Raw genomic sequence first — 114,454 nt, 5'->3', positions numbered from 1 at the left:
GGCCCTCGTGTTCGGCTCCGCGCTGCTGCTGGCCGTGCCGACGACGCCGCGCCGCCGACGCTCCCGGGCCGGCGTGCCCGAGTCGGAGCAGCCCGCCACCACCTTCGACGAGGAGAGAGATGACTGAGCGACCGATCATCGCGCGCACCCGACGCATCGGACTCGGCGCGGCCGGCCTCGCCGTCGCGGCCGTGGTCGTCGGCGCCGCGGGCGTCCTGCCGCTGCCGACGCTGCAGACCGTGCCCGCCGGGCAGCTCGTCGCCCCGGTGGCGGTCGACCAGCAGCGCGTCTGCGCGGGAGGGCTGCTCCAGCTCTCGGACGACGAGGGCCAGCAGGCCACGACCGCCAGCTCGGTCGGTCGGGCGCAGGTCGCGTCCGCCTCGAGCTCGGGCGACGACGAGAGCGCCGCCCTCGCCGGGGCGGACGGGAGCGACTCCGACCCGGTGCTGTGGACGACGCCCGTGGAGGGCGACGACGTCCCGCTCGTCGCGGCCGCCCAGAGCCAGTCCGTCTCCGAGGGCGAGCTCGTGGGCTTCGCGGCCGCCCCGTGCACCGAGCCGACGAGCTCGACCTGGCTCGTCGGCGGCTCGACCGAGACCGGCCGCGTGTCGCTCGTCGTGCTCGTCAACCCCACGGACGTCAACGCGACCGTCGACCTCGGCATCGCCGCGGAGAACGGCCGCGTGCAGGGCCCCGGCATCGACGGCATCGTCGTCGCCCCCCGCAGCCAGAAGGTCGTCCCGCTCTCGGGCTTCGCGACGGGCCTCGTGTCGCCCGTCGTCCACGTCCAGAGCCGGGGAGGCCGCATCGTCGCCTCGATGCAGCAGAGCGTCGTGCGCACCCTCGACCCCGGCGGGGTCGACATCGTCAGCGGGGCCGCCTCGCCCGCCCGCCAGGTGGTCGTCCCAGGCATCGTCGTCCGCGACTCCGCGGCGCTCGAGGGCGCGCTCACGGAGCCCTCGTCGGCCGACCTGCAGAGCGTCGTCCGCATCTACGTCCCCGGCGACGAGGCCGCGCAGGTCTCCATCACGCTCTCCACGGCCGACGGCACGGGCGCGACGTTCCAGACGAGGGCCGAGGGCGGGCGCGTCACCGACGTGCCGGTCGACGGCCTCGCGGACGGCACCTGGACCGCCACCCTCATGTCGCAGGTCCCCGTCGTGGCCGGTGCCCGCACCTCCACGATCTCGGCCGACGGTGCGGTCGACCTCGCCTGGGCCGCCGCGGCCCCGGCGCTGCGCGGCGACACGCTCGTCCAGGTGCCCCAGGGCGAGGGCCCGACGCTGTCGATCGCGAACCCCGGCACGGAGGCGACCACGGCGACCGTCGAGATCGGCGACGCGGAGCAGGAGCTGACGATCCCGGCGGGCAGCACGGTCGACGTGGCGGTCGCCGGCGGCGACGTCCTGACCCTGCGTGACGCCGACGGGCTGCGGGCCGCGGTGAGCTGGTCGGCGGCCGGAGCCCTCGCGTCGTGGCCCGTCACCTCGGCCTTCCCGGCGTCGACCCCGGTGGTCGTCTACCCGTAGGCCGCGACGGTCAGCGGTCGCGCCACCGGTCGGGGGAGAGGTCCCACGGGTCCTTTCCGAGGAGGTCGCCGACGGCCTGCAGGACCCAGCCCTCGACGAGCACGCGGTGCTGCCACTCGTCGTCGACCTGCCGGTGCGCCTCGGGCACGTGCGACAGGCGCTCGACGGGCAGCCGGTAGACGACCACGCTGCGGGCGACCCGGTCGACGCGCCAGCGCTCGACGCGGGACGGGTCGGGGTCGGCGGGCAGCCCGGCGACCTCGAAGGTCACGTCGGCGAGGTCGTCGGGCCACAGCTCGCGCAGGTGGTCGGCCGTCTCGGCGACGAGGTCGTCGAAGAGCTCGACCCTCGTGCGCAGGAAGGGCAGGTGCGGCCCCGCGGCGGAGGAGCGGAGCCCGCGACCGTGGCGGTCTCGCCGGCGGGACCGGTCGGTGACGCGGACTCGACGTGGCCTCGGCATCTCGCCATCGTAGTCCGGCGGTATCGTGGCGGTCCATGGAGCCACGACCCTGCAGCAAGGTCACCTGCCACGACGAGGCGGTGTCGACCCTCACCTACGTGTACGCGGACTCCATGGTCGTCGTCGGCCCCCTGAGCGACCGGGTGGAGCCGCACGGGTACGACCTGTGCGCCCGACACGCGTCGTCCCTGTCCGTCCCCCAGGGCTGGCAGGTGCTGCGCCGGGTAGTTTTGGGCCATGACCACTGAAGACACCGTCGACCTCTCCGCCTTCGTCAAGACCTACGACGTGCGCGGGCTGGTCGGGAGCCAGCTCACCGACGACGTCGTCGAGGCGTTCGGGGCCGCCTTCGCGGACGAGGTGGGCGCGGCAGGCAGCGAGCTCGTGGTCGGCCACGACATGCGCGACTCCTCGCCCTCGTTCGCGGCGGCCTTCGCCCGCGGCGCCCTGGCAAGGGGGGCGGACGTCGTCGCCCTCGGGCTCTGCTCGACCGACGAGTCCTACTTCGCCTCGGGCTCGCTCGACGCGCCGGCGGCGATGTTCACCGCGAGCCACAACCCCGCGACCTACAACGGCATCAAGATGAGCCGGGCAGGCGCCCAGGGGATCAGCCTCGACACGGGCCTGTCCTCGATCCGCGACCGGGCCGCCGCCTACCTCGCCGACGGCATCTCGTCCGTTGAGGTGCCGGGCTCGCTCCGCGAGCACGACGCGCTGCCGGGCTACGCGGCGCACCTGCGCGGGCTCGTCGACCTGGCCGACGTCCGGCCCCTGAAGGTGGTCGTCGACGCCGGCAACGGGATGGGCGGCCTGACCGTCCCCGCAGTCCTCGGCGCCGCCGCCGGGCTCCCGGCCCTGCCCCTCGAGATCGTCCCGCTGTACTTCGAGCTCGACGGCACCTTCCCCAACCACGAGGCGAACCCGCTCGAGCCGGCCAACCTCGTCGACCTCCAGGCCGCCGTCGTCGCCCACGGCGCAGACCTTGGCCTCGCCTTCGACGGCGACGCCGACCGCTGCTTCGTCGTCGACGAGAAGGGCGACGCGGTCACCCCGTCCGCCGTCGCGGCGATCGTCGCGGTGCGCGAGATCGCCCGGGTCCGGGCGGCCGAGCCGGACGCCTCCATCTCGGTCATCCACAACCTCATCACCTCGCGCGCCGTGCCCGAGGCGATCGTCGCCTCCGGGGCGGTGCCCGTCCGTACCCGGGTCGGGCACTCGCTCATCAAGGACGAGATGCGCACGACGGGCGCGATCTTCGGCGGCGAGCACTCGGCGCACTACTACTTCCGCGACTTCTGGGGCGCAGACAACGGCATGCTCGCCGCCATGCACGTGCTGGCCGAGCTGGGCCACCAGGACGAGCCGCTGTCGACCCTGACCGACCGCTACACGCCGTACTCGGCCAGCGGCGAGATCAACTCGACCGTCACCGACGTCCCCGCCGCCTACACCCGCGTCGTCGAGGCGTTCACCGGCCGGGGCGACTTCGACGAGCTCGACGGCCTCACCGTGTCGGGGTCGTCGACCGACGGCGGCTTCTGGTGGTTCAACGTCCGTCCCTCGAACACCGAGCCGCTGCTCCGCCTCAACGCCGAGGCGGCGACGCGCTCGGGCATGGAGGCGGTGCGCGACGAGGTCCTGGCGCTGATCCGGGCGTCGTGACCACCGACCCGAGCACCGCGTCGCAGGGGGCTCCCGGCTACAGCGGGTCCAAGCAGCAGATCGTCACGCGCCTCCGCCGTGCCGAGGGACAGGTCCGGGGCATCCAGCGGATGGTCGAGGACGACGTCTACTGCATCGACGTCCTCACGCAGGTGAGCGCGGCCACGAAGGCGCTCGAGACGGTGGCCCTGCAGCTGCTCGAGGACCACCTCGCGCACTGCGTCGCCGAGGCGGCACGCGAGGGCGGGGCGGTGGCCGACGCGAAGATCGCGGAGGCGTCGGCCGCGATCGCCCGTCTCGTGCGTTCCTGAGCCGGGGGACGTCCCGACGCGTCGACCCGTTCCTGGGCGACACACGGGGCAGGGTGGGCGAGAATGGTCCCATGCCCACTGACACGACCACGCTGCCCTACAAGGTCGCCGACCTGTCCCTCGCCGAGGCCGGTCGACACCAGCTCCGGCTCGCCGAGAACGAGATGCCCGGCCTCATGGCCCTCCGCGAGGAGTTCGGCCCGACGCAGCCGCTCGCCGGTGCCCGCATCGCCGGCTCGCTGCACATGACCGTGCAGACCGCCGTGCTGATCGAGACCCTCACGGCTCTCGGCGCCCAGGTCCGCTGGGCCAGCTGCAACATCTTCTCCACGCAGGACGAGGCGGCGGCCGCGATCGTCGTCGGTCCGACCGGCACCCCCGAGCAGCCGGCGGGCGTGCCCGTCTTCGCCTGGAAGGGCGAGACGCTCGACGAGTACTGGTGGTGCACCTCCCAGATCTTCGACTGGTCGGCCGAGGCCGCCGGGGCAGGTGCCTCGTTCGCCGGACCGAACATGATCCTCGACGACGGCGGCGACGCCACGATGCTCGTGCACAAGGGCCGCGAGTACGAGCTCGCCGGCGCCGTGCCCGACGACGCCCCCGGCGACAGCCACGAGTGGCGCGTCATCCTCGAGGTGCTGCGCGGCTCGCTGGCCGAGTCGACCGACCGCTGGACGACCATCGGCGCGGAGCTCCAAGGCGTCACGGAAGAGACCACGACGGGCGTGCACCGCCTGTACGAGCTCGCCCGTGCCGGCGAGCTGCTCTTCCCCGCCATCAACGTGAACGACTCCGTCACGAAGTCGAAGTTCGACAACAAGTACGGCATCCGCCACTCGCTGCCCGACGGGCTGATGCGGGCGACCGACGTGCTCATCGGCGGCAAGGTCGCCTTCGTCGCCGGCTACGGCGACGTCGGCAAGGGCGCCGCGGAGGCGCTGCGCGGCCAGGGTGCCCGCGTCATCGTCAGCGAGGTGGACCCGATCAACGCACTCCAGGCCGCGATGGACGGCTACCAGGTCGCCCGTCTGGAGTCCGTCGTCGAGACGGTCGACATCCTCGTCACGGGCACCGGCAACCTCGACGTCGTGACCGTCGACCACCTCCTCGCGCTCAAGCACCTCGCGATCGTGGCGAACGTCGGCCACTTCGACAACGAGATCGACATGGCAGGGCTCGAGTCGCTCGCCGGCGCCGAGCGCGTCGAGATCAAGCCCCAGGTGCACGAGTGGCGCCTCCCCACGGGTCGCAGCGTGCTCGTGCTCAGCGAGGGCCGCCTGATGAACCTCGGGAACGCCACCGGTCACCCCTCGTTCGTGATGAGCAACTCCTTCACGAACCAGGTGCTCGCGCAGATCGAGCTGTGGGCCCACCGCGAGAACTACGAGACCGAGGTCTACGTGCTCCCGAAGCACCTCGACGAGAAGGTCGCGCGGCTGCACCTCGACGCCCTCGGCGTCGAGCTGACCACCCTCACCGACGCGCAGGCGAAGTACATCGGCGTCAGCGTCGACGGGCCCTACAAGGTCGACCACTACCGGTACTGAGCCGCCGGTGCACGAACGCCCCCGCGCCGTCGTCGAGACGGGGCGGGGGCGTTCGTGCGTGCCGGACTCGGGCTCAGCGCCGCGGGAAGCCCCGCACCGTGCCCGTGAGGGCCGGCTCGAGCCGGTCGAGCAGGGCTGCCTCGCGCCCCAGGGCGACGCCCTCGCGCTCTCGACGGAGGGCGGACACGGCCGCCAGCAGCGACTCCGGGTCCGTCGCGGGCAGGGGCGAGACGAACGGCGAGAGCTCGTCGGCGAGGGACTCGGCGATGCGCCGACGGCTGTCAGGACGGAGTGCCGGGGCCTGCTGCAGGAAGGACGAGACGCGACGGGCCAGGGGATCGGGGAGGCGCGCCACGTCGGCCACGGCGCCCCAGGCCAGGAGGTGCGGCGGCACCTGGACCACGACACGCCCCATGCGGGGCGCCCGCTCGTTGCGGCTGTACGTTCCGGCCATCAGGTCGCCGAGGCGACGCGAGGACCGGTTGAGGAGGGCGACGACGACCGCCAGCCCTCCCGTCGTCATCACGATCTCGAGCATGCCGACGAGCGACCGGGTGAGCGCGTGCCGGAGGCCGATCGCGCCTCCGTCGGTCCGGACGATCCTCGCGCCCGTCGCCAGCTTGCCCAGCGACCGCCCGTGCGACGCCGTCTCGACCACGGTCGGCAGGCCGATCAGGCAGACGACGATCGACGCGACCATGAGGGCCTGGGCCGTCGCGTCGTCCACGGCGCCGCGGTCGTTGAGCGAGACGACCAGGAGCACGAGGCCCACGAGCACGACGACGTACGCGAGGTAGTCGATCAGCGCACCGGCGACGCGGAGGACGAAGCCGGTGGGGCGGCGGTCGAGACCGACCGCCTCGCCCGTGACGAGCTGGTCGTCGGCGCCGTCGAAGAAGTCGACCTGGTCGGCACGCAGGGTCGGCGCGGACCGCGGGGCACGCCCCGCGCGCGTGCGTCGCGGCCTCGGCCGGGGCGTCGGCGGCTGGTGCGTCGTCGGGTCGGACATGCCTAGTATCTAAGCAGAATGGATCTCGACGCCTACGCCGCCGCCCACGGTCACGAGTGGACCGAACTCGAGGCTCTGGCGCGCCGTCGGCGCCTCACCGGCCCGGAGGCCGACGAGCTGATCCGGCTGTACCAGTCGGGGGCCGCCGAGCTGTCGGCGCTGCAGACGGCCGCGGGCCCGTCCGTCGTCGCCGACAGGCTGTCGCTGACCCTGTCGCGCGCGCGGCTCCGGTTCACCGGGGCGGGGCGGAACCTCGCCTCGCAGGTGCCGACCTTCTTCGTCGCCCAGCTGCCTGCCGCCCTCTGGCGGGTGCGCTGGCTGTCGATCGCGGTGCTGCTCGTCACGGTCGTCGTGGCGACGTCGTTCGCGGTCTGGGCGGCCGGGTCTCCCGCGGTCCTCGCGTCGTTCGGCTCGGAGGAGTTCCGTCGTCAGTTCGCGACGGAGGACTTCGTGGACTACTACTCGGAGAGCGCGCCCTCGTCGTTCACCGGTCAGGTCTGGACGAACAACGCGTTCATCGCCGCCCAGTGCGTGGCGTTCGGCATCACCGGGGTCTGGGTGCCCTACGTCGTGCTGAACAACGCCATGAACGTGGGCATCTCGGCGGGCCTGATGGCCGAGCAGGGGCGCCTCGAGTACTTCTTCCTGTACATCCTCCCGCACGGCCAGCTCGAGCTCTACAGCATCTTCGTCGCGGGAGGCGCCGGGCTGATGATCTTCTGGTCGTGGGTCGCCCCTGGCGCCCGCACCCGGGGGCAGGCGCTCGCCCAGGACGGCCGTGCGCTCGTCACCGTCGCCGTGGGGCTCATGCTCGCCCTGCTCGTGTCGGGCGTGATCGAGGGCTTCGTCACGCGCCAGGACTGGCCGTGGCCGATCAAGATCGGCATCGGCACGGTCGCGCTGGCCGGGTTCCTCGCGTACCAGTGGGTGCTGGGCGGACGCGCGCACCGCTCGGGCCAGACCGGCGACCTCGACGAGTTCGAGGCCGGGGCGACGGAGCTCGTCGCCGGCTGACGGCGAGCGGAGGCCGCTGTGCCGGCTGACGGCGAGGGGCGGCGCGGGTCAGAGCCGGCCGGCGGCCTTGTAGGCGAGGTACCGGTCGGCGAGCGCGGGCGGGAGGTCGGCGGGCGAGCCCGACACGACGTCGGCACCCACCTGGCCGAGGGCGGCGGCGACGCGGGCGACGTCGAGCCGGGCACGCTCTGCGGCGGCAGCGCGGTAGACCTCGTCGCGGTTCGTCCTCGTGACGGCTGCGACGGCGAGGTCGGGATCGGTGACCGACGCGACGACGACGAGGTGGCGCCGGCTCAGCTGCGGCACGGCGGCGAGCAGGCTGCGGGCCGAGCCGGGGGAGTCGACGGGCGTGACGAGCACGACGAGCGAGCGCTGGGTGGTCACCGAGCGCACGAGGGCAGGCACGGTCGACCAGTCGGTCTCGACGAGCTCCGGCTCGATCGGGGCCATCGTCTCGACCATGGTCGACAGAAGGGCGGCGCCGGTCGCGCCCTGCACGCGTCCCCGAACGCGGCGGTCGACGACGACGAGGTCGACGTGGTCGCCCGCGCGCGACGCGAGCGCGCCGAGCAGCAGGGCGGACTCGAACGCGGTGTCGAGCCGCGGCTCGTCGTCGATGCGCGCAGCCGAGGTGCGGCCGCTGTCGACGACGATCACCACGCGTCGGTCGCGCTCGGGGCGCCACGTGCGGACGACGAGGTCGCTGCGGCGGGCCGTGGCTCGCCAGTCGATCGACCGGACGTCGTCGCCGCGGACGTACTCGCGCAGGCTGTCGAACTCCGTCCCCTGGCCGCGGATCATGACGCTGGTGCGCCCGTCGAGCTCGCGGAGGCGGGCGAGTCGGGACGGCAGGTGACGGCGCGACGAGAAGCGGGGCAGCACACGGACGACACCGGGGACGGCGTGCCCGGCCTGGCGACCCGCGAGGCGGAGCGGTCCGATCGACCGGACCGTCACCTCCTCGGCTCGCCGTTCGCCCCGGCGGAACGGGGTGAGCGTCGTCGTGGCGCGCCAGGCACGACCGGGCCGGACGACGAGGGCTCGGCGCGTGACCGCGGCACCGGCCGACGGCTGCCAGGCGTCGCGGACGACGCCGCGCAGCGTGCGGCGGCCCTCGTTGACGACGACCAGCTCGGCCGAGGTCGTCTCGCCGAGGCGCACGGGGCCCGGCAGCTCGCGACGGATCCGCAGGAGGCGCGGCGAGGCGGCCAATGCGACGTCCAGCGCCCCGAGGGCGAGCACGAGCGCGAGCCAGCCCACGAGCGCCCAGGCGCTCCCCGTCGCGACGATCGGCACGACGCCGAGCGCGACGAGCGCGACGAACCATCCGGTGACGGCCATGATCAGATCGGGACCCGCACCTGCTGCAGCACCGAGCGCAGCACGGCGTCGGCGTCGACGCCCTCGAGCTCGGCCTCCGGTCGCAGCTGCAGGCGGTGGCGCAGCACGGGCAGGGCCATCGCCTGGACGTGGTCGGGCGTGATGCGGTCGAAGCCGGTCAGCCAGGCCCAGGCCTTGCTCGCCGACAGCAGGGCGGTGGAGCCGCGGGGGCTGACGCCGATCTTGACGGACGCGCTCTCCCGGGTCGCACGGGCCAGGTCGACGACGTAGGCGAGCACGTCCGGCGAGGCGCCGACGAGGCCGACCTCGGCCTGCGCCTGCGCGAGCTCGGCCGGCCCGAGCACGGGCGTCACGCCCGCGGCGCGCAGGTCGCGCGGCGAGAAGCCGGCGGCGTGGCGGCTGAGCACCTCGACCTCGGCGTCGCGGGGCGGCAGGTCGAGGGTCAGCTTCATGAGGAACCGGTCGAGCTGCGCCTCGGGCAGCGTGTAGGTGCCCTCGTACTCGACCGGGTTCATCGTCGCGGCGACGAGGAACGGCTGGGGGAGCGGACGCGAGACGCCGTCGACCGACACCTGCCGCTCCTCCATGGCCTCGAGCAGCGCCGACTGCGTCTTGGGGGGCGTCCGGTTGATCTCGTCGGCCAGCAGGATGTTGGTGAAGACGGGACCGGGCCGGAACTCGAACTCGCCGGCCTTGGCGTCGTAGACGAGCGAGCCGGTGATGTCGCCGGGCATCAGGTCGGGGGTGAACTGCACGCGGTTCGTCTCGAGCGAGGTGGCGTGGCTGAGGGCGCGGACGAGCAGCGTCTTGGCGACGCCGGGGACGCCCTCGAGCAGGGCGTGGCCCTGGGCGAGCAGGGTGACGATCAGACCGGTGACGGCGCCGTCCTGGGCGACGACGGCCTTGCCGACCTCGGTGCGCACGCGGGCGAAGGTCTGCTGGAGTTCGGTGGTCATGCGGCGGTTCTCCCGGTGGTGGTCGCAGGGCGAGGGGCGGTGGAGGCGGTCAGGGGCCAGGCCGGCTCGGAGCCGGCCGGCGGACGAGGAGGCGCGGCGCCGGTCACGAGGGAGCCGCTGCCCTGGCCGTCGCCCGCTCGAGGTCGAGCAGGCTGTCGCTGAGGCGGACGAGCTCGGCGTCGTCGGCAGGGTCGGCGTCGACGAGCACGTGCCGGAGCCCGCGGGGGTCGGCCCCGACGAGGCCGGCGACCCGGTCGATCACCTCGTCCACCGACGACGTGGACGAGAGGCCGGTGAGGCGGGCCAAGCGGCCGAGCGACCCGATGCGCAGCTGGTCGAGGGCGTGCCGACGCTGGCCGGAGCGCTCGTACAGCCGCGCCCGCCCCTCCGTCGTCTCGGACGCGCGGACGACGACGGGCATGCGCTCGACCACGAGGGGACCGAGCCGGCGACCCCGCCAGACCATCGCGGCGACCGCGGTCGCGGTGAGCAGGAGCAGCACGGGCGTGACCCAGCTCGGCGTGAGCGTCGCGAGGGTGCCGGCGCCCTCGGGCACGTCGTCGACGCCGGGGAGGTACCAGACGAGCTGGTCGGACTGCCCGAGCAGCGCGAGGGCGTAGGCGGCGTCGTCCGCGCCCGCCGTGGCGATCGTGCCGTTCGTCAGTGCCGTGGTCGTGCCGACGACCGTGACGCGGCGGTCTCCGTCGTCGAGGACGACGAGCCCGGAGCCGTCCGTGTCGGGATCGCGGACGCAGGTCGTCACGTCGACGCCCGCACCGGGGTCGACGCCCGCGGCGGAGTACGCGAGGCCGGCGGCGTGGACCCGCTCGACCTGCGACAGCTCGGGCACGTCGCAGCCCAGGTCACGGACCCCGTCGGCGACCTCGGCGACCGCGGAGACGCCGGGGGCGACCGCGTCCAGCGCCGTGGCACCCGGGGCGAGGAGGACGAGCGAGCTCGCGGCGTCGCCGAGCTCGCTCCACTGGTCGGCGACGAGGTACGATCCCGCGTCGTCGACGACCACGGTGGTGTCCGGACGTGCGGCGGCCTGCCGGGCCTGGTCGAGCGACGACACGACACGGACGGACACGCCCTCGTCACGGAGGACCTCGACGAGCGCCTTCGTCCCGGCCGGCGCGGGGTTCTCGGGGCCGAGCGCCCGGCCGCCCGTCGCGCCCGAGCCGCTGAGGAACACCGCCGCGACGGCGCCGAGCAGCGCGAGGACGGCCAGCGCGACCCAGGGCCGCGCCCGGCGCGCGGACGCACGCACCGTCGGCGTCGTCGCCGTCACGAGGCGGCCACGGGGGCGAGTCGCTCGAGCTCGAGGTCGAGCGCGCTGATCTCGCGCCAGGCGGCCTCGGAGCCGGGCCGGTCGAGGTAGCGGACGCCGTCGAAGCTGGCCGCGGCCGAGGCCAGGCGGTCGGCGAGGCCGGGGAACACCTGCCCCGCCCGCGTGCCGACCGCGCGGGCGGTCGTGCCGGGCGTGGTCGTGAGCACGTCGCGCTCGACGAGGCCGCGGGTGAGCGCGCGGAACGACTCGGTGACGGCGAGCACGAGGTCGCCCGCGGTCGCCGCCTCGGCTGCTGCCCGGCGGAGGCGGTCCGCGTCGCGGTCGTCGCCCTCGCCGAAGAGCTCGGGCCCCAGCGTCGAGCGCCGGTTCAGCCGGGGGACCCCGTAGACCGCGAGCACCACCACGAGGACGACGACCACGACGACGAGCAGCACCACGAGGGCCACGGCGGGCGCGCCCTCGACCCCGCCGAAGCGGATGCCGTTCAGCCAGTTCCAGAAGGCGTCGGCCGCACGGTCGAGCCAGGTCGGCTGGGCCGCGACGTAGTCGCGACCCGTGAGCTCGCGCAGCAGCAGCCGGCGCGCCTCGTCGGGGTCGGGGTCGAGAGGGGCGGCGGCCAGCACGGTCGTCGTCGGCGTCACTGCAGAGGTGCCCCGCCCTGGCCGTCGGGGCCGTGCTGCTGGCCCTGCTGCTGCGGGTGGTGCCCGGGGAGCTGCTGCCCGGGCTGCTGCTGAGCAGGGGAGCGCCACGGGTCGGGCAGGTCGACCTGGCCGCGGCCGCGGGCCTCGACGTGGCGCACCAGCTCGAGGTCGAGCCCCTCGGTCCGCATCCGGCGGTCGACGTAGACGAGGCCGACGGAGGCGGCCTGGACCACGGAGCCGATGGCCGTGACGACGGCGCTGACGGCGATGGTGAGCACGTACGCGACGGCCGCGACCGCGATCGCGCTGCCGTCGACGTCGCCGGTGGGCGAGATGAGGCTGCCGAACACGCCGAACAGCAGCGAGAACGGCGCCGTCACGACCTGCGTCGCGATCTGGATCATCACGAACACGAGGGCGACGACGCCGAAGGTGCGCCAGAACGAGCTGCGGACGAGGGACCACGACCGAGCGACGGCCGCACGCAGGGGCATGCGCTCGAGCATGAGGGCGCTCGGCACGAGGCTCAGCTTGATGGTGAGCCAGACGCCGAGCACCAGCAGGCCGAGGCCGAGGATGACCCCGACCCCGATGCCGACGCCGATGCTCGGACCCGTGCCGACGACGACGCCGATCGCCACGACGCCGACCACGAGGCCTGCGGCGACCAGGTAGGCGAGCGTGAGCAGGGCCGACCAGCCCGTCAGCGCGCCGATCCGCCCGCGGGCCAGCGTCCAGAGGCCGCCCAGCCGGAGGCGCTCGCCGAGCAGCTGACGGGAGGTCTCGAGCACGAAGAGCCCCTGCAGCAGGGCGCTGACGACCACCGTGAGCAGCACGGGCACGAGCGTCGCGAGCACGACCGTGGCGACGGCCCCCGCCGCCACCGCGTCGCGGTCCTCGGGCAGGGCCGACTCGACGCGGGAGAACGCGAAGAACGCGCTGCCCCCGGCGGCACCGACGGTCACGACGAGCAGCACGACCTGCGCGAGCAGGGCGGTGCCGAAGGTGGTGCGCGGGTTGCGCCGGAACACCTGGAACGACGCGGAGAGGATCTCGCCGAACGTGAACGGACGGAGGGGGAGCAGACCAGGACGAGGAGGCGGTGTCCACGCACCGGGACCGCCGAACGGCTGCTGCGCGGCCTGCTGTCGGTACGCGGGCGCCTGCTGTCCGTACGCGGGCGGCTGCTGACCCGGGCCGGCGGCCGGACCCGACGGAGGGGCGGGAGGCGCGGACGGGACCCGCTCGCCCCAGCGCGGTGCGTCCTGCGCCCCGGGGGCCGCCCAGTCGTTCGGATCGGTCATGGCTTCCCCCGGTGGTCCACGCTCGAGGTCGTCCTCGCTCGTGCGCCCATGTTTCCACAGGCGCGGCGGGCGTGCCAGCCGACCTGCGCCTCCTTCGCCGCCGATCCGCGCCTCCTGCACTAATCTGGGTCGACGTGCCGCGACCCGAGCGGCCCAGCCGAAGACGGAGACCATGACCCCGCGCATCCTGGTGGTGGACGACGACCCCGCGCTCGCCGAGATGATCGGCATCGTGCTCCGGGCCGACGAGTTCGAGCCGCACTTCTGCGCCGACGGCGACGGGGCGCTCGCCGCGTTCCGCGACGCCTCGCCCGACCTGGTGCTGCTCGACCTGATGCTGCCGGGCAAGGACGGCCTCGAGGTGTGCCGGGCGATCCGGGCCGAGAGCGGCGTGCCGATCATCATGCTGACCGCGAAGGGCGACACGGTCGACGTGGTCCGCGGGCTCGAGAGCGGGGCCGACGACTACGTCGTCAAGCCCTTCAACCCGAAGGAACTCGTGGCGCGGATCAGGACGCGCCTGCGTCCCCCGACCGAGCCCACCAACGACGTGCTCACGGTCGGCGACCTGCGACTGGACGTGGCCGCGCACGAGGTGCGTCGCGGCGACGCGGTCATCGCCCTGACTCCCCTCGAGTTCGAGCTGCTGCTGGCCCTCGCGTCCAAGCCGCAGCAGGTCTTCACCCGCGAGATGCTCCTGGAGCAGGTCTGGGGCTACCACTACAAGGCCGACACGCGACTGGTCAACGTCCACGTGCAGCGGCTGCGGGCGAAGGTCGAGCACGACCCGGACGCGCCGCGCATCGTCACGACCGTCCGCGGCGTCGGCTACCGCGCCGGCGGCGGGGCCTAGCAGCCCGTCGTGGCCGGGCGGGGCGAGGGCGCGGGCGCGGGCTGGCGGGGCGCCGTCGTCGGTGCGCTCGGCCCCGGTGCCTGGTGGCGACGCCGGGGCGCCTGGCGGGACGTCGGCCCCCACCTCCTCTCGGCGTGGCGCCGGTCGCTCGAGTTCCGCACGGTCGCCCTCACCGTCGTGCTCGCCGGGGTCGGCGCGTCGATCATCGCCACGTCCATCTCGGTCAGCATCAGCGCGAACCTCTACGACCAGCGCCGGGACCAGGTGCAGTCCGAGTCCCAGCGCGCGACGATCCTCGCCCAGTCGATCTTCGACTCGGCGACGGCCACGGAGGACGCGGACCAGGTCGAGCTCGACTCCCTGCAGAACGAGGCCCAGAGCACCATCCTGGGCTCGACGTCGAGCCCGGGCGGCACGAGCATCGCGATCCTGAGGACGCCGGGGCAGTCGACCGCGCAGACCGTGCAGGACATCGCGAGCCCCGACTTCCCCGGGGCCGAGCTGACGCCGGAGCTCCGTGAGCGCGTGGCCTCCGACACCGGGGCGCTCTCGATGCAGCCCGTGGCCCTGCCCCGGGCCGACGGAGGGTCCGTGCCCGGCATCGTCGTCGGCAGCACCCTCCAGGTCCCGACGGCCGGCCAGTACGAGCTCTACCTCGTCTACGACCTCAGCGACGCCGCGACGACGCTGGCGCTGATGCAGCGCACCCTCGCGCTCGGCTCGCTCGCGCTCGTCGTCCTGATCGGCGTCATCACGTACGTCGTCGCCCGGACGGTCGTCCGCCCGGTGCGCGTCGCGGCCGAGACGAGCCAGGCCATCGCGGCGGGCGACCTCGACCAGCGGATCCCCGAGAAGGGCCAGGACGTCGTCGCCACCCTGGGGCGCTCGTTCAACGGCATGGCGGACGGGATGCAGCGGCAGATCTCGCAGCTGGCCGAGCTGTCGCGGGTGCAGCAGCGGTTCGTCAGCGACGTGTCGCACGAGCTGCGCACCCCGCTCACGACGATCCGCCTCGCCGGCGACGTGCTCTACGACCAGCGTGGCTCGTTCACCCCGTCCACGGCCCGCACGGCCGAGCTGCTGCACACGCAGGTCGACCGCTTCGAGCTGCTGCTGGCCGACCTGCTCGAGATCTCGCGCTTCGACGCGGGCGCGGTCGAGCTCGACGTCGAGAGCACCACCGTCGCCACGCTCGTCGAGGACGGCGTGGCCGAGTTCGAGCCGCTGGCCGCCGAGGCCGGCAGCGTGGTCAGCATCGACGCGAGGGGCGGGTACCTCGAGGCCGAGGTCGATCCGCGACGGCTGCGCCGCATCCTGCGCAACCTGCTCGGCAACGCGATCGAGCACGGCGAGGGCAGGCCGATCGAGGTCGAGGTCGACAGCGACGCCGAGTCCGTCGCCGTCGCCGTGCGCGACCACGGCGTCGGCATGCGCCAGGGCGACGTCGAGCGCGTCTTCGACCGGTTCTGGCGGGCCGACCCGTCCCGTCGCCGGACGATCGGCGGCACCGGCCTCGGGCTCGCCATCAGCCTCGAGGACGCCGTCCTGCACGGCGGGCGCCTCGAGGTGTGGTCGAGGCTGGGCGAGGGCAGCCGGTTCGTCGTGACGCTGCCGCGCGTGGCAGGCGCGGCCACCACCTCCTCGCCCCTGGCCGTGGTGCCGCGCGACGCGGACGACCTGGCCGAGCACGGCTCGGAGCCCTGGGCGGGCGCGCTCCCCGAGGCGACGGCGACCCGACCGGCCCCGGACGGCCACGAGGAGGTGCGCCGTGCGAGGCCGTGACCGCCTGCGCGCCCTCGTGGCCGGCGTCGTCCTCGTGGCGACGGTGCTCGCGGGCTGCGCCTCCATCCCCGACAGCGGCCCGGTGCAGGAGGGCGACCCCATCACCGCCGACGTGCCGAGCGACGTCGTGTACACGCCGAAGGGCCCGGTGGCCGACAGCTCGCAGGAGCGCATCCTCCGGGACTTCATCTCGGCGGGCACGGGCCCGCAGGACAACTACGCGGTCGCGCGCGAGTACCTCTCGGCCGGCTTCGCCGACGCCTGGGACGCGCGCGCGAGCGTCACCGTCCGGCCGGGCGGCGGCGCCACGACGCGCGTCGGGGAGGACGAGCTCGAGTACGCGTTCACGGCGACGGCCACCCTCGACGGCGGCGGCCACTACGTCCCCGCCACCACCTCCGTGCCCACCAGCCTCGGCTACTCGTTCGTGCAGGAGGACGCCCAGTGGCGGATCAGCGACGCCCCGGACGGCACGGTGCTGAACCCCGCCACGTTCCAGTCCATCTTCCGGGCCCACGCGGTCTACTTCTACGACCCGTCCTTCCGGTACCTCGTGCCCGACCAGCGGTGGTTCCTCGCCCGGTCGTCGACGAGCACGCGCATCGCCTCGGCGCTCCTCGACGGGCCGTCGACCTGGCTGCAGGGCGCGGTGGTCTCCGCGTTCCCCGAGGGCACGCAGCTCTCGCTGACCGCGATCACCGTCGACGACGGCACCGCCAGGGTCGACCTCACGAGCGACGCCCTCTCGGCCTCGGACACCGCCCGCGCGCGCATGCAGGCCCAGCTGCTGGCGAGCTTCTCGACGCTCTCGACGATCACGGCGGTCGATCTCAGCGTCGAGTCGACCGTCCTCGACGTGCCCGACCTGGGCGGGGCGGCACCCCTGCGCGACCCCACGGTCGACGCGCGGCCCCTGGTGGTCGCCGACGGGGTGCTCGGGTTCGCCTCCCGGTCGTCGGTCAGCCCCCTGCCCGGGCTCGGCCCCGTCGTCGGCGCCCTGGCCCCGACCTCGGCCGAGGCGTCGGCGGACCTGTCCGTCGTCGTCGTGGGGACGGACCGCGGTGCCCTCCGCGTGGGGGCGGACGGCTCGAGCCTGCTCGTCGACGGACGCGCGGGGCTCGCCCCGCCGACCCTCGACGACGCCGGCTGGGTCTGGTCGGTGCCGGTCGACGACGCCCGGGCCGTCACGGCCACCGGCGCGGACGGGGTGCCCCACGCCGTGACGTCCACGCTGCCCGCCGGATCGGCCGTCGTGTCGTTCCGGGTGTCGCGGGACGGCGCCAGGGCGCTCGTGCTGCTCGACGACCAGGGCGAGTCCCGACTCCTGGTCGTCGCCCTGCTGCGCGACTCCCGCGGCGTGCCGACGGCGCTCGGCCCGCCGGTCGAGCTGGCGGCGCCGACGGGCCGCCCCGTCGACGCGACGTGGGCCGACCAGCTGACCGTCGCCACCCTGACCGACACGGGAGAGGGCTCGCTCGTCTCGCTCGCCGAGGTCGGCGGGTCGTCGGCGGGGTCGGGGCAGCCCTCGGGGAGCGCCACGACCATCGTCGGCGGCAACGGGGCGTCCAGCCTGCGCGTGCTGACGGCGGAGGGCTCGGTGCTCGAGCCCCGGGGGAGCAGCTGGCAGGACACGGGCGTCGTGGCGGACCTGCTCGCGACCCAGCGCTGAGCGGTCGGCCGGGGCGTCGTCCCTCCCCGGGGCCGGTCGTCGCGACGCCGTCCCCGTCGGCGGCTCGTCCGGCAGGGGACGGCCTCGTGACGTGGCCAGGCTGGTGAGGTGCCGCTCGTCCTCCGTCCCGCCCTCGCCGTGGCCCTCCGGGGCGCCCTGGCCGCGGTGTCGCCGGTCAGCTGCGCCGGCTGCGGCGCCCCCGACCTCGAGGTCTGCGGCAGCTGCCGACGCCTCCTGCGCCCCCGGCCCGTCGAGGCGGTGCACGCCGGCCTCCGCGTCGTCACGGCGCTCCGGTACGAGTTCGAGGTCCGGGAGGCCGTCCTGGCGTACAAGCAACAGGGCCGAGTGAGGCTCGCGGCCGACCTCGGACCGGCCCTGCGCGCCGCGGTGGACGTCGCCCTGCCCCCGGGTTCCCCGCCGACGGCGCTGGTCGCCGTGCCCCCGTCCCCGTCGGGGCGGCGGCGGCGGGGGTGGGACCCGGTGACGACCCTCGCCCGGGCCGCGGGGGTCTCCGCGTCCCCGGGCGTCCTCGTCGTCCGCCCCGGCCGCTCGTCGTCCCAGAAGCGCCTCGACCGCGAACAGCGCGCGCGGGCCCGACAGGGCAGCCTGCGCTGCCGGGTCGACCTGACGGGCCGCCGGGTGGTCGTCCTCGACGACGTCCTCACGACGGGGAGCACCGTGCAGGAGGCGCGGAGGGCCCTCGAGGACGCGGGCGCCGAGGTGGTCGCCGCGGTCTGCCTCGCGTCGACGCCGCTCGCCGCGCGCGCCGCGTCGTGACGCCCCCGCGCCGGTCCCGCGGCCGCCTCAGGGCGACGCGCGGGTGGACGGGAGGTGACAGGGAGGCGTCGACCTGGCTACGGTGGGGCAAAGGCGTGAAAGGACATCCGCCTGGCTGACAGGCGGCACGTCGATAGCCATAGGAGGTCGTCATGGAAATTTCCGTCACGGGTCGAAACGTCGGCATCACCGATCGTTTCCGCGACTACGCCACTGACAAGGCCGACAAGGTGGCGCAGCTCGCCACCAAGGCTCTGGCGCTCGAGATCAAGGTCTCGCGCCACAACGAGAAGGCGAGCGGCCAGGCCGGCGACGACCGCGTCGAGCTCACCCTCATCGGCCCGGGCCCCCTCGTGCGGGCCGAGTCGACGGGAGGCGACAAGTACGTCGCCTTCGACCTCGCGGTCGCGCGGCTGCTCGAGCGGATACGCCGGGCGAAGGACCGCAAGAAGGTGCACCGGGGCCAGCACAGGCCCACGTCGCTGCAGGAGGCCTCGAGCGCCGACTTCAGCACTCTCGGGGTGGTCCCGGCCGCCGCCGAGACCCTCGACGCGGTCCGCACGGGCAGCGTCCCGACCGTGCAGGGCGAGGTGGCCGAGGAGGAGGACGAGGTCTACACGCCCGTCGTCATCCGCAAGAAGGTCTTCGCGTCGACGCCGATGACCGTCGACGACGCCCTGTACTACATGGAGCTCGTGGGCCACGACTTCTACCTCTTCATCGACTCCGAGACCGATCGCCCGAGCGTCGTCTACCGCCGCAAGGGGTGGGACTACGGCGTCATCGGCCTCGACCAGAGCGCCCCTGAGCTGCAGGAGGCGGCGACGGCCCTGAAGGCGGGCTTCGCCGGCTGACGCCCCGGACGCCCCGGACGCCGCGGCGTCCCGCCGCGGCGTCGCACCAGGCGGCCACGCCCACGGGGGAGGAAGGGAGGACCACGCCGGTCCTCCCTCCTCCTCCCAGGGCAGTGGCCGCTAGTCTTGTCACCATTCCGTGATCGTCCCGCGAGGGGGCGGACACGTCCAGAACCAGGGAGCATCCGTTGGCCAACGTCCTAGAGAAGGTCCTCCGCGTCGGTGAAGGGCGCACACTCCGCAGGCTCAAGGCGTACGCCTCGGCCGTCAACGAGCTCGAGGACGACTTCACGACGCTCACGGACGACGAGCTCAAGAACGAGACCGTCGAGCTGCGCGAGCGCTACGCGGGCGGCGAGTCGCTCGACGACCTGCTGCCCGAGGCCTTCGCAGCCGTCCGGGAGGCCGCGAAGCGGACCCTCGGCATGCGCCACTTCGACGTCCAGCTGATGGGCGGCGCGGCCCTCCACCTCGGCAACATCGCCGAGATGAAGACCGGTGAGGGCAAGACGCTCGTCGCCACGACCGCCGCCTACCTCAACGCGATCGCCTCCCGCGGCGTCCACGTCATCACCGTCAACGACTTCCTCGCGAGCTACCAGTCCGAGCTGATGGGCCGGGTCTTCCGTGCCCTCGGCATGACGACCGGCTGCATCCTCGCCGGACAGACACCGGCCGAGCGCCGCGAGCAGTACGCGGCCGACATCACCTACGGCACGAACAACGAGTTCGGCTTCGACTACCTGCGCGACAACATGGCGTGGCAGTCGCAGGACATGGTCCAGCGCGGCCACTTCTTCGCCGTGGTCGACGAGGTCGACTCGATCCTCATCGACGAGGCGAGGACGCCCCTCATCATCTCGGGGCCCGCCTCGGGCGAGGCCAACCGCTGGTTCGCCGAGTTCGCGACGATCTCGAAGCGCCTCGTCGCCGGCACCGACTACGAGGTCGACGAGAAGAAGCGCACCGTGGGCGTGCTCGAGCCCGGCATCGAGAAGGTCGAGGACTACCTCGGCATCGACAACCTCTACGAGTCGGCCAACACCCCCCTCATCTCGTTCCTCAACAACTCCATCAAGGCGAGCGCGCTGTTCAAGCGCGACAAGGACTACGTCGTGATCAACGGCGAGGTGCTCATCGTCGACGAGCACACCGGCCGCATCCTCAGCGGCCGCCGCTACAACGAGGGCATCCACCAGGCCATCGAGGCCAAGGAGGGGGTGGAGGTCAAGGCGGAGAACCAGACGCTCGCGACCGTCACCCTGCAGAACTACTTCCGCCTCTACAAGAAGCTGTCCGGGATGACGGGAACGGCCGAGACCGAGGCCGCCGAGTTCATGAGCACCTACAAGCTCGGCGTCGTCCCCATCCCCACGAACAAGTCGATGCAGCGCATCGACCAGACCGACCTCGTCTACAAGAACGAGACCGCGAAGTTCGAGCAGGTCGCCGAGGACATCGTGGAGCGCCACGAGAAGGGCCAGCCGGTGCTGGTCGGCACCACGAGCGTCGAGAAGAGCGAGTACCTGTCCCGCCTCCTCGCGAAGCGCGGCGTCAAGCACGAGGTGCTGAACGCCAAGAACCACGCCAGGGAGGCGGCGATCGTCGCCCAGGCCGGTCGCTTCGGCTCGGTCACGGTCGCGACGAACATGGCCGGTCGAGGCACCGACATCATGCTGGGCGGCAACGCCGAGTTCCTCGCCGTCGCGGAGATGAACACGAAGGGCCTCAGCCCCTCCGACACGCCGGACGAGTACGAGGCCGCCTGGGACGACGTCTTCGCGGCCAAGAAGGCCGAGGTCGCCACCGAGGCCGAGAAGGTCATCGAGGCCGGCGGCCTCTACGTGCTCGGCACGGAGCGCCACGAGTCGCGTCGCATCGACAACCAGCTGCGCGGACGCAGCGGCCGACAGGGCGACCCCGGCGAGAGCCGGTTCTACCTGTCCCTCACGGACGACCTGATGCGCCTGTTCAACTCGGGCGCCGCCGAGTCGCTGATGGGCCGGGGCAACGTGCCGGACGACCTGGCCATCGAGAACAAGATCGTCGGCCGTGCCATCCGGTCCGCCCAGTCGCAGGTCGAGTCGCGCAACGCCGAGATCCGCAAGAACGTCCTCAAGTACGACGACGTCCTCAACCGTCAGCGCGAGGCCATCTACGGCGACCGTCGGCACATCCTCGAGGGCGACGACCTGCAGGACCGCTCGCAGCGGTTCCTCGAGGACGTCGTCAACGAGGTCATCGACCAGCACACGGGGGAGGGCAGCCCCGACGACTGGGACCTCGACGCACTCTGGACCGAGCTGCGGACCCTGTGGCCCATCTCGATCACCATCGACGAGGTCATCACCGAGGCAGGCTCCAAGGGCAAGGCGACGCGCGACTTCCTCGGCCAGGAGATCCTCTCCGACGCCAAGGTCGCCTACGGGACCCGTGAGGAGACCCTGGGCGAGCCCGCGATGCGCGAGCTCGAGCGCCGCGTCGTGCTGTCGGTCATCGACCGTCGCTGGCGCGACCACCTGTACGAGATGGACTACCTCAAGGACGGCATCGGCCTCAGGGCCATGGCGCAGCGCGACCCGCTGGTCGAGTACCAGCGCGAGGGCTACGCGCTCTTCCAGAGCATGATGGGCCAGATCCGCGAGGAGTCGGTCGGGTTCCTGTTCAACCTCGAGGTCGAGGTGCAGTCGCAGGTCGGCGCGGCGGAGACCCCCGTCATCGCCGCCAAGGGCCTCGACGGCGAGAAGCAGCAGCCGAAGCTCGAGTACTCCGCCCCCAACATCGCGGGCGAGGTCGAGGTCCGCGACCAGCGCGGGCGCCTCGAGCAGGCCGCGACTGCCAAGGCGCAGAAGGCCCAGGACGACGCCGAGCGCGGCGACGATCCTGAGGTCGCGGCAGCCCAGGCGACCACCACGTCGAAGCCGGGTGCCCGCGGGGCCTTCGGCCAGGCGCAGGGCGGTCAGGCGACCGGCTCGCCCGTCAACCGTGCGGAGCGTCGCGCGGCGGGCAAGAAGAACGGCTGACGCCGCCGGCACGTCCGTGCCGACACGACCCTGACGGGGCCGCTCACCTCCGGTGGGCGGCCCCGTCGCCGTCTGCGGATCGGCTCGCTCAGAGGATGTGCAGCGCGCTCGCCCTCCAGCGCCCGCCGACGGCCTCGAGCCGGATCGCGACGGCTCGCGCGCGACCCCGACCGTGCACGACGACGACCGTCTCGGCGACGCCCGGCACGGGGCGGGCGACCTTCACCGTGCCGATCCGGAGGACGGGCCGGACGGGCCGGTCGGCGAGCACGGAGCGAGCCCGTGTGGACAGCTGGACCCGAGCGCGCAGCACGGCGTGGACGTCGGCCGTGACCCATCGGGTCAGCTGCTGGAGGTCACGAGCGCCGGCGAGCACCTCGAGCACCGACCGCGCGAGGCCCTCGGCGGCCAGGCCGGGGTCGAGCTCCGGCTCGGAGGGAGCCGTCTGCTCAGGGGGGAGCGACTCTGGGGGGAGCGGCTCGACGAGGAACAGCTCGGCGGGACGGTGAGGCGCGTCCGTCCGTCGTTCGGGCTCGTCCAGCCCGCGTGGCTCGTCGGGCTCGGACGACAGGAGGGCGAGAGGGGGAGTCATGGGGCTCGGACTTTCGTCGGTGGTGTGGCGTTCAACATATGACATGCGCAGACGGGTCTGTCCCGCCCTGCCAGTGCTGTGGAGAAGTCGGGGGCACGGGGCGGGCGCACGGCCACGGCCGGCTGTCGCCGGAGGTCGACCTAGACTGGGCGGGTGTCGACGCTCAGTGATCTCGTTCTCGCCCAGGGCCGCTCCAGCGAGGCCGACGTCGAGTGGCTGCACCTGCTGGTCGGCGACTGGCAGCTCCTCGCCGACCTCGCCTTCGCCGACATGGTGCTGTGGGTCCCCACGGACACCGACAGCTACGTGGCCGTCGCCCACGCGCGGCCCTCGAGCTCGGCCACGCTCTTCTACCGCGACTTCGTCGGTCAGGAGGTGCGCCCCGAGTGGCGCTCCCAGATCCAGCAGGCCTTCGAGACGACGCGCATCGTCGACTCGGCGGCGCCCGACTGGTACGAGGAGACACCCACCCGTGTCCGGGCCGTGCCCGTCCTCCGCAGGCTCGGCGCGAGCCGGCCCGACGTGACGGAGGCGCCCATCGCGGTGATCACGCGGCACACGAACCTGAGCGAGGCGCGCACGCCGAGCCGTCAGGAGCTCACCTTCAACCAGTGCAGCAACGACCTGTTCGCGATGATCGCCGCGGGGGACTTCCCGGATCTCGGGGCACCGACCGGCCCGCGGCGGGGTGCGCCCCGCGCCTCCGACGGCCTGCTGCGCCTCGACGTCGACGGCATGGTCACCTTCGCGAGCCCGAACGGCCTGTCGGCGTTCAACCGCATGGGCTTCGCCGGCGAGCTCGAGGGCGAGTCGCTGGCCGAGGTGACGACCGGGCTGCTCCAGGGCAAGCTCGTCATCGACGAGTCGCTCCCGCTCGTCGTCACGGGGCGGGCGCCGTGGCGGACGGACATCGAGGCGCGAGGCGTGACGGTGTCGCTGCGTGCCATCCCGCTCCGCGACAAGGGCGAGCGCGTGGGCGCGGTCGTGCTCTGCCGCGACGTCACCGAGCTGCGCCACCAGGAGCGCGAGCTCATCACGAAGGACGCGACGATCCGCGAGATCCACCACCGCGTCAAGAACAACCTGCAGACCGTCGCGTCGCTCCTGCGGATCCAGGCCCGGCGGACGCACACGGACGTGGCCCGCGAGGCCCTGACGCAGGCGATGCGCCGCGTGGCGTCCATCGCCGTGGTCCACGACACGCTGTCCGAGGGGCTCAGCCAGAACGTCGACTTCGACACGGTCTTCGACAGGGTCCTCATGCTGATCACCGAGGTGGCGTCGAGCCACGCCACCACCGTGCGACCCACCAGGACGGGCAGCTTCGGCGCCCTCCCGAGCGAGTACGCGACCCCGTTGGCCCTGGCGCTCACCGAGCTCGTCACCAACGCCGTCGAGCACGGCCTCGACGGTCGCGACGGGGTCGTCGAGATCTCGGCCGAGCGCGACGACGAACAGCTGACGGTGAAGGTGCGAGACGACGGCGTCGGCCTGCCCGAGGGAAAGGTCGGCTCCGGTCTGGGCACGCAGATCGTCCGGACGCTCATCCAGGGCGAGCTCGGCGGCACCATCGACTGGCACACGCTCGTCGGGAACGGCACCGAGGTCACCATCGAGATCCCGTTCCGGTGGCTGACCCGGTCCTGACGGCCGAGGCCTGACGTGCCGGGCGAGACGGCTCGCAGGGCCGGACACGACGAGGCCGGCTCCCCGTGGGGGAGCCGGCCTCGTGGTCGTCCTGCCGTCGCCTAGCTGGCGCGACGGGCGCGGGCGGCGCGGCGCTTCAGCGCTCGGCGCTCGTCCTCGCTGAGCCCGCCCCAGACGCCGGAGTCCTGACTGGTCTCCAGGGCGTACTGCAGGCAGGTCTCCGTGACCGTGCAGCGACCGCAGACGGTCTTGGCCTTGTCGATCTGGTCCACAGCGGGGCCCGTGTTGCCGACCGGGAAGAACAGCTCCGGGTCAGCGGTCAGGCAGGCGGCTTTGTCACGCCAATCCATCGATGGGTACTCCTTTGGGTGCTGGACCGGGCACGTCGAAGCGCCGGGTTCCGGTGGGGGGAAGAAAGCCGAGAGACTTCGATTCATTGGGAGGCGCGCACCACGACGTACGCGTCACTTCGACCTCGAATATGGTCGCATACTGGAACCGCCAGATCAAGGATTCTCAGGAGGGATCGAGCGTGACCGAGCAGTCCGGAGACACCCCTCCCGAGAGGACAGGTCGTTCTGCGACACCGTCGCGTCCCGCCCTCTTCTGGCTGCTCGTCCTGCTGCTCGCGGCCGAGGCCGCGCTGCTCGCCGTGGCGACGGCGTACCTGCTGATCGAGATCCTCACGGTGCAGCCGGACTCCTACGCGGCCGCCGCGGCGATCCTGCTGCTCACCCTCCTCGCCGCGATCTGGCTCGGCGCCATCGTCGTCGGCGCCCTCCGTGGCCGAGGCTGGATCCGGGGAGCCGCGATCGTGTGGCAGGTGCTGCAGATCGCCGTCGGCGTCGGCAGCCTGCAGGGCACCTTCGCCAACCCCTCCGTGGGGCTGTGGCTCATCGTGCCCGCCGTGCTCGTCGTGGTGCTGCTGCTCGTCCCCAGCGTCGTCGCCGTGACCTCCGCACGCGACGACGCCCCGCCTCGCACCTACTGAAACGGCGCGGCAGGGCGGGGCGAGGCGTCGTCGGGAGGGCTCAGTCGAGGCCGAGCTTCTTCCGCAGCGACGCCACGTGGCCCGTCGCCTTCACGTTGTACAACGGGAGCTGCACGACGCCCTGCTCGTCGAGCACGAACGTCGACCGGATCGTGCCGGTGACGACGCGGCCGTAGTTGTTCTTCTCGCCCCAGGCCCCGTACTCCTGGTGCACCGTCAGCTCCGGGTCGGACAGCAGGGGGAAGTTCAGGCCCTGCTCGTCCTTGAACCGGCGGAGCGCCTCCGGGGCGTCCTTCGACACGCCCAGCACCTGGTAGCCCGAGCCCGCCAACGAGTTGATGTTGTCGCGGAAGTCGCACGCCTGCGTCGTGCATCCCGGCGTCGACGCCGCCGGGTAGAAGTACACGATCACCTTGCGACCCGCGAAGTCCGACAGGGAGACGGGCGCGCCCGACTCGTCGTCGAGGGTGAACGGAGGCGCCGCGGCGCCCTTCTCGAGCTTCGTGGACATGGTGCTCCGATCTCGCGGCGCGCAGGGGCGCCGGTGGTTCTCATGGGGTCGATTCTCATGCTAGAGTCATTCCTCGTTGCGCCACGCCGCGCAGCACGCACCTCTAGCTCAATTGGCAGAGCAACTGACTCTTAATCAGTGGGTTCTCGGTTCAAGTCCGAGGGGGTGCACCGACAAAAATGGGTCCCCCGTGTTCGAAGCTTCGCTTCTTCGCGGGGGATTTTTTCGACGCCTTTCGTCGCCTCCGGCGACGTGCGGCTCGGGCCGGGCGGTGCTGAGACTCGTGGCCGCCAGGTGCTGGTGCGTCGGGGGTCGGGGCGGCGCTTCGCTGGCCCCTTCGGCGAGAGATGGGTCGGGCGGCGCTTCGCTGGTCCCCTTCGGCGACAGGTGAGTCGGGCGGCGCTTCGCTGGCCCCCTTCGGCGACGGTGGGGTGGGGGCGGGGCGGGGCCTAGGGTGGCGGGATGGCGACTGTTGTGGTGGTGCGGCACGGGCGGACTACGGCGAACGCGACGGGGGTGCTCGCGGGGCGGACTCCCGGGGTGCTGCTCGACGAGGTCGGGCGGCAGCAAGCCGCGGCGACCGGAGCGCGGCTGGCCGTGGTGCCCTTCGCCCGGGTCGTGACCTCGCCGCTCGAGCGGTGCCGGGAGACGACCGAGGCCATCGTGGCGCAGCAGTCCGCCGACGCCGCCTTCGACGTGCTGGTCGACGACGCGATCACCGAGTGCGACTACGGGGACTGGCAGGGCCGGCCCCTCTCGGAGCTCGCGGGCGAGGACCTCTGGCAGACGGTCCAGCGCCAGCCGTCGGCCGTGACCTTCCCGGGCGGCGAGACGATGTCGGGCATGCAGCACCGCGCCGTCAGCGCCATCCGCGCCCACGACGCCGCGGTCGAACGTGAGCACGGCCCGGGAGCCGTCTGGCTCGCAGTCAGCCACGGCGACGTGGTCAAGTCCGTCCTCGCCGACGCGCTCGGCGTGCACCTCGACCTGTTCCAGCGCATCTCGGTCGGACCGGCGTCCGTGTCGATCCTCCGCTACGGCGCGCACCGCACCGACGTCCTCGCCACCAACACCGACGGGGGCGACCTCAGCTGGCTGCGGGGCTCGGCGCCGAGCGCCGACGCCGCGGTCGGGGGAGGCGCGGGCACCGTCTGAGAGCCGGCCCGGACACCCGTCCGCACCGCTCGTAGGATGGCCCCATGCCCACCATCGTCCACGGGTTCGACTGGCCCGACCGCGTCGTCGTCGGCACCGTCGGGCTGCCCGGAGCCCGCACCTTCTACCTCCAGGCCCGCGACGGCCGACGCGTCGTCAGCGTCGCCCTCGAGAAGGAGCAGTCCGCCGTCCTGGCGCACAAGATCGACGAGATCCTCGACGAGGTGCGCCGCGTCGAGGGGAACCCCGCCAGCGTGCCCGAGACGACACCTGACGAGCTCGTCGACCACGCGCCCCTGGACCAGCCGGTCGAGGCCGAGTTCCGCGTCGGCGCCCTGAGCCTCGGCTGGGACCCGTCCACCGCCCAGGTCGTCGTCGAGGCCTACCCCCTCGCCGATCCCGGCGACGACGACCTCGACGTCGACCTCGATGCGGACGAGGCCGTCGAGCCCGTCGAGATGATGACCCTGAGGCTCCCCGTCGGCACCGCCAGGGCCTTCGCCGCCCGCACCCTCGAGGTCGTGGGCGCCGGCCGTCCGCTCTGCCCCCTCTGCGGTGCGCCCATGGACCCCGAGGGCCACGTCTGCGCCGTCCCCGGCGACTCCTGGTGACGACCGGGCCCGACCTGGTGACGGGGGAGCTGACGCTCACGGGCCGGGTGACCACCGCCTCCAACGCGACGTTCGTCGGCGAGATCGAGGGCGTGGTCGTCGTCTACAAGCCCGTCGCGGGCGAGCGCCCCCTGTGGGACTTCCCCGACGGCGACCTCGCCTCCCGTGAGGTCGCCTCCTGGCACATCTCCGAGGCGCTGGGCTGGGACGTCGTGCCGCGCACCTGGCTCCGTGACGGACCGCTCGGCCCCGGCATGGTGCAGCTCTGGTGCGACGTCGACCCCGAGCAGGACGCCGTCGACCTGCTGCCCTCGGCAGACGTCCCGGACGAAGGCTGGCGCACGGTGCTCGAGGGCCTCGACGAGGACGACGAGCCGGTGGCGCTCGTCCACGAGGACTCCGCCGCCCTCCGCCGGATGGCCGTCTTCGACGTCGTCGTGAACAACGCGGACCGCAAGGGCGCGCACGTCCTGGCGATGCCGGACGGCCGACGGCACGGAGTCGACCACGGCCTGACCCTGCACGTCGAGCACAAGCTCCGCACCGTCCTCTGGGGCTGGGCCGGCGAGCCCCTGACGAGCGACGAGCTCGACGGCGTCGCCCGGGTCGAGCGGCAGCTCGGCGGCGAGCTGGGGGCCGTCCTCGGCGGGCTGGTCACCGAGGCCGAGCTCGCAGCCCTCCAGGCCCGGTGCGCCCGCCTCCGGTCGACGGGCGCCTTCCCCGAGCCCGAGGGCCAGGCGCCCGCCGTCCCCTGGCCGCTCTTCTGACCTCGGCTGCCCGAGCGCCGCGGGCTAGTCCTGTCCGCGGTCGTCGCGGGGCAGCTGCGACGACGCGTCGCGACCGGTGACCGGGTAGGGGCCCGTCATGCCCTCGCGCAGCCGTGCCGCCGCGAGGATGCGGTCGCGCTGGAGGTGCCAGCCGAGCACCAGCAGCGGGATGATGACGACGAGCGACATCACGGTGAACGAGCCGATCGGCCAGTCGATCGCCATCAGCACGACGACCGCGAGCAGGAACGCCAGCGTCAGCCAGCTCGTCACGGGCGCGCCGGGCAGGCGGAACGACGGCTCTTCCGCCTTGCCCTCCTTGGCCCACTGCCGCAGCCGCATCTGGCAGAGGATGATCGTGCCCCAGGCCGTCAGGATGCCGAGCGAGGCGATGTTGAGGACGATCTCGAACGCCGTGTTCGCGCCGACGACCGCGTTGAGCACGACGCCGAGCAGGGTGATGCTCGCGGTGAGCAGGATGCCGCCGAAGGGCACGCCGCCCTTCGACATCTTCGTCGTGAACTTCGGCGCCGACCCGTTCATGCCCATCGAGTGCAGCACCCGACCGGTCGAGTAGAGGCCGGCGTTGAGGCTCGAGAGCGCGGCGGTGACGACCACGAAGTTCATGATCGAGCCGGCCACCTCGCCCACCTCAGGGCTGCCGATGCTGCCGAAGAACGTCACGAACGGGCTCTGCCCGGCCTCGTACGACGTGTAGGGCAGCAGCAGCGACAGCAGCACGAGGCTGCCGACGTAGAACACCGCGATGCGGATGATGACGGTGTTGATCGCGCGGGGCACGACCTTCTCGGGGTGCTGCGTCTCGCCGGACGCCGTGCCGACGAGCTCGATCGCGGCGTACGCGAACACCACGCCCTGGACGACGATGACCGCGGGCAGGATGCCGTTCGGCAGGATGCCGCTCGCGGCGATCACCGACCAGCCCGTGTCGATCGACTCTCCGCCGCTCGTCACGGGGAACGACGCCGCGAGCCACACGACGCCCACGACGAGGAACACCACGAGGGCGGCGACCTTGATGATCGCGAACCAGAACTCCATCTCGCCGAAGACCTTGACCGCCAGCAGGTTGACGGACAGCACGACGGCGAGCGCCACGAGGGCGAGCAGCCAGTCCGGGGCCGAGGTGAAGGCGCTCCAGTAGTGCAGGTAGAGCGCGACGGCGGTGACATCGACGATGGCGGTCATCGCCCAGTTGAGGAAGTACATCCAGCCGGCGGCGTAGGCGGCCTTCTCGCCGAAGAACTCACGGGCGTACGAGACGAACGAGCCCGAGGAGGGGCGGTGCAGCACGAGCTCGCCGAGGGCCCGCAGGATGAAGAAGGCGAAGACGCCGCAGATCGCGAAGACGATCGCGAGCGCGGGGCCCGCCGAGGCGAGACGGCCGCCGGCGCCGAGGAACAGCCCCGTCCCGATCGCGCCGCCGATGGCGATCATCTGGAGCTGGCGCGGCTTGAGGCCCTGGTGGAACCCCTCCTGCTCGTGCGAGAAATCCTGGGGGACGTGGTCGGGGGCGGCGTCGCGGCCGCCCTCGTTCGAGGGACTCGTCATGGCACGACCGTAGACCCCCCGGTGCACGATGTGCACGCTCCCTGGCCGCGGTGCGCGAGACGAGGAGGCGCGGGTCGGTGCGTGCAGGCTCTGTAACGATGGGGTCTCGATCGTGATCCCCGCAGGCACAGGCGACACGCCGCGACGGGGGACGTGTGCGGTCCCCCGCGAGGGGGTCGGCGACTTGGTCGTCACGTGTCGTCCACGCTACCGTCGTGTCGACCCGGTCACCCGGGTCCGTCATCATCAGGACGCGCTGCCGCCGGCCCCCACGACCACCGGGCCGAGGCGACGTACGGTCTGGTGGCGCCGGCGCCGGTCCCGTGATCGGCCCAGCGGGGTACAGGTTCGCGAGGCAGACCAGGCACGACGCCGGTCAAGCGCCGCTTGAGCCGGTCCGTCCCGCACGTGCCGTCGACCCGTCCGCCCGACCTGGACGCCGCCGACGGCTCCGGCCCGAGCGGCCGGACGCCCCTCTCGGCGTGCGCATGGAGAGCCCGTGACCACCACCCCCGCAGTGCGAGCCCGGAACCTGTACAAGGTGTTCGGCCGCCGCCCCAAGGACGCCGTGACCCGCCTGGAGGCGGGCGCCACCCGAGCCGAGGCCGCGTCCCTCGGCACGGCCGCCGTCATCGACGCCTCCTTCGACGTGCAGCCCGGCGAGATCTTCGTCGTGATGGGCCTGTCCGGCTCCGGCAAGTCGACGCTCATCCGGATGCTGAACGGCCTGCTCGAGCCCACCTCCGGCTCGGTCGAGGTGGGCGGGTCGGCGATCTCCGACGTGCCCGCCGCACGGCTCCGCGAGGTGCGACGCCAGAACGTGTCGATGGTGTTCCAGCACTTCGCGCTGCTGCCGCACCGCACCGTGCTCGACAACGTCGCCTACGGCCTCGAGGTCCAGGGCGTGACGAAGGCCGACCGCCTGGCCAAGGCGAGGGAGATGACCGAGGTCGTCGGCCTCGGCGGCTGGGAGGACAAGCTGCCCTCCGAGCTGTCGGGCGGCATGCAGCAGCGTGTCGGCCTGGCCCGGGCGCTCGCCGCCGAGACCGACATCCTGCTGATGGACGAGGCGTTCAGCGCCCTCGACCCGCTCATCCGACGCGAGATGCAGGAGCAGCTGCTCGAGCTGCAGGCGACCCTCGGCAAGACGATCGTCTTCATCACCCACGACCTCAACGAGGCGATGTTCCTCGGCGACCGGATCGCCGTCATGCGCGACGGCCGCATCGTGCAGATCGGCACGCCGGAGGACATCCTCACCGACCCGGCGAACGACTACGTCGCCCAGTTCGTGCAGGACGTCGACCGAGCGCGGGTGCTCACCGCCTCGAGCGTGATGGAGCCGGCCCGCGCCGTCGTCCAGCTGACCGCCGGCCCGCGGGGCGCGCTCCGCACGCTGCGTGACCTGCAGACCGCGGCGTTGTTCGTGCTCGGCCGCGACCGCACGCTGCTCGGCTGGGTGCGCGACGGCCACGTGATGCGCCAGGTCAAGGCCGCCGACACCGACCTCGCCTCGATCGTCAACGCCGAGTTCGCGAAGGTCGGCCCCGACGCCGCCCTCGTCGACCTCTTCGAGCTGGCCGTCGAGAGCCCGCTGCCCATCGCCGTGGTCGACGACCGCGACCGCCTGATCGGCGTCATCCCGCGCGTCACGCTGCTCGCCGCGCTCGGCGGGGTCGACACCTCGACGTCGCCGATCCCCGTGCTCGAGCCCGTCACCCGCTACTCCGAGAGCGAGCTCGACGAGACCCTCGCCTCGCCCGACGGCGTCCCGACCACGACCGCGACCGCGACCACCGAGGGAGCCCTCCGATGAACGAGTACCTCCGCATCCCCTTCGGCGACGCCGTCGCCGTCGTCGTCGACTGGGTCACCACCCACCTCGGCGGTTTCTTCTCCGTGATCCGCGCGATCGTGACCTTCTTCTACGAGTGGGTCGAGTACTTCCTCAGCGCGCCTCCCTTCTGGGCGGTCGTCGTCGTGATCGCGGCCCTCGCGTTCGTCGCGAAGGGCTGGAAGTTCGGCCTCGGCACGGCGGCCGGGCTGCTCTTCATCGGCACCCTCGGCCAGTGGGAGAACGCGATGTCGACCCTCGCCCTGGTGCTCGTCGCCGGCGCAGTGGCCATCGTGCTGAGCATCCCGCTCGGCGTGCTCGCCGCGAAGTCGTCGCTGGCCTCGCAGATCATCCGGCCCGTGCTCGACTTCATGCAGACGACGCCCGCGTTCGTCTACCTGATCCCCGCCCTGCTGCTGTTCCGGATCGGCGTCGTCCCCGGCATCGTCGCGACCGTCGTGTTCGCGATGGCTCCCGGCGTCCGCCTCACCGAGCTCGGCATCCGCGGGGTCGACAAGGAGGTCGTCGAGGCCGGCCACGCCTTCGGCTCGTCGCCCTGGCGCATCCTCCGCCAGATCCAGCTGCCCCTCGCGAAGCCGAGCATCATGGCCGGCGTCAACCAGGTCATCATGCTGTCGCTCTCGATGGTGGTCATCGCCGGCATGGTCGGCGCGGGCGGTCTCGGCGGCGACATCGTCGCGAGCCTCAACCGCATCGACATCGCCCTCGGGGCGGAGGCCGGCATCTCGGTCGTCGTGCTCGCGATCATCCTCGACCGGATGACGGCCGCCCTCGGCGCGGACCGTCGCGCACGGCGACGCCCCCTCCGCAGCGGTGCCGGCCGGGACGACGCTCCCGCCCCGTCGCCGAGCACCCAGGAGGCGCGCACCGCCGACAGCGAGCAGCCCGTCCCCGTGGGGGCCGGCGCGTGAGCCTGCCAGCAGGCACAGCGCCGCGGCCCACCGGCCCGAACACGGCCGCCAGCACCAGCACCAGCACCAGCACCTCGAAGTCACCGATCGTCCCCGGAAGGACACCCATGAAGAAGCGCACCATCGCCGCCTCCGTCGCCCTCGGCACCACCGCCGTCCTCGGCCTCGCCGCCTGCTCGCCCCCCGGCAGCTCGTCGTCGGCCGAGACCCTCGAGAACGGCGACGAGAGCGTCGTCGAGCTCGCCGTCTTCAACGGCTGGGACGAGGGCATCGCCGCCTCCTGGCTCTGGAAGTCGGTGCTCGAGGACGAGGGCTACACCGTCAACCTCCAGATGGCCGACGTCGCCCCCGTCTACTCGGGCCTCACCACCGACGACTACGACGTCGTGCTCGACACCTGGCTGCCGACGACCCACGCGGACTACGTCGAGAAGTACGGCGACGACCTCACCGACCTCGGCGCGTGGAACGACGACGCGAAGCTCGCGGTCGCGGTCAACGCCGACGCCCCGATCGACTCGATCGAGGAGCTGAACGCGAACGCGGACCTCTTCGGCGGCTCCATCGTCGGCATCGAGCCCGGCGCCGGCCTGACGACGGCCGTGCAGGACGCGACCATCCCCGACTACGGCATCGACGCCCTCGAGCTGCAGACCTCGTCCACCGCCGCCATGCTCACCGAGCTGAAGAGCGCCACCGAGGCCGGCGAGAACATCGCCGTGACCCTGTGGAGCCCGCACTGGGCCTACGACGCGTTCCCGATCAAGGACCTCGCGGACCCGAAGGGCACGCTCGGCGACGCCGAGGGAATCCACTCGTTCGGCGGCAAGAGCTTCACGGCGAACTTCCCGCAGCTGACCGAGTGGCTCGAGGGCTTCGAGATGGACACCGAGACCCTCTCGTCGCTCGAGAACGCCATGTTCAACAGCGGCGTCGACGGCAGCGACTACAGCGAGGTCGTCGACGAGTGGATCGCCGAGAACCAGGACTACGTGGACGGCCTCACCAGCTGACCCGCACCTCCTCGTCCCGCGCCCTGCGGGCACGATCGCGCCCCGTCCGGCTCTGCCGGGCGGGGCGTCGTCGTACCCCGACCCAGGCGTCCGCACAGGCGCACCACCAGGAACGCACGGCAGAGCCCCAGGGGACGACAGAGGAGGCGCGGGTACCGTCGATCGCGCACGTCCCCCACGAAAGGCACCACCCCGTGACCACGATCGCCGTCGAGCCCCTCCGCCGCAGTGCGCAGATCAGCACCCGGATCGTCTCCGGCGGGCTGGTCCAGGTGTCGACTCCCGACCGCGTCCTCGGCCACGTCCGCGACGAGGGCGGCGTGCACGTGGCCCTCAAGGGGCCGAACCCGGCCTGGTCGGAAGAGGTCGGCCGCTACGCCACGCTCGGCATGGCACTCGAGGCCCTGCGCCTTCGCAAGCGCTCCGTCTGACACGTCGACGGGACCGTCGGCGGCGGGGCCGTCAGTCGCCCACGCCCGCGAAGAACGACGTGAGCTCGCGGTCGATCCGTGACCGCGCCTCCTCGTCGCTGATCGTCGGCCTGCCGTCGCCCGGCTGGACGCCGTAGCTACCGAACTGCGCGTGCGCCAGTCCGGGGACCTCGACGACCGTCGCGTCGTCAGGGAGCATGTCGCGGTAACGCTCGATGTCGTCCGGCGTGCTGAGCCCGTCCTCGCCGCCGCCGAGGCTGAGCACGGGCAGGTCGTCGCGGCCCGAGAGGTCGGTCGTCGCGCAGTACGAGCCGAAGAGGACGAGGCCGTCGACGGCAGGGTCATCGGCGGCGTACTGGCAGGCGCGCACCCCGCCGAGGGAGTGTCCGCCCACGGCCCAGTTCGTCACCTCGGGCGCCAGGTCCGTGAAGTGCGAGAGCGGACGCGGGTCGAGGACGCCGAAGCCGAGCACCGGGCGCTCCACGACCACCGTGACGCCGGTGGCGACGAGCCCGGCGAGCACCTGCTCGTAGGCCTGCGGGTCGACCCGGGCGCCGGCGACGAAGACGAGGCCCTGGTCGAGCGCGGCCGTCCGCGCCGGGCGCATCACGACGACGTCGGGCCGGTCGACGACGTCGACGCGGGGGTCGTCCGCGACGGCGGCCAGCGAGGAGGCGGTGGCCGACATCGGCGTCTTGGCCCAGACGAAGAAGCCGGTCGCCACCAGGACGACCACGGCGAACAGCACCAGGGCCACGGCCTTCAGCACGCGACGCGTCTGGCTGCGCGGCGACCCGCGACGTCGGCGTCCGGGAGGTGACGAGGACGTGGCGTCGTCGTGACGGGAACCTGTGGATCGACTCACGGTCCCAGTCTGACGGCAGCGAGGTCGGTCGGGCGTCCCCCCGGTGCGACAGGGTGGACGGATGCCCTGGATCCAACTGCTCATCTCGGTGGCCGCCGCCGTCGTGCTCACCTTCGTCGTCTCCGCCGTGGTCGGCCTCGTCGTGGGGCTCGTCGCGAAGAAGAAGGAGTGGGCGAAGGCGCTCGTCGAGCGCATGCGCCGTCCGTTCCGGTGGACGCTGCTCGTCGTCCTCCTCACGATCGCGCTCCGCACCTCCCTGCCGGCCCTGCTCGGCTCCCCGTACGCCGGGGACGACGTCGTGGCGCAGCTGTTCCGCGTCGCCGTGATCGTCGTCGTGGCCTGGTTCGTCGGGGCCCTGGCCCTGTTCTTCGAGGACCTGGGGCTCGCGCGGTACCGCATCGACACCGCCGACAACCGGATCGCGCGGCGGGTGCGCACCCAGGTGCTGATCCTCCGGCGCCTGACCATGGTCGTGGTGGTCGTCATCGCGGCCGGCGCGATCCTGCTGGGCTTCCCCGGGGTCGAGGCGGTCGGCGCGAGCGTCCTCGCGAGCGCCGGGCTGGTCTCGGTCGTCGCGGGCCTCGCGGCGCAGTCCACCCTGGCGAACGTGTTCGCCGGGATCCAGCTCGCCTTCAGCGACGCGATCCGCATCGACGACGTCGTGGTGGTCGAGGGCCAGTGGGGCCTGATCGAGGAGATCACGCTCTCGTACGTGGTCGTGCACATCTGGGACGACCGCCGCCTCGTGCTGCCGTCGACCTACTTCACCACCACGCCGTTCGAGAACTGGACCCGTCGCAACAGCGAGCTGCTCGGCGCCGTCGAGCTCGACCTCGACTGGCGCGTCGACCCCGGCGCGATGCGCGACGAGCTCGACCGCATCCTCGAGCGCACCGACCTCTGGGACCGGCGCACGAAGGTGCTCCAGGTGACGGACGCGACCGGCGGCTGGGTGCGCGTCCGCGTGCTCGTCACCGCCAAGGACGCGGGCACGCTCTTCGACCTGCGCTGCCTCGTGCGCGAGGACCTCGTCTCGTGGCTGCACCGCGTCTCGCCGCAGGCCGTGCCGCGCACGCGCGTGCAGACGGTCGAGGCGGAGCCCGAGCCCACGACCCGTCGTCCCGCACGGTCCACCTCGGAGGCAGGCGGCCTCTTCTCGGGCGAGAACGCCGGCTCGGAGCGCACCCAGCTCTTCACCCAAGCGATCCCGATCCAGCGGGACGCCGACCCCGAGCCGCGGCCCTACGCCGCGACGATGGGCGCCGAGGACGAGCGCGACCCGCACGTCGACCGCTCGTTCGACGGCCGCCCGACCGGTCGCCCCGACCGCTGAGCCCGGTCCGTAGGCACGAAGGAGGCGCGCCCCCGGTCGGGGACGCGCCTCCTTCGTGCCCGTTCCGGCAGGTCAGCCGGCCGAGGGCCGAGCGGTCAGTCGTTCTCGTTCGCGGCCTCGACGACGTTGCCGACCGCGATGGCCGTCGTGGCCGCCCAGGCCACGGCGGTGAGCAGCAGCCGCCAGTCGCGGGGGCCGGAGCTGAGGCTCTTGAGCAGGCTGACGCCCGAGAAGAGCGAGCTGATGATCGCTCCGTTGAAAAGGAATTTGCGCACGGTTCTCTCCTGGTGATCGGTGGCTCCACCGTACTCGTCAGGCCGCTCCGCGCACCGGCGCGGATCGGTGCAGTCCCTGCAGGTCGCGGGGCCGTAGGGTGAGCTGCCCGGCTCGCCCGGTCCGGGCTCGTCGGCCGGAGGAGACCTGGTGCGCACTGCCGTGCTCGGAGCAGCGTTGCTCGTCGTCGGGCTCGTCGCCCTGCTCGCCGGGGTCCTCACCCTCGAGGAGCTGGGCACGCTCGTCGAGCGCGTGGCGCCGGTGCTCGGCTTCGTCGTCGCCCTGACGATCGTGTCTGAGCTCGCGGCCGAGGCGGGGCTCTTCTCCTGGCTCGCCGGGTTCGCCGCGCGGGCGGCGCGCGGCCGCGTCGTGGTGCTGTGGGCGTTCGTCGTCGTCCTCGCGCTCGGCTGCACGATCTTCCTGTCGCTCGACACGACGGCCGTGCTGCTCACGCCCGTGGTCGTGCTGGTCGCACGCCGCGTCGGGCTGCCGCCGATGCCGTTCGCCCTCACGACGGTGTGGCTCGCGAACTGCGGCTCGATGCTGCTGCCGGTGTCGAACCTGACCAACCTGCTGGCCCTCGACGCCCTCGGGTCGCCGTCGCCCGCCTCCTTCGCCGCGCTCGTGGCGCCGGCGGCCGTGGTCGCCGCCGTCGTGCCGGTGGCCGCCGTCGGCATCCGTTACCGCCGCGAGCTGAGCGGGCGGTTCGAGGCTCCCGGGCGGGAGGAGGCGGGCGACCGCGTGCTCTTCGTCGTGGCCGCCGTCGCCGTGGCGCTGCTCGTGCCGGCGCTCGTCAGCGGGATCGAGGTGTGGATCCCCGCCGCGGTGGCCGCGCTGGCGCTCGTCGTCGTCACCGCCGTGCGGCGCCCCTCCACGCTGCGGCTCGGCCTCGTCCCCTGGGGCACGATCGTCTTCGCCAGCGGCCTCTTCGTCGTCGTCGAGGCGGCGCACTCGCTCGGGCTCGCCGACGCGCTCGCCGTGCTCGTCGGCTCGGGCGACGGGCTGCCCGACCTGCTGCGCCTCGCCGCCGGCAGCGCGGCCGCTGCCAACGTCGCGAACAACCTGCCCGCCTACCTGGCCCTCGAGCCCGTCGCCGGCTCGCCGCTGCGGCTCGTCGCCGTGCTCGTCGGCGTCAACGTCGGCTGCCTCGTGGCGCCCTGGGCGTCGCTCGCGACGCTGCTCTGGCACGGGCGGCTGACCTCGATGGGCGTCGAGGTGAGGTGGCGCGGCGTCGTGCTCGGAGGTCTCGGGGTCGCGGTCGTCGCCGTGCCGCTCGCCGTGGTCGCGACGGTGCTCGTCGGGGCGTAGGTCGAGGACGCCGCGCCCGCCGCTGCACTCGACGCTGCGGCGTCGCCTGCTGCCGCGCCCGCCGACAGCGCTGCGCGAGCGTGGGCCAGCGTGCGCCGCAGCATGTCCGTGAGCACCGTCTCGTCCGTCGCCCGGCCGCGGGCGTGCACCTCGGCGACGACCGACCCGGACCAGCCCGACCGGGCGAGGTGCCCGAGCACCTCGGCGACCGGCTGGTCGCCCGTGCCCGGCACCAGGTGCTGGTCGACGAGGCCGCCCGGCCGCGTCGAGACGACCCCGTCGCAGAGGTGGACGTGACGGAGGCGCGGGCCGAGGGCCAGCGCGAGGTCGAGCGCGTCGCGCCCGGCGACGGCCGCGTGCGAGAAGTCGAGCACGGCCGCGTCGACGTCGAGGGCCGCGGGGTCGTGCCCGGGGGAGTAGACGTCGGCGACGACGGGACCCAGCCGCCACGGGAACATGTTCTCGACCGCCAGCTCGACGCCCGTCGCGGCCGCCAGCTCCCGGACCAGGTCGAGGAACCGCGCGGCGTGCCGTCGTTGCCAGCGGAACGGCGGGTGGACGACCACGGTGGCCGCGCCGAGGTCGGCGGCCAGCTCGGCCGAGCGCCGCAGCTTCTCGCCCTGGTCGCGGCCGAGCGCGAAGTGCGCGAGCGGAAGCACCGGTGCGTGCACCGACAGCACGGGCAGCCCCCAGCGAGCCGAGGAGGCGCGGAGCAGCCGGGCGTCCCGGCTCGCCCGGTCGGCGGTCACCATCACCTCCACCCCGTCGAAGCCGGTGGTCCTCGCGAGGCGGAACGCCTCGTCGACGGGGAGCGGGGAGACGCAGGACGTGCTCGTTCCGACCGTGATCACGCGGCCAGGCTACGACCGGGCCCGCGGCGGGGGAGCCGAGCAGGGGTGAACGTCGGGCGAACGGCCGGGGAACGCCACCGGGGCCCGGCGGCCGCCTCCTACAGCCAGTCGCGCTTGCGGAACTGCCACCAGAGCACGCCGCCGACGCCGACGATGAGCACGCACGAGGTGACGAAGCCGCCGACCGTGCTGAAGCCCGGGTACGGCACGTTCTGGCCGTAGAAGCCGGTGATGGCGGTGGGCACCGCGATGATCGCGGCCCAGCTCGTCACCTTCTTCATGATCCCGTTCATGCGGTTCGACTGGAGGTTGAGGTTGGTGTCGAGGATGGTCGAGACGAGGTCGCGGAGCGAGTCGTTCTGCTCGGCGACCCGGATCACGTGGTCGTAGACGTCCTGGTAGTAGGGCTGCATGACCGGGTCGAGGTCGTGCAGGTCACGGCGCAGCAGGGTGTTGAGCACCTCGCGCATGGGCGAGGCGACGCGCCGCAGCCGCACGAGGCTCTTGCGCAGCGCGAACGAGCGCTTCTGCACGTCGAGGGTGCGCGGCGCGGGGTCGAAGAGGTCGTCGGCGATGCCCTCGATCTCGTCGTCGAGCGCGTCGACGGCCTCGAAGTGCCGGTCGACGACGACGTCGAGGACGCCCCAGAGCAGGAACGAGACCCCGTGCGCCGCGAGGTCGGGGCTCTGGTCGAACGCCTTCTCGAGCCGGGAGACGTCGAAGTCGGCGTGGTGGATGGTCACGAGCGCCCTCGCCGTCAGGAACGCCTTGACCTCGCTCGTCGTCAGCTCGCCCGAGGCCGCGTCGAACGAGACGTCGTACAGCGCCGTGAAGAGGTGGTTCTCGTAGCGGTCGACCTTGGGCCGCTGGCCGTCCTGCAGGGCGTCCTCGACGGCGAGCTCGTGCAGCCCCAGCTCGTCCTCGAGGTCGTCGAAGTCCGCCTCCGTGGGGTCGGTGAGGTCGACCCAGACGGTGCAGCCCTCGGTCGCGAGGTGGTCGCTCACCTCGGCGAGCGGGAACCCCTGCGCCACGAGCCGCCCCTCCCGGTACGACCGGGTCTGCGTCGGGGTGCGGGTCGCGGTCGGGGCCTCGGTCATGGGGGCATGCTATCCACGTGACCCCGCACGTGAAGCAGCGCGCCGACGCCCCCGACGACTTCTTCGAGGCGGAGGCGGCCGGCCTCGCCTGGCTCGCCGAGGCCACGCCCCGCGGGGGCGCCAGGATCGTGGCCGTCGAGTCGGTCTCGCCGGGACGCATCGCGCTCGAGGCCGTGCACGAGACCCGCCCGACGCCGGAGGCGGCACGGCGGTTCGGCGCGGCGCTCGCCGCCACCCACTCGGCCGGCGCGGACGCCTTCGGGGCGCCTCCTGCAGGCTGGCACGGCCCCGTCTTCATCGGCCGGCGGCAGCAGGAGTGCACGCCCCGCGACAGCTGGGGCGCCTTCTACGCCGCCCAGCGCGTGCTGCCGTTCGCCCGGACGGCCGTCGAGGCTGGCTCGCTGACACGTGACGAGCTCGACCTCGTCGAGAGCGCCTGCGACCTCGTCGCCGCGAGCGCGCTCGACGACGACCAGGCACCGGCCCGCCTGCACGGCGACCTCTGGAGCGGCAACGTCCTGGTCGCCGCGGACGGCGTCGTCCTGATCGACCCGGCCGCGCACGGCGGCCATCCCGAGACCGACCTGGCGATGCTGCAGCTGTTCGGCCTCCCCTTCCTCGAGGAGGCGCTGGCCGGCTACCAGGACGCCTCGCCCCTCCGGGACGGCTGGCGCGACCGCGTGCCGCTCCACCAGCTGCACCCGCTCGCGGTGCACGCCGCGGGCCACGGCCGCAGCTACGGCCGCGCGCTCGCCGAGGCGGCACGGCAGGTGCTGCGGCTCGTCTGAGCCTGGTGCCCGGGGGAGGGTCACCCGGGTGGAGGGCGTCCGAGGGAGGGGCGCCCGGGGGACAGGCGTCGCCGGGGGCCCGGACGGGCGCGCTGATAATCTGGCCGTCCCCCGTCTCCCGGGGGTCGAACGGAGCTGATCACCCCCATGTCTGACACCGCTGAGCGCTACGGCTTCGTCGTCGTCTCCAACCGCCTCCCCGTCGACCGCGTCGTCGCCGAGGACGGCTCCGCGTCCTGGCAGCACTCGCCCGGGGGCCTCGTGACCGCCCTCGAGCCCGTCATGAAGGCGAACGACGGGGCCTGGGTCGGCTGGGCCGGCCAGCCCGAGCTCGAGTTCGAGCCGTTCGTCGACGAGGGCATCCACATCGTGCCGGTGCCCCTCAGCGCGGAAGAGGTGCAGCGCTACTACGAGGGCTTCAGCAACGACACCCTCTGGCCGCTCTACCACGACGTGATCGCCGCCCCGACGTACCACCGGCTCTGGTGGGAGGCGTACGTGCAGGTGAACCAGCGGTTCGCCGACCGTGCTGCCGAGATCACCGAGGAGGGCGGCACGATCTGGGTGCAGGACTACCAGCTGCAGCTCGTCCCGAAGATGCTCCGCGAGGCACGCCCCGACGTGACGATCGGCTTCTTCAACCACATCCCGTTCCCGCCGCTCGGCATCTTCTCGCAGCTGCCCTGGCGCCGCCAGATCCTCGAGGGCCTGCTCGGCGCCGACGTCATCGGCTTCCAGCGCGGCGACGACGCCTCGAACTTCTCGCGGGCGGTGCGCCACCTGCTCGGCTACGGGACGACCCGCCCCTACGTCGAGGTGCCGGTCGACGACGACGCGGCCACGGGGTCCTCGCACGTCTCCCGGCGCGGCACGAAGGTGCGACGGGTGCTCGCCAAGCACTTCCCGATCTCGATCGACGCCGCCAGCTACGAAGAGCTGGCCGCGAGGCCCGACATCCAGGCCAGGGCGGCCGAGATCCGCGCCGGCCTCGGCAACCCGAAGACGGTCATGCTCGGCGTCGACCGGCTCGACTACACCAAGGGCATCCGCCACCGGATGAAGGCGTTCGGCGAGCTGCTCGCCGACGGCCGCCTCAGCGTCGAGGACGCGACGCTGGTCCAGGTCGCGAGCCCCAGCCGCGAGCGGGTCGAGACATACAAGACCCTCCGCGACGAGATCGAGCTGACCGTCGGCCGGATCAACGGCGACTACGCGACGATGAGCCACACGGCCATCAGCTACCACCACCACGGCTACCCGCGTGAGGAGATGGTGGCGCTCTACCTCGCCGCCGACATCATGCTCGTCACCGCCCTCCGCGACGGCATGAACCTCGTCGCGAAGGAGTACGTGGCGGTGCGCCGCGACAACGACGGCGTGCTCGTGCTCAGCGAGTTCGCCGGCGCGGCCGACGAGCTCAAGTCCGCGCTGCTGATCAACCCGCACGACATCGGCGGCCTGAAGAACACCATCATGCGGGCGATCGAGATGCCGCGCCGTGACCGGACGACGCGGATGCGCGCACTCCGTCGGCGCGTGCTCGAGCACGACGTGGCCAGCTGGTCCGCGTCGTTCCTGCAGGCGCTCGAGAACGTGCGCCCCGGCCAGCAGATCACGGCACCCGCCGAGGAGGACGCATCGTGACCACGACCCCCCTGACCACGGACGACGAGTCGCGGGCCCTCTCGGACGCGCTCGGCCGCCTCGCGACGACGCCGCGCCTCCTCGTCGCCCTCGACTTCGACGGCACCCTCGCGCCCGAGGTCGACCAGCCGATGGCGGCCCGCCCGCTGCCCGAGTCGAAGGAGGCGATCCGTCGCCTGCTCGAGATGGAGGGCACCTCCGTCGCCCTCGTCTCCGGCCGCGACCTCGCGTCGCTCGACCGCATCAGCGAGATGCCCGAGCAGGTGCTGCTCGTCGGGTCGCACGGGATCGAGGTGCGGATCGGGGGGGAGGTGACCTCCCTGACCGAGGACGAGCTCGCCCGTCGCGCCGTCATCTCCGAGGCGCTGCACACGGCGGCCGACGGTCGCGAGGGCGTCTTCGTCGAGGAGAAGCCGGCGGGCCTCGCGCTGCACACGCGGCTCGCCGACGAGGCGACGACGACGGAGGTGCGCGAGGCGGTCCGTCGGCGTCTCGCCGACGAGCCCGGCGTGCACGCCCGGGAGGGCAAGAACGTGCGCGAGTACGCCGTCCGCCCGACCGGCAAGGACGACGGGGTGGCGCGGCTGCGCGAGGCCGTAGGCGCCACCGGGGTGCTCTTCGCCGGCGACGACGTCACCGACGAGGACGCCCTGCAGTCGCTCGGCGACGGCGACCTCGGCGTCCGGGTGGGGCCGGGCGAGACCGCCGCGAGCCACCGCGTCGCCGACCCGGCCGCGATCGGCCGCCTCCTCGGCGAGCTCGCCGACCTCCGCGAGCACCTGGGGCATGCCTGACCGTGCATGCGTCCCTCCGGGGGCCCGCCCTCGGGCGGTCCTCCCAGGTGACTGCAAGGTAAGCTGACATCTCCGCCCGACTCCTCGTCGCCGATCAGCCCGAACGACCGACGAACTCGCCAGCCGACGGAGGTGCACCACGATGATCGCTGCTCTCGCGGCCTTCGCGGCCGCCTCGATCGTCGTCGCCGCACTGGGTCGCCGGCTCGGGCCGTCGCTCTTCCTGTGGGCCTCCGCCGTCCCGTTCGCCGCCATGGTGATGACCGCCCTGCAGGGGCCGCAGGTCCTCGCGCAGGGGCAGGTCGTCGAGTCGGTGCCGTGGATCCCGCAGCTCGGCATCACGCTGACCCTCCGCCTCGACGTGCTGTCGTGGGTGCTGGCACTGGTCGTCACGGGCGTGGGCGGGCTCGTGCTCGTGTACTGCTCCCGCTACTTCAAGCCGGGGGAGAAGAGCCTCGCGCGCTTCGCCGCCGTGCTCGTCGCCTTCGCCGGGGCGATGTACGGGCTCGTCACCAGCGACGACGTCTTCGTGCTCTTCGTCTTCTGGGAGGCCACGAGCGTCTTCTCGTACCTGCTGATCGGTCACTACACGAACAAGCAGGCGAGCCGCGGGGCCGCGCTCCAGGCGCTCATCGTCACCACGGCGGGCGGGCTGGCCATGCTGGTCGGGCTCGTGATCCTCAGCGTGCAGGGCGGCACCTCCTCGATCGAGGCCCTCGTCGCCTCGCCGCCGAGCGGCACGGCCGTCACCGTCGCGGTGGTCCTGGTGCTCGTCGGCGCGCTGTCGAAGTCGGCGCTCGTGCCGTTCCACTTCTGGCTGCCCGCGGCCATGGCCGCTCCCACCCCGGTCAGCGCCTACCTGCACGCCGCGGCCATGGTCAAGGCGGGCATCTACCTCGTCGCCCGCTTCGCGCCCGGCTACCACGACTCGCCCGGCTGGCAAGAGGTCGTCGTCACCGTCGGCGTCGTGACGATGCTGCTCGGCGGCTACCGTGCCCTCCGTCAGCACGACCTGAAGCTCGTCCTCGCCTACGGCACGGTCAGCCAGCTCGGCTTCCTCACGATCATCGCGGGCTACGGCACCCGGGACGCGGGGCTCGCGGCGCTCGCGCTGCTCGTCGCGCACGCCCTGTTCAAGGCGACGCTCTTCCTGGTCGTCGGCATCGTCGACCACCGCACGGGCACGCGTGACCTCCGCAAGCTGAGCGGCCTCGGCCGGCAGGCTCCCGTCCTCGTCGTCATCACCGTGGTCGCGCTCGCGTCGATGGCCGGGGTGCCGCCGACGTTCGGCTTCGTGGCGAAGGAGGCGGTGCTCTCCGCCCTGCTCGCCGACGCCGAGCACGGCAGCGCCTGGGGCGTGATCGCGCTCGTCGGCGTCGTCGTGGGCTCCGTCCTCACGACGGCCTACAGCCTGCGGTTCCTCTGGGGGGCGTTCGCCCGCAAGCGCGACGTCGCCCCGGTCGACTTCGTCCGCGAGCACATCGACTTCCTCGCCGCACCGGCCGTGCTCGCCGTGCTGAGCCTCGCGCTCGGCTTCGTCGCGGCCCCGGTCGACTCCGTGATGGCGCGCTACGCGGACACGCTGCCGCACGTCGAGGGCGAGCACGGCCCGTACCACCTGGCGCTCTGGCACGGCTTCGAGCCCGCCCTCGGGCTCACCGTGCTCTCGCTCGTGCTCGGCGCCGTCATGTTCTGGCAGCGCGAGCGGGTGTCCGCGGTGCAGAAGGCGGTCTCGTTCCTGCCGCGCGCCTCCGACGGCTACGTCAAGATCATGACCGGCATCGACAAGACGGCGTCGCGCACCACGGCGACCACCCAGCGTGGCTCGCTGCCGTTCTACCTCGGCACGATCCTCGTCGTGTTCGTCGTGTCGAGCATCGTCACGCTGTCGTCCAACCGCAGCTGGCCCGACGCGGCCGTCATCTGGGACTACCCGGCCCAGCTGGCCGTGGGCGGGCTCATGATCGTCGGCGCCGTGGCCGCGGCGCGGTCGAACAAGCGCTTCCAGGCCGTCGTGCTCGTCGGCGTGACCGGCTACGGCATGGCCGCGCTGTTCGCCCTGCACGGCGCGCCCGACCTCGCGCTCACCCAGGCCCTGATCGAGACGATCACCCTCATCGCCTTCGTGCTCGTGCTCCGGCGCCTGCCGGCCCGCCTCGGCGACCGGAACGGCCGGTCGCACCGGGCGCTCCGCGCCGTCATCGGCGTCTCGGTCGGCTGCGTCATGGCGACCATCGCCGTCGTCGCCCTGGGCGCCCGCAGCGGCGGCACGATCTCGAGCGCGTTCCCCGAGCTCGCCGTCGTCGGCGGCCACGGCAAGAACGTCGTCAACGTCACCCTCGTCGACATCCGCGGCTGGGACACGATGGGCGAGATCAGCGTGCTGATCGCGGCCGCGACCGGCGTCGCGAGCCTCGTGTTCCTCACCTCGCGCACCGACATGCTGCCGCGACCCGCGCGCCGCACCCGAGCCCAGCGCTTCCTCGCCCGGGTGCGCCCGGCCCTCGAGCCCGCGCCCGTCGTCCCCGGCTCCGACGCCGGCGGCAGCCAGGCCGACCGGGCCGACGCCTCCTCGAGCACGGCGGTCGGCTCCGAGGTCGAGGGCGACCGGCGTGCCTGGCTGCTCGCCGGCCGCAAGCTGGCGCCGCAGAACCGCTCGATCCTGCTCGAGGTCGTCGTCCGGCTGCTGTTCCACGCCATCGTCGTCGTCTCGGTCTACCTGCTCTTCGCGGGCCACAACCTGCCGGGCGGCGGCTTCGCCGGCGGCCTGGTCGCGGGCATGGCGTTCGTCGCGCGCTACCTGGCCGGCGGGCGCTTCGAGCTCGGCGCCGCGGCTCCCCTCGACGCCGGCAAGGTGCTGGGCACCGGCCTGCTCGTGGTCGTGGCCACCGCCGTCGTGCCCCTCTTCTTCGGCGTCGACGCCCTCACCTCGACCTGGTTCGAGGGCGAGGTGCCGCTGCTCGGCCACGTCGAGTTCGTCACGTCGACGTTCTTCGACATCGGCGTCTACCTCGTCGTCGTGGGCCTCGTGCTCGACGTGCTCCGCAGCCTGGGGGCCGAGGTCGACCGGCAAGAGGAAGAGGACGACCGCGGCGACGCCTCGGTCACGGCCACCACCAAGGCGGAGGGTCCCGCATGAGCGCGTCGCTGGTCCTGATCGTCGTGATGGCCGCGCTCTACGCGTGCGGCATCTACCTCATGCTCGAGCGCAGCATGACGCGCGTGCTGCTGGGCTTCCTGCTCGTGGGCAACGCGACGAACATCCTCATCCTCACGATGTCCGGCCGCAGCGGCGAGGCGCCGATCGCCGACGGCCAGGTGCCCGAGTCGAGCTTCGCCGACCCGCTGCCGCAGGCGCTGATCCTCACGGCCATCGTCATCACCTTCGGCGTCTCGGCGTTCCTGCTGGCCCTCATCTACCGCTCCTGGCGGCTCGCGCAGGAGGACGACGTGGCCGACGACCTCGAGGACCTCGAGATCGGCATCCGCGGGGTGCCCGCCGAGGACGAGACGCAGGGCGACGGCGACGACGAGAGCGACGGGGACACGGAGTTCGGTCCCGACGCCGAGGCGGCCGTCCCCAAGTCGTCCTTCGACGACGACGACGACCCGTGGGACCACGCCCCGAGCGAGACGATCCCGGTCGCCGACCCGGAGCACGCCCCCGACCACGACCCGGCCCACCCCGAACGAGACCGCGACCGCGGCAGCTACCGTGACGACCCGAGAGGAGGACGACCGTGAACCTCGACTTCCTCGTCCCGCTCGTCGTGCTCGTGCCCCTCATCGGTGCGGGCGCCGCGCTCGTCGCGACCCGGCGGCCTCGGCTCCAGGCCGTGCTCACGATCGCCGCGCTGGCGATCGTCGTGGCCATCAGCGCCGTCCTCCTCATCGTCGTCGACCGCGACGGCGCGATCGCGGTGCAGGTCGGCGGGTGGGAGGCGCCCTTCGGCATCCTCCTCGTGGTCGACCGCCTCGCGGCGCTGATGCTCACCATCTCGTCGGTCGTGCTGCTGGCGGTCTTCGTGTTCTCCGTCGGGCAGGGCTCGGCGGACGGCGACGGCGACGCCCCCGTCTCGATCTACAACCCCACGTACCTCATCCTCGCCGCCGGCGTCTTCGACGCGTTCGCGGCGGGCGACCTCTTCAACCTCTACGTCGGCTTCGAGATGCTGCTGATCGCGAGCTACGTGCTGATCACCCTCGGCGGCACCGAGCAGCGCATCCGGGCGGGCGTCACCTACATCGTGGTGAGCCTGCTGTCGAGCGTGCTGTTCCTGGCGTCCATCGCGATGATCTACGGCGCCCTCGGCACGGTCAACATCGCCGACATCGCGCAGAAGATGGACACCATCCCGCCGGACGTCCAGACGATCATCCACGTGATGCTGCTCACGGCCTTCGGCATCAAGGCGGCGATCTTCCCGCTGTCGTTCTGGCTGCCCGACTCGTACCCGACCGCTCCGGCCCCGGTGACGGCGGTGTTCGCAGGCCTGCTGACGAAGGTCGGCGTGTACGCCATCATCCGGACGGAGACGGTGCTCTTCGTCGAGAGCAACGTGAACGTCTACCTGCTGATCATCTCGTTGCTGACGATGGTGATCGGGATCCTCGGCGCGGTGGCGCAGGCGGACATCAAGCGCCTCCTGTCGTTCACCCTGGTGAGCCACATCGGCTACATGATCTTCGGCATCGCCCTCGGCACCGTCGAGGGGCTCGCCGCGACGATCTACTACGTGGTGCACCACATCACCGTGCAGACCACGCTCTTCCTGGCGGCGGGGCTGATCGAGCGGCGAGGCGGGACGGCATCGGTGCTGCGCCTCGGCGGGCTGCTCAAGGCGGCGCCCGTGGTGGCCGTGCTCTTCTTCATCCCGGCCCTCAACCTCGGCGGCATCCCCCCGTTCTCCGGGTTCATCGGCAAGGTGGCGCTCTTCGACGCCGGCGCGCGCCTCGACGACCCGCTCGTCTACGTGCTGATCGGTGCCGGCGCGGTCACGTCGCTGCTCACGCTCTACGCCCTGATGCGGGCCTGGAACCTGGCCTTCTGGCGCCCCGGCAGCGACGTCGAGGACCACGAGTCGCCCCTCACCGAGCGTCTCGAGGAGGCGCCCGGCCGCACCGCCGTCCAGGCGAAGCGCGCCAACCCGCGCACCATGATCGGCGCGACCGTCGGCATGGTCGGCGTCTCGCTCGTGCTGACCGTCTTCGCGGGCCCGCTCTACGGCGTCGCCGAGCGCGCGGCAGGCAAGGTCTACGGCTCGAACTCCTACGTCCAGCTCGTCTTCCCCTCGGGTGAGGGCGACACCGCCGATAACGAGGGGAGCGCGCCGTGACCGCCCGGCCCACGGCCCACGAGGTCGGACGCAGCCTGCTCCGTCAGCTGCCCCTCCTCGTCGGCCTCGTCGTCCTCTGGATGTTCCTCTGGAACCAGCTCACCGTGCTGTCGTTCGTCACGGGCGTCCTCGTGGCCCTGCTCGTCACCCGGGTGTTCTTCCTGCCGCCGGTCGAGTTGAGCGGACGGTTCAACCTCGGCTGGGCGCTGGTGTTCCTCGGCCGCTTCCTCTTCGACCTCGTCGTCGCGTCGGTCGAGGTGGCCTGGAAGGCCGTCCGGCCCCGAGGCGTGAAGAGCAACGCGATCGTCGCCGTGCAGCTGCACACCCGGTCGGACTTCATCATGACGCTCGTCGCCGAGGCCGTGTCGCTCGTTCCCGGGTCGCTCGTCGTCGAGGCCGACCGTGAGCGGTCGATCCTCTACATGCACGCCCTCGCGGTCGAGGACGCGGACGGCGTCGAGGAGGTGCGGCACAGCGTGCTCGGCTTCGAGAAGCGCATCGCGCGCGCCCTCGGCAGCGCCGACGACCTCCGTCGCATCGCGGACGGCACGCCCGCCACCGAGGACGCCCCGACCGACCGGTCCGGCGCCGAGGTGCCGGTGAACGAGAAGAACAAGGGGGTCGCCTCGTGACGATCGTCTCCTGGGTCGTCGGCGTGCTCTTCGCGTTCGCCGCGCTCGCGTCGGTGCTCCGGATCGTGCGGGGGCCCTCCATCCTCGACCGCATGATCGCGAGCGACATGCTGCTCACGACCCTCATCTGCGTGCTCGCCGCCGACATGGTGCTCGGGAACCACACCCGCACCCTGCCGGTCATCATCGTGCTCGCCCTGACGGCCGTCTTCGGCTCGATCACGGTGGCGCGCTACGTGTCGAGGCAGGACCCGTCATGAGCGACCAGTTCTACACCGTCTCGAGCGCCGTCCTGCTCGTCGCCGGCGCGACGCTCTCCGCCGCCGCGGGCATCGGCCTGCTCCGGTTCCCCGACGCCCTGACCCGCATGCACGCCGCCACGAAGCCGCAGATCTTCGGGCTGATCCTGATGCTGTCGGCGATCGCGCTCGACCAGCACAACCTCGGGACCATCGCCTCCCTGGTGGTCGTCCTGGTCTTCCAGATGCTCACGGCGCCGATCTCGGCGCACATGATCGGCCGGGCCGGCTACCGCAACGGCGACCTCCGCCGCGACATGCTCGTCGTCGACGAGCTCGACGAGGCGGTCGCCCGGGCGGGGGAGGAGCTCGTGGCCGACGGCCAGTCGCTCTCCGACGTCGACCCGTCGACCCTGCCGGTGGGATCGGCCGACGCGCTCGCCGTCGAGCTCGACCGCGCGGACGGGCTCGACGACTCCGAGGGCGACGACGACGCCCACGACGACGAGGCCCGGGAGCGCGAGCACGACGCCCCGCTACACGTCAAGGGCGGCCACCACCACGCCCCCGATCCCGGCCTCGGCTGAGGGGCACGCCAGCTGGCCCTAAACTCGACCCATGCCCGTGAATGACAGCCAGCCGTCGGACGCAGCCGCCCGAGGCCCCATCGACATCAAGCCCCGCAGCCGCGTCGTCACCGACGGGGTCGAGGCCACCACCTCGCGCGGCATGCTCCGCGCCGTCGGCATGGGCGACGAGGACTGGGAGAAGCCGCAGATCGGCATCGCCAGCAGCTGGAACGAGATCACCCCCTGCAATCTGTCGCTCGACCGGCTCGCCCAGGGCGCGAAAGAGGGAGTGCACGGCGGCGGCGGCTACCCGCTGCAGTTCGGTACCGTCTCCGTCTCCGACGGCATCTCGATGGGCCACGAGGGCATGCACTTCTCCCTCGTCTCGCGCGAGGTCATCGCCGACAGCGTCGAGGTCGTCATGAACGCCGAGCGCCTCGACGGCTCGGTGCTGCTCGCCGGCTGCGACAAGTCGCTGCCCGGCATGCTCATGGCCGCCGCGCGCCTCGACCTCGCCAGCGTGTTCCTCTACGCGGGCAGCGTCGCCCCCGGCTGGGTCAAGCTCAGCGACGGCACCGAGAAGAACGTCACGATCATCGACTCGTTCGAGGCCGTCGGCGCGCACAAGGCCGGCACCATCAGCGACGACGACCTCAAGGCCATCGAGTGCGCCATCGTGCCCGGCGAGGGCGCCTGCGGCGGCATGTACACCGCCAACACGATGGCGAGCGTCGCCGAGGCGCTGGGCATGAGCCTGCCCGGCTCGGCGTCGCCGCCCTCGGCCGACCGCCGTCGCGACTACTTCGCCCACCGCTCGGGCGAGGCCGTGGTGAACCTGCTGCGCCTCGGCATCACCACCCGCGACATCCTGACGAAGGAGGCGTTCGAGAACGCCATCGCCGTGGCCATGGCCTTCGGCGGGTCGACCAACGTCGTGCTGCACCTGCTGGCGATCGCCTACGAGGCCGAGGTCGACCTCACCATCGACGACTTCAACCGCATCGGCGACACCATCCCGCACATCGGCGACCTCAAGCCCTTCGGCAAGTACGTGATGAACGACGTCGACCGCATGGGCGGCGTGCCCGTCGTCATGAAGGCGCTGCTCGACGCGGGCCTGCTGCACGGCGACTGCCTCACCGTCACCGGCAAGACCGTGCGGGAGAACCTCGAGGCGATCAAGCCGAAGCCGCTCGACGGCGAGGTGCTGCGCACCCTCGAGAACCCGATCCACGCGACCGGCGGGCTCACGGTCCTGAGCGGCTCGTTCGCTCCCGAGGGCGCCGTCGTCAAGACCGCGGGCTTCGACGCCTCCGTGTTCGAGGGCCCGGCCAAGGTCTTCGAGCGCGAGCGCGGCGCGATGGACGCCCTGACCGCCGGGCGCATCGAGGCCGGCGACGTCGTCGTCATCCGATACGAGGGCCCGAAGGGCGGCCCGGGGATGCGCGAGATGCTCGCCATCACCGCGGCCATCAAGGGCGCTGGGCTCGGCAAGGATGTACTACTCTTGACGGACGGACGATTCTCGGGCGGCACAACCGGCCTCTGCATCGGCCACATAGCACCCGAAGCGGTGGACTCCGGTCCCATCGCCTTCGTGCGTGATGGCGACCTCATCCGTGTCGACATCGCCGCTCGCTCGATCGACCTACTCGTCGACGCCGCTGAGCTCGAGGCCCGCCGAGAAGGCTGGGCTCCCCTCCCTCCGCGCTACACCCGCGGTGTCCTCGCCAAGTACGCACGCCAGGTCCGCTCCGCGGCCGAGGGCGCAGTCACGTACTGACCTCGTCCCGACCGGCTCGGCGCGGCACCGCCGCCCGAGCCGGCATCCGGACGGGGCGTCCGGCTCGCCGCTCCGCACAGCGCACCGCCGTCGACCGGCACCGTCGTCACCGCTCCACCACCACCACGAAGAGGGAATCGGCACTGATGCCCAACGACACGACACCTCAGCCCGGCGCCCCCGTGCGCCCGGGCGCCCGGCCGGCCCCCGCCGCCGGCCCCACGAGCTCCGCGACGACCACGCAGCCGGTCGTCCTCACGGGCTCCGGCGCGATCCTCAAGTCGCTCGAGCACCTCGGGGTCACCGACGTCTTCGGCCTCCCCGGCGGTGCGATCATCCCCTTCTACGACGAGCTGATGGCGTCGACCGCCATCCGCCACATCCTCGTGCGCCACGAGCAGGGCGCCGGCCACGCGGCCGAGGGCTACGCCGCGGCCTCGGGACGGGTCGGCGTGGCGATCGCCACCTCCGGTCCGGGGGCCACCAACCTCGTCACCGCCATCGCGGACGCCTACATGGACAGCATGCCGCTGCTCGCGATCACGGGACAGGTCTTCTCGACCCTGATGGGCACGGACGCGTTCCAGGAGGCCGACATCGTCGGCATCACGATGCCGATCACCAAGCACTCGTTCCTCGTGACGAAGCCCGAGGACATCCCCGCGACGCTCGCCGCCGCGTACCAGATCGCGAGCACCGGCCGGCCCGGTCCCGTACTCGTCGACATCACGAAGGACGCCCAGCAGAACTCGGCGCCCTTCGTCTGGCCGCCCGTCGTCGACCTGCCCGGCTACCGGCCCGTCACGAAGGCGCACGGCAAGCAGATCGCCGCGGCGGCCCAGATGATCGCCGAGGCGGAGCGGCCCGTGTTCTACGTCGGCGGCGGGGTGATCCGCGCCGGGGCGTCGGCCGAGCTCAAGACGCTGGTCGAGCTGACCGGCGCCCCCGTGGTGACGACGCTGATGGCCCGCGGCGCGTTCCCCGACACCCACGCCCAGCACCTGGGCATGCCGGGCATGCACGGGACCGTGCCGGCCGTGCTCGGCCTGCAGGAGAGCGACCTCATCATCGCGCTCGGCGCCCGCTTCGACGACCGCGTCACCGGCAAGGCCGACCTCTTCGCCCCCGGCGCCAAGGTGGTCCACGTCGACATCGACCCGGCCGAGATCTCGAAGATCCGCCTCGCGGACGTGCCCATCGTGGGCGACGCGAAGGTCGTCATCCCCGACCTCGCCGCGGCGTTCGCCGAGATCCCCGCCGCCGACCGCGCCGACACGTCCGCCTGGTGGCAGAAGCTCGAGGGGCTGCGCGAGCAGTTCCCGCTCGGCTACACCCAGCCCGACGACGGCCTCCTCTCGCCGCAGGCCGTGATCCAGCGGATCGGGCAGCTGTCCGGTCCCGAGGCGATCTACGCCTCCGGCGTGGGCCAGCACCAGATGTGGGCCGCGCAGTTCATCGAGTACGAGCGTCCCCACGCCTGGCTGAACTCGGGAGGCGCCGGCACGATGGGCTACTCCGTGCCGGCCGCGATGGGCGCCAAGGTCGCCCAGCCGGACCGCGTCGTGTGGGCCATCGACGGCGACGGGTGCTTCCAGATGACGAACCAGGAGCTCGCCACCTGCGTCATCAACGACATCCCGATCAAGGTCGCGATCATCAACAACTCGTCGCTCGGCATGGTGCGTCAGTGGCAGACCCTGTTCTACGAGGGGCGCCACTCGTTCACCGACCTGAACACGGGTCACGAGACCCGGATGGTGCCCGACTTCGTCAAGCTCGCCGACGCGTACGGCGCCCTCGGCATCCGCGTCACGCGGGAGGACGAGATCGACGCCGCCATCCAGCTCGCGCTCGAGACGAACGACCGCCCGGTCGTGATCGACTTCGTCGTCAGCCGCGACGCCATGGTCTGGCCGATGGTGCCCCAGGGCGTCTCCAACTCCGAGATCCAGCACGCCCGGGCCCTCGCCCCCGAGTGGGACGACGAGGCCCCCGGCACCAGCGCCTCCGACACGACCCGTGACGGCGACATGACAGGAGAGCACGCATGAGCCACGTCCTGAGCCTCCTCGTCGAGGACAAGCCCGGTCTGCTGACCCGGGTCGCCGGGCTCTTCGCCCGCCGCGGCTTCAACATCGAGAGCCTCGCGGTCGGCAAGAGCGAGGTCGAGGGCCTCAGCCGCATCACCGTCGTCGTCGACGTCGAGGAGCTGCCGCTCGAGCAGGTGACGAAGCAGCTCAACAAGCTGATCAACGTCATCAAGATCGTCGAGCTCGACTACTCGCAGTCGGTGCAGCGCGAGCACATGCTGATCAAGGTCCGGGTCGACGCCACCACCCGGTCGCAGGTGCTCGAGGCCGTCACGCTCTTCCGCGCGTCCGTGGTCGACGTCTCGACGGACTCGCTCGTGATCGAGGTGACCGGCGACACCGGCAAGACGACGGCCCTGCTGCGCGTGCTCGAGCCCTACGGCATCCGCGAGATCTCGCAGTCCGGCCTGCTGGCCATCGGCCGCGGCTCGAAGGCGATCACCGACCGGGTCCCCAAGGCCCAGTGACCGGCGCGGGCTCGTCCCCGCCGCCTCCCTGCTCCACCCCCACCGCCCCACACAAGGAGAACCACCACCGTGACTGAGATCGTGTACGACACCGACGCAGACCTGTCGATCATCCAGGGCAAGAAGGTCGCCGTCATCGGCTACGGCTCGCAGGGCCACGCGCACGCGCTCAACCTGCGCGACTCGGGCGTCGAGGTCGTCATCGGCCTCAAGGAGGGCTCGAAGAGCCGCGCCAAGGCCGAGGAGGCCGGCTTCACGGTCCACACCCCCGCCGAGGCCTCGGCCTGGGGCGACGTGATCGTCGTCCTCGCGCCCGACCAGGTGCAGCGCCACGTCTACGCGGACGACATCGCCCCGAACCTCACCGAGGGCAAGGCGCTCGTCTTCGGCCACGGCTTCAACATCCGCTTCGGCTACATCGAGGCCCCCGACAACGTCGACGTGCTGCTCGTCGCGCCCAAGGGCCCCGGCCACACCGTCCGCCGCGAGTTCGAGGCCGGCCGTGGCGTCCCCGTCATCGTCGCGGTCGAGAACGACGCCTCCGGCTCGGCCTGGGACCTCGCGTGGTCGTACTCCAAGGGCATCGGCGGCCTCCGTGCCGGCGGCATCAAGACGACCTTCACCGAAGAGACCGAGACCGACCTCTTCGGCGAGCAGGCCGTGCTCTGCGGCGGCACCTCGCAGCTGATCCAGTACGGCTTCGAGACCCTCACCGAGGCCGGCTACCAGCCGCAGATCGCCTACTTCGAGGTGCTGCACGAGCTCAAGCTCATCGTCGACCTCATCTGGGAGGGCGGCCTCGCCAAGCAGCGCTGGAGCGTCTCCGACACCGCCGAGTACGGCGACTACGTCTCGGGCCCCCGCGTCATCACGCCCGACGTGAAGGAGAACATGAAGGCCGTGCTGGCCGACATCCAGTCGGGCGCCTTCGCCAAGCGCTTCATCGACGACCAGGACGCCGGCGCGCCCGAGTTCGCCGAGCTGCGCAAGAAGGGCGAGGAGCACCCCATCGAGGCCACCGGCCAGGAGCTCCGCGCCTTGTTCGCCTGGAAGCAGACCGACACGGACTACGTCGACGGCAGCGCTGCGCGCTGACGTCGACGCAGTCCGGGGCGACCCGGCCTCTCTGGTCGGCTCCGCCGACGGGCGACGGCAGCGCCGCACGCTGACCACCCCCTCTCCACCCGCAGGGGCCCCTCTCCACCCGGAGCGGGGCCCCTCGGCCGTCCGGGGCTCACGGGCTGTCGTGGCATGATCTAGGGCATGGCAGCGAGCAAGAAGGCAGTGCACTTCGGTGCGGGGAACATCGGTCGGGGCTTCGTGGCGCAGTTCCTGCACGCGAGCGGCTACGAGGTCGTGTTCGCGGACGTCAACGACGAACTGATCGGCCTGCTGCAGCAGCAGTCGTCGTTCGAGGTGCACGAGGTCGGCGAAGAGAGCCGCACCACCGTGGTCGACGGCTACCGGGCGATCAACAGCCGCACCGACGAGGAGGCGCTGGTCGCCGAGATCGCGTCCGCCGACGTCGTCACGACGGCCGTGGGCGCCCGCATCCTCCCGTTCGTCGCCCCCGTGATCGCCCGCGGGCTCGCCGCCCGTGACGCCTCCCTGGCGCCGCTCGCCGTGATCGCGTGCGAGAACGCGATCAACGCCACCGACTCCCTGGCCGAGGCCGTGCGCCAGGCCGACCCGGCCGAGAACGCCGTCTTCGCCAACTGCGCGATCGACCGCATCGTCCCCGAGCAGGCCGCCGGCTCGCTCGACGTGACCATCGAGTCGTTCTTCGAGTGGGTCGTCGAGAGCACGCCCTTCGGCGCCGACCGTCCCGACATCACGGGCGTCACCTGGGTCGACGACCTGGAGCCGTTCATCGAGCGGAAGCTGTTCACGGTCAACACCGCCCACGCCGCCGCCGCCTACCACGGCTTCTCGCGCGGCCTCGAGAGCATTCGCGAGGCGCTGGCCGACGAGGCCGTGCTGGCCGAGGTCCGCGGCGCGCTGCGCGAGACCACCGAGCTGCTCGTCGCCAAGCACGACCTCGACCTCGACGAGCAGCAGGCCTACGTCGAGAAGAACCTGGTGCGCATCTCGAACCCGCACCTGCCCGACACGACCGAGCGGGTCGGCCGTGGCCCGCTGCGCAAGCTCAGCCGCCACGAGCGGTTCGTCGGACCGGCCACGCAGCTCGCCGAGCGCGGGCTCGGACACGACGCGCTCGTCCGTGCGGTCCGTGCGGCGCTCGACTTCGACGTGCCGGACGACTCCGAGAGCGTCGAGCTGCAGGCGCTGCTCACGTCGGGCCTCCCCGATGAGGAGCTGACGGTCACGCTCACCGGCGTCGAGCAGGGCCACCCGTTGTTCCCGGCGCTGCTGGAGGCGGTCTCGTCGAAGACGGCGGCATGACCGACCCGTCCCCGGCGCGCCCCGAGCCACACGAGATCGACGAGCACGACGAGATCGACGACCACGACGAGATCGACGAGCCAGACGAGCAGGACGACGCCCTCAGCTGGGGCGACGAGCGCGACGCCAGCCACGTCGAGGGCCCCGCGCCCGTCTCGCAGGCCGACCCCGAGGCCGACGGTGAGCTCCCCGGGGGGATGAGCAGCGCCTCCCTGGTGGGCCATGGCGTCTTCGGCGGCGTCGCGCTGTTGTCCTGCGTCGGCTGGCTCGTCTCGAGGGACCAGTTCCTCCTCTCGTTCGGCGGCACCGCCGTCGACCGCGTGCAGACGGCGCTGTGGCTGCTCGGCGTCGCGCTGGCGATCGTCGCGCCCGCGGTGTGGTTCGTGACCACGATCCTGCTCGTGCCGCAGTCGCGGTCGTCGCGCCGCCTCCTCGTGTTCGCCGTCGGGGCGGTCGCCCTGGCGCCGTGGCCCCTCGTGATCGGAGGAGGCGCGTGACCGCCCGCGAGACCGGCCCGGTCACGCAGCCGGTCGGCCCCGCCGTCGCCCCACGCCGTCGTGGCCCCCGCGTCGGTGTCGTCGTGGTCGCCGCCCTGGCCGCCCTGTTCTTCGCCTACGACCTGTACGAGGCGATCACCAACCTCGTGCTCGTGCCGCAGGACGTCCGCTACCAGAACAACGAGTTCTTCGACGAGGTCGGGGTCGACGGCCTCGCCGCCTCCCCGCCCTGGGCCGCGCTCGTCGCCAACGTGCTGCTGCCGGTCGTCGCGTGGGTCGGTGCGCTCGTCGTGGCGCGCCGACGGCCGCTCTGGCAGGTCGTGCTCGCCTTCGTCGCGGCGCTCGCTCTCGTCGGCTCGGTGTCGCTCACGATCACGGCGTACGTGCTCAGCATCTGATCCGAGCCGCCCGGCCGTGCGCCCCGGCGGCGGACGCAGGGCGGGGCGTCATGTGCGCGTCATGCGCCGCCCGAGTCGATAGAGTGCACAGCAGCCGCGCCCACGGCGCGTCGCGGCGTTCACCCCAGACCCCTCTCGTTAGGACATCGTCTCCGTGGCCAAGCCCGTCGTGCTGATCGCAGAAGAACTCTCACCCGCCACCGTCGAGGCCCTCGGCCCCGACTTCGACGTCCGGTCGGTGGACGGCACCGACCGGGGCGCCTTGCTCTCCGCCCTCGCGGGGGCCGATGCCGTCCTCGTGCGCTCGGCGACGCAGCTCGACGCCGAGGCCATCGCGGCGGCTCCCGGCCTCAAGGTGATCGCCCGCGCGGGCGTCGGGCTCGACAACGTCGACATCAAGGCGGCCACGACGGCCGGCGTGATGGTGGTCAACGCGCCCACCTCGAACATCATCTCCGCGGCCGAGCTCACGGTCGGGCACATCCTGAGCCTCGCGCGGCACATCCCCGCGGCGCACTCCGCCCTCGCGCAGGGTCAGTGGAAGCGCTCGAAGTACACGGGCGTCGAGCTGTTCGAGAAGACGGTGGGCATCGTCGGCCTCGGGCGCATCGGCGCGCTGATCACGGCCCGCCTGCAGGCCTTCGGCGTGAACGTGGTCGCCTACGACCCCTACGTCACCCCGGCCCGAGCCCAGCAGCTCGGCGTCACGCTGCTCTCCCTCGACGAGCTGCTCGCCACCGCCGACTTCGTCACCATCCACATGCCCAAGACGGCGGAGACGACCGGCATGATCGGCCTCGACCAGATGAAGGCGATGAAGCCGACGGCGTTCGTCGTCAACGTCGCCCGTGGCGGCCTGATCGACGAGGACGACCTCTACACGGCGCTCACCACGGGAGAGATCGCCGGCGCGGGCCTCGACGTCTTCGTGTCCGAGCCCCCGGTCGACCAGAAGCTGCTCGGCCTCGAGAACGTCGTCGTCACCCCGCACCTCGGCGCCTCGACCGACGAGGCTCAGGAGAAGGCGGGGGTCTCGGTCGCGCGCTCGGTGCGCCTGGCCCTCGGCGGCGAGCTGGTGCCCGACGCCGTGAACGTCGCCGGCGGGGTCATCGACCCCTACGTGCGCCCCGGCATCCCGCTGCTCGAGAAGATCGGCCAGGTCTTCGCCGCCCTCGCCGACTCGCCCCTGACCAGCGTCGACGTCGAGGTCCGCGGCGACCTCGTCGAGTACGACGTCAGCGTCCTCAAGCTCGCGGCGCTCAAGGGTATCTTCACGAACATCGTCAGCGAGTCGGTCAGCTACGTGAACGCGCCGCTGCTGGCGGAGCAGCGCGGCATCACCGTGCGGCTGCTCACCGACCCCACGAGCGAGGAGTACCGCAACGTCCTCACCGTCCGCGGCTCGCTCGCCGACGGCGGCCAGATCTCGGTCTCGGGCACCCTGACGGGCACGAAGCAGGTCGAGAAGATCGTCGAGATCAACGGCTACGACGTCGAGGTCCCGATCGCGGCCCACCACCTCGTCATGGTCTACGGCGACCGCCCGGGCATCGTCGCCGTCTACGGCAAGGAGTTCGGCGACGCCGGCATCAACATCGCCGGCATGCAGATCGCCCGCCGCAGCGCCGGGGGACAGGCCCTCAGCGTGCTCACGATCGACAGCCCCGCGCCCGACGAGCTGCTCGAGAAGGTGCGCACGGCGATCGACGCCGAGCTGCTCCGCGAGATCGACGTCACGCTGTAGCCGACAGCCCGCACCACAGCACCACAGCACGACGCCCCGGCGCCGGTCTCGCGACCGGCGCCGGGGCGTCGTGCGTCTGACGCCGATGGCTGTGGCCTGCGCCGCCCATAGAAAGACTTGTCTGTTCTTCTAGTATTTCGCATGGCTAGTGCAGAATGCGCTGCATCGAATTGAATTGGAGATCACATGACGAAATGGACTGCGACCGTGAGGCCATGGTCAACGTGGGGATCGATCGTCAGGGGGGAAGCCTCCGTGCCCCCGGCGGCTGGGTCCATGAGGGGAGACTGCCGGAGGCGTCCGAACGCTCTCCGGACAGCACTGGTGCGGAGCGTGGCGGATCGTTGCTCGTCCAAGGGGCCAAGGCCTCTGAAAAGACGTCCCATCCTGCTCACGGCGCTGGTATGCGTCACCGTACTCACGTCCAGTGTCGGACTGCGCCCGTCTGTCGCCCACGCCAGCGTCGACCAGGCCGTGGTGGGCTCGGACACAGTGGCTAAGGCCCTCGATGAGGTTCGGGGCGATCTCGTCGAGGACCCGCGTGCGGGAGTTCCGGCGGGCCTGGCGACCGCCGCGGAAGGACTCGTCGCCGAGGCGGTGGCGGTTGAGGTCGACATCCCCGACGCGGCTTCGGACGGAATCCGGATGTCAGCGGGCGACTTCACCCTGCAGATCGGTCTGCCCCACGCTGACACGGCGGGTCCGAGCGAGCATCTGCCGAATGGCAGCACGGCGTACCCGTCCGGAACATCGAGTGCCAATGCAGTGATCCCGACAGGTGACGGCGTGCAGCTCTTGTCGGTCATCACCTCTGCAGACGCGGCGGAGACGTTTGCGTACGACCTCACCATGCCGGCAGGGCACCATCTGGAGGCGACCGTCGACGGCGGTGCGCGCATCATCGATGACGAAGGCGTCGTCAAGGTCGAGTTCGAGCCTGCGTGGGCGCAGGACGCGGCGGGCGTCGATGTCCCCACGCGATATTCCGTGGTCGGCGACACGTTGACCCAGACGGTCGACCACAGAGAGGTCGCTGGCGTCTCCTATCCCGTCGTTGCAGACCCGCTTCCCGTCGTCGTCATCGTGATCACCGCGGCTGCGCTCATCGTGGTGGCTGCCGCCGCCCTGGGCGTCGCCACATGGATCGTCGTGAGCTGGTGGAACACGTGCCGAGCACAGAACAGGTATCCGCAGCTTTCCACCATCAAGGGCTTCACGGCGCGTTGCGTGCGCTGATCGACCGAGAGGCGCGTGAGGTCTGATGGACGACGACACGAACGACTGGCAGATCTGTCTGTTGCTCGTCACGGTGACGGCTGTGGTCACGGCAACCCTTGTGCTCCTCGTGGTCATCATGCTGGGTGCGGCCCTGGCGTTCACCGAGGGCACCACCATCGGCACGCCCGTTGTGGCGGTCTTCGACGGTTCTCGATCGTCGGCCGACTCGCCCACCGTGACCATCACGACGTCGTGGGTCGGCATGGGCGTGTCCCTCCTGCTCCTCTCGCTCCCGTTCCCGCTCTGGTTCGTGGTGCTCCGGCGCCAAACGTCTCCGTCGCTGTGCGATCAGTGAGACCGGCTCGACGCGGAGGGGCGCACCTGGACGGACAGGGCTCCGGATCCGTACACGGACGGCAGCGGGGCTCCCTGCACGGCGTGCACGCACGGCACGACGCCCCGGCACCGGTCTCGCGACCGGCGCCGGGGCGTCGTGCTGTGCGTGGGGGAGCGGCGGCGCCTAGAGCTCGATCGACTCGTGGGCCGCGAGCTGCACGGCGTCGCCGCCGACCGACTGCGCGCTCGCCTTCATCCGGTCGAAGTGCATCGCCAGGCCGGGGCCGGAGAGGGTCTGCTCGTGCGTCGGGAAGGCCAGCTTCGGCTTCACCGCCGCCACGTAGTCGATGACCTCGGACACCTTGAGCCACGGGGCGCCGACCGGCGTCGCCAGGGTCTCGACGGGCACGCCCGGCACGGTGAACTGGTCGCCCGGGTAGAACAGCGAGCCGTCGACCAGGACGCCGACGTTGTCGATCACGGGGATGCTCTCGTGGATCACCGCGTGCCGCGTGCCGTGGAACGACAGGGTGAAGGGTCCGGCCTCGACCGTGTCGCCGTCGGTGACGACGTGGACCTCGAACCCGTCGGCCGCGTCCGCGACGCCCTGCGGTCCGTACAGGACCGCGTCGGGGTTCGTCTCCCGCAGGTGGGCGAGCTGGTCGGGCGTCCAGTGGTCGGCGTGCTCGTGCGTCACGACGACGGCGTCGACGTCGTGCAGGTCGACCAGGGGAGCGGTGAACGAGCCGGGGTCGATGACGAGCTTGCGCCCGTCCTTCTCGACGACGAGGCAGGCGTGTTCGAGTTTCGTGAGGCGCATGAGGCCGACTGTACGCCCGCCGTGGGCCGCGGCGACCCCTCGTCGGGGACCGGTGCCCCGCCTCCTGGGCGCCCGCGGAGCGCCCGCGACACGCGGGGCGGCCTCGATTTGTGACCGGCTCGACAGCTGTGGCATACTCGACGAGTTGCAAATACGGCCCCATCGTATAGCGGCCTAGTACGTCGCCCTCTCACGGCGGTAACACGGGTTCGAATCCCGTTGGGGTCACCACCACGAAACCGCCCGGCTCTCAGCCGGGCGGTTTCGTCGTTGCGGGGCCGACCTGACGGCTCCCTCCAGCCGTTCCCCGTGGCGAGTGGGAAGTTGCGGTCCCGCGGACGGGGCGGCAGGACCGAACGTGACCATTCGGCGCAGCACGGCGTGTCCAGGCCGCACACAGCGCGGCCCGAACGCGGACGGCCCCGGCGACGTCGGGGTGACGTCGCCGGGGCCGTCCCGCCGTGAGGCAGGTCGAGCACCGCCAGGGCGATCTAGCCCTTCGTGGCGCCGGCCAGCAGGCCTCGGACGAAGAACCGCTGCAGGGCGAAGAACACGATCAGCGGCACGATGATCGAGATGAACGCCCCGGCCGTGAGCAGCTCCCACGACTGGCCGTACGAGCCGGACAGGTCCTGCAGCGCCTTCGTGATGGGCAGCCCCTGACCCGAGGTGAACACCGTCGCGACGAGCAGGTCGTTCCACACCCACAGGAACTGGAAGATGCCGAAGGAGGCGATGGCCGGCATCGACAGCGGCAGCACGATGCGGAAGAAGACCTGGCCGTGACCGGCGCCGTCCATGCGGGCCGCCTCGATCACCTCCGCCGGGATCTCGGAGATGAAGTTGTGCAGCATGAAGATCGCCAGGGGGAGCGCGAAGATCGTGTGCGCGATCCACACCTTGGCGAACGAGCCGTCGAGCCCGTTCACCCCGAGGCCGGGGAGGATGTACAGGCCCCCGACCCGGAGACCGTCGGAGAAGAGCCGGAGCAGCGGCACGAGGGCCATCTGGATCGGCACGATCTGCAGCGCGAAGACGAGCACGAACATCGTGTTGCGGCCCTTGAAGTCGATCCAGGCGAACGCGTAGGCCGCGAGGCTGGCGATCGTGATCGGGATCAGCGCCGCGGGCAGCGTGATGACGAGCGAGTTGAAGAACGCCTTGCCGAGCGTGAGGCTGTCGCCCGAGTTGAACGCGTTGACGTAGTTGTCGAGCGTGAACCCGGGGTTGGCGAAGACGGTCCACCAGCCGGTGGTCTTGATGTCGTTCGCCGGGCGGAACGACGAGATGAAGAGACCGGCCGTCGGCAGCGTCCAGATCGCCGCGATGATGAGCGCGGCGATCGTGGCGCCGCGGCTCGTCGTGCCCTTCTTCAGCTTGCCGCTCGAGCTCTCGACGGCGGCGAGGCCGCGCTTGAGCTGCCGCTCGGTGCCCGAGCCGACGGCGACCCCGACGGGGGTGGGGGTGGCGGTCATCGGATCTCCCTCTGCTTCTGGATCTGGCGGGCGTTGTAGACGACGATCGGCAGGACGAGCACGAACAGGATCACGGCCAGCGCCGAGCTGTACCCGGTGCGGCTGCCGAGCTGGAACTGGCGCACCATCTCGAAGGCGAGGATGGTCGTGTCGTTCCGGCCGCCGGTCATCGCCGAGACGATGTCGTAGACCTTCAGCGACGCGATCGAGATGGTCGTGAGCACCACGATGATGGTGGTGCGGATGCCGGGGACGGTGATGTGGCGGAACGCCTGGAACCCGTTGGTCCCGTCGAGCGAGGCCGCCTCGAGCTGCTCGGCGGGCACGCCCTTGATGGCGGCGGACAGCACCGTCATCGCGAAGCCGGCCTGGGTCCAGATCAGCACGATCACGAGCAGCAGGGTGTTCCACGGCTCGAGGCCGAGCCAGTCGACTGGCTGGCCGCCGAAGCCGACGAGGATGCCGTTCAGCAGGCCGATCTGGTCGCCCTGGCGGATGTCGTAGAAGAATTTGAAGATGATCGACGCGCCCACGAACGAGATGGCCATCGGCATGAAGACGAGCAGCTTGAGGAACTTCTCGCCGCGGCTCTTGTCGATGAAGACCGCGTAGGCGAGGCCGATGGCGGTCGCGGTGATCGGTGCGAGCAGCACCCAGATCAGCGTGTTGCCGAAGGCGGTGAGGCCGTCGGGGCTCGTGAAGACCCAGACGAAGTTGTCGAGGCCGGCGAAGCCCGAGCCGTCGTTCTTCATGAAGGCCTGGCCCGCCGTGGTGATGGTCGGGTAGATCAGGCCGATCAGGAGGAAGAACACCGCGGGGGTCATGAAGGCGATGAGTTGCAGCGAGTAGCCGGCGCCGCGCTTCGAGCGGTAGTCGAGCAGGAACAGCCCGCCGCCGAGGACGGCCGCGATCGCCGCGACCCAGATGACCGACTGGTAGAGGCCGAAGGCGAGCAGCACCACGACGGGGACGACGACGCAGACGGCGAGGCGGAGGATCGTGTACTGCAGGCCGCGGCGGGGCGCGAACTCGACGAAGACGAGCACCACGCCGACCAGCGCGGCGAAGGCGAGCAGGATCAGGGGGATCTGGGCCAGGGGCGGGATGCCCGCCAACCACTGGAAGAAACTGGACATCGCTGTCCCTTTCACGTTCGGGTACGGGGGCGCTCGGGCGCAGGCGAGAGGAAGCGGCTGCGCGCGACGGGGACGCGTGAGGGGCCGCCGCCGCACGGCGACGGCCCCTCACGGTGGGGGTGCTGGCTAGCTGGTGTAGCCGGCCTGGATCTCCTCGAGCACCGAGTCGGTGTCCGTGCCGTCGATCCAGTCGACCATGCCCTTCCAGAAGCTGTCGGAGCCGACCGACTTCGGCATCAGGTCGGAGCCGTCGAAGCGGAACGTGGTGTCCGTGCCCTGCAGGATCTCGACGGCGCTCTTCAGCAGGTCGCTGCCGGCGTTCTCGGGGTCGAGCCCCTTGTTCGCCGAGATGACGCCTCCGAGCGAGACGCGGCTGTTCGCCCAGTCGGCGCTGGCGAGGTACGCCTGCACCTTGGCGGTGTCGTCGTCGTTCGAGAACGCGGCGACGAACTCGCCGCCGCCGGTGACGGCAGCAGGGTCGTCCTCCTTCATCGGCGGGGTGAGGAAGGCCCACACGTCGCCGTCCTCGGCGACCGTGGCGGGCGTTCCCTCGGCGTTGTTCGCCGCGGTCAGGAAGCCCTCGAAGAACGAGGCCTGGTGCGTCAGCGCGCAGCTGCCGTTCGCCACGTTGGTCGCGACGTCGCCGAAGGCGGTCGAGTTGATCGACTTCACGTCGCCGTAGCCGGCGTTGACCATGGTCGGGTCCTGCAGGATCGTGCCGACGGAGTCGAACGCGTCCTTGATCTCGGGGTCGGTGAACTTGGTGTCGCCGGAGACCCACGAGTCGTAGGCGTCGGGGCCGGCCTCGCGGAGCACGAGGTCCTCGACCCAGTCGGTGCCGGGCCAGCCCGAGGCCTCGCCCGAGTTGAAGCCGGCGCACCAGGGAGCGGTGCCGGTCTTCTCCTGGATGGTCTTCGAGACCTCGACGAGCTCGTCGTAGGTCTTGGGGATCTCGACGCCCCACTCCTTGAACTTGGCGGGGGAGTACCAGACGTAGCCCTTGACGCTGGCCATCAGCGGAGCGCCGTACTGCGTGCCGTCGACCTGGCCGTACTTCTGCCAGTCCTCGGACCAGCCTTCCTTGACGTTCGCGAGCGCGTCGGCCGGGAGCTCCTGCACCTTGCCCGACTTCACCGTGTCGGCGAGCAGGCCGGGCTGCGGGAAGATCGCGAGGTCGGGGGTGTCGCCGCCCTGGACCTTGATGCCGATCTGCTTCTCGAACTCCTTGTCGCCCGTGTACTTGATCTCGATGTCGTTCTGCTTCTCCCAGTCGGCCCACGACTCCTCGAGCAGGGTCGCCTCGTCGCCGTTAATGGTGCCGTAGACGTTGACGACGCCGTCGGCCGTGCCGACCGTCCCGCCGGCGTCGCCGCCCGCGTTGGGGTCGTTGGGGTCGGCGCTGCCGGAGCAGCCGACCAGCAGGAAGCTGGATGCCGCCAGGATGGCCAGGGGGCCCGTAAACCTGCGGTGCAGGGATGCTCGCATGGTGATCTCCTCGTCGAGTTGCGATGCACGTGTCCCGCTCGTGCTGCCGAGCCGGGACACTGCCGCGCGCGTCGTCGTCGACGCGCGTCGACGATGAGTGTCACACACGCGCAGGAGGCGCGCAACAACCCGTGCTAGCGGCGAGTCGCGACGGGACGACCGGCGGGGCGGAGGGCGCCCCCGGCCTCCAGGGGCGGGGGCGCCGAGCTGCCCCGGACGACGAGCTGCGGGGCCACGAGGAGGTGCGGCGCGTCGAGCCGGCATCCCTCCAGCCGGTCGACGAGGTGGTCGACGGCAGCCGCCGCGAGCTCGACCCCGGGCGGCGAGACGGTCGTCAGGGGCGGCGAGGTCATGTCGGCGGCGAGGTCGCCGATGCTGAGCGCCACCACCGAGACGTCACGGGGGACGGAGCAGCCCGCGAACGCGGCCGCCTGGACGAAGCCCGCCAGCGCCGTCTCGTTGAACGCGACCACCGCGGTGGGCCGCGCCGGCGACGCGACGAACGCGTCGAAGGCCGAGCGGCCGCCCGTGACCGACACGGGGGCGTGGTGCACCTCGAGGGCGAGGCCCGCCGCGCGCGCCGCGTCGCCGAGGGCCCTCGAGGCTCTCGTGAGCGGGCCCGAGCCGCGCTCGTGCGAGCCGACCGACTGGCTGAGGAAGAAGGCCCGCTCGTGGCCGAGGTCGACGAGGTGCTCGACCGCGAGGCGACCCAGCGCGTCGTAGTCGGCGTCCACGAACCAGAGGCCGGCCACGTCGTCGGGGCGGCCGATGTTCGTGAAGGGGACCCGCGCCTCCGTCAGGACCGGCACGCGGTCGTCCTCCGGCAGCAGCTCCATCAGCACGACGCCGTCGACCAGGCCCTCGCTCACGAGGCTCTCCAGGCCCTCGACGTCGTCGATCGGGGTCGACCAGAGCAGGAGGTGGTAGCCGCGTTCCCGCGCCCGGTCCGTGGCCGCCGCGACGTACTCGAACTCGGACGACGTCACGCCGCGCCTGCCGTACGGGTAGTGCAGGGCCAGGATGCCGCCCCGCGAGCCCGCCAGGCCGCGGGCGAAGGCGTTCGGCGTGTAGTTGAGCTCGGCCATGGCCGCCTCGACTCGACGGCGGGTGGCGTCGGAGATCGTCCGACGGCCGCTCAGGGCGTACGAGACGGTGCTCGACGAGACGCCGGCCAGGCGCGCCACGTCGTCACGGGTCGCTGGTGCCATGCTCGTCCACCTCGTCGTCGGTCGTGCGCACAGCATACGAGCGCAGGCCCGGATGAGCGACGAGCGTCGCGCGGGAGGGAGCTGCTCCGCGGGCCAGACCGGTCGCCGTGCCTGTCTGTCCAGACCCGAGCGGCCCTCTCCGGCCGCGGGCGGCCTACGCGGGCCACACGGGTCTGAACTGCACCGAGATGCGCGGCCCGACCGCCTTGCGGGTCTTCGCGATCGCGTGCTCGTGCGTGCGCTGGCTGCTGCCGCCCATCACGAGCAGGTCGCCGTGGCCGAGGGGGAAGCGCTGCACCCTGCCCGTGCGGCGTGATCGGATCGCGAGGGTGCGCGGCGCGCCGAGGGACAGGATGCCCACCATCGTGTCGCGGTCGATCGTGCGGCCGACCCGGTCGCCGTGCCAGGCGATGCTGTCGTCGCCCGTGCGGTAGAAGCAGAGCCCGGCGCGGCGGAACAGCTGCTCGTCGGGCGCCCCGCGCCGGGTGGAGTACCACCGGTTCAGCTCGTCGCGCGCCGTGCCGAGCACGGGGTCGGGCAGCACGTCGCGCTCGCCGTAGGAGGTCACCAGCCGCGGCACCTCGACCACCCGGTCGTACATCGTCCGCGTGTCGGCCTGCCAGGGGACCTCGGCCACGAGGCGCTCGAACATCGCGTCGCTGCCCGTCGCCCAGCCGGGCACGAGGTCGAGCCACGCGCCGTCGTCGAGGGGCAGGTGCTGCACGGCCCCGTCGAGGTCGCGCAGGCCGGTGCCGCGCCTCGTGACGGGGCCCGCGCCCGTGTCGGCGTCGTCGTCGAGGCCGTCCAGCAGGGAGGAGGTGAAGGTCGTGCTCATGCCCCTCAGCCTAGCCGATCGTTCGAACACGCGTTCGAACAGGGTCGTCGTCACCACCGGGGCGCGACGACCTCGGTCGCCGCCGGTCCGGTGAGCTCGTGCGCCACGCCGTCGACGTCGACGTCGACCAGCACGCCGCCCCAGAACGACACCTGCAGCCTCCCCTGGTAGACCCAGAGCCGCTCGCCCGACGACCGGTCGAAGGCGACGACCGTCGACCGCCCGCCCGAGCTGCCGTACGCGAACGCGTAGCCGACGGTGCGTCCGGTCGCCGCCGGCACCGCGCCTCCCGGCAGCTCGACGACCGAGGTCGTGGCCCCGTCCGCCCCGTCGAGCACGCGGAGCGCGAGCGACCCGTCGTCCCCGGCGGTCGCCGCCGCGAAGAGGTCGTCGTCGGTCTGGCCGGCGAGGCCGTCCACGCTGACCGCTCCCCGGCGGTCGTGGCTCCAGCGGGTCTCGCCCGTGTCCCAGTCGACGCAGCTGACGCGGTCGTCCGCGACGTCGGTGACGACGAGGCACGTGCGGGCCGCGCTCGGCGCCCCCTGCACGTCGGGGGAGGTCGTCCACCGGGTCCGCCCGTCGAGGTCGACGGCCGTGAAGCCCCCCGATCGGCCGGCGGGCGACACGATCAGGTCGTCGTGCACGAGCGGGCCGACCAGGGCGTCCAGCCGTGTGCCCCAGTCGTGCTCGCGGCCCGTCCGCGGGTCGACGGCCACCGTGCCGTCCGGGGTCGACACCAGCGCCCGGTCCGGCAGTGCGAGGACCACGCCCGTCGTCGTGCCGGCGCCTCGCCACGTCACGTGCCCGAGGTCGTCCGCGTCCCGGACCTCGTACCGGTAGGCGCCGCCCGCGGACGGCTGGCGTCCCGTGAGGACGACGCGCCCCTCCGACTGGAACTGGTCGCTGTCCGTCGTCGTCCACGGCGCGGAGCCGTCGACGACCCGACCCGTCGCGGGGTCCAGCGCCACGAGCTTCGAGAGGGCGCCGCCCGAGGCGCGCAGCAGGAGGCGGTCGGGGTCGCCCGCCGGTCCGATCGTCGAGGCGGAGACGACCTCGGCACCGTCGAGGTCGCCCAGGTCCGCGAAGTCGTCCCGGGCGTCGTGCACCCAGGCCATGCGGCCGTCCCTCGGGTCGAGCAGCCCGACCCGCGACCCGACCTGCCGGGTGTCGCTGCCACAACCCGCGTCGTTGGCGAAGCCGTAGGTCCAGGCCGGTGCGGCGCGGACGAGCACGAGGCCGTCGTCGCCGACCGGGACCGACGGGAACCGCAGGCAGAGGGCCGGTGCACCGGGGGCGAGCGCCCCGGCGAGGTCGACGGTCCAGCCGGAGGCGGTCGGCGCCTCCCGCAGGTCGACGGTCGACGTGCCCTGCCAGGGCGACAGCCCGCCGTACACCGGCTGGCCGGGGACGAGCGCGGCGGTGACCGCCACGGCGGCGACGACGAGGGCGAGGTAGCCGAGGGCGAGGCGGCGGCCGGGCGCGAGACGGCGCCACCAGCGCGGGCCCGGCGCGGCCGGACGGCCCGACGGGCTCCCCGACGGGCTGCCGGTCGTGCTGCCCGGGGGCGGTGGGACCCGCTGCCCGTCCGCCTCCTCGGCAGCCGTCGTCCCTTCCCCGGTCGTCGGCTTCTCCCAGACCACCGCGGCGCTCGGCCGCGAGGGCTGCCACGGAGCGCGCGGGGCCGTCACGAGGTGCTCCCGACGCGGGTGCGGTCGACCAGGCGGGAGGCTGCCGCGGAGTCGTCCACGACGACGAGGGCGCCGCCCCAGAACGCGACGCGGCCGGTCGACGTCGACGTCCAGAGGCGGCGTCCGCTCGACGCGTCGTACGCGCTGACCGCGTCGGGGCTGGTCCCCGAGTCGTCCGTCTCGACGTAGACGACGGTACGCGACGAGGCGACCACCTCGTCGGCCGGGCCGAGCGGCAGGGCGACCCGGCGCGAGCCGTCCGACACGTCGAGTGCGGCCAGCTCGGGGCCGTCGTCGCGCTGCGCCACGACCCAGACGTCGTCCCGCGACTGCCCCGGCACGGGCACGACCCGGGCGGGGCCGCCGAGGTCGCGCGTCCAGAGCACTTGCCCGTCTCCCCGGTCGAGGCAGGTGACGGAGGAGGCGTCGGACGACAGGGCGAGGACGCACCGCTCCGTCACGTCGAGGGCGCCTGCCTCGACGGCGGTCGTCCACCGCCGGTCGCCGAGCGGGTCGACGGCCGACACGGTCGGGCGGGACCGTCCCGCTCGCTCGACCACGTAGAGGGAGCCATCGCCGGCCGGGCCGACGGCGGCCGTCTCGAGGGTCGTGCCCCGGCCCCGGCCCCGTTCGAGCGGACGCGTCGCGCCGGTCCGGCCGTCGACGAACGAGCTGCGGCCGTCCGCCTCGACGACGACGCCCGACTCCAGCAGCAGGGGAGTGGTGCCCACGTCGGCCCGGCCCTGCCAGACGGGCTCGGTGAGGTCGCCCGCGTCGACGAGGGAGAAGCGCCTCGACGCGTCGTCGGTGCCGCCGACGGCCCGGAGCTGCAGGCGCCCGACGGCGGCGACGCTCACGGCGGGCAGGTCGCGGCGCCCGCGCGCCACCTCCTGCGAGTCGCCGCCGTCGAGGTCGAGCGCGACCTGCGCGGCGCCGCCCGAGGTCTGGACCTGGACCAGCACACGGCCGGCGGCCGGGACGACCTGCGTCGCCGGGATGGCGAGGGCGTCCGCGTCGGGCACGTCCGCCGAGAGGTCGTGCACCCAGCGGACGCGGCCCGTCCTGGCCTCGACGAGCGCCACGCGGCTCGTGTTCCCCGACACGGCGGCGCGGCGACAGCCGGTCGAGGACGCGGCGTCGTCGGTCTCGAGGTCGACCGAGGTGCCCACGGCGACGAGACCGTCCACGGCGGCGGAGGGCCAGACGTGCACGCAGCTCGGGGGCACGTCGGGCGCGAGGAGGCCGGCGAGGTCCAGCGTCCACGCGGCGTCCGTCGGCAGGCGTCGCAGCTCGTCCGCGACGGGCGTGCCGGACGCCGGGCCGCTGCCGTAGCGGGGGACGACCGCGACCCCGACGACGAGCACGGCCGTGGTCGCGAGGGCGAGGGCGAGGTAGGCGGAGCGCAGGCGGGACGACGAGGAGGCGGTCGTCCGGCGTCGCCGTCGGGGCGCCTCCTCGTGCGGCACGGCAGGGGAGGTGCGGGAGCCGGACGCAAGGGAGACGGGCTGCGCCGCGCCGGCCTCCGGCGCGTCGGCGCGACGGCCCGCGCCGGGACGGGCCGGCAGCCAGGGAGCGTCGTCTCGCACCATGCTCGGTCGACCTCCTCGTCGGGCGGACCCGCCGCCGCACGGCGGGGGACCTGGTACCAGTCAGGACCCGCGAGGTGCCGCGCGCCCACCTCGTGTTCGGAGACCTCGCCCGCGACGCTCGCCGGGGGAATGCCGAGCCCGCGGCCGCGTTGCACCCCGCAGCACGTCGGGCAGGGGCCAGGAGGCGCTGGCGTAGACTTCGACGATCATTCCGACCGAGACACCCGAGGAGAGGGGCGTGCCCGTGGGCAGGACGCTTGCCGAGAAAGTGTGGGACGACCACGTCGTCGTCAAGGGCGAGGACGGCGCCCCCGACCTTCTCTACATCGACCTCCACCTCCTCCACGAGGTCACGAGCCCGCAGGCCTTCGACGGGCTCCGGCAGGCAGGGCGGCCGATGCGGCGCACCGACCTGACGATCGCCACCGAGGACCACAACACCCCGACCCTCGCGATCGACAAGCCGATCGCCGACCTCACCAGCCGCACGCAGATCGAGACGCTCCGCCGCAACACGGCCGAGTTCGGCGTCCGCCTGCACCCGCTCGGCGACGCCGAGCAGGGCATCGTCCACGTCGTGGGGCCGCAGCTCGGCCTCACCATGCCGGGCATCACCGTCGTCTGCGGCGACTCGCACACCTCGACGCACGGCGCGTTCGGCGCGATGGCCTTCGGCATCGGCACGAGCGAGGTCGAGCACGTCATGGCGACGCAGACCCTGCCCCTCAAGCCCTTCAAGACGATGGCGGTCACCGTCGAGGGCACGCTGCGGCCCGGCGTGACGGCGAAGGACATCATCCTGGCGGTCATCGCCCAGATCGGCACCGGCGGCGGCCAGGGCTACGTGCTCGAGTACCGCGGCAGCGCGATCCGCGCCCTCTCGATGGAGGGGCGCATGACGATCTGCAACATGTCGATCGAGGCCGGCGCCCGTGCCGGGATGGTCGCCCCCGATCAGACCACGTTCGACTACCTCGAGGGCCGCGACCACGCCCCGACCGGCGCCGACTGGGACGAGGCGGTCGCCTACTGGAAGACCCTCCCGACCGACGACGACGCCGTGTTCGACGCCGAGGTGTTCCTCGACGCCGACTCGCTCGAGCCGTTCGTGACCTGGGGCACGAACCCGGGCCAGGGCGTGTCGCTGAGCGACTCCGTGCCCGACCCCTCGACCGTCGTCGACCCCAACGAGCGCGCCGCCGCCGAGCGCGCCCTCGAGTACATGGCCCTCGAGGCCGGCACGCCGATGAAGCAGATCCCCGTCGACGCCGTGTTCATGGGCTCGTGCACCAACAGCCGCATCGAAGATCTGAGGGCGTTCGCGTCGATCGTGCAGGGCAAGACCAAGGCCGAGGGCGTCCGCGTCATGGTCGTGCCGGGCTCGGCCCGCGTGCGGCTCGAGGCCGAGGCCGAGGGCCTCGACAAGGTCTTCACCGACTTCGGCGCCGAGTGGCGCTTCGCCGGCTGCTCGATGTGCCTCGGTATGAACCCCGACCAGCTCGCCCCGGGCGAGCGGTGCGCGTCGACCTCGAACCGCAACTTCGAGGGCCGCCAGGGCAAGGGCGGGCGCACGCACCTCGTGTCGCCGCTCGTCGCCGCCGCGACCGCCGTCCGCGGCACCCTGTCGTCCCCGTGGGACCTGTCGGCCGACGAGGCGGGCGCCGGTGGCGCCGCTGCCGGAGCCGGAGCCGGCGACGCCACGGCGACCCCGATCCACGACCAGGTCGCCGCCGAGCTGGCAGGCCAGACCGCAGGAGGCGCGTCCTAGTGCAGAAGTTCACCGTCGTCACCGGCGTGGCCGCGCCCCTCAAGCGCTCGAACGTCGACACCGACCAGATCATCCCGGCCGAGTTCCTCAAGCGGGTCACCAAGACCGGCTTCGAGGACGCGCTCTTCTTCTCGGCGCGCCAGGACCCGGACTTCGTGCTCAACCGCCCGGAGTACCAGGGCGCCCGGGTGCTGGTGGCCGGCCCCGACTTCGGCACCGGCTCGAGCCGGGAGCACGCCGTCTGGGCCCTCCGCGACTTCGGCTTCGACGTCGTCCTGAGCTCGCGCTTCGGCGACATCTTCCGGGGCAACTCGGGCAAGCAGGGCCTGCTGAGCGCCGTCGTGGCCGAGGACGACATCGAGCGGATCTGGGCGGTCGTCGAGGCGAGCCCCGGCATCGAGATCACGGTCGACCTCGCCGCGCAGACCGCCACGGTCGGCGACCTCACGGTCTCGTTCGAGGTCGATGCCTACACTAAGTGGCGCCTCCTCGAGGGTCTCGACGACATCGGACTGACCCTCCGCGACGAAGCCGCGATCACAGAATTCGAAACCCGCCGCGCCGCCTGGCGCCCGAAGACATTGCCGGTGAAGTAAGTGAACTCTCTCGTCCAAGACGCAGCAGCTGCAGGGGCCCGTGTCGGCCTGAAGTCCGATGAGATCGTCATCCGCGGCGGCAAGCCGCTGATCGGTCGCATCGAGGTGCGCGGGGCGAAGAACCTCGCCACGAAGGCGATGGTCGCCGCGTTGCTCGGCGACACCCCGAGCATTCTGCGCGACGTCCCGGACATCAGCGACGTCAACGTCGTCCGCGGCCTGCTGTCGGTGCACGGCGTCCGCATCACCGACCCGGCCCGCGGCGAGATGATCCTCGACCCGGCCAACGTCGAGTCGGCGCACTTCGCCGAGATCGACGCGCACGCGGGCTCGAGCCGAATCCCGATCCTCTTCTGCGGCCCGCTGCTGCACCGGCTGGGCGAGGCGTTCATCCCCGACCTCGGCGGCTGCCGCATCGGCGACCGTCCCATCGACTTCCACCTCGACGCGCTCCGGGCCTTCGGCGCGGTCGTGGACAAGTCGTACAACGGCATCCACCTGACCGCGCCCGACGGCCTCAAGGGCGCCAACATCGAGCTGCCCTACCCGAGCGTCGGCGCGACCGAGCAGGTCCTGCTCACGGCGGTGCTCGCCGACGGCGTCACCGAGCTCCGCAACGCGGCGATCGAGCCCGAGATCATGGACCTCATCGCCATCCTGCAGAAGATGGGCGCCATCGTCTCGGTCGAGCCGAACCGCGTCATCTTCATCGAGGGCGTGAAGACGCTCCGCGGCTACACGCACCGGGCCATCAACGACCGCAACGAGGCCGCCAGCTGGGCGAGCGCCGCACTGGCGACCAAGGGCGACATCTTCGTCGAGGGCGCCGACCAGAAGGACCTGATGACGTTCCTCAACGTCTTCCGCAAGGTCGGCGGCGACTTCGACGTCCACGAGGACGGCATCCGCTTCTTCCACCCCGGCGGCGAGCTCAAGCCCGTCGTCGTCGAGACCGACGTGCACCCCGGCTTCATGACCGACTGGCAGCAGCCGCTCATCGTGGCGCTGACCCAGGCGCAGGGCACCTCGATCGTGCACGAGACGGTCTACGAGAACCGCTTCCAGTTCACCGAGGCGCTGAACGACATGGGCGCCGACATCACCGTCCACAAAGAGGGCCTGCCGGGCCACGACCGCCGCGTCGCCCGTCGTGAGTTCGAGCAGGCGGCCGTCATCAACGGCCCGACCGCCCTGCACGGCGCCGACATCCGCGTCCCCGACCTGCGCGGCGGCTTCAGCCACCTCATCGCCGCGCTGACGGCCGAGGGCGAGTCGAAGATCAGCAACGTCGGCATCATCAGCCGCGGCTACGAGCACTTCATCGCGAAGCTGCGCAAGCTGGGCGCCGACTTCGACTTCCAGGGCTGATCGCGACGTGAGCGACGCCTCCTCGCCGACCCCGCCGGCCGGCGGCGTCGACGCGCCCCTCGTCCAGACGCCCCGCCGGGTCGGCCGCCTCGGTCGCGGCAAGGAGAAGAGCGCCGTGTTCCGGGGCGTCGCCGCCGTCGGCGCCCCGCTCTTCGACGGGCTCGCCCGCATCGAGGTGCGCGGCGCGGAGAAGCTCCCGGCCGAGGGCGCGTTCGTGCTCGCGCCGAACCACTACTCGAACATCGACCCCGTCGTCGTCGCACGCCTGATGTGGACGATCGGGCGCGTGCCGAGGTTCCTCGCCAAGGCGTCGCTCTTCCGCGTGCCCGTCTTCGGCTCGCTGATGCGCGCCATGGGCCACGTGCCGGTCGAGCGCGGCGGCCGCACGCACGACAGTGACCCCCTGCAGGCGGGGCGCGCCCTCGCGAGCAGCGGCGGGGGAGTGATCATCTATCCCGAGGGCACGCTGACCCGCGATCCCGACCTCTGGCCGATGAAGGGCAAGAGCGGCGCCGTCCGGCTCGCCCTCCAGGCGGGGGTGCCGCTCATCCCGATGGCGCACTGGGGCAGCCAGCACGTGATGGGCCGCTACTCGGCGAAGATCAGCCTGTTCCCGCGCAAGCGCATCGTGGCCGCGATCGGCGACCCCGTCGACCTGTCGCCGTGGCGGGGCCGCCACCTCGACCAGGCCGCGTACACCGAGGCCACCGCCCTCGTCATGCAGCGCATCACCGAGCTGCTGGCCGGCCTCCGCGAGGAGGAGGCGCCCGCCGAGCGGTGGGACCCGCACACGAAGCATCAGAAGGAGACCGGACGCTTTGAGCAGCCGTGACGACAGCAGCCGTGACGACGGCAGCCACGACGTGACCGGCGACGCCGGTCGAGGCGCCGGGACGAGGGAGGACGCCATCGGGGCCCTCGGCGAGGGCGCCGTCACCACGGAGGCGATCTCGGTCGTGATGCGCAGCGCCGTGCCCCGCACGGTGGCCGTGCTGGGCTCCGGCAGCTGGGGCACCACGTTCGCCAAGGTCCTCGCCGAGGGCGGGGCGGACGTCACCCTCTGGGCCCGGCGTCCCGAGGTCGCGCGCGAGATCACCGAGAGCAAGCGCAACAGCGACTACCTGCCGGGCATCAACCTGCCCCGCACCCTCGTGGCGACGCCCGACGTGGCCGCGGCGCTCCGTGGTGCCGAGCAGGTCTACCTCTCGGTACCCAGCCAGACCCTCCGCGAGAACCTCGCCGCGGTCCGTGAGCTCGTCCCGCGCGGCGTCCCCGTGGTCAGCCTCATGAAGGGCGTCGAGAAGGCGACCGGCCTGCGCATGAGCCAGGTCATCGAGCAGGAACTCGACATCGACCCCGACCTGATCGCCGTCGCCTCGGGCCCGAACCTCGCCCTCGAGATCGCGAAGCGCCAGCCGACCGCCGCCGTGGTCTCGTCGCAGAGCCTCGAGACCGCGACGCTCGTCGCCGCCACCGCGACCAACCCGTACTTCCGGTCGTTCGTGAACACCGACGTGATCGGCACCGAGTTCGGCGGGGTCCTCAAGAACCTCATCGCGGTCGCCATCGGCATCGTCGACGGGGTCGGCTACGGCGAGAACACGAAGGCATCGATCATCACCCGCGGCCTGGCCGAGATGACCTCGTTCGCCGTCTCGTTCGGGGCGAAGGCCGAGACGCTCGCGGGGCTCGCGGGCCTCGGCGACCTCATCGCGACGTGCGAGTCGCCGCTTTCGCGGAACAACACGGCCGGCCGCCTCCTCGGCCAGGGCTACGCCTTCGGCGACGTCGTCCGGCAGATGAACCAGACGGCCGAGGGGCTGAGCTCGGTCGCGCCGATCCTCGAGCTGGCTCGCTCGCGAGGGGTCGACATGCCCATCGTGCAGCAGGTCGCCGAGGTGCTCGCCGGTACGCTCGACCCGCGGAACATCGCGCCGCACCTGACCGAGACCGACGAGCCCCAGGGCGAGTAGCGGCAGGAGGCGCGGCGTCCGTCACGGACGCGACCCGCGCCTCCTGCCTGCTCACGCGGTCAGGCGGCGCCGAACCACCCGAAGGGCCCCTCGATGACCACCACCACCCCCGCCACGACCGCGGCCCCTGCGACCGAGGCTCCGGCGCCCGCCGAGAAGCAGACCGTCGTCGTCCTGTTCGGCGGCCGCTCGAGCGAGCACTCGATCAGCTGCGCCACCGCCGGGGGCGTGCTCGCCGCGATCGACCGCGACCGATTCGAGGTGGTGCCCGTCGGCATCACCCGCGAGGGCGCCTTCACGCTGCAGCCCGACGACGCGGCCCTCTTCGCCCTCGACGCCGAGTCGCTCCCGGAGGTGCGCGACAACGGCACCCGCGTGCGCTGGCCCGAGACCGCCGCGAGCCGAGGGCTGAGCGTCGTCGAGCCCGACGGCGGGGTCCGCCTGCTGGGCGACGTCGACGTCGTGTTCCCCATCCTGCACGGCCGGTTCGGCGAGGACGGCACCGTGCAGGGCCTGCTCGAGCTGGTCGGGCTGCCCTACGTCGGCGCAGGCCTGCTCGCGTCGGCCGTCGGCATGGACAAGCACTTCACCAAGACCGTGCTGCAGCAGGCCGGGATCGCCGTCGCCCCGTGGCGGACGGTCCGTCGGGCCGAGTGGACGAGCGCCCCGGAGGCGGTGGCCGCCGAGGTCGCCTCGCTCGGCTTCCCGCTCTTCGTCAAGCCCGCCCGTGCTGGCTCGAGCGTCGGCGTCTCGCGCGTCGACCGCCCGGACCAGCTGGCCGCCGCCATGCAGGTCGGCCTCGCGGAGGACCACAAGGTGCTCGTCGAGGCCGGCGTCGTCGGCCGCGAGATCGAGTGCGCGGTGCTCGGCGGACGCGACGGGGGAGCCCCGCGCACCTCGGTCGCGGGCGAGATCGTGCTCAGCGACGAGACCTTCTACGACTTCGAGTCGAAGTACCTGGGCGGGGCGGGCGCGGACCTGCTGTGCCCGGCGCCCCTGTCCGAGGGCGAGCTGGCCGAGATGCAGCGGCTCGCCGCCCTCGCCTTCGAGTCGATCGACGGCACCGGGCTCGCCCGGGTCGACTTCTTCCTCACCGACGGGGGCTGGGTCGTCAACGAGGTCAACACGATGCCCGGCTTCACGCCGATCTCGATGTTCCCGGCCTGCTGGCTCGCGAGCGGCCTGAGCTACCCCGAGCTCATCACCGAGCTCGTCGAGCTGGGGCTCGCGACCGACCGCTGAGCGGGCCGTTCGTCGCCCGCGCCGGAGCGACCTGCGGCGTACGCCGTAGCGGGTCCCCGCACTGCACCGGGTTTCGTACACTGCACCGCGTCTAGACCCGGTGCAGTGTACGAAAGCCGGTGCAGTAGTGGCGGCTCGCCGGGGCGACGGACCAGCGGCCGGATGGCGAGCCAGGCGGCGGGGCCGTGGGCCGGCTCAGGGAGCGGGCGTCTCCGACGGCACGTCGGTCGACGGCACGTCGGTCGAGGTGTCGGCCGGGTCGCCGACGCTCGGCAGGTCCTCGACGCCGACGCAGCCGCGGCCGTCCTCGGGCAGGTAGCCGACGGCGTCGGCGAGGTCGAAGAGGGCCGTGCTGCCGACCTCGGCGCTCACGACGACCTGCACGGCGGGCGTGCGCCCGTAGGTCGTGAACGTGAAGGTGTCGCCGTCCTCCGGGCCGTCGTCCGACAGCCAGTCGACGCCCTGGATGGGGTTGCACGGCAGATCGGAGACCGCGGGGGACTCGACGCCGCAGCGCAGCAGCACCGTCGAGGGCGTGCCCCAGGCTCCCGTCCCCTGCGCGTCGGTCTCCCGCCGCTGCTGAGGGTCGGAGTCCGGCCCGACAGTCTCGGGCAGGTGCACGACGACGTCGGCGCAGGCAGGTTCGTTCGCGCCGTCGGCCGACTGCATCGGCACGGCGGCCGTGCATCCCGACAAGATCGACGCGGCGACGACGCCGAGCGCGACGACGAGGGAGGGGCGCAGGAGGCGGCGGGACGGAGCGGACATCCCGGCCAGGCTACCGTCGACCCCATGGAACGATCCTCCGGGTCTCTCGACGCTGCCGACACCGCCGACGCTGCAGACACCGCCGCCGCTGCCGACAACGCCGACACCGTCGAGGCCGTCGGCGAGCTGGCCACCCTCGCGCGCATCCTGCCCCGCCTGCCCCGCGGTCTCGACACGCAGCTCGGCCCGGGCGACGACGCCGCCCTCGTCGCCGCGCCCGACGGCCGCTTCGTCGTGACGACCGACCTCATGGTGCACGGGCCCGACTTCCGGCGTGCCTGGTCGACGCCGCACGACCTCGGCTGGAAGGCCGCGGCCTCGAACCTCTCCGACGTGGCGGCCATGGGCGCCCGGCCCACCGCCCTCGTGGTCGCGCTGGCCGTCCCCGGGGACACTCCCGTGGCCGACCTGGAGGGCCTGGCCGACGGCCTCCGCGACGCGTGCGCGGCCATGGCGCCCGGCTGCGGCGTCGTCGGCGGCGACCTCTCCGTCTCCGCGGTCTTCACCGTGGCGGTCACGGCGTTCGGCGACCTCGACGGTCACGACCCGGTCCGGCGCGGCGGTGCCCGCGTCGGCGACGTGGTCGCCGTGTCCGGCCCGCTCGGCCGGGCCGCCCGAGGACTCGACCTGCTCTTCCGCCTCGGCGTCGACCACGACGGCGTCCCCGACGCCGCCCTCGCCCGTGAGGTGCGCGACCGCGACGCCGACGTCGGCTGGCAGCTGGCGCCCACGCCGCCGATCGCCGACGGGCCTTCCGCGGCCCTCGCCGGGGCGACGGCGATGCTCGACCTGTCCGACGGCCTCGCGCTCGACGCGTCCCGGCTGGCCCGCGCCTCCGGCGTCGTGCTCGACCTCGACTCGGCCGCCCTCGGGGCCGACCCGCACGCCGCCCTGGCCGGGGGAGAGGACCACTCCCTGCTCGCGACGTTCCCGGCCGACGCGGACCTGCCGGGCGGTTTCCGCCCGCTCGGCACGGTGCGGGACCTCGCAGGAGGCGCCCCCCGCGTCGCCGTCGACGGCCGCGACCTCGGCGAGCCCGGCGGCTGGGACCCCTACCGCCTCTGGACCGGCCAGCAGGGCTGACCTGCCCCCGTCGCTGCTCAGGCGTCGGGCGTCAGGCGTCGCGCGTCGCGAACCAGACCGTCGTGTCGCCGTACGACTTGCGGGCGTCGAGCGTGAGCCCGTCGGGCCAGCCGGGCTCCCCGTCGCGCGAGGCGCGCTCGACGACGACCAGCGCCTCCTCGGCCAACGACGGGAGCAGTGCTGCGAGGTCGGCCGCCAGCTCGGCCGCCGACAGCTCGTAGGGCGGGTCGAAGAAGACCAGGTCGACGAGTCCGGCGCCGCCGCTCAGGTACGACCGGACCGGCTGGGCGACGACGTCGACCCGCGGCGCCCGTCCGGCGGGGGCGCGGCCCACGACGGCGTCGACGTTCTTCCGCAGCGCCTTCGCGGCCGCCGGCGCCTTCTCGACGAGGACGACCGACGCCGCTCCGCGCGATGCCGCCTCGAGCCCGAGCCCGCCCGTGCCGGCGTAGAGGTCGAGCACCCGGCGACCAGCGATCTCGTCGCGGGCGTCGAGCGACGAGAACAGCGCCTCGCGCACCCGGTCGCTCGTCGGTCGGGTACCCGTCTTCGGCACGGCGAGGGTCAGGTTGTCGGCGAAGCCGGAGATGATGCGGGACACGTCCCCATCCTGGTCCATCGCGGCAGCCGTTCGAGCAAGTCGACAACGCGGCCCCGAGGAGGCGCGCGACCGGTCGTGGGACCCGCACAAGCGAGTTGTCGGCCGGCACCCCGCCGGGCACGATCGCCCCCATGACCAGCGTCGATCGTACTGTCAGGCCCTCGTTCACCAAGTCGCTCTTCGCGGGGCGGATCGCGTCCGAGCTGGCGTTCCCGTACCCGCACATGTCCACGGCCGAGGCAGCCAGGGTCGAGACGGTCTCGGCGTCGGCCCGCGAGGTGCTGGCCGACTACGACCCGCTGCGGGCCGAGCGCGAGGGCTGGATCGGCGACGACACGGTGCGGGCCCTGGGCGAGCGAGGGCTGATGGGCCTGTTCGTCTCCGAGGAGTACGGCGGGCTGGGGCTGAGCCAGAGCGCCTACTGCCGCGTCTACGAGGAGTTCGGCCGGGTCGACGGCACCCTCGCCACCGTGATGGGCGTGCACCAGTCGATCGGCACGAAGCCGCTGCACCTCTTCGGCACGGACGACCAGAAGGCCCGCTGGCTGCCCGACCTGGCGAGCGGACGGAAGCTCGCGGCCTTCGTCCTCACCGAGCCGAACGTGGGCAGCGACGCCTACGCGCTCGAGACCCGCGCCGAGCGGCAGGCCGACGGCAGCTGGCTCCTGAACGGCGAGAAGCGCTGGATCGGCAACGGCGACAAGGACGTCCTGACGGTCTTCGCCCAGAGCGACCTCGGGCACGTGGCCCTGATCGTCGAGAAGGGCATGGACGGCCTCAGCACGGGCCCGCGCTTCGAGACGCACGGCCTCAAGGCCAACCATCTCCAGCGCGTCCGCTTCACGGACGTCCGGGTGCCCGCCGAGAACCTGCTCGGCGAGCCGGGCGACGGCTTCCGCATCGCGGTGAACACGCTGAACAACGGCCGCATGTCGATGGGCACGGCCATCGCGGGCGGCATGAAGCGGTTCCTCGAGCTGAGCCTCGAGCACACGGAGGCGCGTCACCAGTTCGGCAGGCCGCTCGCCGACTTCGAGATGGTCGGCGACAAGCTCGCGTGGATGACGCAGCAGATCTACGGCGTCGAGTCGATGTCGTACCTGACCACGGGGCTCGTCGACCGCGGCGACACCGACTTCGCGCTCGAGTCGGCCATGACGAAGGTCACCGCCAGCGACACCGGCTGGTACGCCCTCAACCGCGCGGTGCAGCTGCACGGCGGCGAGGCGTACATGGAGGGGCACCCGCTGTCGAAGGCCCTGCGCGACTTCCGCATCTTCCCGATCTTCGAGGGCGCGAACGACGTCCTCCGCGCCTTCGTCGCCCTCAACGGGCTCAAGGCCCTCAGCGAGGAGCTCCCGGACGTCGCCTCGCTCAGCATCGGCGACCCCGGCCGGGCGATGGGCGTGCTGGCGCCGTACGTGGCAGGTCGGGTGCAGCGTCGGATCCGGCCCGAGCGGCCGGTGGGCGTGCACCCGCAGCTCGCGCGCGCCGCGGCCCAGGTGGGGGAGCAGGTCTCCCAGCTGCGCGAGCGGGCCGAGGGCGCCCTCCGCAAGCACGGCAAGCGCGTCCAGGAGGCCCAGCTCGTGCAGAAGCGCCTCGCCGACGCGGCGTCCGGCATCTACGCGCAGACGGCCGTGCTGTCGCGGGCCTCGGTCGCCCTCGAGGAGGCGCGGGCCGACTCCGACGCCGAGCGCCACCTGGCGATCGGGTTCTGCAAACAGTCGGCACGGCAGGTCGCGCGGCAGCTGCGGGCGCTCGAGGTGAACGACGACCGGCACGTGACCGCGCTCGCGGCGTCGACCCGCGCCTCCGGCGGGTACTCGTTCCGGCTCTGAGACGTGGGGCCGGCTCCGCGGACGACCCGGCCCTGTCGGGGGCGCGCAGTAGCGTGGGGACGTGCCCGCGCCCCTGCCCGACCCGTCGCCGCTCGACGCCGCGCTCTCGAGCGCCCTCGGCGGCCGCACGGCGCAGGCGATGCAGAAGGCGTTCGGGCTGCGGACCGTCGGCGACCTGCTGTCGCACTACCCCCGGCGCTACGCCCGGCGCGGCGAGCTGACGGCGCTCGACTCGCTGCCGCTCGGCGAGTCCGTGACGATCGTGGCCGAGGTGCTCGACGTGCGCGAGCGCACCATGCGGGCCCGGCGGGGGTCGATCCTCGAGGTGCGCATCGGCGACGGCGAGGGCATCCTCACCCTGACGTTCTTCAACCAGGCCTGGCGCTCGCGCGACCTCGTCCCCGGGGCGCGCGGCATCTTCGCGGGCAAGGTGGGCGACTACCGCGGCCTGCGGCAGCTGGCGCACCCCGACTACGAGCTGTTCGACGCGTCGCACGAGGCCGTCGCAGGCATCGGCGACGCCGAGGCGCAGGCCTTCGCCCGGCAGCCGATCCCGATCTACCCGGCCAGCGCCTCCGTGGCGTCCTGGCAGGTGCAGAAGTCGGTCGAGGTGGTGCTCGACACGCTGCCTCCGCTCGACGACCCCGTGCCCGCGTCGGTCCGGGCCGAGCTCGAGCTCGTGCCGCTCCGCGAGGCCCTCGAGCTGGTGCACCGGCCCGAGAAGGACAGAGACCACCTGAGGGGCCGCGACGCCCTGCGGTTCCAGGAGGCGTTCGTGCTGCAGAGCGCGCTCCTCCAGCAGCGGGCCCTGCTCCGCACGACGAAGGCGACGGCGCGCTCGGCGCGGCCGGGCGGCCTGCTCGAGCGCCTCGACGCGGCGCTGCCGTTCGAGCGCACCTCCGACCAGGTGCTCGTCGGCTCCGAGATCGACCGCGACCTCGCGGCCGACGTCCCGATGAACCGCCTCGTGCAGGGCGAGGTCGGCTCGGGCAAGACCCTCGTGGCCCTGCGCGCGATGCTGGCGGTCGCCGAGAGCGGCGGCCAGTCGGCGCTGCTCGCCCCGACCGAGGTGCTCGCGGGGCAGCACCTCCGTTCGATCGCGCGGTCGCTCGGCCCCGACCTCGCCGCCGAGCTGCGCCCCGTGCTGCTGACGGGGCAGATGAGCACCGCCGAGCGCCGCGGGGCCACCCTCGCGGTGGTGAGCGGGCAGTCCCGGATCGTCGTCGGCACCCACGCGCTGATCAGCGACGCCGTCGAGTTCTGGGACCTCGGCCTCGTCGTCGTCGACGAGCAGCACCGCTTCGGGGTCGAGCAACGCGAGGCGCTCCGCCGCAAGGGCGCGGCCCCGCCGCACGTGCTCGTGCTCACCGCCACGCCGATCCCGCGCACGGTCGCGATGACCGTCTTCGGCGACCTCGACGTGTCGACGATCACCGAGTTGCCGGCCGGCCGACAGCCGATCGAGTCGTTCGTCGTGCCCCTCGCCGACCGGCCCGGCTGGGCCGACCGCATCTGGCAGCGCTCCGCAGAAGAGATCGCGAAGGGGCGCCAGGTCTTCGTCGTCTGCCCGGCCATCGACGCGGCGACGGTCGAGCAGGGCGAGCCGGCCCACGAGGCCGGGGGACCGGAGGCAGGCAGCGCGGGCTCCGCCGCGACCGACGGGACCGCAGGAGGCGCGCCTCCTGCCCCCGAGCGCGCCAGCGTCGAGGCCGTCACGGCCCTCGCCCGCTCGTTGCCGGTGCTCGCGGGCGCCCGGGTCGAGCCGCTGCACGGCCGCATGTCGGCCGACGAGAAGGACGACGTCATGCAGCGCTTCGCCCGCGGCGAGATCGACCTGCTGGTGGCGACCACCGTGATCGAGGTCGGCGTCGACGTCCCCAACGCCTCGACGATGGTGGTGCTCGACGCCGACCGGTTCGGCATCTCGCAGCTGCACCAGCTGCGCGGCCGGGTCGGCCGGGGCGGTCACCCGGGCCTCTGCCTCCTGGTGACGCACGCGCCCGTCGACTCCACGGCACGCGAGCGCGTCGACGCCGTCGCCGCGACCCTCGACGGGTTCGAGCTCGCCCAGGTCGACCTCGAGCTGCGGCGCGAGGGCGACGTCCTCAGCAGCCTCCAGTCGGGCGGCCGGTCGTCGCTGCGCCTGCTGAGGGTGACGACCGACGGCGACCTGATCGGCACCGCCCGCGAGCACGCGGCCGAGCTGCTCGAGGCCGACCCGTCGCTGGGGGAGCACCCCGCGCTCGCCGCGGCCATCGCGCGCCGGCTCGACGACTCGAGCCGCGACTTCATGGCGGCGGGCTGACGGTCTCCCGGGAGCCACCGGCTAGGGTGACGGGATGAGCAGGATCGCCGTCGTCCCGGGGTCGTTCGACCCGGTCACCCTCGGCCACGTCGACGTCATCGCGAGGGCTGCGGGCATCTTCGACGAGGTCCACGTCCTGGTCGTGCACAACCCCGACAAGACGGCCCTCCTTCCCCTCCCGAAGCGGGTGTCGCTGCTCGAGCGGTCCCTCCGCGACGCAGGTCTGCCGAGCAGCGTCTCGGTGCACAGCTGGAGCGTCGGGCTGCTGGTCGACTACTGCACCGAGGTCGGCGCGTCCGTCCTCGTCAAGGGCATCCGCTCCCAGGTCGACGTGGCCTACGAGACGCCGATGGCCATCATGAACCGCAGCCTGGCCGGCGTCGAGACGGTCTTCCTGCTGCCCGACCCGGCCCACGCCCACGTCTCGAGCTCGCTCGTGCGCCAGGTCGCGTCGCTCGGCGGCGACGTGCGGCCCTACGTCCCGACGGCCGTCGCCGACTACCTCGCGACGAGCTGACCGACGCGGCCCACCGCCCCACCGGTTCGCCTGGCCCCACCGGCTCATCCGACCCCACCGACCCACCTCCGCCGCACCGCACTCCGAACACGACACGACGCACCACGGACCGATCCAGATCACGCCCGGCACCCGAGAGACGACGACGATGACGACGACCACGACCAGCACCCCCGGCAGCGACGCTCGACGCGACCGCCGCAGGCCCGAGGCCGCGGTCGCGGGCCCGCCGATGTCGCTCGACGAGGTCCAGCAGAAGGCGCGCGGCATCCTCGAGGCCGTGGCCACGGTGATCGACGGCAAGGACGGTGCCATCAGCACGGCCCTCACGGTCCTGCTGGCCGAGGGGCACCTCCTGATCGAGGACGTCCCCGGCGTCGGCAAGACGCAGCTCGCCCGGGCGCTCGCGAAGGCGGTCGACGCGACCGTCACGCGCATCCAGTTCACGCCCGACCTGCTGCCGAGCGACATCACGGGCGTCTCGGTCTACGACCGGGAGCGGGGCGGCTTCCAGTTCGTCCCCGGCCCCGTCTTCGCGAACGTCGTCATCGGCGACGAGATCAACCGGGCGTCGCCCAAGACCCAGTCCGCCCTGCTCGAGAGCCTGGAGGAGCGGCAGGTCACCGTCGACGGCATCACGCACCCCCTGCCGCAGCCGTTCCTCGTCGTCGCGACGCAGAACCCGGTCGAGATGGAGGGCACCTACGCGCTGCCCGAGGCGCAGCGCGACCGCTTCATGGCCCGCATCTCGCTCGGCTACCCCGACGCCGAGAGCGAGCTGCGCATGCTCCGACAGCGCGAGCGGACGAGTCCCCTCGACGTGCTGCAGCCCCTCGTCTCGCTCGACGACCTGACCCGCATGATCGCCGCGGTCCGGGGCGTCTACGCCGCCGAGGCGGTGGAGCGGTACGCCGTGCGCATCGTCCAGGCGACCCGGGTGCACCCCGACGTCCGGCTCGGGGCGAGCCCCCGCGCGACGCTCCAGCTGATGCGCGCCGCGAAGTCGTGGGCGGCGCTGAACGGCCGCTCGTTCGTGGTCCCCGACGACGTCGACGCCCTCAGCGGGCCCGTCCTCGGGCACCGGATCATCCTCGCGGGCCGCGCCGGGGCGGGGGCCGTCACGGCGGCGTACGACCTCGTCGCCGACGTGGTCGAGGCGACCGACGTGCCGCTCGGCGACCCCGCCGACGCGCGCTGACCGTGGCGCTCGGGCAGGCACCGCGTCCCACGGCGCGGGGAGCAGGCGTGATCGCCGCCGGCGTCGTCGTCGTGGTGTCCGGCGTGCTGCTCGACTCGACGCCCCTCGTCTTCGCGGGGCTCGTGCTCGTGCTCCTGGTCGTCGTGGTGCTCGTCTCCCTCGTCGTCCGGCGGCCCGACCTCGACGTGGCCCGGCGCTTCAGCCCCGGCCGCGGCGTCGCCGGGTGGTCGGTCGTCGAGACGCTCTCGCTCACGCCCCGGGGGAGGAGCCAGGTCGTGGTGCTGCGCGAGGGCCTGCCGTGGAGGGGCGGTCCGTCCGCCGAGTCCGCGACCGTCGCGCTCGAGCCGGGTCGCGCCTCCACCGCCGTCTTCCGCCACGTCGACCTCGTCCGCGGCCGGCACCGGGTGGGCCCGCTGACCGTCGACCTCGTCGAGTCGTTCGGCGTCGGACGCCGCCGGACGACCGTCCCCGGCACGCACGAGCTCGTCGTCGTGCCCGAGGTGCTCGACCTCGGGCTCGCGCGCGAGTCGCGCGCCCTCGGCGACGGGGCCCGGCGTCAGCGCGGGCAGAGCCTCACGGGCGCCGAGGACGACCCCGTGACCCGCGAGTACCGTCGCGGCGACCCGATGCGCCGCGTGCACTGGAAGGCCTCCGCGCGGCACGACGACCTGATGGTGCGGCAGGAGGAACAGCACGGGCTGCCCCACGTGCGCCTCGTCCTCCCGACGTCGCTCGCGTCGTGGGACGACGCCACGACGGGTCCGGGAGGCGCGGGCCGGCACAGCGACGCGTTCGAGTGGGCGCTGTCGGTCGTCGCCACGCTCGCGGTCGAGTGGGGCCACGCGGGGTCCGTCGCCCTCCTGACGACGCCGGACGGCGACCTCGTCGCCCGGCACGACCCCGAGACCACGACCGCCTTCCTCGACGCCCTCGCCGACGTCGTCCTCGACGACCCGGCCGGGCCGCCCGCACCGCCCGCCGCTGCTCGGGAGCCGGTCGTCGCCGTCGTGTCCAGCCTCCGGCGCCGCGACCTCGACGTCCTTCTGCGGTCGCGCGCGGTCGGCGCGTCCGCCGTCGCGGTCGTGGTCTCCCCGACCCTCGGCTTCACCCACACCGCGCGGTCGGCCACGGGCGACTCCCGCGACGCGCCGCTCGGCCCCGACGAGGTCGCGGCCGCCCTGCGGAGCTCCCGGTGGCGGGTCGTCGAGGCAGGGGCCGGCGACGCCGTCGCGGACGTCGTCCGAGGGGCAGGGCTGCTCGATGGCTGACGGCACGTCCACCGGCGGCACGTCGGCCGGCCGCGCCGCCTCCCCGGCGCCCCGGACGTCGAGTCCGCGCCCGCCCGACCGGGTCTCGTCGACTCGCGGACGCCCGACCTCCGCCCCGACGGGCTGGGCCACCAGCCTGCTCGTCTGGCTCACCCTCGCGGCGTCGCTGGCGAGCCTGTCCTCGCTGTTCCAGGGGGCAGGCTGGTGGTTCGCGGGCGCCGGGGTCGCCGCGGTCGTGCTGGGCGCCTCCCTCGGGGCCAGGGCGCTGGGCGCCGGCCCGGTGCTCGGCTGGCTCGCCGGCCTCGTCTCGGGGCTGCTCGTCACGTCGGCCCTGGTCTCCGGCGGCACCGCCGTCCTCGGCGTCGTGCCCACGGCCGCGACCCTGCAGCGCCTCCGCGACCTGGGCGACCAGGCGACGACGACGATCGTCGAGGGCACCGCGCCCGTCGAGGTGCAGGACGGCCTGCTCGCCGTCCTGGTCGCCGCCGTGCTCGGCGTGGCCGTGGTCAGCGACCTCGTCTCGACCGTCGGGCGGCTGCCCGGCCTCACCGGGGCGTTCCCCGCCGTCGTCCTGGCCGTGCCCTCGTTCGTCCCCGGCACGGCCGTCCGGTGGCCCTGGGTCGTCCTCGCGGTCCTCTGCTGGATCGCTCTGCTGGCCGTCTCGACGGGGCGGCGCCCCACCCGGGCGACCGCCGTCGGGGGAGTCGCGGCGGTCGGCGTCGCGGCCCTGCTCACGGCCGTGGTGCCCTTCGGCGGCGTCTCGCCGCTGACCGGGGTCGGCACCGGCACGGGCCTCGCGACCGGCGTCAACCCGGTGGTCGACCTCGGCGACGACCTCCGTCGCGGAGCCCCGCTGACGGTCTTGACCTACCGGTCGTCCGACGCCGACGGCACCTACCTGAAGCTCGTCGACCTCGTCGACTTCAGCGGCCGCACCTGGAGCCCGGCCGACGCCGAGGTCGACCCCGACGACGGGCTGGACGCCATCCCCGACGCCCCCGGAATCGCCGAGGGGACCTCCCGCCGCGTCGTCAGCACGGAGGTGCAGATCGGCGCCCTCCGCAGCCCGTACCTGCCGGTGCCCGTGCCCCCGCAGACCATCTCGGGGCTCGACGACGGCTGGTCGTACGTCGACCAGTCGGGCGTGACCGTCCGCAGCACGAGCGAGAGCACGCAGGGCCTCGACTACACGGTCGAGAGCAGGCCGGTCGACCCCAGCCCCGAGCAGGTCGTCGCGGCCCTCGGCGACCAGTCCGAGGACATGTCCGCCTACCTGGCGGTCGACGGCGTGCCGCAGAGCGTCACCGACCTCGCGGCCGAGGTCACCGCCGACTCCGCGAACCCCTTCGACGCCGCCGTCGCGCTGCAGGACTGGTTCCGCGACGGGGACTTCACCTACTCGGAGGACACCCCGGTCGACGAGGGCTACGACGGCAACGGCCTCGACGCCGTCGAGCGGTTCCTCGAGGTGAAGAGCGGCTACTGCGTGCACTTCGCCTCCGCGATGGCCGTCATGGCGCGCACCCTCGGCATCCCGTCGCGGATGGCGGTCGGGTTCCTCCCCGGCACCCCCACGGGCTTCGGCGACGAGACCGCCCGGGCCGTGAGCAGCGACGACCTGCACACCTGGCCCGAGCTCTACTTCGAGGGGCTCGGCTGGGTGCCCTTCGAGCCGACGGTCGGGCTCGGGACCCCGCAGTCGTACCTGCAGGAGACCGGCGTCGAGCCGACGGCCGACCCCACCGCTCCCGACGAGGCCACGCCGGAGCCCTCGGCCGACGAGCCGTCCGTCGCGCCGAGCGCGGCCGGACCGACGCCCGGCGCGGAGGAGACGCAGGGCGCGTCCGCGCAGTCGGGCGCCTCGAGCCCCGTCCCCGTGGTCGGCGGCGCCCTGGGCCTCGCCGTCCTGGCCGCCCTGCTCGTCGTGCCCTCCGGCATGCGCCTCGCCCGTCGTCGACGCCGTCTCGCGGCGAGTCCGCCCGACCGGGCGCTCGGCGCGTGGCGGGAGGTGCTCGACACCGCCCTCGACCTCGGCGTGGCGCCGCCGGCCGGCGCGACGCCCGCCACGGCGGCGGCCGCGCTCGACGACGTCCTCCGCTCGGCGAGCCGTCCCGACGAGGAGGCGCGGCGCGCCCTGGCCTCGCTGGCGGCGGCGCTCGAGGCGGAGCGGTTCGGCGGCGACCCCGCGGGGGCCGCGGTCGCGGACGACGCTCGACGGGTGCTGCGGGCCCTCCGCGCCTCCTCGCCCCCCGGCCGCCGCGTGGCGGCGACGCTGGCCCCGCGCTCGCTCGTGAGGCCGGCGGAGGCGAGATCGGGCGTGGGCGCGTAGAGTCTTCCCTCGTGCCTCACTACACCAAGACCCCCTGGACGCTGTCGGTCTACGACCTCCTGCACCGAGCGGGCGAGATGCGCGAGCACTCGATCGAGGTCGTGGTGCCCGAGCGGCTCGGCGAGGGCCAGGTCGCCGTGCAGGCGGGCGCCGTGCTCGACCTCGACGTGCGGCTCGAGGGCCTGCACGACGGCATCCTCGTGTCCGCGACCGTCTCCGGCACCGCGACCGGCGAGTGCAGCCGCTGCCTGAAGCCGATCGCCGAGCCTGTCGAAGTCGATATCGCCGAGCTTTTCGCGTACGATGTCGACGAAGCTTTTGACTACCAGGTTCACGAAGACCACGTCGATCTTGAACCTGTCGTCAGAGACGCAGTGGTCCTGTCACTGCCCTTCCAGCCGGTCTGTCGCCCGGACTGCCCTGGACTCGACCCGGTGACGGGCGAACGAGTCGAGGACATCCTCGACTACCAGCCCCGTGAAGGCGTCGATCCCCGGTGGTCGGCCCTCGCAGGGTTCCAGGCTGAACAGGCACCGGTCCTCCAAGAACCAGTTGGCAGGGCAGTCACCGACAACGAGTCGAAGCCCGACACGTCTGCCTGAGACCACCCGCGTCACCCACCCACGTCAGACCCAGGCCCCCGCGGGGGCCGCAACAGAGAAGAGAACCTCATGGCCGTTCCCAAGAGGAAGCAGTCACGCTCGAACACCCACGCACGTCGGTCGCAGTGGAAGGCCACTCCCGTCCAGCTGGTGAAGACCATCGAGAACGGCAAGGTCACCTACAGCCTCCCGCACCGTGCCAAGGTCGTCGAGGACAGCGCCGGCACCGCCCTGTACATGGAGTACAAGGGCCGCAAGGTCGCCGACGTCTGAACCCGTCTCCCGTGACCACGTCACCCGTGACACCGTCACACCCCGATCAGCCCGTGTCGAGCCTCCGTGCCGACCGGGCTGATCTGTTGGTGCAGCTGGGCATCGAGGTGCGCCCCGACCTGATCGAGCTCGCCCTCACCCACCGGTCGTACGCCTACGAGCACGGCGGCATCGCCAACAACGAGCGGCTCGAGTTCCTCGGCGACTCGATCCTCGGGCAGGCCGTGACGGTCATGCTCTTCACCGAGAACCCCGACCTCGACGAGGGCGAGCTGGCCAAGCGCCGCGCGAGCCTCGTGAGCACGGTCGCCCTCGCCGAGGTCGCCCGCAACATCGGCCTCGGTGCGCACCTGCGCCTCGGCCGCGGCGAAGAGCTGACCGGGGGGCGCGACAAGCCGTCCATCCTCGCCGACACGGTCGAGGCCATCATCGGCGCGACCTACCTCGACGCCGGGGGAGAGGCCGCGACCGCCTTCGTGCTGCGGCTGGTTGCACCGCTCCTCGTCGACCCCGCGCGCTTCGGCGCCGCGATGGACCCGAAGACGAGCCTGCAAGAGCTGAGCGCCGCCCGCGGCCGGGGGATGCCGTCGTACCACGTGACCGACAGCGGGCCCGACCACGACAAGCGGTTCCACGCCGCCGTGCGGCTCGGCGACTCGCCGGACGACGTCGCCCACGGCACCGGCAGCAGCAAGAAGCAGGCCGAGATGGCCGCGGCGCTCGAGGCCTGGTCGCGGCTCTCGAGCACCGACCGCTAGCCCGTGCCCGAGCTCCCCGAGGTCGAGGTCGTCCGTGCAGGCCTCGCGCCCGTCGTGGCCGGCTCCGTCGTCACGGGCGTCACCGTGCTCGACGAGCGGTCGCTCAAGCGGCACCGGGGCCCGTCCGTCGACTTCGTCGACCGCCTCGTCGGCGGCACGCTCGACTCGGCCGTGCGCCGCGGCAAGTTCCTCTGGTTCCCGTTCGAGCCGGCCGAGCGGCACGACCACCCCCTCGCCCTCGTCGCCCACCTCGGCATGAGCGGCCAGGTGCTGCTCCGCAGCTCCGACCACCCGGCCGACCGGTTGATGCGCATCCGGCTCGACGTCGACAGCCCGGGCCTCGGTCCCGTGAGGCTCGCGTTCGTCGACCAGCGCATCTTCGGGTCGATGGCCCTCGACGAGACCGTCCCCACGCCCGACGGTCGTGCCGCCGGCTACGCGGGGGCCCACCTGCTCGGATCGCCGGAGGCCGCAGCCGAGGGCGAGGCGCGCGCCGCCGTCGCGGCCGCCCCCTCTGCCTCGGCCCCTGTGGCTCCCGCCTGGGCGCTGCGGGTCCCGCAGCAGGTCGCGCACATCGCCCGCGACCCCCTCGACCCGGCGTTCGACGAGTCCGCCGTCGTCACGCGCCTCCTGGCCCGCCGCACGGGGGTGAAGCGCGCGCTGCTCGACCAGGGCCTGCTCAGCGGCGTCGGCAACATCTACGCCGACGAGAGCCTCTGGGCGGCACGCGTGCACCCCGAGCAGCCGACGGAGGCGCTCTCGCGGACCAGGGCGCGCCTCCTGCTGTCCGAGGTCCGGGCCGTGCTGCTGAAGGCCCTCGGCGAGGGCGGCACGAGCTTCGACGCGCAGTACGTGAACGTGAACGGGCAGTCCGGCTACTTCAGCCACAGCCTCGCCGCCTACGGACAGCAGGGGCGGCCGTGCCCGCGCTGCGGCACCGCGATCGTGCGCGAGGCGTTCATGAACCGGTCGAGCCACCTCTGTCCGCGCTGCCAGCGGGTCCGCACGGCCTGAGCCTCCCGCCCGCGCGCACGTCGCGCAGGAGCCGCGCCGGCCTGGGCGGCCCTGCCCGCGCCTCCCGGGGCCGGGGCCCGCGCTCGCCTATCCTCGGAGGGACGCCGCAGACCGTGTCGACACGTCACCTGGAGCAGGGGAGGAGGGGCGCGTGCACCTGAAGAGCCTCACCCTCAAGGGCTTCAAGTCGTTCGCCTCGCCCACGACGTTCGCGTTCGAGCCCGGCGTCACCTGCGTCGTCGGCCCCAACGGCTCGGGCAAGAGCAACGTCGTCGACGCGCTCGCCTGGGTGATGGGCGAGCAGGGCGTCAAGTCGCTCCGCGGCGGCACCATGGCCGACGTCATCTTCGCCGGCACGTCGACCAGGGGCCCGCTCGGCCGCGCGCAGGTCGTGCTGACCATCGACAACTCCGACGGCGCGCTGCCGATCGACTACGCCGAGGTCACCATCAGCCGCACCCTGTTCCGCAACGGGGGCAGCGAGTACGCGATCAACGGCGAGGGCTGCCGGCTGCTCGACGTGCAAGAACTGCTGAGCGACTCCGGCCTCGGCCGCGAGATGCACGTGATCGTCGGCCAGGGGCAGCTGGACGCCGTGCTGCGGGCCACGCCGGAGGAGCGGCGCGGCTTCGTCGAGGAGGCGGCGGGCATCCTCAAGCACCGGCGCCGCAAGGAGAAGACGCTCCGCAAGCTCGACGCCATGCAGGCGAACCTGACCCGGCTGAGCGACCTCGCCGGCGAGATCCGTCGCCAGCTCAAGCCCCTCGGCCGCCAGGCCGAGGTCGCGCGCGAGGCCCAGACGATCGCCGCGGTCGTCCGCGACGCGAAGGCGCGCCTCCTCGCCGACGAGGTCGTGGCGCTGCGTGCCGTGGTCGCCCGCCGGTCGAGCAGCGAGGCCGAGCGCCGCAGCGAGCGGAACGTGCTCCAGGAGCAGCTCGACCAGGCGAAGGCGCGTGAGCAGCGGCTCGAGCAGCAGATGGTCGGCGACGCCGTCGACGAGGCGCGCCGGGTCGCCTTCGGCCTCGAGTCGGTCGAGGAGCGCCTCCGCGGCACGTCGAGCCTCGCGCGGCAGCGCCTCCAGCTGCTCGCCGAGCAGTCCGACCAGCCCGAGCTGCCCAGCACCGTGAGCGCCGGCATGGTCGCCGACGCGCGTGACGAGGCCGAGAGGCTCCAGGGAGGCGTGGCCCAGGGCGAGCAGGCCCTCGCCGAGGCGCGGGCCGCCACGGTGGCCGCGCGGGCGGTGCTCGAGGCGCTCGACGACGAGATCGCCGCCCAGAGCGCGCTGATCTCCCGGCACGACCTCGTCCTCGGCCAGCTCCGCGGCGCCCTCGAGGTCGCGCGGTCGCGGCTGGCGGCCGTCCGCGGCGAGGTCCTCCGCCAGGGCGCGGCGCGGGACGCGGCGGTCGCGCGCCGGGACGCGGGCAGGGCCGAGCTCGCCGAGCTCGAACACGAACTCGCGGGCGCGTCGACGGGTCCCGACGACACGGACGACGACACGAACGACGCAGACGACACGGCCGACGGGGCCGGCGAGGGGCCCGACGGGGCAGGTGGCGACCCGGTCGACCACGAGGCCGTCCGCGCCGAGGCCGAGCGCGCCTCCGCCGAGCTGCAGGCCGAGGCCGACGACGTGCGCGGACGCCTGCACGCGGCCGAGCGCGAGCGTGACGCGCTGGCCGCCCGACGCTCCGCGCTGACGATGGCCCTCGACCGCGCGGACGGCACGACGGCCCTCGTCGCCGCCGACCGCCCCGGCGTGCGCGGCGCCGTCGCCGATCACGTGCAGGTGCGCGCCGGCTACGAGGCCGCCGTCGCCGCGGCGCTCGGCAGCGTGGTCGACTCCGTCCTCGTCGACGACCTCGACGCGGCCTTCGCCGCCGTCGCGCACGCGACCGACGCCGAGCTGGGGCGCGTCGAGGTCGTCGTGGCGGCGCCCGAGCGGGTCCTGCCCGTGCTCGACGTCGAGCTGCCGTCGGGAGCCGTGGCCGCCGTGTCCGTCGTCGACGCGCCTCCCGGCGTCCTGGGCCTGCTCGCGAGCACCGTCGTGGCCGACGACCTGCCGACCGCCCGCGCCGCCTGGGCCGCGCTCTCGGCGCACCCGCTCCCGGTCACCGTCATCACGCGCTCGGGCGAGGTGCTCACCGACTTCGTCCTCCACGGCGGCTCGGGCGCCGAGCGCTCGCGCCTCGAGCTGGTCGCCGAGCGCGACGCCGCCGCCGAGCGCCTCGGCGAGGTCGAGGCCGAGGCGAGCCGGCTCTCCGCCCTGCACACGACCGCCGAGGAGGCGCTGGCCTCGTCCCGGGCACGGGCCGCGGAGGCGGCCCGCCTGGCCCGCGAGCAGGCTGCGGAGGAGGCTCGGGCGGCAGCGGAGGCCGCCCGGTCGGCCCGCGAGCAGCAGGCGGCGGCCGCGGCCGTCGAGCAGCGGCTGGCACGCCTGCGGGCCCAGGTCGACGCGGCCGAGGCCGAGGAGGCACGCCTCGGCGAGTCCCTGGCGGCCGCCGAGCAGGGAGCCGTCACGGCCCAGGCGGCGGTCGACGCGGCACGGGCGGAGCACGACGAGCACGCCTCGCGTCCGCGTCCGATCCTCGACGCCTCGGCCCGCGACGGGGTGCTCGCCGAGGTCGAGCAGGCGAGGGCCGGGGAGATCGAGCGCCGGGTGCAGCTCGAGACCGTCCGCGAGCGGGTCCGTGCCGAAGCCGCCCGCGCCGTCGACCTGCAGCGTCAGCTCGACGAGCAGCGGGCCGCCGCCGACGAGCACGCCCGTCGCACCGTCGTCCGGCAGCGCGAGATCCGCCGTACCTCGGCCGTCCTGGCGGGCCTGCCCGCGGTGCTCGACGCCGTCGGGCGGTCCCTGGCCGAGGCCCGGCGCGAGCTCGCCGCGCAGGAGGCGGCGCGCACGCAGCAGAACGACGAGCTCGCGGCGCTCCGGCGTGACGAGCGCGCCCTGCGGGAGCGGCTGCACGGCGTGACCGAGGACGTGCACGGCCTCGAGATGGAGATCTACGAGAAGAAGCTGCACCTCGGGCAGCTGCTCGAGCGTGCGGCGTCCGAGCTCGGGCTCGACGACGAGGTGCTCGTGGCCGAGTACGGCCCCGACGTGCTCGTGCCCGACGACATCAGCACGCGGGACGACTCCGGGGCGGTCGACCAGGGCACGGCAGAGGACGCGGCGGCGGGCACGCCCTTCGACCGCGCCGAGCAGACCGCCCGGCTCGAGGCCGCGAGCCGCAAGCTCGCCCAGCTCGGCCGCGTCAACCCGCTCGCGCTCGAGGAGTTCTCGGCGCTCGAGCAGCGCCACGCGTTCCTCACCGAGCAGCTCGCCGACCTCACGAGGACGCGGCGCGATCTGCTCGCGATCATCGACGAGATCGACGAGAAGATGCAGACGGTCTTCGCGAGCGCGTTCGCGGACACGCAGGCCGCCTTCGACCAGGTCTTCCCGGTGCTGTTCCCCGGCGGCAGCGGATCGCTGCTGCTCACCGACCCGGACGACCTCCTGACGACCGGCATCGAGGTCACGGTGCGGCCGGCCGGCAAGAAGATCGAGCGCCTGTCGCTGCTGTCGGGCGGGGAGCGCTCGCTCGCCGCCGTCGCCCTGCTGATCGCCATCTTCAAGGCCCGGCCGAGCCCGTTCTACATCATGGACGAGGTGGAGGCGGCGCTCGACGACGCGAACCTCGGCCGCCTCCTCGCGATCTTCGAGGACCTGCGCGAGACCAGCCAGCTCATCGTCATCACGCACCAGAAGCGCACGATGGAGATCGCCGACGCGCTCTACGGCGTCTCGATGCGCCAGGACGGCGTGAGCGCCGTCGTCGGCCAGCGAGTCGTCACGGACCGCACGCCGGGGGAGCGGACGGCGGCCCCGGCAGGCTCCCTGAGCTAGACGGAGGGGACCGCGGCCCGACGGGCTCCGTGGCCTAGACGGTGCGATCGTTGATCGAGACGACCTTCCAGGCCGACCCGTCCCACTCGACCGTGTTGGCCGCGGCGTTCTCGATGTGCGGCACCTCGGCGCCCATGATCGCCGCCAGGGTGAAGCGGATGATCGTGCCGTGGCAGACGACGACGATGTGCGCGTCGGGGCCGTCGAGGGGCAGGCGGGTGTCGCGGATCATCTCGAGCGCGCCGAGGCCGCGCGCGGCGACCGACTCGCGCGGCTCGATGTCGGGGAACGACTCGTTCGGCTCGTCCGGGATGGGGGAGTCGGGCACCCAGCCCTCGCGCGACGCGTAGTCGCGCTCGATGAGCTCGTCGTAGGCGTCGCCGAGCTCGATGCCGAGCTCGGCCGCGATGATCTGCGCCGTCTCGCGCGCGCGCATCAGCGGCGACGACACGATCGCCGACCACTCGGCGCCGGCGAGCACGCGCGCGGCCTCGAGGGCCTGCCCGCGGCCGGTGTCGTTCAGCGGGACGTCCGACGACCCCTGCAGCTTGTCCTGGCTGTTCCAGTCGGTCTGTCCGTGTCGGATGAGCTCGAGTCGCATGTGCCTGTGGTTCCGTCCTGGTGTCGCGGTCGTGGTGGTGCGGTCGTGCGGTCGTGCGGTGATGCGGTGTGGCTGTGCTGCAGCGGAGCCGAGGAGGCGGCGCGCGCGTCCCGGGGACGCGCGCACCGCCTCCTGCGCCCTAGCGCTCGTCGGCCTCGGCCTCGGCGGTCGTCGCCGGCAGCTTGTTCGGGATCCCGTCCCGCTTCGTCTTGCGGAGGCTGAGGACCGTCGCGACGGCGATGGTCAGCAGGATGAAGCCGAGCGAGAACCAGATCGGGATCTCGGGGATCCACTCGATCGGCTGGCCGCCGTTGATGAAGGGCACCTCGTTGACGTGCAGGGCGTGGAAGACGAGCTTCACGCCGATGAAGGCGAGGATGACCGCGAGGCCCTGGGCCAGGTAGACGAGGCGCTCGAGCAGGCCCGAGATCAGGAAGTACAGCTGGCGGAGGCCGAGCAGCGAGAACGCGTTCGCGGTGAAGACGATGTACGCCTCCTGCGTGAGGCCGAAGATCGCGGGGATCGAGTCGAGCGCGAAGAGCACGTCGGTGAGGCCGATGGCGAGCATCACCAGGAACAGCGGCGTGAACAGGCGCTTGCCGTTCACCTTGGTCGTGAGGCGGTCCTCGTCGTAGTCGTCCGACGTCGGGACGATGCGGCGCAGCGTGCGGATGAGCTTGCTGTCCGCCTGGTCGCCCTCGTCGTGGCCGCCGCGGACCTGGCTGTAGGCGAGCCAGAAGAGCAGGGCGCCGAAGAGGTAGAAGACCCACGAGAAGTTGTCGATGATGGCGACGCCGGCGGCGATGAAGAGGCCGCGCGAGATCAGGGCGATGGCGATGCCGACGAGCAGCACCTTCTGCTGGTAGATCCGCGGCACGGCGAAGCTCGTCATGATGATCAGGAAGACGAACAGGTTGTCGACCGAGAGGGCCTTCTCGGTGATCCAGCCGGCGAAGTACTCGCCGCCGTAGGTCCAGTTCGAGAAGACGCCGACGCCGACGCCGAACAGGATCGCGATGCCGATGTAGACGATCGACCAGAAGGCCGACTCGCGGATGGTGGGCTCGTGCGGGGTCCTGACGTGGCTGTAGAAGTCGAAGATCAACAGCCCGAGGATGCCGGCGATGGTGATCGCCCAGGTGAGGAAGTGGACGTCCATGGTGTACCTCCAGTACGCGACGGGTACTGAAGGTCTCTTCCGCCCAGGCGACCGTCCAGCGCTGCTGGTCGGTCGAGGACCGGCGCACCGGGTCGAGATCGGTCTCTTCCGTATTGACGATGGCACCGCGAGGGAGTACTCCCCTTCAACCCGCTGAGCTTACATCCACTGCAACGGTCCGGGCGGTCGTCGGCCCGAGAACGAGTCCGCGCGGCCCGTGCGGTCCGTGCGGCTCGTTAGGCTGTGGCCCATGGCTTCCCCCTGGTCCCTCTCCGGTGCCCTCCGCGGCATGTTCGCGAAGAAGACGATCGACGACACCACCTGGGACGAGCTCGAGGAGGCGCTGATCGGCGCCGATTTCGGTCCCGACGTCACCGAGCAGGTCGTCGACGACCTGCGCGAGAAGGTGCAGCGCTACGCGACGACCGACCCGGCCGACCTCAAGCGCATGCTGCGCGAGACCCTGGAGGAGCGGCTGTCGGTGCTCGACTCGACGCTGAAGCTCAGCGCGCGTCCCGCCGTCGTGCTCATGGTCGGGGTCAACGGCGTCGGCAAGACGACCACGATCGGCAAGTTCGCCAAGTTCCTGCGCAACTTCGACCGGTCCGTGGTCGTGGGCGCGGCCGACACCTTCCGGGCCGCCGCGGTCGAGCAGGTGGCGACCTGGGCCGAGCGCGCGGGCGCGCAGATCGTCCGGCCGCAGCAGCCGGGCCAGGACCCGGCCTCCGTGGCCTTCCAGACGGTCGAGTACGCGATGCGCGAGGGCATAGAGATCGTCCTGATCGACACCGCCGGCCGCCTGCAGACCAAGTCCGGCCTGATGGACGAGCTCGGCAAGATCAAGCGCGTCGTCGAGAAGCAGACCGAGATCGCCGAGGTGCTGCTCGTGCTCGACGCGACGACCGGCCAGAACGGCCTGGCCCAGGCCCAGGCGTTCATCGAGCACGCCGGCGTCACGGGGCTCGTCCTCACGAAGCTCGACGGCTCGGCCCGCGGCGGGTTCGTCCTCGCCGTGCAGGAGCAGACCGGCATCCCGATCAAGCTCGTCGGCCAGGGCGAGGGCATCGCAGACCTCACGGGCTTCACGCCCCACGTGTTCGTCCAGAACCTGATCGGCTAGTCCGCAGGGCCCCGGCCTCGCGGTCGGTTAAGCTGGGTCCACCATGGCCACATTCGGAACCCTCTCTGACCGCCTCGCGGACACGTTCAAGAACCTCCGCAACAAGGGCAAGCTCACGCCCGCCGACGTCGACGGCACCGTCCGGGAGATCCGGCGCGCCCTGCTCGACGCCGACGTCGCGTTCGAGGTCGTCAAGGCGTTCACCACCAAGATCCGCGACCGCGCCCTGGGCGACGAGGTGAACAAGGCCCTCAACCCGGCCCAGCAGGTCGTCCAGATCGTCAACGAGGAGCTCATCGAGATCCTCGGCGGGCAGCAGCGCCGCCTCGAGTTCGCGAAGAACCCGCCGACCGTCATCATGCTCGCCGGCCTGCAGGGCGCCGGCAAGACGACCCTCGCCGGCAAGCTCGCCAAGTGGCTCGCGAAGGACGGCCACACGCCGCTGCTCGTGGCCTGTGACCTCCAGCGCCCCAACGCCGTGCAGCAGCTGCAGGTCGTGGGCGAGCAGGCGGGGGCCGCCGTGTTCGCCCCCGAGCCCGGCAACGGCGTCGGCGACCCCGTCAAGGTGGCCAAGCAGGCGATCAAGTTCGCGCGCGACAAGGTCTACGACACGGTCATCGTCGACACCGCGGGCCGTCTCGGCGTCGACGCCGAGCTGATGAAGCAGGCCGCGAACATCCGCAAGGCGATCGATCCCGACGAGGTGCTCTTCGTCATCGACGCCATGATCGGACAGGACGCGGTCGCGACGGCCAAGGCCTTCCAGGCGGGCGTCGACTTCACGGGCGTCGTGCTCTCGAAGCTCGACGGCGACGCGCGGGGCGGTGCGGCGCTGAGCGTCGCCTCGGTCACCGGCCGACCGATCATGTTCGCCTCGACGGGCGAGACGCTCGACGCGTTCGAGCCGTTCCACCCGGACCGCATGGCGAGCCGCATCCTCGACCTCGGCGACATCCTCTCGCTGATCGAGCAGGCCCAGGGCGCCTTCGACGAAGAAGAGGCCCGAGCCGTCGCGGAGAAGATCGCGACCGACAACTTCACCCTCGACGACTTCCTGAAGCAGATGCAGCAGCTGCGCAAGATGGGGTCGATCAAGGGCATGCTCGGCATGCTCCCCGGGGCGAAGGGCATGCGCGAGCAGCTCGAGAACTTCGACGAGCGCGAGATCGTGCGCACCGAGGCGATCATCCAGTCGATGACCCCTCAGGAGAGGGCGCTGCCGAAGCTCCTGAACGGCTCTCGTCGGCTCCGCATCGCGCGGGGCTCCGGCATGACCGTCACCGACGTGAACCAGCTCGTGCAGCGCTTCGAGCAGGCCTCGAAGATGATGAAGACCGTGGCGAAGGGCGGCGTGCCGCAGGTGCCCGGCATGGGCCCGATCCCCGGTGCGTCGTACGGCGGCAAGAAGCAGCAGCCGAAGAAGAAGGGCTCCAAGGCCGGCAACCCGGCCAAGCGCGCCGCTCAGAACGCGGCCCTCGCCTCCGGCGGGTCGGCGGGCGGCTCGGCCCCCGGCGGCTCGGGCTTCGGCCTCGGCGGCGGCAGCAAGGCGCCCACCGAAGAAGAGCTGGCCTCGCTGCAGAAGATGATCGGTCGCGGCTAGCGGCAGGTGCGGGGCGCACGCCCCGAGAGCGCAGGAGGCGCGGGTCGGCCGACCCGCGCCTCCTCTCGGTCACGAGGCGGGCGCGATCCCCTCGCGGAGCTCGCGCACGAGCGACGCGACGACCGGCCGCAGGTCGCCCCCGTGCTGAGCAGAGACGGTGAGCTGGCGCTGGTAGCTCGCGCCGCGCTCCACGATCGTGTCCACCCCACGGAGCTGCTCGAGGCAGCCGAGGCGCTCGGCGACCGGCTCGAGGTCGACCAGCAGGTCACGCAGGTCGTCCGTCACCAGGCGCTCGTCGCCCGCCGCGTCGAGGATGACGATGGCGTCCATGCCGTAGCGGGCCGCGCGCCACTTGTTCTCGCGCACGAACCAGGGCTGCATCTGGGCGGGCTCGTGCCCCGCGTCGAGCTTCGTGGACATGTCGTCCACGAGGCACTGCACCAGCGCGGCCATGGCGCCGACCTCCTCGAAGGTGGAGATGCCGTCGAAGACGCGGGTCTCGAGGGTGCCCCACTTCGGCGACGGACGGATGTCCCAGCGCAGCTCGCTGTGGTCGTCGATGACGCCGGTGTGGGTCATGTCGGCGACCATCTCCTCATAGTTCGCCCAGGCGCCGAACTGCGGGGGGAGGCCGGCGGTGGGCAGCTGCTGGAACATGAGGGCGCGGTTCGAGGCGTAGCCCGTCTCCTCGCCCACCCAGAAGGGGCTGGACGCCGTGAGGGCCTGGAAGTGGGGCAGCCAGGTGAGCAGGCCGTTGAGGATCGGCAGCACCTTGTCGCGGGAGTCGATGCCGACGTGCACGTGGACGCCCCAGATCATCATCTGGCGGCCCCACCACCGGGTCCGGTCGATCAGCGTCGCGTACCTCTCCTTGTCGGGGGTGACGTCCTGGTCGGCGTAGCGACTGAACGGGTGCGTGCCCGCGCACATCAGGTCGGCGCCGAGCAGCTCGGCGCTCGCCTGGACGTGGTCGATGGTCGAGCGCAGGTCGTCGACGGCGTCGGCCACCCGACGGTGGACGCCCGTCACGACCTCGACGGTGTTCGTGAGCAGCTCGCCGGTGAGGCGCTCCGGACCGTCGTCGTTGAGGTGCGCGAGGTCGGCGAGGACGGCCGGGGCGTGCGGCGCGAGCTCGCCGCTGACCTGGTCCACGAGGGCCAGCTCCCACTCGACGCCGAGGGTCGACGGCTCGGAGCTCGTGAAGTCGATGCGCATGCTGCCTGCTCTCTCGTCGGGGGTGCGTGACCCCGGCTGCACCATCCTGGCAGCCGCCCGCGATCAGGGTCCGCCGACACGATCTCGAGGGATTGGCAGATCGGCCGTCGGGTCTGCAACAATGGTGGGTCGAGTCTTCGGTCGTCCGACCCTCTAATCAGGTGGCCGCCAGACCTCATAGAGCTTTCGAGCCGAGTGTGCCCCCACGCTCACGGCTAGCAACTCGCCCACATCACATCACACAGGAGAATTGTGGCTGTCAAGATCCGTCTCAAGCGCATGGGCAAGATCCGTGCTCCGTACTACCGCATCGTCGTCGCCGACTCGCGCACCAAGCGCGACGGTCGTGTCATCGAGGAGATCGGCAAGTACCACCCCACCGAGGAGCCCTCGTTCATCGAGGTCGACTCCGAGCGTGCGCAGTACTGGCTCGGCGTGGGCGCCCAGCCCTCCGAGCAGGTCGCCGCCATCCTCAAGCTCACGGGCGACTGGGGCCGCTTCAAGGGCGACGCCGACGCCGTCAGCACCGTCAAGACCAAGGCTCCGAAGGAGTCCTTCGTCGCCGACGAGAAGAAGAAGCCCGTCCTCGTCCCCAAGTCGGAGAAGCCGGCCAAGGCCGAGCCCGCCGAGGCCCCGGCCGAGGCTGCTGACGACGCCGAGACCACCGAGGCGTAGTCAGTGCTCGCACCTGCACTCGAACACCTCGTCCGGGGGATCGTCGATCACCCGGACGAGGTGCAGGTCGTCGAGTCGTCGTCGCCCCGCGGCGACGTGCTCGAGGTGCACGTCCACCCCGACGACCTCGGGCGTGTGATCGGCCGTTCCGGCCGCACCGCCAAGGCCCTCCGCACCCTCGTGACGGCGATCGCCGACGGCAAGCGCGTCCGGGTCGACGTCGTCGACAGCGATTCCTGAGCCGTGGCTCCCACCGACAAGACCCAGCTCCGCGTGGGGCGGCTCACCAAGGCCCACGGCCTGAAGGGCGCGCTCAAGCTCGAGCTGTTCACCGACACTCCTGAGCAGCGCTTCACCCCCGGCGCCTCGTTCACGCTGCAGGTCCCGGAGACCAGCGAGTGGAGCGGCAAGACGCTGACCCTCGGCGAGCTCCGGTGGTACAACGGCCACCCCGTCGGCTTCTTCGAGGGCGTCGACGACCGCACCGCGGCCGAGTCCCTCGTCAAGGCGATCCTCTGGGTCGACCAAGACCTGGACGAGCTCCCCGACGAAGACGACGCCTGGTACCACCACCAGCTCGTCGGCCTCCGGGTCGAGCGCGACGGCGTCGTCGTCGGGACCGTGGCGCGCGTCGACCATCTGCCGGCGCAGGACCTGCTGGCCGTCGAGACGGAGCAGGGCGAGGTCCTCGTGCCCTTCGTCAGCGCCCTCGTGCCCTCGGTCGACATCGAGGCGGGCGTCGTCACCGTGACGCCGCCTCCCGGGCTCTTCGAGGAACTCGCCGAAGCCGACACCGACACCGACGCCGACGCCGAGCCTGCGTCGAGCGAGGCCGACGAGGCCGCACGTCCCTCCGACGAGAACTGACGGCGGCGCGGTGCGCATCGACATCGTGTCGATCTTCCCGGAGTTCTTCTCCGTGCTCGACATCTCGCTCCTCGGCAAGGCCCGGCAGCAGGGCCTCCTCGACGTCGCCGTGCACGACCTGCGCGACTTCACCCACGACCGGCACCGAACCGTCGACGACACCCCGTACGGCGGCGGGGCCGGCATGGTGATGAAGCCCGAGCCGTGGGGCGAGGCGCTCGACCACGTGCTGGGCGACGACGCCGACCCGGAGACGACGACCGTCATCGTCCCGTCGCCGGCGGGCACGCCGTTCACCCAGGCGCTGGCGCGCGAGCTCGCCGCCGTGCCGCACCTCGTCTTCACCTGCGGGCGCTACGAGGGCATCGACCAGAGGGTGGTCGAGCACGCGGCGACCCGCGTGACCGTGCGCGAGATCAGCCTCGGGGACTACGTCCTCAACGGGGGAGAAGTGGCCGTGACCGCGATGATCGAGGCCGTCGGCCGTCTCGTCCCCGGGGTCGTCGGCAACCCGGAGAGCCTCACGGAGGAGAGCCACGAGGGCGGCCTGCTCGAGTACCCGAGCTACACGAAGCCCGCCTCGTGGCGCGGGCTCGACGTGCCGCCCGTCCTCATGGGCGGCAACCACGGCGCGATCGCCTCGTGGCGTCACGAGCAGCAGGTCGAGCGGACCCGGCGGGTGCGCCCCGACCTGCTCGACTGAGCACCGCGCCTCCTCGGCCGGGCCTCGTCCGGCTTCGCAGCCAGTTCTCCGCCGGGCGCCCGTAGCCTCGTCGCATGGCGATCCGTCGAGTCCTGTACCGCCTCCTCTGGCCTGCCGTCTTCGTGCTGCCCCTGTGGGTGCTCTTCGGGCGGGCCTTCTTCGGCGTCCCGCTGGGGCTGCAGGTCCTCGGGCAGCTCGTGCTGGTGCCGCTGCTCTTCGTCGGCCAGGCGGTCGCCGCGGGCGTCGTCACGGCTCGCCGCAGCGTCCGTGACGACCGAGCCGTTTCCTGGGTCGACGCCGGTCTGCTGGCCCTCACGTGGGCGGCTCAGCTCGCCCTCGGCTTCTTCCTCGTCGACGGGTCCGCCGCCTCCTCGGCGTCGTCGGCGTTCACCCGCGTCGTGCCCGGCGGCGACCTCGACCTGTCGAGCGCGCTCTTCGGGCTGTCGGCCGTCGTCACCGTCGCCGGGGGCCTCGGCCTCCTCGCGGCCGCCGTGTGGCAGTTCCTGGCGGAGGCGCGGCGCCGGGTCGCGGCCTCGCTGGCCGACCTCGACCGGGTCGCGACGGCAGCCAGGGTCGACGCCCGCGCCGCAGGGCTCGCCTCCGGCGACCCCGCCAGGGTCATCCGCATCACGCCGCGGGACTAGCGCCCGGGCATCCGCATCTCGCCGCGTGAGCAGCGCCAGGGTCGCGCCGCTCGCGGCGGTGGCGTCGGGGCGCGCGGCTGTGGCATGATTGACGCTTGTGCCTGGGCACGACTCTGCCTCAGGGGAGTCTGCCTCTCCAGAGCACGTCTTCTTCATCACCAGATGGTGGGCAACCCACCACGAACGGCAGTCGACCTGTGGCGGCTGCAGAGAGCGAACGACTATGCACATCCTCGACGCGGTTGACTCCGCCAACCTCCGCTCGGACGTCCCCGACTTCCGTGCCGGCGACACCGTCAAGGTGCACGTGAACATCATCGAGGGCACGCGCTCGCGCGTCCAGGTCTTCCAGGGTGTCGTCATCGGCAAGCAGAACGAGGGCATCCGCGAGACCTTCACGGTCCGCAAGGTCAGCTTCCAGGTCGGCGTCGAGCGCACCTTCCCGGTCCACTCGCCGGTCATCGACCACATCGAGGTCGTCAGCCGCGGCGCCGTCCGTCGCGCCAAGCTGTACTACCTCCGCGAGCTCCGCGGCAAGAAGGCCAAGATCAAGGAGAAGCGCGACAACTGACCCCGTCGCACGATCTTCACCGAGCTCCCCGCCCTGTACGATGGCGGGGAGCTCGGGCGGTTAAATTGACGAATGCATCCCTGCGGCGCCGTCTGCGCCGTCCCCGTCGTGACGACGACCGCAAGCGCGGCGTCGGCACGTTCCTGCGCGACGTGGTGGTCATCTTCCTCGCCGCGCTCCTCATCTCGTTCCTGATCAAGACGTTCCTGATCCGGTCGTTCTACATCCCCAGCGGGTCGATGGAGGACACGCTGCAGATCAACGACCGCATCATCGTCAACGAGCTCGTCCCCGACCTCGTCGACGTGAAGCGCGGCGACGTCGTCGTCTTCACCGATCCCGGCGGCTGGCTCGAGGGCACGGCCCCCGTCGCCCCCGCCTCGGGCGGTCCCGTCTCCGACGGCCTCTCGTGGTTCCTCACCCAGGTGGGCCTCGGCGCACAGGACAGCAACGACCACCTCATCAAGCGGGTCATCGGGCTGCCGGGCGACACCGTCGAGTGCTGCAACGACTACGGGCAGATGTCGGTCAACGGCGTGCCGATCGAGGAGCCCTACGTCAAGTTCCCCCCGGGCGAGACGCGGGTGTCCGGCGACGACTTCTCCGTCACGGTGCCCGAGGGGTCGCTCTGGGTGATGGGCGACAACCGCTACAACTCGAAAGACTCCCGGTACAACCGCGAGACGCCGAGCCAGGGCTTCGTGCCGATGTCGGACGTGGTGGGCCGGGCCTTCGTGATCAGCTGGCCGTCGACGCGGTGGACGTGGCTCGGCGACTACCCCGACGTCTTCCGCGGCACCGAGCGCGACGGCGAGTGATGGCCGTCGTCGATCCCACCCTCGACGTCGAGCGTGAGCTGCACGCCCGTGGTGCCACCTGGGTGATCGGCTGCGACGAGGTCGGCCGGGGCGCCATCGCGGGCCCCGTCGCCGTCGGCCTCAGCGCCGTCCACGCCGAGTGCGGCGAGATGCCCCTCGGCCTGCGCGACAGCAAGCTGCTCAGCGAGAAGCGTCGCGAGGCGCTCTACCCCGTCGCCACCGGCTGGGTGCAGGCACATGCGGTCGGGCTGGCCGAGGCGCACGAGGTCGACCGGATCGGCATCGTGGCCGCACTCGGCCTCGCCGGCCGGCGTGCGCTGACCGCCCTGCACGAGGCGGGGGTGGGCATCATGAGCTCGGTCGTCGTCCTCGACGGGAACCACGACTACCTGTCCCCGGCGCTGACGACGGTGCCCCGCATCACGACCCGGGTCAAGGCCGACCGTGACTGCGCCTCCGTCGCCGCCGCCTCCGTCATCGCCAAGGTCCACCGCGACCGCATGATGATCGAGGCCGACGAGGTGCACCCCGGCTACGGCTGGGCGGGCAACAAGGGCTACGGCTCGGGGGCCCACTACGCGGCCCTCGGCGAGCTCGGGCCGTCGCCCCTGCACCGCCTCACCTGGCTGCACTGAGACTCGACCAGCTGCGGTGACGAGTCCCCGGCGTGCTGCTCGTCCGCAGCCGCGTAGGATGGCTTCTCGATGGACGAGGACGAGTTCGAAGACTACGACCGTGAGGTCGAGCTCGCGTTGTACCGCGAGTACCGGGACGTGGTGTCGCAGTTCCGCTACGTCGTCGAGACGGAGCGGCGCTTCTACCTGGCCAACGAGGTCGATCTCGTGCGCCGCGACACCGAGCACGACTTCTACTTCGAGCTGACGATGACCGACGTCTGGGTGTGGGACGTCTACCGCTCCGACCGCTTCGTGAAGTCGGTCCGCGTGCTCACCTTCAAGGACGTGAACGTCGAGGAGCTGACGGCGCGCGACCTCGAGCTGCCCAAGGAGCTCGCACTCGACGAGTAGCTCGTCCCTCCCCAGCTGATCGATGCGGGGCGCCCGTCCCCAGGGCGGCGTCCCCGACCGGCGACCTCGACCACACCTCCGGCACAGTCCGTGCAGGAGGTCGAGATGGCGAAGAAGGACGAGACGGGTCGGCACGGCGAGGTGCTCGCCGCCCGGTGGCTCGAGGACCACGGGCTGAGCGTGGTCGAGCTGAACTGGCGGTGCCGCGAGGGCGAGATCGACGTCGTGGCGCTCGACGGCGACGAGGTCGTGGTCGTGGAGGTCAAGACGCGCCGCGGCGTCGGCTGGGGGCACCCCCTCGAGGCGGTGACCCCGGTGAAGCTGGCCCGGCTGAGGCGCCTGGCCGGTGCGTGGCTCGAGGCGCACCCCGGCACGGGCAGGCGGGTGCGCATCGACGTCGTCGGCGTCGTCCTCGGACGCACCTCGGCCGACGACGAGATCTCGCACGTGCGGGGAGCCGTCGCGTGAGCGTCGGTCGCACGAGGGCCGTGTCCCTGCTCGGGCTCGAGGGCGCGCTCGTCGAGGTCGAGGCGGACATCGGCCCCGGCCTGCCGGCCTTCGTCATCATCGGGCTCCCCGACGCCTCGCTCGGCGAGGCTCGTGACCGCGTGCGGGCGGCGGCCACCAACGCCGGGTGCGCCCTGCCGGCGCGCAAGCTGACGGTCAACCTGTCGCCCGCGTCGCTGCCGAAGCACGGCTCGTCGTTCGACCTGGCCATCGCGATGGCGGCACTCGCGGCGTCGGGTCTCGTGTCGGCGCAGTCGGTGGAGGAGGCGGTCCACCTCGGCGAGCTCGGGCTCGACGGCCGGGTCCGGCCGGTCGACGGCGTGCTGCCTGCCGTCCTCGCTGCTCGCCGAGCGGGCGTCCGCACCGTCGTCGTCCCGGCGGACGCCGTCGACGAGGCGTCGCTGGTGCCGGGCATCAGCGTGGTCGGGGTGGCGAGCCTCCGCGAGGCCGCCATCCGGCACGGCGCCGACCTCGTCCCCGAGCCGGTCGACGCGATCCGCAGGCCGCGGGTCGACGACCCTCGGCGGCAGGACACCGACCTCGGCGACGTCATCGGCAACTCCGACGCCGTCGAGGCCCTGGTCGTCGCCGCGGCCGGCGGCCACCACCTGCTGATGGTGGGTCCGCCGGGGGCAGGCAAGAGCATGCTCGCCGCGCGCCTGCCGGGCCTCCTGCCCGACCTCGACGTCGACGAAGCGCTCGAGGTCAGCTCCGTCCGTTCGTTGTCCGGCAGGCCGATCGACGGGGAGCTCGAGCGACGCCCGCCCTTCGAGGATCCCCACCACACGTCGAGCGCCGCGGCCATGGTCGGCGGCGGCAGCAGCGTGATCCGCCCGGGCGCCGTGACCCGGGCGAGCCGCGGAGTGCTCTTCCTCGACGAAGCCCCCGAGTTCTCGCAGTCCGTCCTCGACTGCCTCCGCCAGCCCCTCGAGTCCGGGCAGGTGGTCATCCACCGGGCCCGCGCCGTCGCTCGGTTCCCGGCCCGTTTCCAGCTGGTGGCCGCCGCGAACCCGTGCCCGTGCGGACAGCACGGCACCCGGGACGGCGACTGCGTCTGCACGCCGATCCAGCGGCGGCGCTACCACGCGAAGCTCTCGGGCCCGCTCGTCGACAGGATCGACATCCAGCTGCAGGTCGCCCGCATCAGCTCGGCGCAGTTCCGCCTCGCCGAGACGGCCGAGGTCGTCACGACGGCGGCGGCGCGGGCACGGGTCGAGGAGGCGCGGCGTCGGTCTGCCGCCCGGCTCGCCGACACCCCGTGGCGGCTCACCGCCGAGGTCTCGGGCACCTGGCTGCGGTCCCCGGGCCGCCGGCTCCCGCTCTCCGCGACCCGTCCCATCGACCGCGCCCTCGAGTCGGGCGCCCTGACCATGCGGGGCTACGACCGCGTGCTGAAGGTCGCGTGGACGCTCGCCGACCTCGACGCCGCCGACGTGCCGGGCCACGGGCACGTCGCCCGGGCGCTCGGTCTCCGGCGGTCGCTGTGAACGCGCTGCTCTCGGCCAGCACGGCCGACCTCGTCGACCTCGCCGCCGGGGTGCGGGCCGACGAGCCGTCCCGGTGCGACCCCGTCGACGCGTTCGGGCTCGCGGCCTGGAGCGGCGTCGCGTCCGACGGCGACGCCGCGGCGGGTGCCTGCCGTCGGGCCCTGGGCCCGGCCGTGTCGCTCCGGCTGGTGCTGGAGTCGCTCGCAGCGCGGCGCTCGGAGCTCGACCCCGGGGTCCTCGGGGCACGGATGGTCGCGGCCGGGGTACCCGACGTCGACCGCCTCGAGCTGCACCGGGCGCTGAGCCGGTGGGCACCACGGGTCGAGGCCGCGACGGTCCGTGGCTGGTTCCGGTCCGCGACGGCCCTGGGCGTCCGCGTCGTGGTGCCGGGCGACGCCTCGTGGCCGTCGGCCCTCGACGACCTCGGCGACCACGCGCCCGCAGCCCTCTGGCTGCGAGGCGGCGGGCAGCTGCCCGAGACGCGGACCGGCGTGGCCCTCGTCGGGGCGAGGGCGGCGACGTCCTACGGCGAGCAGGTCGCCGCCGACCTGTCGAGCGGGCTCTCCGACCGCGGGCTCGTCGTGGTCTCGGGCGGCGCGTACGGCGTGGACGGCATGGCGCACCGAGCCGCCGTCGCGTCGGGTGCCGGCACGGTCGCCGTGATGGCGGGCGGGGTGGACCGCTTCTACCCGACCGGGCACGACGACCTGCTCCGTGCCGTCCTGCGCGACGGCCTCATGGTCTCCGAGTCGCCGTGCGGCACCATGCCCCACCGGTTCCGGTTCCTCAGCCGCAACAGGCTGATCGCCGCCCTCAGCGCCGCGGTCGTCGTCGTCGAGGCCGGTCAGCGCTCGGGATCGCTCAACACGGCCGGCCACGCGACCGCGCTGGGGCGTCCCGTCGGGGCCGTGCCGGGGCCGGTCACGTCGCCGCTCTCGGCCGGCTGCCACGCGCTGCTCCGCTCCGGCCTCGCGACGTGCGTCACGGGGCTGTCCGACGTCGTCGAGCTCGTGGGCGGCGAGGACGACCTCGTCGAGCAGGCCTGGCAGGCCGAGCAGCCCGTCGACGTCGGCCGCGTGCAGGACGCCCTGAGCACGCGGGTCGAGCGCAGCACGGACGAGGTCGCCGCCGCCTCCGGCCTCTCGGTCGCGACGGTGCGGACCCTCCTGGCCGAGATGGAGGCCGACGAGCTCGTGGAGCGACGGCCTGCCGGGTGGCGCCGCCGTCCCGCCGCGCGACGTGGGTAGCCTGGCCCCGTGCGAGCGACGACGGACAGCGGGCTCGGGGCGCACGGGTCGACCGGGGCCTCCCGCGACGGGCGGGTCAGGCCGTGACGCGCCTCCTCGGCGACGTCGAGCGGTTCCTCGCCCACCTCCGTGACGGGCGGGGCCTCAGCGAGCACACGGTCCGGGCCTACGCCTCCGACCTCGACGCCCTCGACGCCCACGCCGCCGGGCGGGCGGGCCGGCCGCCGGTCACCGCCGACCTCGACCTCGAGCTGCTGCGCGACTGGCTGTGGCGCTCGACCGAGTCGGGGCTCGCCCGGACGACCCTGGCACGACGGGCAGCGAGCGCACGGGCGTTCACGCGTTGGCTGGACGAGACGGACCGCACGGCCGCCGACGTGGGCGTGCGGCTCCGCGCCCCGAAGGCCGAGAGCCACCTGCCGCGCGTCCTCACGTCGCCTCAGATCGACGGCGTGCTGCGGTCGCTGGCCGTCCGCGCCGACACGGCCGACCCCGGGGCCCGACGCGACCTCGCCGTCGTCGAGCTGCTCTACGGGTCAGGCCTGCGCGTGTCCGAGCTGGTGGGCACCGACGTCGGCGACCTCGACCTCGAGCGGCGCACCGTGCTCGTGACGGGCAAGGGCGCCAAGCAACGGGTCGTGCCCTTCGGGGTGCCCGCGGCAGAGGCGCTCGACCGCTGGCTCACGCTCGGGAGGCCGGCGCTCGCTGCGACGGCCCCCGCCGATCCGGCCGGAGCCGACGACGCGCGTCGTGCGGCGTTCCTCGGGGCCGGCGGAGCGCGGCTCGGCACCCGCGCCGTGCACCGGCTCGTCGCGGGGCTGCTGGTCGACCTCCCCGGCGGCGGCCCGGCGGGGCCGCACGCGCTGCGGCACACCGCGGCGACCCACCTGCTCGACGGCGGCGCCGACCTCCGCGCCGTGCAGGAGCTGCTCGGGCACGCGAGCCTGGGAACCACGCAGATCTACACCCACGTGTCGACCGAGCGGCTCCGCGAGAGCTACCGGACGGCCCACCCGAGGGCCTGACCCGCAGGCCGGTCGTCCACCCGCCCCGTCCACGGAACAGCCCCGGTCACCCCGGTGGCCCCGGTCACCCGGGTCGACGTGTCGGCAGCAGCACCGACGGCCGTCCGAGCCCGAGCATCAGGAGCGGCGACACGTACTCACCGTCGATCCGCGCTCCGAGGTGGACGCACTCGACGTCCGGGCAGTGCCCCGCCTGGACCGTCCCGACGACCTGCCCGCGCACGACGGTCTCGCCCGCGGCCAGCTCGCTGACGACGGGCTCCAGGCTGCTGAGCACGCCGTCGGCGTGGCGCAGCGACAGCACGGGACGATCGACCACCACGCCCGCGAAGTGCACGACGCCGTCGTCCGGCGCCGTCACGGCCGAGCCGGTCGGCGTGCCGACGTCGATGCCCCGGTGCCCCGGAGACCAGCGGTGCTCGGGCGCCGTGAAGGCCCGGACGACAGGGTGCGGCGGGGCCGCGGGCCACGACCACGGCACGGCTGGCGCCGACGACGTCCCGGCCGTCGTGCCGGTCGACGTGGCGCTCGCCGTGGCGTCGGTGCCCGAGACGTGCACGAGCAGCAGCGCCGGCAGCGCGACCAGCAGGCCGAGGAGGCGGGGGAGGCGGGGGAGGGGGCGCGGGCGGGGGCGACCCCGTCGACAGGTGGTGTCCATCGTGAGACTCTGCCGAGCGTGCACCGATCCCGCACCGGGCGTACTGTTCACGCGTGCACGAACACCTGTGCACGACGGATGTGGGGGAGCGAGGACACGAGCCCGCTCCCCGAGCAGTGGAACGGAGACCCAGTGTCGAACGCGGCGCGATCAGCAGAGACGACGAAGAGCCTGAACAGACGGGTGACGGCTCTCGCGGTCGCCGCGGCCGTCGGCGGCTTCCTCTTCGGCTTCGACTCGTCAGTCATCAACGGAGCGGTCCAGAGCATCACCGACGAGTTCGGGCTGACCGAGTTCGCCTCGGGCTTCGCCGTGGCCTCGGCCCTGATCGGCTGTGCGATCGGCGCGTACATCGCCGGCCGCCTCGCCGACAAGATGGGCCGCATCAAGGTCATGCTCATCGGCGCGGCCCTGTTCCTCATCAGCTCGATCGGCGCCGCGTTCGCCTTCGCGGTCTGGGACCTCGTCCTGTGGCGCGTCATCGGCGGCCTCGGCATCGGCATCGCCTCCGTGATCGCCCCGGCGTACATCTCCGAGGTCTCGCCGAAGGCGATCCGGGGTCGGCTCGCGTCGTTCCAGCAGCTCGCCATCACCCTCGGCATCTTCGTCGCCCTGCTCTCGGACCAGCTCTTCGCGGTCACCGCGGGCGGCGCCTCCGAGCCGTCGCTCTTCGGCCTCGCCGCGTGGCGCTGGATGTTCCTCGTCGGAATCGTCCCCTCCGTCGTCTACGGCTTCCTCGCCTGGCGACTGCCCGAGTCGCCGCGCTACCTGGCCGGCGAGGGGCGGGAGGACGAGGCGAAGGACGTGCTGAAGAGCATCGTGCCCGCCGAGACCGTGGACACGAGCCTGAAGGAGATCACGGACTCCATCGCCACCGAGGCCGCCCTCGACAAGAAGTCGAGCATCCGCGGCACGAGGTTCGGCCTGCAGCCGATCGTCTGGGTCGGCATCATCCTCGCCGTGCTGCAGCAGTTCGTCGGCATCAACGTGATCTTCTACTACTCGACGACCCTCTGGCAGGCTGTCGGCTTCCAGGAGAGCGACTCCTTCACGATCTCGACCATCACGGCCGTGGTCAACGTCGTCGTCACGTTCGTGGCGATCGGCCTGGTCGACAAGGTCGGTCGTCGCCCGCTGCTGCTCGCCGGCTCGATCGGGATGTTCGTCAGCCTCGCCGTCACGGCGATCTCGTTCAGCCAGTCGGTCGTCGACTCCAGCGGAGACCCCCAGCTGCCCGGTGCCTGGGGCCCGGTCGCGCTCGTCGCGGCCAACCTCTTCGTCGTGTCGTTCGGCGCCACCTGGGGCCCGCTCATGTGGGTCCTGCTCGGCGAGATGTTCCCGAACAGCATCCGCGCGACGGCGCTCGGCGTCGGCAGCATGGCCAACTGGATCGCCAACTTCATCGTCACGGTGTCGTTCCCGTCGCTCGCCGCCCTCAGCCTCACGCTGTCGTACGGCATCTTCGCGGCCTTCGCCCTCATCTCGTTCTTCTTCGTGCTCGCGAAGATCCCCGAGACCAAGGGCCGCAGCCTCGAGGAGATGGGTGTGTCCGCGGTCGAGTCGGGCTCCGGCAAGCCCGCCAGGGGCGCCCGCGCCTGATCTCTGGCATCATCGACGAACGCCCTGTCCGGCTCCGGGCGGGGCGTTCTCGCTGTGGAAGGACGTTCTCATGAGCCACGCCGACGACTCGACCCCGGTCGAGCCTGCCGACGGACCCTCGACGGAGGGCGCGACCACGGTCGCGTCCCGGGACCAGGAGGCGCCCTCCGGCGCCTCGAGGAAGCGCGCGTTCGCCCCGTGGGTCTTCTGGCCCGCGGCCGCGATCATCCTCGCGTTCGTGGTGTTCGCCATGCTGTTCCCCCAGATCGCCGAGGGCCTGTTCGGCGCCGTCCAGACCGGCATCGTCGGCGCCTTCGGGTGGTACTACGTGCTGTTGGCCGCGGTCTTCGTGGTCTTCGCGCTCTGGATGGGGCTCAGCCGCTACGGCGACATCAAGCTCGGCAAGGACGACGACGAGCCCGAGTTCTCGCGCGGCTCCTGGCTGTCGATGCTCTTCGCCGCGGGCATGGGCATCGGCCTCGTCTTCTACGGCGTCGCCGAGCCGCTCAGCCACTACGCCAGCCCCCGGCCGGGCGTGACGGGCAACGACAACGAGCTCGCCG

106 protein-coding genes, 2 tRNA genes and 1 pseudogene (2 of these 109 cut by a window edge) are annotated in these 114,454 nt (G+C 72.7%); 80 read left to right on the top strand and 29 right to left on the bottom strand.

Annotated features, from left to right (window positions below; genetic code table 11):
* Both ITJ48_RS04510 and ITJ48_RS04505 read left to right on the top strand, forming a co-directional pair.
* Nucleotides 1–127, top strand: the end of a protein-coding gene (locus tag ITJ48_RS04510; protein ID WP_194612559.1) for a glycosyltransferase. 2,726 nt of this gene lie to the left of the window's left edge; 127 of the gene's 2,853 nt are visible here — the last part of the coding sequence; its start codon lies beyond the left edge, outside the window; it ends in the stop codon at nt 125–127.
* Complete coding sequence (locus tag ITJ48_RS04505) at nt 120–1,529, top strand: DUF5719 family protein (RefSeq protein WP_194612558.1); 1,410 nt, start codon at nt 120–122, stop codon at nt 1,527–1,529. The genes ITJ48_RS04510 and ITJ48_RS04505 overlap by 8 nt, the downstream gene beginning before the upstream one ends.
* Nucleotides 1,530–1,539: 10 nt before the next feature.
* On the opposite strand, the gene ITJ48_RS04500 is transcribed toward ITJ48_RS04505, so the two are convergent.
* Entirely contained in the window at nt 1,540–1,989 is a 450-nt protein-coding gene (locus ITJ48_RS04500; protein ID WP_194612557.1) for a hypothetical protein, read from the bottom strand.
* Between the two features lie 35 nt (nt 1,990–2,024).
* Here ITJ48_RS04500 and ITJ48_RS04495 point away from each other — a divergent pair, with 35 nt between their 5' ends.
* The 4 genes from ITJ48_RS04495 to ahcY all read left to right on the top strand — a co-directional run bounded on the left by ITJ48_RS04495 (nt 2,025) and on the right by ahcY (nt 5,509).
* Nucleotides 2,025–2,237, top strand: a complete 213-nt coding sequence (locus ITJ48_RS04495; protein WP_133737779.1) for a DUF3499 family protein — start codon at nt 2,025–2,027, stop codon at nt 2,235–2,237.
* Nucleotides 2,227–3,651 carry a phosphomannomutase/phosphoglucomutase gene (locus ITJ48_RS04490; protein ID WP_194612556.1) on the top strand — a complete coding sequence of 475 codons (1,425 nt, stop codon included), beginning with the start codon at nt 2,227–2,229 and terminating at the stop codon, nt 3,649–3,651. The genes ITJ48_RS04495 and ITJ48_RS04490 overlap by 11 nt, the downstream gene beginning before the upstream one ends.
* A gap of 59 nt (nt 3,652–3,710) precedes the next feature.
* Nucleotides 3,711–3,962, top strand: coding sequence for a metal-sensitive transcriptional regulator (locus ITJ48_RS04485; RefSeq protein WP_233569053.1), 252 nt, complete (start codon nt 3,711–3,713; stop codon nt 3,960–3,962).
* 71 nt (nt 3,963–4,033) lie between these two features.
* Nucleotides 4,034–5,509, top strand: a complete 1,476-nt coding sequence (gene ahcY, locus ITJ48_RS04480; protein ID WP_194612554.1) for an adenosylhomocysteinase — start codon at nt 4,034–4,036, stop codon at nt 5,507–5,509.
* A 73-nt stretch (nt 5,510–5,582) separates the two neighbouring features.
* Here ahcY and ITJ48_RS04475 read toward each other — a convergent pair whose 3' ends face one another.
* Nucleotides 5,583–6,518 carry an RDD family protein gene (locus ITJ48_RS04475; protein WP_194612553.1) on the bottom strand — a complete coding sequence of 312 codons (936 nt, stop codon included), beginning with the start codon at nt 6,516–6,518 and terminating at the stop codon, nt 5,583–5,585.
* A gap of 18 nt (nt 6,519–6,536) precedes the next feature.
* On the opposite strand from ITJ48_RS04475, the gene ITJ48_RS04470 reads away from it, so the two are divergent.
* Nucleotides 6,537–7,532, top strand: coding sequence for a stage II sporulation protein M (locus ITJ48_RS04470; protein WP_194612552.1), 996 nt, complete (start codon nt 6,537–6,539; stop codon nt 7,530–7,532).
* A gap of 48 nt (nt 7,533–7,580) precedes the next feature.
* On the opposite strand, the gene ITJ48_RS04465 is transcribed toward ITJ48_RS04470, so the two are convergent.
* The 5 genes from ITJ48_RS04465 to ITJ48_RS04445 all read right to left on the bottom strand — a co-directional run bounded on the left by ITJ48_RS04465 (nt 7,581) and on the right by ITJ48_RS04445 (nt 13,065).
* Nucleotides 7,581–8,873: a DUF58 domain-containing protein gene (locus tag ITJ48_RS04465; protein WP_194612551.1), complete on the bottom strand. Its 1,293-nt coding sequence runs from the start codon at nt 8,871–8,873 to the stop codon at nt 7,581–7,583.
* 2 nt (nt 8,874–8,875) lie between these two features.
* Nucleotides 8,876–9,829: a MoxR family ATPase gene (locus ITJ48_RS04460; RefSeq protein ID WP_194612550.1), complete on the bottom strand. Its 954-nt coding sequence runs from the start codon at nt 9,827–9,829 to the stop codon at nt 8,876–8,878.
* Nucleotides 9,830–9,932: 103 nt separating this feature from the next.
* Nucleotides 9,933–11,120, bottom strand: coding sequence for a DUF4350 domain-containing protein (locus ITJ48_RS04455; RefSeq protein WP_194612549.1), 1,188 nt, complete (start codon nt 11,118–11,120; stop codon nt 9,933–9,935).
* Nucleotides 11,117–11,761, bottom strand: a complete 645-nt coding sequence (locus tag ITJ48_RS04450) for a DUF4129 domain-containing protein (RefSeq protein ID WP_194612548.1) — start codon at nt 11,759–11,761, stop codon at nt 11,117–11,119. Before ITJ48_RS04450 ends, ITJ48_RS04455 begins: the two co-directional genes overlap by 4 nt.
* Complete coding sequence (locus tag ITJ48_RS04445; RefSeq protein ID WP_194612547.1) at nt 11,758–13,065, bottom strand: hypothetical protein; 1,308 nt, start codon at nt 13,063–13,065, stop codon at nt 11,758–11,760. Before ITJ48_RS04445 ends, ITJ48_RS04450 begins: the two co-directional genes overlap by 4 nt.
* 172 nt (nt 13,066–13,237) lie before the next feature.
* Here ITJ48_RS04445 and mtrA point away from each other — a divergent pair, with 172 nt between their 5' ends.
* From mtrA to secA, 6 genes are all read left to right on the top strand, one after another.
* Nucleotides 13,238–13,918: an MtrAB system response regulator MtrA gene (gene mtrA, locus ITJ48_RS04440; protein WP_123546504.1), complete on the top strand. Its 681-nt coding sequence runs from the start codon at nt 13,238–13,240 to the stop codon at nt 13,916–13,918.
* Nucleotides 13,919–13,927: 9 nt separating this feature from the next.
* Nucleotides 13,928–15,700: an MtrAB system histidine kinase MtrB gene (mtrB, locus tag ITJ48_RS16050; RefSeq protein WP_194612546.1), complete on the top strand. Its 1,773-nt coding sequence runs from the start codon at nt 13,928–13,930 to the stop codon at nt 15,698–15,700.
* Nucleotides 15,687–17,369, top strand: coding sequence for an LpqB family beta-propeller domain-containing protein (locus tag ITJ48_RS04430; protein WP_194612545.1), 1,683 nt, complete (start codon nt 15,687–15,689; stop codon nt 17,367–17,369). Before mtrB ends, ITJ48_RS04430 begins: the two co-directional genes overlap by 14 nt.
* Nucleotides 17,370–17,477: 108 nt before the next feature.
* Entirely contained in the window at nt 17,478–18,146 is a 669-nt protein-coding gene (locus tag ITJ48_RS16600) for a phosphoribosyltransferase family protein (RefSeq protein ID WP_194612544.1), read from the top strand.
* Nucleotides 18,147–18,298: 152 nt separating this feature from the next.
* Nucleotides 18,299–19,000, top strand: coding sequence for a ribosome hibernation-promoting factor, HPF/YfiA family (gene hpf / locus ITJ48_RS04420; protein WP_123546500.1), 702 nt, complete (start codon nt 18,299–18,301; stop codon nt 18,998–19,000).
* Nucleotides 19,001–19,188: 188 nt separating this feature from the next.
* Entirely contained in the window at nt 19,189–22,023 is a 2,835-nt protein-coding gene (gene secA / locus ITJ48_RS04415; protein ID WP_194612543.1) for a preprotein translocase subunit SecA, read from the top strand.
* Between the two features lie 88 nt (nt 22,024–22,111).
* On the opposite strand, the gene ITJ48_RS04410 is transcribed toward secA, so the two are convergent.
* The gene (locus ITJ48_RS04410) at nt 22,112–22,615 is read right to left on the bottom strand and encodes an Rv3235 family protein (protein WP_194612542.1); all 504 of its coding nucleotides are present in this window, start codon (nt 22,613–22,615) and stop codon (nt 22,112–22,114) included.
* A 153-nt stretch (nt 22,616–22,768) separates the two neighbouring features.
* On the opposite strand from ITJ48_RS04410, the gene ITJ48_RS04405 reads away from it, so the two are divergent.
* The gene (locus ITJ48_RS04405) at nt 22,769–24,262 is read left to right on the top strand and encodes a sensor histidine kinase (protein ID WP_123546497.1); all 1,494 of its coding nucleotides are present in this window, start codon (nt 22,769–22,771) and stop codon (nt 24,260–24,262) included.
* A 101-nt stretch (nt 24,263–24,363) separates the two neighbouring features.
* Here the strand turns inward: ITJ48_RS04405 and ITJ48_RS04400 are convergent, their stop codons facing one another.
* Nucleotides 24,364–24,612: a WhiB family transcriptional regulator gene (locus ITJ48_RS04400; RefSeq protein ID WP_055796236.1), complete on the bottom strand. Its 249-nt coding sequence runs from the start codon at nt 24,610–24,612 to the stop codon at nt 24,364–24,366.
* Nucleotides 24,613–24,794: 182 nt separating this feature from the next.
* Here ITJ48_RS04400 and ITJ48_RS04395 point away from each other — a divergent pair, with 182 nt between their 5' ends.
* Entirely contained in the window at nt 24,795–25,253 is a 459-nt protein-coding gene (locus tag ITJ48_RS04395) for a hypothetical protein (RefSeq protein ID WP_370544776.1), read from the top strand.
* 40 nt (nt 25,254–25,293) lie between these two features.
* Here the strand turns inward: ITJ48_RS04395 and bcp are convergent, their stop codons facing one another.
* Nucleotides 25,294–25,764 carry a thioredoxin-dependent thiol peroxidase gene (bcp, locus tag ITJ48_RS04390; protein ID WP_192042036.1) on the bottom strand — a complete coding sequence of 157 codons (471 nt, stop codon included), beginning with the start codon at nt 25,762–25,764 and terminating at the stop codon, nt 25,294–25,296.
* Between the two features lie 97 nt (nt 25,765–25,861).
* Here bcp and ITJ48_RS04385 point away from each other — a divergent pair.
* From ITJ48_RS04385 to ITJ48_RS04370, 4 genes are all read left to right on the top strand, one after another.
* A tRNA-Lys gene (locus ITJ48_RS04385) sits at nt 25,862–25,934 on the top strand.
* A 292-nt stretch (nt 25,935–26,226) separates the two neighbouring features.
* Complete coding sequence (locus tag ITJ48_RS04380) at nt 26,227–26,919, top strand: MSMEG_4193 family putative phosphomutase (RefSeq protein WP_194612541.1); 693 nt, start codon at nt 26,227–26,229, stop codon at nt 26,917–26,919.
* Between the two features lie 44 nt (nt 26,920–26,963).
* Nucleotides 26,964–27,530 carry a DUF3090 domain-containing protein gene (locus tag ITJ48_RS04375; protein ID WP_194612540.1) on the top strand — a complete coding sequence of 189 codons (567 nt, stop codon included), beginning with the start codon at nt 26,964–26,966 and terminating at the stop codon, nt 27,528–27,530.
* A complete protein-coding gene (locus ITJ48_RS04370) occupies nt 27,527–28,297 on the top strand; it encodes an SCO1664 family protein (RefSeq protein WP_194612539.1) in 771 nt (256 codons plus the stop codon). Before ITJ48_RS04375 ends, ITJ48_RS04370 begins: the two co-directional genes overlap by 4 nt.
* Before the next feature lie 24 nt (nt 28,298–28,321).
* On the opposite strand, the gene ITJ48_RS04365 is transcribed toward ITJ48_RS04370, so the two are convergent.
* Nucleotides 28,322–29,869: an amino acid permease gene (locus ITJ48_RS04365; RefSeq protein ID WP_194612538.1), complete on the bottom strand. Its 1,548-nt coding sequence runs from the start codon at nt 29,867–29,869 to the stop codon at nt 28,322–28,324.
* Nucleotides 29,870–30,368: 499 nt separating this feature from the next.
* Here ITJ48_RS04365 and ITJ48_RS04360 point away from each other — a divergent pair, with 499 nt between their 5' ends.
* The 4 genes from ITJ48_RS04360 (at nt 30,369) to ITJ48_RS04345 (ending at nt 34,079) form a co-directional block, all read left to right on the top strand.
* The gene (locus tag ITJ48_RS04360; RefSeq protein WP_194612537.1) at nt 30,369–31,685 is read left to right on the top strand and encodes a glycine betaine/L-proline ABC transporter ATP-binding protein; all 1,317 of its coding nucleotides are present in this window, start codon (nt 30,369–30,371) and stop codon (nt 31,683–31,685) included.
* Nucleotides 31,682–32,635, top strand: coding sequence for a proline/glycine betaine ABC transporter permease (locus ITJ48_RS04355; protein WP_194612536.1), 954 nt, complete (start codon nt 31,682–31,684; stop codon nt 32,633–32,635). Before ITJ48_RS04360 ends, ITJ48_RS04355 begins: the two co-directional genes overlap by 4 nt.
* A 107-nt stretch (nt 32,636–32,742) precedes the next feature.
* Nucleotides 32,743–33,648 carry a glycine betaine ABC transporter substrate-binding protein gene (locus ITJ48_RS04350; RefSeq protein ID WP_194612535.1) on the top strand — a complete coding sequence of 302 codons (906 nt, stop codon included), beginning with the start codon at nt 32,743–32,745 and terminating at the stop codon, nt 33,646–33,648.
* Nucleotides 33,649–33,842: 194 nt separating this feature from the next.
* Entirely contained in the window at nt 33,843–34,079 is a 237-nt protein-coding gene (locus ITJ48_RS04345) for a hypothetical protein (protein ID WP_194612534.1), read from the top strand.
* 31 nt (nt 34,080–34,110) lie between these two features.
* On the opposite strand, the gene ITJ48_RS04340 is transcribed toward ITJ48_RS04345, so the two are convergent.
* Entirely contained in the window at nt 34,111–34,944 is an 834-nt protein-coding gene (locus ITJ48_RS04340; RefSeq protein WP_370544775.1) for an alpha/beta hydrolase, read from the bottom strand.
* Between the two features lie 61 nt (nt 34,945–35,005).
* Between ITJ48_RS04340 and ITJ48_RS04335 the strand changes: the two genes are divergently transcribed.
* On the top strand, nt 35,006–36,277 hold the full coding sequence (locus tag ITJ48_RS04335) for a mechanosensitive ion channel family protein (protein WP_194612532.1): 1,272 nt from the start codon (nt 35,006–35,008) through the stop codon (nt 36,275–36,277).
* A gap of 95 nt (nt 36,278–36,372) precedes the next feature.
* On the opposite strand, the gene ITJ48_RS04330 is transcribed toward ITJ48_RS04335, so the two are convergent.
* Nucleotides 36,373–36,552: a hypothetical protein gene (locus tag ITJ48_RS04330; protein WP_123546487.1), complete on the bottom strand. Its 180-nt coding sequence runs from the start codon at nt 36,550–36,552 to the stop codon at nt 36,373–36,375.
* 148 nt (nt 36,553–36,700) lie between these two features.
* On the opposite strand from ITJ48_RS04330, the gene ITJ48_RS04325 reads away from it, so the two are divergent.
* Nucleotides 36,701–37,858 (top strand): SLC13 family permease, encoded by a 1,158-nt coding sequence (locus tag ITJ48_RS04325; RefSeq protein WP_194612531.1) that lies wholly within the window; start codon nt 36,701–36,703, stop codon nt 37,856–37,858.
* 137 nt (nt 37,859–37,995) lie between these two features.
* On the opposite strand, the pseudogene ITJ48_RS16040 reads toward ITJ48_RS04325, so the two are convergent.
* Nucleotides 37,996–38,709: pseudogene (locus ITJ48_RS16040) on the bottom strand (sugar phosphate isomerase/epimerase family protein); the annotation flags it as partial.
* A 98-nt stretch (nt 38,710–38,807) separates the two neighbouring features.
* Entirely contained in the window at nt 38,808–39,806 is a 999-nt protein-coding gene (locus ITJ48_RS04320; protein ID WP_194612530.1) for a magnesium transporter CorA family protein, read from the bottom strand.
* 17 nt (nt 39,807–39,823) lie between these two features.
* On the opposite strand from ITJ48_RS04320, the gene ITJ48_RS04315 reads away from it, so the two are divergent.
* The 19 genes from ITJ48_RS04315 (at nt 39,824) to ITJ48_RS04225 (ending at nt 60,763) form a co-directional block, all read left to right on the top strand.
* Entirely contained in the window at nt 39,824–40,594 is a 771-nt protein-coding gene (locus ITJ48_RS04315; RefSeq protein ID WP_194612529.1) for a fructosamine kinase family protein, read from the top strand.
* Nucleotides 40,595–40,741: 147 nt separating this feature from the next.
* Entirely contained in the window at nt 40,742–42,238 is a 1,497-nt protein-coding gene (locus ITJ48_RS04310) for a trehalose-6-phosphate synthase (RefSeq protein ID WP_194612528.1), read from the top strand.
* Nucleotides 42,235–43,032 carry a trehalose-phosphatase gene (gene otsB, locus ITJ48_RS04305; RefSeq protein WP_370544774.1) on the top strand — a complete coding sequence of 266 codons (798 nt, stop codon included), beginning with the start codon at nt 42,235–42,237 and terminating at the stop codon, nt 43,030–43,032. The genes ITJ48_RS04310 and otsB overlap by 4 nt, the downstream gene beginning before the upstream one ends.
* Before the next feature lie 142 nt (nt 43,033–43,174).
* Nucleotides 43,175–46,171 (top strand): Na+/H+ antiporter subunit A, encoded by a 2,997-nt coding sequence (locus tag ITJ48_RS04300; protein ID WP_194612527.1) that lies wholly within the window; start codon nt 43,175–43,177, stop codon nt 46,169–46,171.
* Nucleotides 46,168–46,776 (top strand): Na(+)/H(+) antiporter subunit C, encoded by a 609-nt coding sequence (locus ITJ48_RS04295; RefSeq protein ID WP_194612526.1) that lies wholly within the window; start codon nt 46,168–46,170, stop codon nt 46,774–46,776. Before ITJ48_RS04300 ends, ITJ48_RS04295 begins: the two co-directional genes overlap by 4 nt.
* Nucleotides 46,773–48,368 (top strand): Na+/H+ antiporter subunit D, encoded by a 1,596-nt coding sequence (locus ITJ48_RS04290; RefSeq protein ID WP_194612525.1) that lies wholly within the window; start codon nt 46,773–46,775, stop codon nt 48,366–48,368. Before ITJ48_RS04295 ends, ITJ48_RS04290 begins: the two co-directional genes overlap by 4 nt.
* On the top strand, nt 48,365–49,000 hold the full coding sequence (locus tag ITJ48_RS04285) for a Na+/H+ antiporter subunit E (protein ID WP_194612524.1): 636 nt from the start codon (nt 48,365–48,367) through the stop codon (nt 48,998–49,000). Before ITJ48_RS04290 ends, ITJ48_RS04285 begins: the two co-directional genes overlap by 4 nt.
* The gene (locus tag ITJ48_RS04280; RefSeq protein WP_123546477.1) at nt 48,997–49,260 is read left to right on the top strand and encodes a monovalent cation/H+ antiporter complex subunit F; all 264 of its coding nucleotides are present in this window, start codon (nt 48,997–48,999) and stop codon (nt 49,258–49,260) included. The genes ITJ48_RS04285 and ITJ48_RS04280 overlap by 4 nt, the downstream gene beginning before the upstream one ends.
* Nucleotides 49,257–49,826: a monovalent cation/H(+) antiporter subunit G gene (gene mnhG, locus ITJ48_RS04275; protein WP_194612523.1), complete on the top strand. Its 570-nt coding sequence runs from the start codon at nt 49,257–49,259 to the stop codon at nt 49,824–49,826. Before ITJ48_RS04280 ends, mnhG begins: the two co-directional genes overlap by 4 nt.
* Before the next feature lie 31 nt (nt 49,827–49,857).
* Nucleotides 49,858–51,591, top strand: a complete 1,734-nt coding sequence (gene ilvD / locus ITJ48_RS04270) for a dihydroxy-acid dehydratase (protein WP_194612522.1) — start codon at nt 49,858–49,860, stop codon at nt 51,589–51,591.
* A 146-nt stretch (nt 51,592–51,737) separates the two neighbouring features.
* Nucleotides 51,738–53,642, top strand: a complete 1,905-nt coding sequence (locus ITJ48_RS04265; protein WP_194612521.1) for an acetolactate synthase large subunit — start codon at nt 51,738–51,740, stop codon at nt 53,640–53,642.
* Nucleotides 53,639–54,148, top strand: a complete 510-nt coding sequence (ilvN, locus tag ITJ48_RS04260; protein WP_123546473.1) for an acetolactate synthase small subunit — start codon at nt 53,639–53,641, stop codon at nt 54,146–54,148. Before ITJ48_RS04265 ends, ilvN begins: the two co-directional genes overlap by 4 nt.
* A gap of 69 nt (nt 54,149–54,217) precedes the next feature.
* Nucleotides 54,218–55,243 carry a ketol-acid reductoisomerase gene (gene ilvC, locus ITJ48_RS04255; RefSeq protein ID WP_123546472.1) on the top strand — a complete coding sequence of 342 codons (1,026 nt, stop codon included), beginning with the start codon at nt 54,218–54,220 and terminating at the stop codon, nt 55,241–55,243.
* Nucleotides 55,244–55,411: 168 nt separating this feature from the next.
* Nucleotides 55,412–56,551, top strand: a complete 1,140-nt coding sequence (locus tag ITJ48_RS04250) for a mannitol-1-phosphate 5-dehydrogenase (protein WP_194612520.1) — start codon at nt 55,412–55,414, stop codon at nt 56,549–56,551.
* Nucleotides 56,548–57,048, top strand: coding sequence for a hypothetical protein (locus ITJ48_RS04245; protein ID WP_194612519.1), 501 nt, complete (start codon nt 56,548–56,550; stop codon nt 57,046–57,048). Before ITJ48_RS04250 ends, ITJ48_RS04245 begins: the two co-directional genes overlap by 4 nt.
* Entirely contained in the window at nt 57,045–57,446 is a 402-nt protein-coding gene (locus tag ITJ48_RS04240) for a hypothetical protein (protein ID WP_194612518.1), read from the top strand. The genes ITJ48_RS04245 and ITJ48_RS04240 overlap by 4 nt, the downstream gene beginning before the upstream one ends.
* A 154-nt stretch (nt 57,447–57,600) precedes the next feature.
* Entirely contained in the window at nt 57,601–59,190 is a 1,590-nt protein-coding gene (serA, locus tag ITJ48_RS04235) for a phosphoglycerate dehydrogenase (RefSeq protein ID WP_194612517.1), read from the top strand.
* 492 nt (nt 59,191–59,682) lie between these two features.
* Nucleotides 59,683–60,426, top strand: a complete 744-nt coding sequence (locus ITJ48_RS04230) for a hypothetical protein (RefSeq protein ID WP_194612516.1) — start codon at nt 59,683–59,685, stop codon at nt 60,424–60,426.
* 25 nt (nt 60,427–60,451) lie between these two features.
* Nucleotides 60,452–60,763, top strand: a complete 312-nt coding sequence (locus tag ITJ48_RS04225) for a hypothetical protein (protein WP_194612515.1) — start codon at nt 60,452–60,454, stop codon at nt 60,761–60,763.
* Nucleotides 60,764–60,928: 165 nt separating this feature from the next.
* Here the strand turns inward: ITJ48_RS04225 and ITJ48_RS04220 are convergent, their stop codons facing one another.
* The gene (locus tag ITJ48_RS04220; protein WP_194612514.1) at nt 60,929–61,564 is read right to left on the bottom strand and encodes an MBL fold metallo-hydrolase; all 636 of its coding nucleotides are present in this window, start codon (nt 61,562–61,564) and stop codon (nt 60,929–60,931) included.
* A gap of 155 nt (nt 61,565–61,719) precedes the next feature.
* Between ITJ48_RS04220 and ITJ48_RS04215 the strand changes: the two genes are divergently transcribed.
* A tRNA-Glu gene (locus ITJ48_RS04215) sits at nt 61,720–61,795 on the top strand.
* A 260-nt stretch (nt 61,796–62,055) separates the two neighbouring features.
* Here the strand turns inward: ITJ48_RS04215 and ITJ48_RS04210 are convergent.
* The 7 genes from ITJ48_RS04210 to ITJ48_RS04180 all read right to left on the bottom strand — a co-directional run bounded on the left by ITJ48_RS04210 (nt 62,056) and on the right by ITJ48_RS04180 (nt 70,980).
* The gene (locus ITJ48_RS04210) at nt 62,056–63,039 is read right to left on the bottom strand and encodes a carbohydrate ABC transporter permease (protein ID WP_133737753.1); all 984 of its coding nucleotides are present in this window, start codon (nt 63,037–63,039) and stop codon (nt 62,056–62,058) included.
* The gene (locus ITJ48_RS04205) at nt 63,036–64,175 is read right to left on the bottom strand and encodes a carbohydrate ABC transporter permease (RefSeq protein ID WP_123546465.1); all 1,140 of its coding nucleotides are present in this window, start codon (nt 64,173–64,175) and stop codon (nt 63,036–63,038) included. The genes ITJ48_RS04210 and ITJ48_RS04205 overlap by 4 nt, the downstream gene beginning before the upstream one ends.
* A gap of 126 nt (nt 64,176–64,301) precedes the next feature.
* Nucleotides 64,302–65,660 carry an ABC transporter substrate-binding protein gene (locus tag ITJ48_RS04200; RefSeq protein ID WP_194612513.1) on the bottom strand — a complete coding sequence of 453 codons (1,359 nt, stop codon included), beginning with the start codon at nt 65,658–65,660 and terminating at the stop codon, nt 64,302–64,304.
* A 134-nt stretch (nt 65,661–65,794) separates the two neighbouring features.
* Entirely contained in the window at nt 65,795–66,868 is a 1,074-nt protein-coding gene (locus tag ITJ48_RS04195) for a LacI family DNA-binding transcriptional regulator (protein WP_194612512.1), read from the bottom strand.
* 154 nt (nt 66,869–67,022) lie between these two features.
* The gene (locus ITJ48_RS04190; RefSeq protein WP_194612511.1) at nt 67,023–67,703 is read right to left on the bottom strand and encodes an alpha-ketoglutarate-dependent dioxygenase AlkB; all 681 of its coding nucleotides are present in this window, start codon (nt 67,701–67,703) and stop codon (nt 67,023–67,025) included.
* A 50-nt stretch (nt 67,704–67,753) separates the two neighbouring features.
* Complete coding sequence (locus tag ITJ48_RS04185; RefSeq protein ID WP_194612510.1) at nt 67,754–69,391, bottom strand: PQQ-binding-like beta-propeller repeat protein; 1,638 nt, start codon at nt 69,389–69,391, stop codon at nt 67,754–67,756.
* Entirely contained in the window at nt 69,388–70,980 is a 1,593-nt protein-coding gene (locus ITJ48_RS04180) for a PQQ-binding-like beta-propeller repeat protein (protein ID WP_194612509.1), read from the bottom strand. The genes ITJ48_RS04185 and ITJ48_RS04180 overlap by 4 nt, the downstream gene beginning before the upstream one ends.
* 244 nt (nt 70,981–71,224) lie before the next feature.
* On the opposite strand from ITJ48_RS04180, the gene leuC reads away from it, so the two are divergent.
* The 6 genes from leuC (at nt 71,225) to ITJ48_RS04150 (ending at nt 77,927) form a co-directional block, all read left to right on the top strand.
* Nucleotides 71,225–72,748, top strand: a complete 1,524-nt coding sequence (gene leuC, locus ITJ48_RS04175; protein ID WP_370544850.1) for a 3-isopropylmalate dehydratase large subunit — start codon at nt 71,225–71,227, stop codon at nt 72,746–72,748.
* Nucleotides 72,748–73,344: a 3-isopropylmalate dehydratase small subunit gene (leuD, locus tag ITJ48_RS04170; protein ID WP_123546460.1), complete on the top strand. Its 597-nt coding sequence runs from the start codon at nt 72,748–72,750 to the stop codon at nt 73,342–73,344. Before leuC ends, leuD begins: the two co-directional genes overlap by 1 nt.
* A complete protein-coding gene (gene murA / locus ITJ48_RS04165) occupies nt 73,345–74,712 on the top strand; it encodes a UDP-N-acetylglucosamine 1-carboxyvinyltransferase (RefSeq protein WP_123546459.1) in 1,368 nt (455 codons plus the stop codon).
* Between the two features lie 7 nt (nt 74,713–74,719).
* Nucleotides 74,720–75,544, top strand: coding sequence for a lysophospholipid acyltransferase family protein (locus tag ITJ48_RS04160; RefSeq protein ID WP_194612508.1), 825 nt, complete (start codon nt 74,720–74,722; stop codon nt 75,542–75,544).
* Between the two features lie 127 nt (nt 75,545–75,671).
* Entirely contained in the window at nt 75,672–76,685 is a 1,014-nt protein-coding gene (locus ITJ48_RS04155; protein ID WP_194613338.1) for an NAD(P)H-dependent glycerol-3-phosphate dehydrogenase, read from the top strand.
* Between the two features lie 93 nt (nt 76,686–76,778).
* A complete protein-coding gene (locus tag ITJ48_RS04150; RefSeq protein WP_194612507.1) occupies nt 76,779–77,927 on the top strand; it encodes a D-alanine--D-alanine ligase family protein in 1,149 nt (382 codons plus the stop codon).
* A gap of 195 nt (nt 77,928–78,122) precedes the next feature.
* Here ITJ48_RS04150 and ITJ48_RS04145 read toward each other — a convergent pair whose 3' ends face one another.
* Entirely contained in the window at nt 78,123–78,695 is a 573-nt protein-coding gene (locus ITJ48_RS04145; RefSeq protein ID WP_194612506.1) for a DUF3515 domain-containing protein, read from the bottom strand.
* Nucleotides 78,696–78,719: 24 nt separating this feature from the next.
* On the opposite strand from ITJ48_RS04145, the gene thiL reads away from it, so the two are divergent.
* Complete coding sequence (gene thiL / locus ITJ48_RS04140; RefSeq protein ID WP_194612505.1) at nt 78,720–79,778, top strand: thiamine-phosphate kinase; 1,059 nt, start codon at nt 78,720–78,722, stop codon at nt 79,776–79,778.
* A gap of 31 nt (nt 79,779–79,809) precedes the next feature.
* Here thiL and rsmD read toward each other — a convergent pair whose 3' ends face one another.
* Nucleotides 79,810–80,379 (bottom strand): 16S rRNA (guanine(966)-N(2))-methyltransferase RsmD, encoded by a 570-nt coding sequence (gene rsmD, locus ITJ48_RS04135; protein ID WP_194612504.1) that lies wholly within the window; start codon nt 80,377–80,379, stop codon nt 79,810–79,812.
* Nucleotides 80,380–80,510: 131 nt separating this feature from the next.
* Here rsmD and ITJ48_RS04130 point away from each other — a divergent pair, with 131 nt between their 5' ends.
* The 11 genes from ITJ48_RS04130 (at nt 80,511) to smc (ending at nt 96,367) form a co-directional block, all read left to right on the top strand.
* On the top strand, nt 80,511–82,217 hold the full coding sequence (locus tag ITJ48_RS04130; RefSeq protein WP_194612503.1) for an acyl-CoA dehydrogenase family protein: 1,707 nt from the start codon (nt 80,511–80,513) through the stop codon (nt 82,215–82,217).
* Between the two features lie 61 nt (nt 82,218–82,278).
* A complete protein-coding gene (locus ITJ48_RS04125) occupies nt 82,279–84,522 on the top strand; it encodes an ATP-dependent DNA helicase RecG (protein ID WP_370544773.1) in 2,244 nt (747 codons plus the stop codon).
* A 34-nt stretch (nt 84,523–84,556) separates the two neighbouring features.
* A complete protein-coding gene (gene coaD / locus ITJ48_RS04120) occupies nt 84,557–85,039 on the top strand; it encodes a pantetheine-phosphate adenylyltransferase (protein WP_133737745.1) in 483 nt (160 codons plus the stop codon).
* A 232-nt stretch (nt 85,040–85,271) separates the two neighbouring features.
* Nucleotides 85,272–86,237, top strand: coding sequence for a MoxR family ATPase (locus ITJ48_RS04115; RefSeq protein WP_123547275.1), 966 nt, complete (start codon nt 85,272–85,274; stop codon nt 86,235–86,237).
* 47 nt (nt 86,238–86,284) lie between these two features.
* Nucleotides 86,285–87,505 (top strand): DUF58 domain-containing protein, encoded by a 1,221-nt coding sequence (locus tag ITJ48_RS04110; protein ID WP_194612502.1) that lies wholly within the window; start codon nt 86,285–86,287, stop codon nt 87,503–87,505.
* A complete protein-coding gene (locus tag ITJ48_RS04105; protein ID WP_194612501.1) occupies nt 87,498–89,834 on the top strand; it encodes a DUF3488 and transglutaminase-like domain-containing protein in 2,337 nt (778 codons plus the stop codon). Before ITJ48_RS04110 ends, ITJ48_RS04105 begins: the two co-directional genes overlap by 8 nt.
* 11 nt (nt 89,835–89,845) lie before the next feature.
* Nucleotides 89,846–90,436, top strand: coding sequence for a DUF177 domain-containing protein (locus ITJ48_RS04100; RefSeq protein ID WP_370544772.1), 591 nt, complete (start codon nt 89,846–89,848; stop codon nt 90,434–90,436).
* 69 nt (nt 90,437–90,505) lie between these two features.
* Nucleotides 90,506–90,709 (top strand): 50S ribosomal protein L32, encoded by a 204-nt coding sequence (rpmF, locus tag ITJ48_RS04095; protein ID WP_043593937.1) that lies wholly within the window; start codon nt 90,506–90,508, stop codon nt 90,707–90,709.
* Between the two features lie 26 nt (nt 90,710–90,735).
* Nucleotides 90,736–91,467 (top strand): ribonuclease III, encoded by a 732-nt coding sequence (gene rnc / locus ITJ48_RS04090; protein WP_370544771.1) that lies wholly within the window; start codon nt 90,736–90,738, stop codon nt 91,465–91,467.
* A gap of 3 nt (nt 91,468–91,470) precedes the next feature.
* Complete coding sequence (locus tag ITJ48_RS04085; protein WP_194612500.1) at nt 91,471–92,481, top strand: Fpg/Nei family DNA glycosylase; 1,011 nt, start codon at nt 91,471–91,473, stop codon at nt 92,479–92,481.
* 151 nt (nt 92,482–92,632) lie between these two features.
* The gene (gene smc, locus ITJ48_RS04080; protein WP_194612499.1) at nt 92,633–96,367 is read left to right on the top strand and encodes a chromosome segregation protein SMC; all 3,735 of its coding nucleotides are present in this window, start codon (nt 92,633–92,635) and stop codon (nt 96,365–96,367) included.
* Between the two features lie 34 nt (nt 96,368–96,401).
* Here smc and ITJ48_RS04075 read toward each other — a convergent pair whose 3' ends face one another.
* Together ITJ48_RS04075 and ITJ48_RS04070 are read right to left on the bottom strand one after the other, a co-directional pair.
* On the bottom strand, nt 96,402–96,968 hold the full coding sequence (locus tag ITJ48_RS04075) for a histidine phosphatase family protein (RefSeq protein ID WP_146899792.1): 567 nt from the start codon (nt 96,966–96,968) through the stop codon (nt 96,402–96,404).
* 139 nt (nt 96,969–97,107) lie between these two features.
* A complete protein-coding gene (locus tag ITJ48_RS04070; RefSeq protein WP_194612498.1) occupies nt 97,108–98,127 on the bottom strand; it encodes a TerC family protein in 1,020 nt (339 codons plus the stop codon).
* Between the two features lie 250 nt (nt 98,128–98,377).
* Between ITJ48_RS04070 and ftsY the strand changes: the two genes are divergently transcribed.
* Together ftsY and ffh are read left to right on the top strand one after the other, a co-directional pair.
* A complete protein-coding gene (gene ftsY, locus ITJ48_RS04065) occupies nt 98,378–99,247 on the top strand; it encodes a signal recognition particle-docking protein FtsY (RefSeq protein ID WP_123546443.1) in 870 nt (289 codons plus the stop codon).
* A 43-nt stretch (nt 99,248–99,290) separates the two neighbouring features.
* Nucleotides 99,291–100,847: a signal recognition particle protein gene (gene ffh, locus ITJ48_RS04060; protein ID WP_194612497.1), complete on the top strand. Its 1,557-nt coding sequence runs from the start codon at nt 99,291–99,293 to the stop codon at nt 100,845–100,847.
* Between the two features lie 69 nt (nt 100,848–100,916).
* On the opposite strand, the gene ITJ48_RS04055 is transcribed toward ffh, so the two are convergent.
* Nucleotides 100,917–102,062: a glutamate--cysteine ligase gene (locus ITJ48_RS04055; RefSeq protein WP_194612496.1), complete on the bottom strand. Its 1,146-nt coding sequence runs from the start codon at nt 102,060–102,062 to the stop codon at nt 100,917–100,919.
* A 252-nt stretch (nt 102,063–102,314) separates the two neighbouring features.
* Here ITJ48_RS04055 and rpsP point away from each other — a divergent pair, with 252 nt between their 5' ends.
* The 13 genes from rpsP to ITJ48_RS03990 all read left to right on the top strand — a co-directional run bounded on the left by rpsP (nt 102,315) and on the right by ITJ48_RS03990 (nt 111,634).
* On the top strand, nt 102,315–102,737 hold the full coding sequence (rpsP, locus tag ITJ48_RS04050; RefSeq protein WP_133737737.1) for a 30S ribosomal protein S16: 423 nt from the start codon (nt 102,315–102,317) through the stop codon (nt 102,735–102,737).
* 3 nt (nt 102,738–102,740) lie between these two features.
* A complete protein-coding gene (locus ITJ48_RS04045) occupies nt 102,741–102,977 on the top strand; it encodes an RNA-binding protein (protein WP_123546439.1) in 237 nt (78 codons plus the stop codon).
* 3 nt (nt 102,978–102,980) lie between these two features.
* Nucleotides 102,981–103,604 carry a ribosome maturation factor RimM gene (gene rimM, locus ITJ48_RS04040; protein WP_370544770.1) on the top strand — a complete coding sequence of 208 codons (624 nt, stop codon included), beginning with the start codon at nt 102,981–102,983 and terminating at the stop codon, nt 103,602–103,604.
* A gap of 10 nt (nt 103,605–103,614) precedes the next feature.
* A complete protein-coding gene (trmD, locus tag ITJ48_RS04035) occupies nt 103,615–104,307 on the top strand; it encodes a tRNA (guanosine(37)-N1)-methyltransferase TrmD (protein ID WP_194612495.1) in 693 nt (230 codons plus the stop codon).
* Nucleotides 104,308–104,381: 74 nt separating this feature from the next.
* Nucleotides 104,382–104,951: a hypothetical protein gene (locus tag ITJ48_RS04030; RefSeq protein WP_194612494.1), complete on the top strand. Its 570-nt coding sequence runs from the start codon at nt 104,382–104,384 to the stop codon at nt 104,949–104,951.
* 223 nt (nt 104,952–105,174) lie between these two features.
* A complete protein-coding gene (rplS, locus tag ITJ48_RS04025) occupies nt 105,175–105,522 on the top strand; it encodes a 50S ribosomal protein L19 (protein ID WP_043596315.1) in 348 nt (115 codons plus the stop codon).
* A gap of 65 nt (nt 105,523–105,587) precedes the next feature.
* Nucleotides 105,588–106,340, top strand: coding sequence for a signal peptidase I (gene lepB / locus ITJ48_RS04020; RefSeq protein ID WP_370544769.1), 753 nt, complete (start codon nt 105,588–105,590; stop codon nt 106,338–106,340).
* Nucleotides 106,340–106,975 carry a ribonuclease HII gene (locus ITJ48_RS04015; RefSeq protein WP_194612493.1) on the top strand — a complete coding sequence of 212 codons (636 nt, stop codon included), beginning with the start codon at nt 106,340–106,342 and terminating at the stop codon, nt 106,973–106,975. Before lepB ends, ITJ48_RS04015 begins: the two co-directional genes overlap by 1 nt.
* Nucleotides 106,976–107,044: 69 nt before the next feature.
* The gene (locus tag ITJ48_RS04010; RefSeq protein ID WP_123546435.1) at nt 107,045–107,368 is read left to right on the top strand and encodes a DUF2469 domain-containing protein; all 324 of its coding nucleotides are present in this window, start codon (nt 107,045–107,047) and stop codon (nt 107,366–107,368) included.
* Between the two features lie 105 nt (nt 107,369–107,473).
* Nucleotides 107,474–107,836 carry a YraN family protein gene (locus ITJ48_RS04005; protein ID WP_194612492.1) on the top strand — a complete coding sequence of 121 codons (363 nt, stop codon included), beginning with the start codon at nt 107,474–107,476 and terminating at the stop codon, nt 107,834–107,836.
* Nucleotides 107,833–109,362 (top strand): YifB family Mg chelatase-like AAA ATPase, encoded by a 1,530-nt coding sequence (locus tag ITJ48_RS04000; RefSeq protein WP_370544768.1) that lies wholly within the window; start codon nt 107,833–107,835, stop codon nt 109,360–109,362. The genes ITJ48_RS04005 and ITJ48_RS04000 overlap by 4 nt, the downstream gene beginning before the upstream one ends.
* Nucleotides 109,359–110,609: a DNA-processing protein DprA gene (gene dprA / locus ITJ48_RS03995; protein ID WP_370544767.1), complete on the top strand. Its 1,251-nt coding sequence runs from the start codon at nt 109,359–109,361 to the stop codon at nt 110,607–110,609. Before ITJ48_RS04000 ends, dprA begins: the two co-directional genes overlap by 4 nt.
* Nucleotides 110,610–110,692: 83 nt before the next feature.
* Complete coding sequence (locus ITJ48_RS03990) at nt 110,693–111,634, top strand: tyrosine recombinase XerC (RefSeq protein ID WP_194612489.1); 942 nt, start codon at nt 110,693–110,695, stop codon at nt 111,632–111,634.
* A gap of 64 nt (nt 111,635–111,698) precedes the next feature.
* Here ITJ48_RS03990 and ITJ48_RS03985 read toward each other — a convergent pair whose 3' ends face one another.
* Nucleotides 111,699–112,292: a M23 family metallopeptidase gene (locus tag ITJ48_RS03985; protein WP_194612488.1), complete on the bottom strand. Its 594-nt coding sequence runs from the start codon at nt 112,290–112,292 to the stop codon at nt 111,699–111,701.
* Nucleotides 112,293–112,370: 78 nt separating this feature from the next.
* On the opposite strand from ITJ48_RS03985, the gene ITJ48_RS03980 reads away from it, so the two are divergent.
* Both ITJ48_RS03980 and ITJ48_RS03975 read left to right on the top strand, forming a co-directional pair.
* Nucleotides 112,371–113,891, top strand: a complete 1,521-nt coding sequence (locus tag ITJ48_RS03980; protein WP_194612487.1) for a sugar porter family MFS transporter — start codon at nt 112,371–112,373, stop codon at nt 113,889–113,891.
* Between the two features lie 70 nt (nt 113,892–113,961).
* A protein-coding gene (locus ITJ48_RS03975) for a BCCT family transporter (protein ID WP_194612486.1) crosses the window boundary here: on the top strand, nt 113,962–114,454 show its 5' portion. 1,229 nt of this gene lie beyond the right edge of the window; the window shows 493 of its 1,722 coding nt (coding positions 1–493); it begins with the start codon at nt 113,962–113,964; the stop codon falls past the right edge of the window.

The sequence above is a fragment of the Frigoribacterium sp. VKM Ac-2530 genome, from assembly GCF_015350835.1.
In the GTDB taxonomy this organism is placed as follows: Bacteria; Actinomycetota; Actinomycetes; order Actinomycetales; family Microbacteriaceae; genus Frigoribacterium.
The sequence above is the reverse complement of the archived record's forward strand: the minus strand, read 5'-3'. Positions and strand labels throughout refer to the sequence as shown.

Bases quoted from the DNA above. Each gene is read 5' to 3' on its own strand.
- ITJ48_RS04505 (WP_194612558.1), top strand. From the start codon at position 120: ATGACTGAGCGACCGATCATCGCGCGCACCCGACGCATCGGACTCGGC.
- ITJ48_RS04500 (WP_194612557.1), bottom strand. From the start codon at position 1,989: ATGCCGAGGCCACGTCGAGTCCGCGTCACCGACCGGTCCCGCCGGCGA.
- ITJ48_RS04495 (WP_133737779.1), top strand. From the start codon at position 2,025: ATGGAGCCACGACCCTGCAGCAAGGTCACCTGCCACGACGAGGCGGTG.
- ITJ48_RS04490 (WP_194612556.1), top strand. From the start codon at position 2,227: ATGACCACTGAAGACACCGTCGACCTCTCCGCCTTCGTCAAGACCTAC.
- ahcY (WP_194612554.1), top strand. From the start codon at position 4,034: ATGCCCACTGACACGACCACGCTGCCCTACAAGGTCGCCGACCTGTCC.
- ITJ48_RS04475 (WP_194612553.1), bottom strand. From the start codon at position 6,518: ATGTCCGACCCGACGACGCACCAGCCGCCGACGCCCCGGCCGAGGCCG.
- ITJ48_RS04470 (WP_194612552.1), top strand. From the start codon at position 6,537: ATGGATCTCGACGCCTACGCCGCCGCCCACGGTCACGAGTGGACCGAA.
- ITJ48_RS04465 (WP_194612551.1), bottom strand. From the start codon at position 8,873: ATGGCCGTCACCGGATGGTTCGTCGCGCTCGTCGCGCTCGGCGTCGTG.
- ITJ48_RS04460 (WP_194612550.1), bottom strand. From the start codon at position 9,829: ATGACCACCGAACTCCAGCAGACCTTCGCCCGCGTGCGCACCGAGGTC.
- ITJ48_RS04445 (WP_194612547.1), bottom strand. From the start codon at position 13,065: ATGACCGATCCGAACGACTGGGCGGCCCCCGGGGCGCAGGACGCACCG.
- mtrA (WP_123546504.1), top strand. From the start codon at position 13,238: ATGACCCCGCGCATCCTGGTGGTGGACGACGACCCCGCGCTCGCCGAG.
- hpf (WP_123546500.1), top strand. From the start codon at position 18,299: ATGGAAATTTCCGTCACGGGTCGAAACGTCGGCATCACCGATCGTTTC.
- ITJ48_RS04410 (WP_194612542.1), bottom strand. From the start codon at position 22,615: ATGACTCCCCCTCTCGCCCTCCTGTCGTCCGAGCCCGACGAGCCACGC.
- ITJ48_RS04400 (WP_055796236.1), bottom strand. From the start codon at position 24,612: ATGGATTGGCGTGACAAAGCCGCCTGCCTGACCGCTGACCCGGAGCTG.
- bcp (WP_192042036.1), bottom strand. From the start codon at position 25,764: ATGTCCACGAAGCTCGAGAAGGGCGCCGCGGCGCCTCCGTTCACCCTC.
- ITJ48_RS04380 (WP_194612541.1), top strand. From the start codon at position 26,227: ATGGCGACTGTTGTGGTGGTGCGGCACGGGCGGACTACGGCGAACGCG.
- ITJ48_RS04375 (WP_194612540.1), top strand. From the start codon at position 26,964: ATGCCCACCATCGTCCACGGGTTCGACTGGCCCGACCGCGTCGTCGTC.
- ITJ48_RS04365 (WP_194612538.1), bottom strand. From the start codon at position 29,869: ATGACGAGTCCCTCGAACGAGGGCGGCCGCGACGCCGCCCCCGACCAC.
- ITJ48_RS04355 (WP_194612536.1), top strand. From the start codon at position 31,682: ATGAACGAGTACCTCCGCATCCCCTTCGGCGACGCCGTCGCCGTCGTC.
- ITJ48_RS04350 (WP_194612535.1), top strand. From the start codon at position 32,743: ATGAAGAAGCGCACCATCGCCGCCTCCGTCGCCCTCGGCACCACCGCC.
- ITJ48_RS04335 (WP_194612532.1), top strand. From the start codon at position 35,006: ATGCCCTGGATCCAACTGCTCATCTCGGTGGCCGCCGCCGTCGTGCTC.
- ITJ48_RS04320 (WP_194612530.1), bottom strand. From the start codon at position 39,806: ATGACCGAGGCCCCGACCGCGACCCGCACCCCGACGCAGACCCGGTCG.
- ITJ48_RS04310 (WP_194612528.1), top strand. From the start codon at position 40,742: ATGTCTGACACCGCTGAGCGCTACGGCTTCGTCGTCGTCTCCAACCGC.
- ITJ48_RS04300 (WP_194612527.1), top strand. From the start codon at position 43,175: ATGATCGCTGCTCTCGCGGCCTTCGCGGCCGCCTCGATCGTCGTCGCC.
- ITJ48_RS04295 (WP_194612526.1), top strand. From the start codon at position 46,168: ATGAGCGCGTCGCTGGTCCTGATCGTCGTGATGGCCGCGCTCTACGCG.
- mnhG (WP_194612523.1), top strand. From the start codon at position 49,257: ATGAGCGACCAGTTCTACACCGTCTCGAGCGCCGTCCTGCTCGTCGCC.
- ilvD (WP_194612522.1), top strand. From the start codon at position 49,858: ATGCCCGTGAATGACAGCCAGCCGTCGGACGCAGCCGCCCGAGGCCCC.
- ITJ48_RS04265 (WP_194612521.1), top strand. From the start codon at position 51,738: ATGCCCAACGACACGACACCTCAGCCCGGCGCCCCCGTGCGCCCGGGC.
- ilvN (WP_123546473.1), top strand. From the start codon at position 53,639: ATGAGCCACGTCCTGAGCCTCCTCGTCGAGGACAAGCCCGGTCTGCTG.
- ITJ48_RS04250 (WP_194612520.1), top strand. From the start codon at position 55,412: ATGGCAGCGAGCAAGAAGGCAGTGCACTTCGGTGCGGGGAACATCGGT.
- ITJ48_RS04245 (WP_194612519.1), top strand. From the start codon at position 56,548: ATGACCGACCCGTCCCCGGCGCGCCCCGAGCCACACGAGATCGACGAG.
- ITJ48_RS04225 (WP_194612515.1), top strand. From the start codon at position 60,452: ATGGACGACGACACGAACGACTGGCAGATCTGTCTGTTGCTCGTCACG.
- ITJ48_RS04220 (WP_194612514.1), bottom strand. From the start codon at position 61,564: ATGCGCCTCACGAAACTCGAACACGCCTGCCTCGTCGTCGAGAAGGAC.
- ITJ48_RS04210 (WP_133737753.1), bottom strand. From the start codon at position 63,039: ATGACCGCCACCCCCACCCCCGTCGGGGTCGCCGTCGGCTCGGGCACC.
- ITJ48_RS04205 (WP_123546465.1), bottom strand. From the start codon at position 64,175: ATGTCCAGTTTCTTCCAGTGGTTGGCGGGCATCCCGCCCCTGGCCCAG.
- ITJ48_RS04200 (WP_194612513.1), bottom strand. From the start codon at position 65,660: ATGCGAGCATCCCTGCACCGCAGGTTTACGGGCCCCCTGGCCATCCTG.
- ITJ48_RS04195 (WP_194612512.1), bottom strand. From the start codon at position 66,868: ATGGCACCAGCGACCCGTGACGACGTGGCGCGCCTGGCCGGCGTCTCG.
- ITJ48_RS04190 (WP_194612511.1), bottom strand. From the start codon at position 67,703: ATGAGCACGACCTTCACCTCCTCCCTGCTGGACGGCCTCGACGACGAC.
- ITJ48_RS04180 (WP_194612509.1), bottom strand. From the start codon at position 70,980: ATGGTGCGAGACGACGCTCCCTGGCTGCCGGCCCGTCCCGGCGCGGGC.
- ITJ48_RS04155 (WP_194613338.1), top strand. From the start codon at position 75,672: ATGCGCAGCGCCGTGCCCCGCACGGTGGCCGTGCTGGGCTCCGGCAGC.
- ITJ48_RS04150 (WP_194612507.1), top strand. From the start codon at position 76,779: ATGACCACCACCACCCCCGCCACGACCGCGGCCCCTGCGACCGAGGCT.
- ITJ48_RS04145 (WP_194612506.1), bottom strand. From the start codon at position 78,695: ATGTCCGCTCCGTCCCGCCGCCTCCTGCGCCCCTCCCTCGTCGTCGCG.
- thiL (WP_194612505.1), top strand. From the start codon at position 78,720: ATGGAACGATCCTCCGGGTCTCTCGACGCTGCCGACACCGCCGACGCT.
- ITJ48_RS04130 (WP_194612503.1), top strand. From the start codon at position 80,511: ATGACCAGCGTCGATCGTACTGTCAGGCCCTCGTTCACCAAGTCGCTC.
- coaD (WP_133737745.1), top strand. From the start codon at position 84,557: ATGAGCAGGATCGCCGTCGTCCCGGGGTCGTTCGACCCGGTCACCCTC.
- ITJ48_RS04115 (WP_123547275.1), top strand. From the start codon at position 85,272: ATGTCGCTCGACGAGGTCCAGCAGAAGGCGCGCGGCATCCTCGAGGCC.
- ITJ48_RS04105 (WP_194612501.1), top strand. From the start codon at position 87,498: ATGGCTGACGGCACGTCCACCGGCGGCACGTCGGCCGGCCGCGCCGCC.
- rpmF (WP_043593937.1), top strand. From the start codon at position 90,506: ATGGCCGTTCCCAAGAGGAAGCAGTCACGCTCGAACACCCACGCACGT.
- ITJ48_RS04075 (WP_146899792.1), bottom strand. From the start codon at position 96,968: ATGCGACTCGAGCTCATCCGACACGGACAGACCGACTGGAACAGCCAG.
- ITJ48_RS04070 (WP_194612498.1), bottom strand. From the start codon at position 98,127: ATGGACGTCCACTTCCTCACCTGGGCGATCACCATCGCCGGCATCCTC.
- ftsY (WP_123546443.1), top strand. From the start codon at position 98,378: ATGGCTTCCCCCTGGTCCCTCTCCGGTGCCCTCCGCGGCATGTTCGCG.
- ffh (WP_194612497.1), top strand. From the start codon at position 99,291: ATGGCCACATTCGGAACCCTCTCTGACCGCCTCGCGGACACGTTCAAG.
- ITJ48_RS04055 (WP_194612496.1), bottom strand. From the start codon at position 102,062: ATGCGCATCGACTTCACGAGCTCCGAGCCGTCGACCCTCGGCGTCGAG.
- ITJ48_RS04030 (WP_194612494.1), top strand. From the start codon at position 104,382: ATGGCGATCCGTCGAGTCCTGTACCGCCTCCTCTGGCCTGCCGTCTTC.
- rplS (WP_043596315.1), top strand. From the start codon at position 105,175: ATGCACATCCTCGACGCGGTTGACTCCGCCAACCTCCGCTCGGACGTC.
- ITJ48_RS04015 (WP_194612493.1), top strand. From the start codon at position 106,340: ATGGCCGTCGTCGATCCCACCCTCGACGTCGAGCGTGAGCTGCACGCC.
- ITJ48_RS04010 (WP_123546435.1), top strand. From the start codon at position 107,045: ATGGACGAGGACGAGTTCGAAGACTACGACCGTGAGGTCGAGCTCGCG.
- ITJ48_RS04005 (WP_194612492.1), top strand. From the start codon at position 107,474: ATGGCGAAGAAGGACGAGACGGGTCGGCACGGCGAGGTGCTCGCCGCC.
- ITJ48_RS03985 (WP_194612488.1), bottom strand. From the start codon at position 112,292: ATGGACACCACCTGTCGACGGGGTCGCCCCCGCCCGCGCCCCCTCCCC.
- ITJ48_RS03980 (WP_194612487.1), top strand. From the start codon at position 112,371: ATGTGGGGGAGCGAGGACACGAGCCCGCTCCCCGAGCAGTGGAACGGA.